Annotated in this window: 93 protein-coding genes and 1 other RNA gene (1 of these 94 running past the window's edge); 30 read left to right on the top strand and 64 right to left on the bottom strand. The window is 65.6% G+C overall.

Translation table 11 applies throughout. The features are described from left to right. Window positions 1-260 precede the first annotated feature (260 nt). Both J2X57_RS04665 and J2X57_RS04670 read right to left on the bottom strand, forming a co-directional pair. A complete protein-coding gene (locus tag J2X57_RS04665; protein WP_309864411.1) occupies window positions 261-1,877 on the bottom strand; it encodes an NAD+ synthase in 1,617 nt (538 codons plus the stop codon). A 60-nt stretch (window positions 1,878-1,937) separates the two neighbouring features. Further along, window positions 1,938-2,651 (bottom strand): M15 family metallopeptidase, encoded by a 714-nt coding sequence (locus tag J2X57_RS04670; protein WP_309864414.1) that lies wholly within the window; start codon window positions 2,649-2,651, stop codon window positions 1,938-1,940. Between the two features lie 69 nt (window positions 2,652-2,720). Here J2X57_RS04670 and J2X57_RS04675 point away from each other — a divergent pair, with 69 nt between their 5' ends. The 5 genes from J2X57_RS04675 (at window position 2,721) to J2X57_RS04695 (ending at window position 8,222) form a co-directional block, all read left to right on the top strand. After that, entirely contained in the window at window positions 2,721-3,869 is a 1,149-nt protein-coding gene (locus J2X57_RS04675) for a DUF819 family protein (RefSeq protein ID WP_309864416.1), read from the top strand. Window positions 3,870-3,882: 13 nt separating this feature from the next. Further along, window positions 3,883-5,277, top strand: coding sequence for an SH3 domain-containing protein (locus J2X57_RS04680; RefSeq protein ID WP_309864418.1), 1,395 nt, complete (start codon window positions 3,883-3,885; stop codon window positions 5,275-5,277). A gap of 9 nt (window positions 5,278-5,286) precedes the next feature. After that, window positions 5,287-6,378 carry a dipeptide epimerase gene (locus J2X57_RS04685; RefSeq protein WP_309864420.1) on the top strand — a complete coding sequence of 364 codons (1,092 nt, stop codon included), beginning with the start codon at window positions 5,287-5,289 and terminating at the stop codon, window positions 6,376-6,378. Between the two features lie 12 nt (window positions 6,379-6,390). Further along, window positions 6,391-7,146, top strand: a complete 756-nt coding sequence (locus J2X57_RS04690; protein ID WP_309864423.1) for a L,D-transpeptidase family protein — start codon at window positions 6,391-6,393, stop codon at window positions 7,144-7,146. A 377-nt stretch (window positions 7,147-7,523) separates the two neighbouring features. Then, window positions 7,524-8,222: a reprolysin-like metallopeptidase gene (locus tag J2X57_RS04695; protein WP_051943323.1), complete on the top strand. Its 699-nt coding sequence runs from the start codon at window positions 7,524-7,526 to the stop codon at window positions 8,220-8,222. A 177-nt stretch (window positions 8,223-8,399) separates the two neighbouring features. On the opposite strand, the gene sucD is transcribed toward J2X57_RS04695, so the two are convergent. Both sucD and sucC read right to left on the bottom strand, forming a co-directional pair. Beyond that, entirely contained in the window at window positions 8,400-9,272 is an 873-nt protein-coding gene (gene sucD / locus J2X57_RS04700) for a succinate--CoA ligase subunit alpha (protein WP_043695705.1), read from the bottom strand. Between the two features lie 13 nt (window positions 9,273-9,285). Continuing rightward, entirely contained in the window at window positions 9,286-10,446 is a 1,161-nt protein-coding gene (gene sucC, locus J2X57_RS04705; RefSeq protein WP_036110570.1) for an ADP-forming succinate--CoA ligase subunit beta, read from the bottom strand. Between the two features lie 273 nt (window positions 10,447-10,719). On the opposite strand from sucC, the gene J2X57_RS04710 reads away from it, so the two are divergent. Together J2X57_RS04710 and J2X57_RS04715 are read left to right on the top strand one after the other, a co-directional pair. Then, window positions 10,720-12,363, top strand: coding sequence for an ATP-binding protein (locus J2X57_RS04710; protein ID WP_308847376.1), 1,644 nt, complete (start codon window positions 10,720-10,722; stop codon window positions 12,361-12,363). A gap of 67 nt (window positions 12,364-12,430) precedes the next feature. After that, entirely contained in the window at window positions 12,431-13,837 is a 1,407-nt protein-coding gene (locus J2X57_RS04715; RefSeq protein WP_309864435.1) for a sigma-54 dependent transcriptional regulator, read from the top strand. A gap of 491 nt (window positions 13,838-14,328) precedes the next feature. On the opposite strand, the gene J2X57_RS04720 is transcribed toward J2X57_RS04715, so the two are convergent. The 4 genes from J2X57_RS04720 to J2X57_RS04735 all read right to left on the bottom strand — a co-directional run bounded on the left by J2X57_RS04720 (window position 14,329) and on the right by J2X57_RS04735 (window position 20,742). Next, entirely contained in the window at window positions 14,329-15,891 is a 1,563-nt protein-coding gene (locus J2X57_RS04720; protein ID WP_043695714.1) for a hybrid sensor histidine kinase/response regulator, read from the bottom strand. Between the two features lie 27 nt (window positions 15,892-15,918). Further along, window positions 15,919-16,365, bottom strand: coding sequence for a response regulator (locus J2X57_RS04725; protein ID WP_036110558.1), 447 nt, complete (start codon window positions 16,363-16,365; stop codon window positions 15,919-15,921). Next, on the bottom strand, window positions 16,362-18,158 hold the full coding sequence (locus tag J2X57_RS04730) for an ATP-binding protein (RefSeq protein WP_309864442.1): 1,797 nt from the start codon (window positions 18,156-18,158) through the stop codon (window positions 16,362-16,364). Before J2X57_RS04730 ends, J2X57_RS04725 begins: the two co-directional genes overlap by 4 nt. 235 nt (window positions 18,159-18,393) lie before the next feature. Further along, a complete protein-coding gene (locus J2X57_RS04735) occupies window positions 18,394-20,742 on the bottom strand; it encodes a GH92 family glycosyl hydrolase (protein WP_309864444.1) in 2,349 nt (782 codons plus the stop codon). A 145-nt stretch (window positions 20,743-20,887) separates the two neighbouring features. Here J2X57_RS04735 and J2X57_RS04740 point away from each other — a divergent pair, with 145 nt between their 5' ends. The 4 genes from J2X57_RS04740 (at window position 20,888) to J2X57_RS04755 (ending at window position 25,559) form a co-directional block, all read left to right on the top strand. After that, window positions 20,888-21,937, top strand: coding sequence for a LacI family DNA-binding transcriptional regulator (locus J2X57_RS04740; protein WP_036110551.1), 1,050 nt, complete (start codon window positions 20,888-20,890; stop codon window positions 21,935-21,937). A 116-nt stretch (window positions 21,938-22,053) separates the two neighbouring features. Next, a complete protein-coding gene (fucP, locus tag J2X57_RS04745) occupies window positions 22,054-23,289 on the top strand; it encodes an L-fucose:H+ symporter permease (protein ID WP_239709178.1) in 1,236 nt (411 codons plus the stop codon). Between the two features lie 75 nt (window positions 23,290-23,364). Further along, a complete protein-coding gene (locus tag J2X57_RS04750) occupies window positions 23,365-24,345 on the top strand; it encodes a carbohydrate kinase (protein ID WP_309864449.1) in 981 nt (326 codons plus the stop codon). Further along, window positions 24,342-25,559 (top strand): AGE family epimerase/isomerase, encoded by a 1,218-nt coding sequence (locus J2X57_RS04755; RefSeq protein ID WP_309864451.1) that lies wholly within the window; start codon window positions 24,342-24,344, stop codon window positions 25,557-25,559. Before J2X57_RS04750 ends, J2X57_RS04755 begins: the two co-directional genes overlap by 4 nt. A gap of 50 nt (window positions 25,560-25,609) precedes the next feature. On the opposite strand, the gene ligD is transcribed toward J2X57_RS04755, so the two are convergent. The 4 genes from ligD to J2X57_RS04775 form a co-directional block, all read right to left on the bottom strand. After that, window positions 25,610-26,491 carry a non-homologous end-joining DNA ligase gene (gene ligD / locus J2X57_RS04760; RefSeq protein ID WP_309864454.1) on the bottom strand — a complete coding sequence of 294 codons (882 nt, stop codon included), beginning with the start codon at window positions 26,489-26,491 and terminating at the stop codon, window positions 25,610-25,612. A 4-nt stretch (window positions 26,492-26,495) separates the two neighbouring features. Continuing rightward, the gene (locus J2X57_RS04765) at window positions 26,496-27,449 is read right to left on the bottom strand and encodes a Ku protein (RefSeq protein WP_309864457.1); all 954 of its coding nucleotides are present in this window, start codon (window positions 27,447-27,449) and stop codon (window positions 26,496-26,498) included. A gap of 84 nt (window positions 27,450-27,533) precedes the next feature. Continuing rightward, window positions 27,534-29,444: a CocE/NonD family hydrolase gene (locus J2X57_RS04770; RefSeq protein ID WP_309864461.1), complete on the bottom strand. Its 1,911-nt coding sequence runs from the start codon at window positions 29,442-29,444 to the stop codon at window positions 27,534-27,536. A gap of 177 nt (window positions 29,445-29,621) precedes the next feature. Next, entirely contained in the window at window positions 29,622-29,855 is a 234-nt protein-coding gene (locus tag J2X57_RS04775; RefSeq protein WP_043695729.1) for a hypothetical protein, read from the bottom strand. 314 nt (window positions 29,856-30,169) lie between these two features. Here J2X57_RS04775 and J2X57_RS04780 point away from each other — a divergent pair, with 314 nt between their 5' ends. Next, complete coding sequence (locus tag J2X57_RS04780; RefSeq protein WP_309864465.1) at window positions 30,170-33,157, top strand: autotransporter outer membrane beta-barrel domain-containing protein; 2,988 nt, start codon at window positions 30,170-30,172, stop codon at window positions 33,155-33,157. Between the two features lie 55 nt (window positions 33,158-33,212). Here the strand turns inward: J2X57_RS04780 and J2X57_RS04785 are convergent, their stop codons facing one another. Next, window positions 33,213-34,091 (bottom strand): EamA family transporter, encoded by an 879-nt coding sequence (locus tag J2X57_RS04785; RefSeq protein ID WP_309864468.1) that lies wholly within the window; start codon window positions 34,089-34,091, stop codon window positions 33,213-33,215. A gap of 145 nt (window positions 34,092-34,236) precedes the next feature. Between J2X57_RS04785 and J2X57_RS04790 the strand changes: the two genes are divergently transcribed. Then, on the top strand, window positions 34,237-35,370 hold the full coding sequence (locus tag J2X57_RS04790; protein WP_309864471.1) for an aminotransferase class I/II-fold pyridoxal phosphate-dependent enzyme: 1,134 nt from the start codon (window positions 34,237-34,239) through the stop codon (window positions 35,368-35,370). A 5-nt stretch (window positions 35,371-35,375) separates the two neighbouring features. On the opposite strand, the gene J2X57_RS04795 is transcribed toward J2X57_RS04790, so the two are convergent. The 7 genes from J2X57_RS04795 to J2X57_RS04825 all read right to left on the bottom strand — a co-directional run bounded on the left by J2X57_RS04795 (window position 35,376) and on the right by J2X57_RS04825 (window position 42,409). Then, on the bottom strand, window positions 35,376-35,792 hold the full coding sequence (locus J2X57_RS04795; RefSeq protein ID WP_309864473.1) for an Sbal_3080 family lipoprotein: 417 nt from the start codon (window positions 35,790-35,792) through the stop codon (window positions 35,376-35,378). A 72-nt stretch (window positions 35,793-35,864) separates the two neighbouring features. Then, complete coding sequence (gene ssb, locus J2X57_RS04800; RefSeq protein ID WP_308847385.1) at window positions 35,865-36,479, bottom strand: single-stranded DNA-binding protein; 615 nt, start codon at window positions 36,477-36,479, stop codon at window positions 35,865-35,867. Between the two features lie 184 nt (window positions 36,480-36,663). Further along, on the bottom strand, window positions 36,664-37,179 hold the full coding sequence (locus J2X57_RS04805; protein ID WP_309864478.1) for a fimbrial protein: 516 nt from the start codon (window positions 37,177-37,179) through the stop codon (window positions 36,664-36,666). Then, window positions 37,176-39,533, bottom strand: coding sequence for a fimbria/pilus outer membrane usher protein (locus J2X57_RS04810; RefSeq protein ID WP_309864480.1), 2,358 nt, complete (start codon window positions 39,531-39,533; stop codon window positions 37,176-37,178). The genes J2X57_RS04805 and J2X57_RS04810 overlap by 4 nt, the downstream gene beginning before the upstream one ends. 105 nt (window positions 39,534-39,638) lie before the next feature. After that, entirely contained in the window at window positions 39,639-40,376 is a 738-nt protein-coding gene (locus J2X57_RS04815; protein ID WP_309864482.1) for a fimbria/pilus periplasmic chaperone, read from the bottom strand. Window positions 40,377-40,450: 74 nt separating this feature from the next. Further along, entirely contained in the window at window positions 40,451-41,005 is a 555-nt protein-coding gene (locus tag J2X57_RS04820) for a fimbrial protein (RefSeq protein ID WP_309864485.1), read from the bottom strand. Window positions 41,006-41,212: 207 nt separating this feature from the next. After that, window positions 41,213-42,409, bottom strand: coding sequence for an MFS transporter (locus J2X57_RS04825; protein WP_309864488.1), 1,197 nt, complete (start codon window positions 42,407-42,409; stop codon window positions 41,213-41,215). A 130-nt stretch (window positions 42,410-42,539) separates the two neighbouring features. On the opposite strand from J2X57_RS04825, the gene J2X57_RS04830 reads away from it, so the two are divergent. Continuing rightward, window positions 42,540-43,538, top strand: coding sequence for a polyprenyl synthetase family protein (locus J2X57_RS04830; protein ID WP_036110505.1), 999 nt, complete (start codon window positions 42,540-42,542; stop codon window positions 43,536-43,538). Window positions 43,539-43,542: 4 nt separating this feature from the next. On the opposite strand, the gene J2X57_RS04835 is transcribed toward J2X57_RS04830, so the two are convergent. The 3 genes from J2X57_RS04835 to ubiH form a co-directional block, all read right to left on the bottom strand. Continuing rightward, complete coding sequence (locus tag J2X57_RS04835) at window positions 43,543-44,340, bottom strand: dienelactone hydrolase family protein (RefSeq protein ID WP_309864491.1); 798 nt, start codon at window positions 44,338-44,340, stop codon at window positions 43,543-43,545. Between the two features lie 62 nt (window positions 44,341-44,402). Continuing rightward, complete coding sequence (locus J2X57_RS04840; protein ID WP_309864494.1) at window positions 44,403-45,614, bottom strand: UbiH/UbiF/VisC/COQ6 family ubiquinone biosynthesis hydroxylase; 1,212 nt, start codon at window positions 45,612-45,614, stop codon at window positions 44,403-44,405. After that, on the bottom strand, window positions 45,611-46,798 hold the full coding sequence (ubiH, locus tag J2X57_RS04845; RefSeq protein WP_309864497.1) for a 2-octaprenyl-6-methoxyphenyl hydroxylase: 1,188 nt from the start codon (window positions 46,796-46,798) through the stop codon (window positions 45,611-45,613). Before ubiH ends, J2X57_RS04840 begins: the two co-directional genes overlap by 4 nt. Window positions 46,799-46,907: 109 nt before the next feature. Between ubiH and J2X57_RS04850 the strand changes: the two genes are divergently transcribed. The 7 genes from J2X57_RS04850 (at window position 46,908) to J2X57_RS04880 (ending at window position 54,699) form a co-directional block, all read left to right on the top strand. Beyond that, window positions 46,908-47,468, top strand: a complete 561-nt coding sequence (locus tag J2X57_RS04850; protein ID WP_043695756.1) for a cob(I)yrinic acid a,c-diamide adenosyltransferase — start codon at window positions 46,908-46,910, stop codon at window positions 47,466-47,468. 160 nt (window positions 47,469-47,628) lie between these two features. Beyond that, entirely contained in the window at window positions 47,629-50,172 is a 2,544-nt protein-coding gene (gene lptD, locus J2X57_RS04855; protein WP_081907364.1) for an LPS assembly protein LptD, read from the top strand. 30 nt (window positions 50,173-50,202) lie between these two features. Then, the gene (locus J2X57_RS04860) at window positions 50,203-51,576 is read left to right on the top strand and encodes a peptidylprolyl isomerase (RefSeq protein WP_036110498.1); all 1,374 of its coding nucleotides are present in this window, start codon (window positions 50,203-50,205) and stop codon (window positions 51,574-51,576) included. Window positions 51,577-51,583: 7 nt separating this feature from the next. Next, a complete protein-coding gene (gene pdxA / locus J2X57_RS04865) occupies window positions 51,584-52,579 on the top strand; it encodes a 4-hydroxythreonine-4-phosphate dehydrogenase PdxA (protein WP_309864506.1) in 996 nt (331 codons plus the stop codon). Next, window positions 52,576-53,355 (top strand): 16S rRNA (adenine(1518)-N(6)/adenine(1519)-N(6))-dimethyltransferase RsmA, encoded by a 780-nt coding sequence (gene rsmA, locus J2X57_RS04870; protein ID WP_309864509.1) that lies wholly within the window; start codon window positions 52,576-52,578, stop codon window positions 53,353-53,355. The genes pdxA and rsmA overlap by 4 nt, the downstream gene beginning before the upstream one ends. Before the next feature lie 52 nt (window positions 53,356-53,407). After that, window positions 53,408-53,791: a Co2+/Mg2+ efflux protein ApaG gene (apaG, locus tag J2X57_RS04875; RefSeq protein ID WP_036110491.1), complete on the top strand. Its 384-nt coding sequence runs from the start codon at window positions 53,408-53,410 to the stop codon at window positions 53,789-53,791. A 56-nt stretch (window positions 53,792-53,847) separates the two neighbouring features. Beyond that, window positions 53,848-54,699, top strand: a complete 852-nt coding sequence (locus J2X57_RS04880) for a symmetrical bis(5'-nucleosyl)-tetraphosphatase (RefSeq protein ID WP_036110488.1) — start codon at window positions 53,848-53,850, stop codon at window positions 54,697-54,699. 101 nt (window positions 54,700-54,800) lie between these two features. Here the strand turns inward: J2X57_RS04880 and secA are convergent, their stop codons facing one another. After that, window positions 54,801-57,518 (bottom strand): preprotein translocase subunit SecA, encoded by a 2,718-nt coding sequence (secA, locus tag J2X57_RS04885; protein WP_309864515.1) that lies wholly within the window; start codon window positions 57,516-57,518, stop codon window positions 54,801-54,803. Between the two features lie 131 nt (window positions 57,519-57,649). Further along, window positions 57,650-58,588, bottom strand: a complete 939-nt coding sequence (locus J2X57_RS04890) for a M23 family metallopeptidase (RefSeq protein ID WP_309864517.1) — start codon at window positions 58,586-58,588, stop codon at window positions 57,650-57,652. A gap of 30 nt (window positions 58,589-58,618) precedes the next feature. On the opposite strand from J2X57_RS04890, the gene J2X57_RS04895 reads away from it, so the two are divergent. Further along, entirely contained in the window at window positions 58,619-59,077 is a 459-nt protein-coding gene (locus J2X57_RS04895; protein WP_052191381.1) for a DciA family protein, read from the top strand. 1,196 nt (window positions 59,078-60,273) lie between these two features. On the opposite strand, the gene lpxC is transcribed toward J2X57_RS04895, so the two are convergent. The 16 genes from lpxC to rnpB all read right to left on the bottom strand — a co-directional run bounded on the left by lpxC (window position 60,274) and on the right by rnpB (window position 77,656). Further along, window positions 60,274-61,185, bottom strand: a complete 912-nt coding sequence (gene lpxC / locus J2X57_RS04900) for a UDP-3-O-acyl-N-acetylglucosamine deacetylase (RefSeq protein ID WP_036110475.1) — start codon at window positions 61,183-61,185, stop codon at window positions 60,274-60,276. A 327-nt stretch (window positions 61,186-61,512) separates the two neighbouring features. Then, entirely contained in the window at window positions 61,513-62,703 is a 1,191-nt protein-coding gene (ftsZ, locus tag J2X57_RS04905) for a cell division protein FtsZ (protein ID WP_036110474.1), read from the bottom strand. Window positions 62,704-62,839: 136 nt separating this feature from the next. After that, window positions 62,840-64,075: a cell division protein FtsA gene (ftsA, locus tag J2X57_RS04910; RefSeq protein ID WP_036110472.1), complete on the bottom strand. Its 1,236-nt coding sequence runs from the start codon at window positions 64,073-64,075 to the stop codon at window positions 62,840-62,842. A gap of 8 nt (window positions 64,076-64,083) precedes the next feature. Beyond that, the gene (locus J2X57_RS04915) at window positions 64,084-64,824 is read right to left on the bottom strand and encodes a cell division protein FtsQ/DivIB (RefSeq protein WP_036110469.1); all 741 of its coding nucleotides are present in this window, start codon (window positions 64,822-64,824) and stop codon (window positions 64,084-64,086) included. Next, window positions 64,821-65,795 (bottom strand): D-alanine--D-alanine ligase, encoded by a 975-nt coding sequence (locus J2X57_RS04920; protein WP_309864525.1) that lies wholly within the window; start codon window positions 65,793-65,795, stop codon window positions 64,821-64,823. Before J2X57_RS04920 ends, J2X57_RS04915 begins: the two co-directional genes overlap by 4 nt. Further along, complete coding sequence (murC, locus tag J2X57_RS04925; protein ID WP_309864528.1) at window positions 65,795-67,234, bottom strand: UDP-N-acetylmuramate--L-alanine ligase; 1,440 nt, start codon at window positions 67,232-67,234, stop codon at window positions 65,795-65,797. Before murC ends, J2X57_RS04920 begins: the two co-directional genes overlap by 1 nt. Beyond that, a complete protein-coding gene (gene murG / locus J2X57_RS04930; RefSeq protein ID WP_309864531.1) occupies window positions 67,231-68,325 on the bottom strand; it encodes an undecaprenyldiphospho-muramoylpentapeptide beta-N-acetylglucosaminyltransferase in 1,095 nt (364 codons plus the stop codon). Before murG ends, murC begins: the two co-directional genes overlap by 4 nt. Then, window positions 68,322-69,542, bottom strand: coding sequence for a putative lipid II flippase FtsW (gene ftsW, locus J2X57_RS04935; RefSeq protein WP_036110462.1), 1,221 nt, complete (start codon window positions 69,540-69,542; stop codon window positions 68,322-68,324). The genes murG and ftsW overlap by 4 nt, the downstream gene beginning before the upstream one ends. Window positions 69,543-69,548: 6 nt before the next feature. After that, complete coding sequence (mraY, locus tag J2X57_RS04940; RefSeq protein ID WP_036110460.1) at window positions 69,549-70,631, bottom strand: phospho-N-acetylmuramoyl-pentapeptide-transferase; 1,083 nt, start codon at window positions 70,629-70,631, stop codon at window positions 69,549-69,551. Continuing rightward, entirely contained in the window at window positions 70,621-71,985 is a 1,365-nt protein-coding gene (gene murF / locus J2X57_RS04945) for a UDP-N-acetylmuramoyl-tripeptide--D-alanyl-D-alanine ligase (protein WP_036110457.1), read from the bottom strand. The genes mraY and murF overlap by 11 nt, the downstream gene beginning before the upstream one ends. Beyond that, window positions 71,982-73,475, bottom strand: coding sequence for a UDP-N-acetylmuramoyl-L-alanyl-D-glutamate--2,6-diaminopimelate ligase (locus J2X57_RS04950; protein WP_309864539.1), 1,494 nt, complete (start codon window positions 73,473-73,475; stop codon window positions 71,982-71,984). The genes murF and J2X57_RS04950 overlap by 4 nt, the downstream gene beginning before the upstream one ends. Beyond that, complete coding sequence (locus tag J2X57_RS04955) at window positions 73,472-75,280, bottom strand: penicillin-binding protein 2 (RefSeq protein WP_036110451.1); 1,809 nt, start codon at window positions 75,278-75,280, stop codon at window positions 73,472-73,474. Before J2X57_RS04955 ends, J2X57_RS04950 begins: the two co-directional genes overlap by 4 nt. After that, window positions 75,277-75,549, bottom strand: coding sequence for a cell division protein FtsL (gene ftsL / locus J2X57_RS04960; protein ID WP_043695774.1), 273 nt, complete (start codon window positions 75,547-75,549; stop codon window positions 75,277-75,279). Before ftsL ends, J2X57_RS04955 begins: the two co-directional genes overlap by 4 nt. Further along, window positions 75,546-76,469: a 16S rRNA (cytosine(1402)-N(4))-methyltransferase RsmH gene (gene rsmH / locus J2X57_RS04965; protein ID WP_043695785.1), complete on the bottom strand. Its 924-nt coding sequence runs from the start codon at window positions 76,467-76,469 to the stop codon at window positions 75,546-75,548. The genes ftsL and rsmH overlap by 4 nt, the downstream gene beginning before the upstream one ends. 47 nt (window positions 76,470-76,516) lie before the next feature. Then, window positions 76,517-76,963 carry a division/cell wall cluster transcriptional repressor MraZ gene (gene mraZ / locus J2X57_RS04970; RefSeq protein ID WP_036110446.1) on the bottom strand — a complete coding sequence of 149 codons (447 nt, stop codon included), beginning with the start codon at window positions 76,961-76,963 and terminating at the stop codon, window positions 76,517-76,519. Between the two features lie 326 nt (window positions 76,964-77,289). After that, window positions 77,290-77,656, bottom strand: an RNA gene (rnpB, locus tag J2X57_RS04975) — RNase P RNA component class A. 62 nt (window positions 77,657-77,718) lie between these two features. Between rnpB and rsmI the strand changes: the two genes are divergently transcribed. The 3 genes from rsmI (at window position 77,719) to J2X57_RS04990 (ending at window position 80,845) form a co-directional block, all read left to right on the top strand. Further along, window positions 77,719-78,546: a 16S rRNA (cytidine(1402)-2'-O)-methyltransferase gene (gene rsmI / locus J2X57_RS04980; RefSeq protein ID WP_043695787.1), complete on the top strand. Its 828-nt coding sequence runs from the start codon at window positions 77,719-77,721 to the stop codon at window positions 78,544-78,546. Between the two features lie 98 nt (window positions 78,547-78,644). Further along, window positions 78,645-80,447: a penicillin-binding protein activator gene (locus tag J2X57_RS04985; protein WP_308846232.1), complete on the top strand. Its 1,803-nt coding sequence runs from the start codon at window positions 78,645-78,647 to the stop codon at window positions 80,445-80,447. A gap of 29 nt (window positions 80,448-80,476) precedes the next feature. Continuing rightward, complete coding sequence (locus tag J2X57_RS04990; RefSeq protein WP_309864550.1) at window positions 80,477-80,845, top strand: YraN family protein; 369 nt, start codon at window positions 80,477-80,479, stop codon at window positions 80,843-80,845. Window positions 80,846-80,867: 22 nt separating this feature from the next. On the opposite strand, the gene J2X57_RS04995 is transcribed toward J2X57_RS04990, so the two are convergent. The 3 genes from J2X57_RS04995 to J2X57_RS05005 form a co-directional block, all read right to left on the bottom strand. Continuing rightward, complete coding sequence (locus J2X57_RS04995) at window positions 80,868-81,542, bottom strand: HAD family hydrolase (RefSeq protein ID WP_309864553.1); 675 nt, start codon at window positions 81,540-81,542, stop codon at window positions 80,868-80,870. Between the two features lie 118 nt (window positions 81,543-81,660). Then, on the bottom strand, window positions 81,661-84,402 hold the full coding sequence (locus tag J2X57_RS05000; RefSeq protein ID WP_309864555.1) for an EAL domain-containing protein: 2,742 nt from the start codon (window positions 84,400-84,402) through the stop codon (window positions 81,661-81,663). 58 nt (window positions 84,403-84,460) lie between these two features. After that, entirely contained in the window at window positions 84,461-85,237 is a 777-nt protein-coding gene (locus J2X57_RS05005; RefSeq protein ID WP_309864558.1) for an iron-containing redox enzyme family protein, read from the bottom strand. A gap of 224 nt (window positions 85,238-85,461) precedes the next feature. Between J2X57_RS05005 and J2X57_RS05010 the strand changes: the two genes are divergently transcribed. Next, on the top strand, window positions 85,462-87,513 hold the full coding sequence (locus J2X57_RS05010) for a M13 family metallopeptidase (RefSeq protein ID WP_036110423.1): 2,052 nt from the start codon (window positions 85,462-85,464) through the stop codon (window positions 87,511-87,513). A gap of 23 nt (window positions 87,514-87,536) precedes the next feature. On the opposite strand, the gene J2X57_RS05015 is transcribed toward J2X57_RS05010, so the two are convergent. The 5 genes from J2X57_RS05015 to J2X57_RS05035 are packed head-to-tail and all read right to left on the bottom strand — an operon-like array spanning window position 87,537 to window position 93,851. After that, window positions 87,537-88,250 (bottom strand): ABC transporter permease, encoded by a 714-nt coding sequence (locus tag J2X57_RS05015; RefSeq protein ID WP_309864561.1) that lies wholly within the window; start codon window positions 88,248-88,250, stop codon window positions 87,537-87,539. Beyond that, on the bottom strand, window positions 88,247-89,176 hold the full coding sequence (locus tag J2X57_RS05020; RefSeq protein WP_309864563.1) for an ABC transporter ATP-binding protein: 930 nt from the start codon (window positions 89,174-89,176) through the stop codon (window positions 88,247-88,249). Before J2X57_RS05020 ends, J2X57_RS05015 begins: the two co-directional genes overlap by 4 nt. Then, window positions 89,173-90,336, bottom strand: a complete 1,164-nt coding sequence (locus tag J2X57_RS05025; RefSeq protein WP_309864566.1) for an ABC transporter permease — start codon at window positions 90,334-90,336, stop codon at window positions 89,173-89,175. The genes J2X57_RS05020 and J2X57_RS05025 overlap by 4 nt, the downstream gene beginning before the upstream one ends. Further along, on the bottom strand, window positions 90,333-91,244 hold the full coding sequence (locus J2X57_RS05030) for a glycine betaine ABC transporter substrate-binding protein (protein WP_309864569.1): 912 nt from the start codon (window positions 91,242-91,244) through the stop codon (window positions 90,333-90,335). The genes J2X57_RS05025 and J2X57_RS05030 overlap by 4 nt, the downstream gene beginning before the upstream one ends. Before the next feature lie 3 nt (window positions 91,245-91,247). Beyond that, complete coding sequence (locus tag J2X57_RS05035; RefSeq protein ID WP_309864572.1) at window positions 91,248-93,851, bottom strand: TIM-barrel domain-containing protein; 2,604 nt, start codon at window positions 93,849-93,851, stop codon at window positions 91,248-91,250. Between the two features lie 155 nt (window positions 93,852-94,006). On the opposite strand from J2X57_RS05035, the gene J2X57_RS05040 reads away from it, so the two are divergent. Then, window positions 94,007-94,261 (top strand): CsbD family protein, encoded by a 255-nt coding sequence (locus J2X57_RS05040; RefSeq protein WP_036110404.1) that lies wholly within the window; start codon window positions 94,007-94,009, stop codon window positions 94,259-94,261. Window positions 94,262-94,268: 7 nt separating this feature from the next. On the opposite strand, the gene J2X57_RS05045 is transcribed toward J2X57_RS05040, so the two are convergent. Next, window positions 94,269-95,495 carry a GGDEF domain-containing protein gene (locus J2X57_RS05045; protein ID WP_079520481.1) on the bottom strand — a complete coding sequence of 409 codons (1,227 nt, stop codon included), beginning with the start codon at window positions 95,493-95,495 and terminating at the stop codon, window positions 94,269-94,271. A gap of 118 nt (window positions 95,496-95,613) precedes the next feature. Further along, complete coding sequence (locus J2X57_RS05050) at window positions 95,614-95,814, bottom strand: hypothetical protein (protein WP_079520480.1); 201 nt, start codon at window positions 95,812-95,814, stop codon at window positions 95,614-95,616. A 151-nt stretch (window positions 95,815-95,965) separates the two neighbouring features. Between J2X57_RS05050 and dusB the strand changes: the two genes are divergently transcribed. Then, window positions 95,966-96,952, top strand: coding sequence for a tRNA dihydrouridine synthase DusB (gene dusB / locus J2X57_RS05055; protein WP_043695813.1), 987 nt, complete (start codon window positions 95,966-95,968; stop codon window positions 96,950-96,952). A gap of 92 nt (window positions 96,953-97,044) precedes the next feature. Here dusB and J2X57_RS05060 read toward each other — a convergent pair whose 3' ends face one another. The 8 genes from J2X57_RS05060 to J2X57_RS05095 all read right to left on the bottom strand — a co-directional run bounded on the left by J2X57_RS05060 (window position 97,045) and on the right by J2X57_RS05095 (window position 105,378). Continuing rightward, window positions 97,045-98,337 (bottom strand): dicarboxylate/amino acid:cation symporter, encoded by a 1,293-nt coding sequence (locus J2X57_RS05060; protein ID WP_090352693.1) that lies wholly within the window; start codon window positions 98,335-98,337, stop codon window positions 97,045-97,047. An 18-nt stretch (window positions 98,338-98,355) separates the two neighbouring features. Further along, entirely contained in the window at window positions 98,356-99,237 is an 882-nt protein-coding gene (locus J2X57_RS05065; RefSeq protein ID WP_043695816.1) for an amidohydrolase family protein, read from the bottom strand. Continuing rightward, window positions 99,230-99,922: a 4-carboxy-4-hydroxy-2-oxoadipate aldolase/oxaloacetate decarboxylase gene (locus tag J2X57_RS05070; RefSeq protein ID WP_309864588.1), complete on the bottom strand. Its 693-nt coding sequence runs from the start codon at window positions 99,920-99,922 to the stop codon at window positions 99,230-99,232. The genes J2X57_RS05065 and J2X57_RS05070 overlap by 8 nt, the downstream gene beginning before the upstream one ends. Continuing rightward, the gene (locus tag J2X57_RS05075) at window positions 99,919-100,641 is read right to left on the bottom strand and encodes a PIG-L deacetylase family protein (RefSeq protein WP_303048751.1); all 723 of its coding nucleotides are present in this window, start codon (window positions 100,639-100,641) and stop codon (window positions 99,919-99,921) included. Before J2X57_RS05075 ends, J2X57_RS05070 begins: the two co-directional genes overlap by 4 nt. Window positions 100,642-100,662: 21 nt before the next feature. Further along, on the bottom strand, window positions 100,663-101,745 hold the full coding sequence (locus tag J2X57_RS05080; protein ID WP_309864592.1) for a 4-oxalomesaconate tautomerase: 1,083 nt from the start codon (window positions 101,743-101,745) through the stop codon (window positions 100,663-100,665). Between the two features lie 137 nt (window positions 101,746-101,882). Then, entirely contained in the window at window positions 101,883-102,809 is a 927-nt protein-coding gene (locus J2X57_RS05085) for a LysR substrate-binding domain-containing protein (RefSeq protein WP_309864595.1), read from the bottom strand. Between the two features lie 46 nt (window positions 102,810-102,855). After that, complete coding sequence (locus J2X57_RS05090) at window positions 102,856-104,208, bottom strand: carbohydrate porin (RefSeq protein WP_309864598.1); 1,353 nt, start codon at window positions 104,206-104,208, stop codon at window positions 102,856-102,858. Window positions 104,209-104,373: 165 nt separating this feature from the next. Continuing rightward, the gene (locus J2X57_RS05095; RefSeq protein ID WP_309864601.1) at window positions 104,374-105,378 is read right to left on the bottom strand and encodes a hypothetical protein; all 1,005 of its coding nucleotides are present in this window, start codon (window positions 105,376-105,378) and stop codon (window positions 104,374-104,376) included. A gap of 159 nt (window positions 105,379-105,537) precedes the next feature. Between J2X57_RS05095 and J2X57_RS05100 the strand changes: the two genes are divergently transcribed. Both J2X57_RS05100 and fdhD read left to right on the top strand, forming a co-directional pair. Continuing rightward, on the top strand, window positions 105,538-107,877 hold the full coding sequence (locus tag J2X57_RS05100) for an FdhF/YdeP family oxidoreductase (protein WP_051943311.1): 2,340 nt from the start codon (window positions 105,538-105,540) through the stop codon (window positions 107,875-107,877). 34 nt (window positions 107,878-107,911) lie between these two features. After that, the gene (gene fdhD, locus J2X57_RS05105) at window positions 107,912-108,676 is read left to right on the top strand and encodes a formate dehydrogenase accessory sulfurtransferase FdhD (protein ID WP_309864605.1); all 765 of its coding nucleotides are present in this window, start codon (window positions 107,912-107,914) and stop codon (window positions 108,674-108,676) included. 28 nt (window positions 108,677-108,704) lie between these two features. On the opposite strand, the gene J2X57_RS05110 is transcribed toward fdhD, so the two are convergent. The 5 genes from J2X57_RS05110 to J2X57_RS05130 form a co-directional block, all read right to left on the bottom strand. Next, window positions 108,705-109,043 (bottom strand): hypothetical protein, encoded by a 339-nt coding sequence (locus J2X57_RS05110; RefSeq protein WP_309864608.1) that lies wholly within the window; start codon window positions 109,041-109,043, stop codon window positions 108,705-108,707. Further along, window positions 109,040-109,573 carry a molybdenum cofactor guanylyltransferase gene (locus J2X57_RS05115; RefSeq protein WP_309864611.1) on the bottom strand — a complete coding sequence of 178 codons (534 nt, stop codon included), beginning with the start codon at window positions 109,571-109,573 and terminating at the stop codon, window positions 109,040-109,042. Before J2X57_RS05115 ends, J2X57_RS05110 begins: the two co-directional genes overlap by 4 nt. Continuing rightward, window positions 109,570-110,766: a molybdopterin molybdotransferase MoeA gene (locus J2X57_RS05120; RefSeq protein ID WP_309864613.1), complete on the bottom strand. Its 1,197-nt coding sequence runs from the start codon at window positions 110,764-110,766 to the stop codon at window positions 109,570-109,572. The genes J2X57_RS05115 and J2X57_RS05120 overlap by 4 nt, the downstream gene beginning before the upstream one ends. A gap of 154 nt (window positions 110,767-110,920) precedes the next feature. After that, window positions 110,921-112,996 carry an elongation factor G gene (fusA, locus tag J2X57_RS05125; RefSeq protein WP_309864615.1) on the bottom strand — a complete coding sequence of 692 codons (2,076 nt, stop codon included), beginning with the start codon at window positions 112,994-112,996 and terminating at the stop codon, window positions 110,921-110,923. Window positions 112,997-113,522: 526 nt separating this feature from the next. After that, a protein-coding gene (locus J2X57_RS05130) for a membrane-bound PQQ-dependent dehydrogenase, glucose/quinate/shikimate family (protein ID WP_309864618.1) crosses the window boundary here: on the bottom strand, window positions 113,523-115,343 show its 3' portion. Its footprint extends 567 nt past the window's final position; 1,821 of the gene's 2,388 nt are visible here — the last part of the coding sequence; its start codon lies beyond the right edge, outside the window; it ends in the stop codon at window positions 113,523-113,525.

A 115,343-nucleotide genomic window follows, 5' to 3' on the forward strand; every position in this document is an offset into this window, starting at 1 on the left:
GGCCGGTCAGGGATGACCGGCCGTTTTCGGGGAGGCAGGGACAGCCGACTCGAAAACCCCCAGGCGAAGCCCGACCCGGCCGAAGGCCATTGATATACGGCCGCGGTAGCGGCCCTTCCTTGAGGGGTCGCCGAAGGCGTGGCCTCGAGGGTCACCCCCGCCGGCTCTCCAACGCGACACGACACACCGCGACAAAGCCGAACGCGATGGCGCCAGCCGAGCATTCAGCTCTTAGCTCTTAGCTCTTAGCTGTAAGTGACTCACCGCCACCCCGAAGTAATCGGATACCGCCGCTCGCGTCCGAAAGCCTTGGTCGTGACGCGCGGCCCCGGAGCCGCCTGACGGCGCTTGAACTCGTTGATGAAGACCATGCGGATCACGCGACGCACCGTGGCGTCGTCGTGGCCGGCGGCGATGATGTCTTCCGCCGAAGCCTCGCCCTCGATGAAGTGCTCGAGAATCGCATCGAGTTCATCGTACGGCGGCAGGGAATCCTGATCGGTCTGCTCATGGCGCAGTTCCGCCGACGGCGGACGCTCGATCACAGCCGCCGGAATGGCTCCGTCGATCGCCGAGCGCCACCGCGAAAGCGCGTAGACCACGGTCTTGTAGACGTCCTTCAGGGGCGCGTAGGCGCCGCACATGTCGCCGTACAGCGTGGCGTAGCCCACCGCCATCTCGCTCTTGTTGCCCGTGGACAGCAGGAGCTTGCCGGTCTTGTTCGACATCGCCATCAGCAGCACGCCGCGGGTTCGCGATTGCAGGTTTTCTTCCGTGATGTCGGGTTTGCGACCCTCGAACACCGGCGCCAGGGCGCCGGTAAAGGCCTCGTAGATGCCTTCGATGGGTAGCACGTGGTACTCGACGCCCATGTGCTCGGCCTGGGCCTTGGCTTCCCGCAGGGACAGGTCCGAGGTGTATTCGGTCGGCATCATGATGGCCGTGACCTTGTCCTTGCCCAGCGCATCGACCGCCATCGCGAGCGTCAGGGCGGAATCGATACCGCCCGACAGACCCAGCAACACACCGGAAAAATGGTTCTTGCCGATATAGTCGCGGATACCGCGGACGATACCGTCATACATCAGCGCCTCCGGCGAGCGGGTATCCGGCGCCGGCCAGTCCACGGCCGTGAGGCGACGCGTGGCGGTATCGAACTCCACCGTCAGCAGCATTTCCTCGAAGGAGGGAGCGCGCGCCGCGATCTCGCCATCGGCCTGCACCAGCAGCGAATGGCCGTCGAACAGCAGGTCGTCCTGACCACCGACGAGGTTTACGTAGGCGATCGGCAGCCCGGTCTCGCGGGCGCGGTCGCGCAGCAGTGCCTCCCGGGTCGCGGCCTGGCGCTTGTCCCACGGCGACGCGTTGATCACGAGGATCAGCTCCGCGCCAGCGCCGGCGAGGCGGCTGGCGGGGTCCGATTCCCAGATGTCCTCGCAGATCAGCATGCCGACCTGCACACCCTCGATCGCGAACACCCGCGTAGCGTCGCCATGCTGGAAATAGCGCTTCTCGTCGAACACGGTGTAATTGGGCAGCGCCTGCTTGTGGTACGTCCACTCCAGGGTGCCTTCGCGAATGAGCGACGCCGCGTTGTAAACCTCGCCCTGCGCATCCGGGTAGCCGACGACCGCCGAAATACCCGTGATGGCCGGCAGCAGGGCATGCAGTTCGCGATGGCAGGCTTCGAGGAAACTGGGACGCTGCAGCAGGTCCTCGGGCGGGTAGCCGGACAGCGTCAGCTCGGGGAAGGCGATCAGCGACGCGCCGAGGCGATCGCGCGCTTCATCGGCCAGCGCCTTGACCCGTCGCGCGTTGTCGGCGGTGGCACCGACGGGGAAATCGAACTGGGCCAGGGCGAAGCGAAAGGTGGACATCGGGAATCCGTGCGGTCGCGGGGACTGCCTATGATAAGCCACCGTCGCGCCGACGCGGGCTCATTGCACCGGTACGTCGTAGATCGTGTCGCCATCGGCCGCGCCGGAGAGGGTGAAATGCCACCACTCCTGCGGGTAATTGACGAACCCGCGCGCCGCCATGGCCTTCAGCAGGCGCTGGCGGTTCTCGTGCTGAAGCGGTGTGACGCGCGGATCGTCCGTATGCGCCAGCGGATCGAAGAAGTCGAAGTCCGTGCCCATGTCGAGCGGCGTGCAATGGACGCCCTCGCACCGCATCAGGGTGAGGTCGACCGTCGCGCCCTTGCTATGACCTGACACCGGAGCGATGTACTCGCCCAACAGCTGGTCCTTGCGCAGGGCGGGATAATGCGATGCCCTCGTGCGGGTATCCGACACATCGCCCGCCCAGCGGACGAAGGCCGCCACGGCGCGCGCCGGGCGATAGCAGTCCCACAGGCGCAGCCGGTAGCCCTGCGGGCGCAGATCGCTCTCCACCTGAGCAAGGGCCCGCGCTGCGCCGGTGCGCAGCAGGCAGGCCGGCGCGAGATAGCCCGGCACCGTGGCGCCGGTGAAATTGTCCGGGGCCGCGTACTTCATGTCTTCCGCGATATCCGGCGCCATCGTGCGGATATCCGTCAGCCCCGCGTCGGCGGGCGTACGCGCCGCGGACAGGTGCGGCGTGTCGGTCGCGACGGAGCGACCGCAGGTGAGCACCAGCGACAGCAGCAGGAGGGGCCAGGGCCGGATCGTCATGTGCCCATCTTGCCATGCCCATCGAGTCGCATTTGCTGACATCATGCCCCGTCGCCTGCGGAGAAACGCATGATCGAATCGGTTTGGCCCTATCTGGCCGTCATGCTGCTCGTCGCGGGCTTCTGGCCGGCGATCGAGCGACGGTTCGGCTGGAAGGTGTTCGAGGTCCTCCCGCCCATCGTGCTGACCTACCTCAGCGTCACCGCCCTGTCGGTCGCCGGACTCTGGTCGGCATCGCCCGGCATCCACGCCGCCCAGTCGGTCATCGTGGGGCACCTGGTTCCCGCCCTGCTCTTTCTTCTGATGATCGGCTGCGATCTGCGCGCGATCTTCCGCCTGGGTCCGCGGGTGCTCGGCGTGTTCGTCTGCACCTCGATCAGCCTGTTTATCGCCTTTATCGTGGCCTTCCTGCTGTTCCGTCACTGGCTGCCGGGCGATGGCTGGAAACCGCTGGCGTCTCTTTCGGGCAGCTGGGTGGGCGGAACGGCCAACCTCATCGCGGTGAAGCAGGCCATCGGCATGTCGGACACCTCACTGGCGACCGCGCTGCTCACCGATGCGCTCTGCTATTCGATGTGGGTGGTGGTGCTGTTCTCCGTTGCACGCCTGGCACCGGCGTTTAACCGCTGGACACGTGCGACCTCCAGTGCCGACCTCATCGTGACCGAAACCGCACCGCGTGCGCCGGCGACCATGGACGGCGTGCTGCTTTGGCTGGGCTTCGCGCTGCTGGTGGCGGCACTGGCCCCGGGCGTGGCCGCGCTACTCCCCGTGGGCAGCATGGTCTCCGCGACCACATGGACCATTCTCGTCGCGACGGTCGCCGGTCTGATCGTCGCGCATACGCCACTGGCACGCTTGCCCGGCGCACAAGCCGTGTCGAGCGCCCTGCTGATTTCCGTCGTCGCCGTGCTCGCCTCCCAAAGCAGCTTCGCCGGTATCGCCGCCGCGCCGATCTACCTGTTGTGCGGGGTCACGGTGATCGCGTTGCATGCCGTGCTCCTGTGCGCGGCGGCGCGCGTGTTCCACTTCGACCTGTATCTTTGCGGCATCTCCTCACTGGCACATATCGGCGGCGTGGCGGCCACACCGGTTCTGGCCGCGACGTATTCGCGCTCGCTGGTACCGGTCGGCATCCTGCTGGCGCTGCTGGGTTATATCCTTGGTACCGGCTTCGGCCTCGTCGTCGCGGCCGTGCTGTCCAGACTCGCTATCTGACCGGGATCCCCGCATGCCCCTGTTTCGCCATCGCCTGCTGTTCGCCGCCCTCCTCGCCGGATTTCCGGGGATGGCGTCGCTGGCGAGCCCACCACCGATCGTCGACACGGGCATCCCCGGCGTGACGGATGCCCAGCTCTCGCCAGACTGGTGGGTCGCACGGCTGCCGGACGCGGATCGCGTCGTCCTCGACGCGCCATCCATCGCGGCGCTGAACGATAAGCTGCGGCGCCTCGATCCCTCGATGCACGACATCCGCCACCTGCCACCGTCGCTGACGCGCGACCAGGTCATGGTCTGGATCGACAAGGTCTCTCAGCGCCCGGCCCGTGCGTTGTTCGACGCGAAAGGTCAGCCACTGCCGGCGACCGCCATCGATTCGATACTCGCCAACGATGCGACGAACGCCATTCCTTCGGAAGTGACACCGCGCTATGGCATGGCCGTGCGTCGCGCACCGCTACGCAGCCATGCCACCGATGCGCGCGTGTTCACGCAGCCCGTCGATACCGACATCGATCGATTCCAGGAAAGCGCGCTTTTCCCCGGCGACCCGGTCGTCGTCGTGCACAGCAGTGCCGATGGTCGCTGGGTGTTCGCGGTCAGCGCACGCTACGCGGCATGGACACCGGCCGAGGCGATCGCCTATGGGACGGCGGCGCAGGTATTTGCCCATGCCGACGCCACACCCTTCCGCGTCATCACCGGCGCCGCACCGCACACCGTGTTCACGCCCGAGGCACCCGCGCTCTCGGAGCTGCAGCTGGACATGGGCACGCGCATCCCGCTGGACACGTCGCTGTCGCCAGGCCAACCGGTCAACGGACAGCATCCGTATACTTCATGGGTGCTCAGCTTGCCGGTGCGCGACGCACAAGGCGCTCTGTCCTTCCGGCCCGCGCTGCTCCAGCGCAATCAGCCCTCCGAGGCCGACTATCTTCCGCTCACCCGCGCCAACGTGATTCGCCAGGCGTTTCGATTTCTCGGCGAGCGCTACGGCTGGGGGCATGATTTCAACGGCCGCGACTGCAGCGGATTCGTCTCCGACGTTTATCGCAGCATGGGCGTGCAGATGCCGCGCAACACGGGCGACCAGGCGTCGAGCCCGGGTCTTTCGCACACGGCATACACGTCGAAGGACGGTCACGATGCCCGCGTCGCCGCGGCGATGGCGCTTGAGGTCGGTGACCTCGTCTACATTCCTGGCCACGTGATGATGGTGATCGGTAAGGTCGACGGCCAGCCGTACGTGATTCACGACGTCGGCGGCATCAGCCTCCGTGATGGCACCACGAGCCTGCGTCGCATCAAACTCAACGAAGTATCGGTCACCCCACTGCTGCCGCTGATGTTCGACAAGGACACCAGCTTCGTCGATCGCATGACCAGCATCGTCCGCATCCGCTGAGGCCGTGCCATGAAGATCGTTGAGATCCGTCTGTCCATGCTTCGCGTTCCGCTACGCACACCGTTCCGTACGGCGCTTCGCGAGGTGGACAGCGTGGAGGACATCGTCGTGACGGTCCATACGGACGATGGCCACATTGGCTACGGCGAGGCGCCTCCGACGGCGGCGATCACCGGCGAGACGCATACGTCGATCATCGCAGCCGTACGTCGGCATATCGCGCCGCGTCTCATCGGCGAGGACATCGTCGATCTCAACCGCGTCGTCGGCCTCATTCAGAGCGCATTGGAAAAAAATACGAGCGCCAAGGCAGCCGCGGAGATCGCCATTTACGATCTCTGGGCGCAATACCACGGTGCACCGCTTTACCAGCTGCTCGGTGGCGGTCATCCACAGCTATCCACCGACCTGACCATCAGCGTGAACGACGTCGACACGATGGTCGCCGATGCACTGAGCGCCATCGCCCGTGGCTACACCTCGCTCAAGATCAAGATCGGCAAGAAGATCGACGACGATATCGTCCGGGTGCGGGCCATTCATACCGCCGTCGGCGAATCGGCGCTCTTGCGTCTCGACGCCAACCAGGGCTGGAGCGCCGCGGAAGCGGTGCGCGCGATTCGCCAGCTTGAAGACGCGGGCGTGCGCATGGAGCTGGTCGAACAACCTGTGAAAGCGCACGACCTCGAAGGCCTGCGACACGTCACGCGCCACGTCGATACGCCGATCATGGCGGATGAGAGTGCCTTCGGCCCGAAGGATCTGCTCGAACTCATCCGCCTGCGCGCCGCCGACATCGTCAACATCAAGCTGATGAAGACGGGCGGCATCTCCGGTGCACTGCGAATGGCGGATATCGCCACCATGCACGGTATGGAATGCATGATCGGCTGCATGCTCGAAAGCAGCATCAGCGTGGCGGCGGCCGTTCATGTGGCCGTTGCAAGATCCAACGTCATCACGAAGATCGACCTGGATGGACCCTCGCTGTGCACGTTCAATCCGGTGGACGGCGGCGTCGACTTCGATGAGTCGCACCTTTCCATACCGCCTCTTCCGGGCCTGGGCATTCGCTCGGTTCGCGGCCTCGAGCCTCTCTGAATGGTGATCCGCATGCGTCGCCTCCCTCGCTTTCTGCTTGTATCGCTTCTTCTTTCGATCATGGGGCTCGCCATCGCGTTCGAGGCGCCCGTGGCCTGGTCGGTATCGCGGCAAATGATCGTGGTCACCACGGAGAACTGGGACGCCACGCAGGGCATGCTGCGCCGTTTCGAACGCGAAGAAAGTGGCTGGCGGGCGGTCGGGTCGCCGGTACCGGTCACGATCGGCAAAGGTGGCAGCGCATGGGGCATGGGACTGCATCCGCCGCAGACCGACGGCCCAACGAAGGTCGAAGGCGACGGGCGCAGCCCGGCGGGGATATTCCGGATCGGCGAAGCTTTCGGTTACGCGGAACGAAACGGCACGGCGCTCCCCTACCGGGGGCTCACGGCGTCCGACTATTGCGTCGATGTCGACGGCTCGCCGTATTACAACCAGCTGGTCGATGAAAACAAGGTAGGCCATAGCGCGGTCGACGGGGCCACGGAGGCCATGCGGCGCGACCTGCACTTCAACGGCGACCACGCCTATCGCATCGGTTTCGTCATCGAGCACAACGCCGGGGGACGCAAGGGCGCGGGCAGCTGCATCTTCGCGCACCTGTGGAAGTCACCGACATCGCCGACCGCCGGATGCACGGCGATGACCGACGAAGCCATGGAAGGACTGCTCGCGTGGCTCGACCCGAAGAAGAAACCCGTGTTCGTGCTGCTGCCGCGAGGCGAATACGCGCGGCTTCGTGGCGCCTGGAATCTGCCGGTGCTCTAGGGCGCCAGGTGGTCACTCATTGACCAGCGAAACGCAAGTCGATGGTGGGAAAGACGAATCGTCGGTTATCCACACCCTTATGCAGATCGTATCCACATTCGCTGTGGATAAACGCGCTCTAGTCGCCGGGGCGGTGGGCAAAAAATAAGCAGCGCAACGCAACCGACTGTCACGCGACGGGTTTCCGGAGTTATGCACATGCTTATGCAGCGACTGTCCACACAGGCTGTGGATGAATCGCCATCGCCCCCGACTCTCGCTGTCAGCGAATGAAGCGATCCATGTGAGCACTTTGCCAGCGGCGTGCTTCGCCGACAGAAGAGCCCGTAACGAAAGGCTAAGCTGCCTGGCCTGTCTCTCCAGCACACGGAATCGTGATGACTGATACGCGCCGCCTCACCTGCCCGAACATGGCCTTCGCCCTCCTGCTGACCATGTCCCTGCCGGCGCTCGCTGCCGAAGGCGACGCCAGCGCGCCGATACCGCCTCGGCTCGACATCCATCTCTTCGTACACGATGACGTCCGGCACTACATGTCGCACGAACGGATACACGCCGGTTATGTCGCGTGGTGGCTTGCCGACATGAGCAAGGTCGTGCCGTTCGCGCGCATCCAGGTGCGTTACCTGCCGCCGGTCAACGGCGTTACCGACATTCCTTACATGCACGACGCCGCGCTGGGCGACTGGACCCACACCGTCATGGCCTGGGCCGACCGCGAGGGGATGACGCCCACCCATACGCGCAAGTTCCTCCTGATCACCCCCCAGGTACCGCAGCCAGGCGCGTCAGGCATTGCGTGGCAGGGTGGCAGCACGGCGATGGCATCGATCAACGGGCGTTACCGGGTGGTGGCTCACGAGCTGGGCCACCTGTTCGGCGCAGACCACGAGCATGGTGCGGTCAACTACACGGGAGGCTGGTGGTGCGAGAGCAACATGTATGCCTCATCCCTGAGCCTGCGCGGCAACTGCTACACCTATACGCCGGAGAACCAACGGCGCATGCGGAAGTACATCATCGAGAACCCCGGGGCGGACGTCGGGAGCCGACGAGGCCCGCTGGTCGCCGACTGACGCCCACTGATCAGGAAATGACCAACATGAGCTAACCGCTTGCCCACGTTGGGCATCCCCGACTTATGCACAGCGTTATGCAGGCGGTATCCACACACGCTGTGGATGAAATGCGCGCATAAAAAAACCGCGACCCGAAAGCCGCGGCTCTTTAGGCTCGCCGAAGCGAACCGGCTATTACTTCATCAGACCCGCGAGGGTCTTGCCGAGATCGGCCGGCGACTTGACCGTGGTCACGCCTGCCTTCTCGAGCGCGGCGAACTTGGCTTCCGCCGTGCCCTTGCCGCCCGAGATGATCGCACCGGCGTGGCCCATGCGCTTGCCCGGAGGTGCCGAGGCGCCCGCGATGAACGAGACGACCGGCTTCCTGACGTACTGGCTGATGAACTCAGCCGCGTCTTCTTCGGCGCTGCCACCGATTTCGCCGACCATGATGATGCCTTCGGTCTGCGGATCGTCCTGGAACAGCTTCAGGCAGTCGATGAAGTTCAGACCGTTGATCGGGTCGCCACCGATGCCGATGCAGGTGGACTGGCCGAGGCCTTCGTTCGTGGTCTGGAACACCGCTTCGTACGTGAGGGTGCCCGAGCGCGAGACGATACCGACCTTGCCCGGCTTGTGGATGTGGCCCGGCATGATGCCGATCTTGCACTCACCCGGGGTGATGACGCCCGGGCAGTTCGGACCGACGAGCACGACGTCCGGGTGCGACTTGAGCACGTTCTTCACGCGCATCATGTCGAGCACCGGAATGCCTTCCGTGATCGTGACGATGATCTTGATGCCACCGTCGATGGCTTCGAGGATCGAGTCGGCCGCGAACGGGGGCGGCACGAAGATGACCGAGGCGTCGGCACCGGTCTGGTCGACCGCGTCACGCACGGTGTTGAAGACCGGCAGACCGATGTGCTCCGAGCCACCCTTGCCCGGCGTGACACCGCCGACGACCTTGGTGCCGTAGTCGATCGCCTGTTCGGCGTGGAAGGTACCCTGCTGTCCGGTGAAACCCTGGACCAGGACCTTGGTGTTCTTGTTGATCAGGACGCTCATTAGAATTCGCTCCTCAGGCCGCTGCGGCCACGGCCTTGCGGGCCGCATCGTTGAGATCGTCGGCCGGCGTGATCGCCAGACCCGAGTTGGCCAGGAGTTCGCGACCCTTTTCGACGTTCGTGCCCTGCAGGCGCACGATCACCGGGATCTGCAGACCCACTTCCTTCACCGCGGCGATGATGCCTTCGGCGATCAGGTCGCAACGGACGATGCCGCCGAAGATGTTGACCAGGATGGCCTTCACCTTGTCGGAGGACAGGATCAGCTTGAACGCTTCGGAGACGCGCTCCTTCGTGGCGCCGCCGCCGACGTCGAGGAAGTTGGCCGGCTCGCCGCCTGCCAGCTTGATCACGTCCATCGTGGCCATGGCCAGACCGGCGCCGTTGACCATGCAGCCGATCGTGCCGTCCATCGTAACGTAGTTGAGGTTGTGCTGGACGGCGGCCGCTTCGGCGGCGTCTTCCTGCGTGAGGTCGCGCATGGCGGCCAGGTCGGCGTGACGGAACTCGGCGTTGTCGTCCGAGTTGACCTTGCCGTCGAGGGCGGCGAGGTTGCCGTCTTCGAGAATGGCGAGCGGGTTCAGCTCGACCAGGGCCAGGTCCTTCTCGTTGAACAGCTTGTACAGGCCAAGCATGATCTTGACGAGCTGACCGACCTGCTTCGGATTCAGGTCCATCTTGAACCCGAGATCGCGGCACTGGTACGGCTGCAGGCCTTCGACGAAATCGACCTGGAAGGTGTGGATGTCTTCCGGGGTTTCGGCGGCCACCTGCTCGATGTCCACGCCGCCGTGCTTGGAGGCGATGAAGGAGATCGACTTGGTGTCACGATCGGTGAGGATCGAGAGGTACAGTTCCTTCGCGATGTCGGTCGCGTCGGTGACCAGGACCAGGTTCACCGGCAGCGCACGGCCGGCGGACTGGTAGGTTTCCATGTTCGTGCCGAGCATGCCCTTGGCAGCGGCGCGCACGTCGTCGAGACTGCGGCAGAACTTGACGCCACCGGCCTTGCCGCGACCGCCGGCATGGATCTGGGCCTTGACCATCCACTGCGAACCACCAAGGTGCTTGGCGGCGTCGACAGCGGCATCGGGAGAGTTGGCAACCTTGCCCGGCGGCACGGCGATGCCGTACTTGGCGAACAGTTCTTTAGCCTGGTACTCGTGGAAATTCATTCGATACCTCGAGCGAACGGGAGAAACGTGTGAATGCATGCGGGCCGGGAGCGGCCTGCACGGAAGTGGGGGATGAATCGATCGATTGCGCCAAAATGACGCAATACGGCCGCGTATTTTCCCGGAAGGCGCCCCGGATGGAAAGAGGCGCCGCGACATTTCGTCGCTTTAAGGCCTTTTTCGCTGCTGGAACTGCGTGTTGCCCCGGGGTCGCCGCCGCCTATACTGGCGGTCATCGAGGCCCTGGGGGGCCACCGGCGGAGAACCACCCACGTGTCCACGCCCGCGCCGACCTTGGCCGCCCGCTCCCGTGCGGTGCAGACCACCGCACGCCACGAACTGTTCTTTTTCAACTACTTCCGGCTGGGCCAGGCGGCGGTCTACACCGCCCTGGCGTTCCGTCCGGAGCACATGAACTGGCCGGCGCTGCCGGAACCCGTCTTCGCCCGGGTGCTCGCGCTGGCCTACCTCTTCGCCGCCCTGATCATGGTCTCCCGGACCCGGGGCACGTTGCATCGCCCCGTCCTCATCGTCTCGATCGGTCTGACCCTGGATATCGCAGCCGCCTTGCTCGCCCTGGTGCTGATGCACGATGTCCGCATGGGCGTGGCGATGATGCTGGCCGTCAACATCGCGACGGGCGCGCTGCTGCTGCCCTTCCGGCTGTCGATGTTCTTCGCCGCGCTGGCCACCCTGGGCATGCTCGGCCATTCCCTGTTCGACCTGGAAGCCGCCGCCAGCTCGGACCGCGAGCTGGTGGAGTACGCGCTGTTCGGCGCCGCCTATTTCGCCTGCGCATCGCTGTGCTATGTGTTGGGGCGCAACATCCGCGCGTCGGAAGCCCTGGCCGAACAACGTGGCATCGATCTGGCCAACCTGTCCCAGGTCAACGAACTGATCATCCGTCGCATGAAGACCGGCGTGCTGCTGGTCGACGAAGGCAACCGGATCCATCAGCTCAACGAGTCGGCATGGATGCTGATGGGCAATCCTTCGGCGGAGCAGCGCGACCTGGGGAGTCTGGCGCCCGAGCTGTCGCGACGCCTGTACCACTGGCGCACGTCCGGCAAGCTGGACGAGAGCGCGACCATGCTGGCCGATGGCACCCCCGAGGTGATTCCGCGCTTTTCCCGCCTGGCGCCCAATGACGACTCGCACGTCCTGATTTTCCTCGACGATACGTCGCTGGTGTCGCGCCGCGCCGAGGAACTCACCCTCAGCTCGCTCGGCCGGCTGTCGGCTTCGATCGCCCATGAGATCCGTAACCCGTTGGCGGCGATCCACTATTCGGCGCAGCTGCTGGCCGAATCCACGGACATGAACGACACCGACCTGCGTATGGTGGAGATCATCAACAACCACTGCTCGCGCCTCAACGAGATCATCGAGAACATCCTCCAGCTGTCACGGCGCGAGCGCTCCCGGCCGGAAACCCTGGACCTGAGCCAGTGGGTGCATCACTTCGTGACCGAGTACCGGCAAGGCAACGATCTGGGCGCGGACATCCTGCGCGCGGTGTCCGGCAGTGAGCCGGTCGCCGCCGTCGCTGACCCCCAGCACCTGCAGCAGGTCATCTGGAACCTGGTCCAGAACGCGCTGCGCTACGGCCGCCTGCCCGGCGAGCCGGCGCGCGTGATGCTGGTGGCGCGCCATTCCGAAGCCGGAATTCCCATCCTCGAGGTGATCGATCGCGGCCCGGGCATCCCGCCGAAGGTGGCGGCCCAGATCTTCGAGCCGTTCTTCACCACCCACGAATACGGCACCGGGCTTGGTTTGTACCTGGCGCGCCAGATGACCGAAGCCAACCAGGCCGCGCTGGAATATGTGCGGGTCGCAGGGGGTGGCAGCTGCTTCCGGATCAGCCTGACGCCGCCGGCGCGTACCGCCGCCTCGGTCCCCCTGGCGGCCCGCGCGTGAACGCCGCGCTTTGCGCAGGCCGCCCGGGCGGTTACATTTGTCCCCATTACCGAACCTTTCGGATCCAATGAGCAAGCAGTCCGTACTGGTCATCGACGACGAGCGGGATATCCGCGAGTTGCTGACCATCACCCTTGGTCGAATGGAACTCGACGTGGACGCTGTGGGCAGCGTCACCGAAGCGCGGAATGCGCTGGCCTCCCGTCGCTACGACCTCTGCTTCACGGACATGCGCCTGCCCGACGGCAGCGGCCAGGAGATCATCGAACTGATCGCCGCCAGCCACCCGGACATGCCGGTGGCGATGATCACCGCCTACGGCAACGTCGACGCGGCGGTGAACGCGCTGAAGGCGGGCGCGTTCGATTTCGTCTCCAAGCCGGTCGACATCCATCTGCTGCGTCGTCTGGTGCGAACCGCGCTGCGTCTTTCCGAGGAGCGCAAGTCGGAAGCCGGTGCCAGGGGCGTGCCCGGTGCCGATCGCCTGATCGGCGATTCGCCGGTGATGGTCGAAGTCCGCGGCAAGATCGCCAAGCTGGCCCGCAATCAGGCACCGGTCTACATTGGTGGCGAATCGGGCGTCGGCAAGGAACTGGTCGCGCGCCTGATCCACGAACTGGGTCCGCGTGCGGCCGGCGCCTTCGTGCCGGTTAACTGCGGCGCCATTCCTTCCGAACTGATGGAAAGCGAGTTTTTCGGTCACCGCAAGGGCAGTTTCACGGGCGCTCACGCCGACAAGGAAGGCCTGTTCCAGGCCGCCCAGGGCGGCACGCTGTTCCTCGACGAAGTCGCCGAGCTGCCCCTGCACATGCAGGTGAAGCTGCTGCGCGCCATCCAGGAAAAAGCGGTACGCCCCATCGGCGGACGCGACGAGATCCCGGTCGACGTGCGCATTCTGTCCGCCACGCACAAGAACCTGGCGGGGCTGGTCGAGCAGGGCCTGTTCCGACAGGATCTGTTCTATCGCATCAACGTCATCGAACTGCGCGTGCCGCCTCTGCGCGAGCGTCGCGGCGACGTGCCGAAGCTGGCCGAGTTCGTGTTGAAGCAGCTCGCCTTAGAATCCGGCGGCGGCGCCCCGGGCCGCCTGCAGCCCGATGCGCTTGCCGCGCTGGAGGCGTACCAGTTTCCCGGTAACGTCCGCGAACTCGAGAACATCCTCGAGCGCGCGATGGCGATGTGCGAAGGCGATATCATCGAGGCGGATGATCTGATGTTGCCGCAGCGTGTGGCGGTGCCAGCGCCTGCTACCGCCGATCCGGCCGTTCCAGCCAACGGCGCGGCCGCTGTCGTGGCGCCAAGAGCGGCAAGCGGTGCAGACGGATCGCTCGAAGACTTCATCTCGAACATCGAGCGCGACACCATCATCAAGGCACTCGAAGAGTCGCGCTACAACAAGACCGCGACGGCAAAGAAGCTCGGCATTACCTTCCGCGCGCTGCGCTACAAGCTCAAGAAGCTCGGGATCGACTGACCGGCGATCAGCCGGGACGCGAAGCGCGTCCCGGCCTCTTGCGCGTTCGGAGCCACGCCTGCCAGGCGACGTAGCCGCGGCGGCAGGCAAGCGTCAGCCCCCAATAGAACACCACCGCCATCAAGGCATTGAGTACGAGCCATCCGAAAAGTGGCCAGGCTCTATGGAACTCGAGCTCCGGCGACGGAAGTCCAAGCCATGGAGTGATAAAGAGCGGGACGCCCATCGCTCCCCGCACGATGTCGAAGTGGATTCCTTCGACACACCGGGGAGAGTCACACGACGTTTGCCAGAGAAGCACCGACACAGCGAGCACCAGGTGCAGCAGGGATCCTGCGGTGAACCATGCGATACGCGTGCGACAAGCCATCCTCCGCTGAATGGCTCTCGCTTTCTTGTGTGTGTCCCAGTACATCAGGCACCCCGGAGAATTAATGGGTGCCCACGTTACTTAGCGACAGAAGCCCGCGATATGGAAGGATTCTGAAAAATCAGCCTGATTTCGCTTCGCTCGCCTCAAGCGCCTCGCGCACCTTGCGCAGCAACGCCCTGGACTGGATCGGCTTATCCAGCACGTACAGATGATCCAGCTGGGGCAGTTCGTCGAGGTTCGGCGGTGAATCCGGGCGCGCGAGCAGCAGTACCGCGCGACTGTAACCGTGCTCGAGCAAGGCGGCCAGCGTGCGCACGCCGGTGAACAGGTTCATGTCCGCGTCCATGACGACCAGGTCGGGAACACCGTGCGCTTCGATCCACTGCAATGCCGCCGTACCACTCTGGCTCGCGCCAGCCTGGTAGCCATAAGCGTCCAGCGTGTCGACCAGCAGCGACAACTGCACCGCCTCTTCGACGACGACCAGCACGCGCTCGGCTTCGCCCTGAAGCGACGCGTCCATGATCGACGCCGGCGCCGAATCTTCCTCGTCGCTGCTCAGCGGCAGGTAAAGATGAAACTGTGTGCCCTCACCCAGAACACTGCGAACGCGCATGAGGCCGCCGTGGCTGGCGACGATGCGCTTGCATGACAGCAGGCCCAGACCCGTTCCGCTTTCCTTAGTGGTGAAGAACGGCTCGAACAGGCGCGCGAGCACTTCCGGCGGCATGCCCAGACCGGTGTCGATCACGGACAGGCGCAGGTAACGACCTGGAAGCGGCTGTTCACCCTCGAGGAAGAAATCATCCGCGAGGTTGGCTTGCGCCGTCTCTATGCGCAGCGTGCCGCCGGCGGGCATCGCCTGGAAGGCGTTGAGGCTGAGATTGAGCAGGCACTGCTGCAACTCGGTATGGTTGCCCTCGAAGGTCACATCCGGATCGAAGACCTCCACGCTCATCTGCACCGTGCGCGGCACGCTACCCTGAAGCAGCAGCTTCAGCGCATCGAGCAAGGCGCCCAGGCGAACCTGCTCCGCACGACGCGCGCCGCGCGCGAACGACAACATCGACGACACCATCTCGAGCCCGCGTCGGCCGCAATCGCGAACCAGCGTACCCAGACGCGCGAGGCGCGGATCGTCGGCGTAATCCTCAAGCGTGTCACCCGCAAGCAACAGCGGCTGCAGAAGATTGCGAAGATCGTGACTCAGGCCACCCGCCAGCAACGCGAGGCTCTCGAAGCGCTGGGCGCGAATCAGTTCCTGTTCGGCACGTGCACGGGCACGCTTCTCTTCACCCTCGCGCAGCGCGCGGCGCACCGCCGACGCGAGGCGCGCCGTATTGTGTTTGAGGATGTAGTCGGTCGCGCCGTTGCGCAGTGCCTCGATAGCCGCCTCTTCACCCAGCGTCGCCGAGATGAAGATGAAGGGAGTCGCGACGTCGCGCTCGCGCAACAGCTGTAGCGCACGCTCGCCGCTGAAAACGGGCAGGCTCAGGTCGGAAAGGACGATGTCCGGATGGAAGTCATCCAGCCCGGCGATGAACGCGGCCTCCTCGTCGACAAGGAGCACCTCGTAATCGAGTCCGTCCTGCTCCAGTTCGGACAGGATGAGCTCGGCATCGAACTCATTGTCCTCGACCTGAAGGATGCGCACCTTGTTGTTCTTGCCCTGCCCGCCCATGTCAGTCGCTCGGCTCGTTGGTGGGAATCACTCGCCTTCCGGGCGCTGGTTCAGCACCGCCCAGAAGTGGCCGAGGGTCTGCACGGCCGTGAAGAACTGCTGTACGTCCACGGGCTTGAGCACGTAGGCGTTGACTCCGAGATCCCAGCTGCGGGCAAGATCGCTCTCTTCGCGCGACGACGAGAGGATCACCACCGGCAGACGCTTCCACTTTTCCTCGGCACGGAGCTCCTTCAACACTTCGAGGCCATCTTTGCGCGGCATCTTGATGTCGAGCAGGATCACCGACGGATCGCCCTCCGGGCGATTCGCGTACGGACCGCGGCGGTGCAGCCAGTCGAGGCAGTCGACGCCATCCTCGACGTGCACCACGGGATTGGCGAGCTTGGCCTCACGCAGCGCATCGATGGCCATCTCGGCATCGGCCATCGAGTCTTCGACGATGAGGATCGTGCGCAGGTCGCGCTGATTCATGAGTCACCTGTCTGGGCACCCGGAACGTCGGATACCGGCAATGAAAAATGGAAAGTGGCGCCGCGATCGGTTTCCCCCTCGGCCCACGTCCGCCCACCATGGCGCGCGATGATGCGTCGCACATTGGCCAGGCCGATACCGTTGCCCGGGAACTCCGAGGCACGATGCAGGCGCTGGAAAACGCCGAACAACTTGGTCGCATACTGCATGTCGAAACCGGCGCCGTTGTCGCGAACGGTGAATTCGTAATCGCCCGCGGACGTCCGCTCCAGCGTGACCTCGATGATCGCGCGCTCGCGGTTACCCGTGTATTTGACGGCGTTGCCCAGCAGGTTCTGCCAGACCGTGCGCAGCATATTCTCGTCACCGACGACGATCGGCATCGGCGCGATGCGCCATTCGATCTGACGGTCGCGCGCTTCGGTTTCGACCAGTGCGCGCGCCTCCTCCACCAGCGACTGCATGTCGACCGGTTGCAGGCGCAACGCGCCACGGCCGAGGCGGGAGAACACCAGCAGGTCGTCGATCAGCTGCGCCATGCGCCGTGACGAACTGCTGATCACGTCGATGTAATGCTTGACGCGATCGTCCGACCGGTCGGCCAGGTGAGCCTCGAGCTTTCCGGCGAAGCCGGCGATGTGACGCAAAGGCGCGCGCAGATCGTGCGATACCGAGTAGCTGAAGGCCTCCAGTTCGCGGTTGACGTCGGAGACCTGCTCGACCTTGCCTTCGAGCTGGCGATTGAGCTCGCTCACCTTCTGCTCGACCAGCGCGCGTGCCGTGATGTCGCTGACGGTCAGCAGTACCGCCGGGGCATCGCTATCCGATTCTTCGATGCGACGGGCGTTGATGACGACGAAGCGATCGATGCCATCGACCGTGCGCTGGGTCAGCTCGTAATCCCACAGCTCGCGATCGCGCGCCACCACGTCGTTCAGGCGCTGCAGCAGCGAGGTATCGCTCCATGCGCCTTCACCGATCTCGTTGAGGGGCGGATTCTTGTCGCTCTCGGTATCGAAGCCGTACAGCTCGGCAAACGCGTTGTTTACCAGCAGCGTACGAAGCGACGCGTCCAGCATGGCGATCGGCTCGCGTACCGCCTGGACGATCAGCTGCGAGCGATGCACGGCGCCCGAGGCCTTGGATTCCGCTTTCAGACGGATCGCGATCTGGCGCTCGGAGACGACCACGACGATCGCCAGCAGGGCGATCTGCGCCAGCGACGCGATCAGCAGCACCGTGCGGTTGTCCGTGGCCGAATCGACCGCCTGGCCTCGACGCTGCTCCAGCAGGGCCGACTCCTCCGAAAGCAGATCGATCACCGTCTGCCGGATGGGGAAGAGGATCCTGAGGTCTTCCATCGTCTTGAAGGCGCCATCGCGGTCGCCCGCCTTCAGCTGCTGCAAGGCCTTTTCACTGAGCGAGGCGCGACTATTCGCGGTCGCCTCGAGGCCACCCAGGCGCATGAGCTGCTCGGGATTGTCGGCCATCATCGTACGCAGTTCGGCGATGAGGCCGGGCACCAGCTTGCGGGTGGCCAAAACGCGTTCTTCCAGCGCCTGATCGGGCGGCGCCCCGGCGACGAGGCTGTAAGCCGCCGCTTCGCTACCGCGCAGGATCGCATCGGCGCGGTAGACGTTGGCCTTGATCTCAGCGGTATGGGTGACCCAGTCACGCGTGGTCAGCGCGGCATCCGAACTCGACCGGTTGACGACGTAGGGCAGCGCGACGATGACCAGCACGGCCGCGAGCAAGCCCGCGATCCGCCAGCGCGCTCCGATCCTTACCATCATGTTGCCGTCATCCCCACAACGATACCTGCCCTGTTAAGGGCACGATTATAGACGCGGGATGTCTTGATTCGCTGACGGAACACGGCACGACCCCTGAAACACGAGGACGGGCGCGCCATTCCTCACTGCCTGCCGGAACCGGCAGGAGAGATGAGGAATGGCGCACCCGTCCTTATGGAGGTCTGCTTTTTGCCCAAAAAGCCGTGAAGACATCGTGAGCGCAGTCGTTACAGTCTCAGGGTGCCGCATCGCTCATGGAATAAGGCGCCGAGGCCGGACCCTGCCCCCAATCCTTCGCCGGCTCGGCCTGCATGCTGAAGTGCAGCTCGCCACCGGCGACGATCTCTTCGTGGCGGATGAACGTCCGGTCCAGCGGCTTGCCGTCCAGCGTGACCTTGCCCACGTACGGATGCTTCGCATCCAGGTGGTCGGCCGAGACCGTGAAGTGCTTGCCACCCGGCAGATTCAGCGTGGCCTTCTCGACGAACGGCCGACCGATGACGTACTGGTTGCTGCCTGGCGCCACCGGATAGAACCCCAGCGAGCTGAAGATGTACCAGGCCGACATCTGCCCCAGGTCGTCGTTGCCGACCAGGCCGGTCGGCGTCGGTGAGTACTGGGTCTTCATGATCTGGACGAGGCGCTCCTGGGTTTTCCAGGGCTGACCCGCGTAGTCGTAGAGGTAAGCGACCTGATGGCTCGGCTCGTTGCCGTGAGCGTACCAGCCGATCAGGCCGGTGATGTCTTCCACGTGCGCGAACGACTTGGGATCGACCTTGGCGTCGAATACCGAGTCCAGCTTCCTGACGAAGGCGTCGTTGCCGCCCAGCGCGTCGATCAGGCCCTTGACGTCCTGCGGCACGTACCACGAGTACTGCCACGCGTTGCCTTCGGTGTAATCGCTGCCATAGGCGGCCGACGACGGGTCAAACGGCTCGCGGAAACCGCCGTCGCTCTTGCGGGCGCGAAGGAAGCCGGTCTTCGTATCGAAGCTGTTCTTCCAGTTGCCGGCACGCTTCATGAAGGTCGCGGCGACATCGTCCTTACCCATGGCCTTGGCCATCCGTGCCAGCGACCAGTCGTCAAACGCGTATTCGACCGTCTTGGACGCCGCCTCCGGTTGCCGATCGATGGGCACGTAACCGAGCTTCATGTAGTCGTCGATGCCGCCATACGGCCCGTACGTGGCGCTGGCCACCATGGCCTCGAGCGCCTTATCCGGGTCGTAGCCACGGATGCCCTTCATATACGCATCGGCAATGACCGGTACGGCGTGATAGCCGACCATGCACCAGGTTTCCATGCCCTGGTAGGCCCAGATGGGCAGGATGCCGAAGGGGCTCGACTCGCGCGAGGCGATCAGTGAACTGACGAACTGGCTGCTCATGTCGGGGCGCAGAAGCGTGATCAGCGGCTGCTGGGCGCGATAGACGTCCCATAGCGACCAGGTCGAATAGAAATCGAAGCCCCTGGCCGTGTGAACCTGGTTGTCCGGGCCGCGGTACTCGCCGTTGACGTCCATCGACAGGCTTGGCGAGATCATCGAGTGGTACAGCGCGGTATAGAACATCCTGCGACTCTCGGCCGGCGCCTTGACGTCCACCGTGGACAGCACCTTCTCCCACGACTGGCGGGCCTCCACGCGGCGGGCATCGAAGTCGAAACCTTCACCGTCCTTATCGAGGTTGGCCACGGCGTTGTCTTCGCTGACGGAGGAAACGGCCACCTTGACGATCAGCGGCTTGCCGAGGTCGCCGAAGTCGAACACGCCCTCGAGCGCACGTCCGGTCATGGCGTCTGCGTCTTCCGCCCGGTTACCCGGACCACCGAAGCCCCGGTACGGCACGTTCTCTTCGCGGTTCTTCAGGCTGCGCGACGTCATCGGCTGGTTGAAACGCATCGCGAAATACAGCTGACGACCGGGAGCCCAACCCCGCGTGGTCCGGCCGCCGGTGACGGTGCCGTCCTTACGCACGCGAACCGACGACCACAGCACCTTGCCGTCGTAGTCGTAGATGCTGGGACGCAGGTCGAGCAGCAGATGGGCCGGCTTGCCCTTAGGGAACGTGTACCGATGCCAGCCCACCCGTGAGCCGGCGGTCAGCTCGGCACGAACGCCATAGTCGGCCAGCGTGACGGCGTAGTAACCTGCCTCGGCTTTCTCGCTCTTGTGGTCGAAACGCGAGCGATAGCCGCTGCCGGGCTGGTCGGGGGAACCGGGATCCAGCTTGACGTCGCCGGCGATGGGCATGACGAGCACGTCGCCCAGATCGGAATGGCCGCTGCCGGAGAAGTGCGTATGGGAAAAACCCAGAATGCTCGAGTCGCCGTACTGATAGCCGGCCGCCCATTTGTAGGCGTGCTTGAAATCGGGCATCGCCGTGTCCGGCGAGAGCTGGATCATGCCGAAAGGCACGGTCGCACCGGGGAACGTATGACCGTCGCCACCCGTGCCGATCGTGGGGTCGACGGCCTCGAAGGCACCGGACGGTTTGTCCGCGGTGGCCGCGAAGGCGAGGGCCGGCAGGGCCAGGGCGAGGGCGGCGGACAGCAGGCCGCGGCGCAGACAGGTGGAGCTCGGCATCGATGGTTCCCCTCAGATCGTTTGGATCGTGACAAACAGCTCGAACGTAGCAAAGATAGCGCGGCTGCGCATGTTGCAGTGCGTGATGCATCCCGAACCCTACCGCGCGATGATCGCCCGGTTTAGATCGTTTGAAGGAGCCACAATGCCCAGGATCACCCCGCAACGCCGCAAGGTCACGCTCGCCGATATCGCGCTGGGCTGCGACGTGTCGCGAGCGACGGTGTCCCTGGTGCTGCGCGGCAGCCCCCTGGTGAACTCCGCCACCCGTGCGCGCGTCGAGGCGGAGCTCAAGCGCCAGGGCTACGTTTATAACCGCGCCGCCGCCAATCTGCGTCGCCGGACGTCCTCCAGTATCGGCCTGGTGATCAACGACCTGGGCAACCCGTTCTTCGCCGAATTCGCCGCGGGGGCCGATGAGGCCCTCGCCAGCGCGGGTTACGTCACCCTGCTCGGCAATACGGGGGAATCCCCCGATCGCCAGCAGGCGGTACTCAACTCGCTGGTGGAACACGGTCCGGCAGGCATCATCCTCTCGCCCGCCGAAGGCAGCGAGGGCGAACAGGTGCTGGCCGCGGTCGGCATGCACACGCCCCTGCTGGTGTTCAACCGCGAACTTCCGGACGACGAGGGCGCCCATCGCTGGGACACGCTCGAGATGGACAACGAGCACGGCGCCCGACTGGCGACCGAACACCTCATCGCGCTCGGCCACGAGCGCATCGCTTTCTTCGGCGGCCACCGCGATTCGAGCTCGGTCGCCCAGCGCCGCCGCGGCTACGCGGGTGCCATGCAGGATGCGGGACTCAAGGTCGATCCCAGCTGGCTGGTGGAGAGCGCGCCCACTCGCCTCGAAGCCGCGCGGCAGACCGGCGCCCTGTTCGCACGCGATCCCGCGCCTACGGCGGCGGTTTGCTACAACGACGCCGTCGCGCTCGGGCTTATCCTTGGCCTGACCAAACGCGGCCGGCGCCCGGGCGAGGACTTCGCTCTGACCGGTTTCGATGACGTCGCCGAGGCCTCGGTATGCGTGCCGCCCCTGACCACCATCGCGGTCGATCCGCGTGGCCTGGGCCGGCGCAGCGCCGAGCTCATTCTTGAAAGACTTACCAACCCCGAGACGGACACCGCTTATACGATCGCGCCAGTACGGCTGGTCGTACGCGAAAGCAGCTGCCCGCCGTCTTCTCCCTGACCCACCAACTGGAGCGCCCCATGGCCACCGGATCCACGCCATTGCCCACCTCTTCGCCCTCGTCGGCGAATTCGGGCGACACCCGCTACACCTATTTCCCGCTCGCTCTCGGCGTGATGACCACGATCTTCTTCATGTGGGGCTTCCTGACCTGCCTGAACGACATCCTGATCCCGCACCTCAAGGGTGTGTTCGAGCTGAACTACTTCCAGGCGATGCTCATCCAGTTCACGTTCTTCGGTGCGTACTTCATCATGGGCCTGCCCGCGGGCAAGCTGGTGGCGGCCCTCGGTTACAAGAAGGGTATCGTCGCCGGCCTGATCATCGCCGGCATCGGCGCGGCGCTGTTCTGGCCGGCCGCCGGCATGCGCGTGTATCCGATCTTCCTCGGCGCGCTGTTCATCCTGGCCACCGGCATCACCGTGCTGCAGGTTGCCGCCAACCCCTACGTCGCACTGCTCGGTCCCGAGAAGACGGCCTCCAGCCGCCTTACGCTCGCCCAGGCGCTGAACTCATTCGGCACCTTCCTCGCGCCGTTCTTCGGCGGTGTGCTGATCCTGTCCAACGCCGTGAAGAGCAGCGACGACATCGCCAAGCTCAGCGCCGCCGAGCAGGTGAGCTACCGCGCGACCGAAGCCAGTGCCGTGCAGGTGCCGTACATCGGCCTGGCCGTGGTTTTGGTGGTGATCGCCATCGGCGTCTACCTGTTCAACCTGCCCAAGCTGGAAGAAACCACCGAGAAGGCCGACGAAAGCCACCACTCGCTGATGGACGCCCTGAAGACCCCGCACGTGTTCTTCGGCGTGCTCGGTATCTTCTTCTACGTCGGCGGCGAAGTGTCGATCGGCAGCTTCATGATCAACTACCTGCAGCTGCCGGAAATCGGCAACATGACGGGTGAAGTCGCCGCCTCGCACGTGGCGTTCTACTGGGGCGGCGCGATGGTCGGCCGCTTCATCGGTTCCGCCCTGCTCGCGAAGTTCTCGCCGCGCGTCCTGCTGGCCGTGTTCGCCGCGATCAACGTCCTGCTCGTCATCACCACGATGGTGACCACGGGCACCGTGGCCGTGTACAGCATCGTCGCCATCGGTCTGTTCAACTCGATCATGTTCCCGACGATCTTCTCGCTGGGTATCGAGCGCATGGGTCCGCTCACCAGCAAGGCGTCGAGCCTGCTGATCATGGCCATCGTCGGTGGCGCGCTGATCCCGGTCATCCAGGGCGCGATCGCCGATCACATCGGTCTGCAGCACGCCTTCTTCGTCCCGCTGATCTGCTACGCGTACATCGTGTTCTACGGTCTGAGTGGCTCGAAGATCCGCAACGTCCCGGTCGCCGCCAAGGCCGGTTGACGCTCCTGACGACGGCCGGCGCGATGCCGGCCGTCGTCTTTCCAATCCCTCGCCCGAAAAGGACAGGCCGTACGCATGTCTTCCATCCTCTGCTTCGGCGAGGCGCTGATCGATTTCCACGCACAGCCCCAGGGCGGCGCCGGTCAGCCTCCCGCCTTCGTTCCTTTTGCTGGCGGTGCGCCCGCCAACGTCGCTGTCGCCGCCGCCCTCCTTGGTGCCACGGCACGCTTTGCCGGCATGCTCGCGCGCGACATGTTCGGCGACTTCCTGCTCAAGAGTCTCAAGGATCTCGGTGTCGGCACGGACGATGTGGCCCGCACCGACGAGGCGCGCACCGCACTCGCTTTCGTCGCGCATGACGACAAGGGCGATCGTAGCTTCAGTTTCTACCGTCCGCCCGCCGCGGACCTGCTGTTCCGTCCCGAGCACTTCCGTGTCGGGGCCTTCGACGATGTGTCGATCTTTCACGTCTGTTCGAATTCCCTGACCGAAGCCGCGATCGCCGCGACCACGGTCGAAGGCATGCGTCGCGCCCGGACCGCCGGCGCGCTGGTCAGCTTCGACATGAATCTGCGACCCGCCTTGTGGCCGAAGGATGAAGCGCCGCTGCCGCGCCTCTGGGAAACGCTGAACGAAGCCGACGTGATCAAGCTCAGCGCCGAGGAGTTCGCGTTTATCCACGCGGGCGCCGGCTCCGACGATGCCGTGCTCGAGCGCCTCTGGCGCGGCAAGGCGCGCCTGCTGCTCGTCACCGACGGCGGCGAACCGATGCGCTGGTTCACCCGTGAGGCAAAGGGCGAACTGAAGGGCTATGCGGTCGAAGCCGTGGACACGACCGCCGCCGGCGATGCGTTTGTCGGCGGCCTCCTCGCGCGTCTCGACCATGAAAAGGTCACACCGGCCAGCTTCGACGCACTGATCGCGGACGAAGCACGCCTGGTCGACCTCGTCCGTTTCGCCGCCGCCTGCGGCGCGATTACCGCCACCCGCAAGGGCTCGTTCACCGCCATTCCCGACCAGGCCGAAGTGAAGGCCTTCATGGAGAAGCACGCATGACGACTGTCCCCCTCCCCGATTTTCACAACGTCGATGTCCTCCGCGACCATGTCGCAAAGACCATGGCGTTCTATAAGCCGAACGAAGTCGACCCCGCGGGCGGCTTCTTCCAGTACTTCAAGGACGATGGCTCGGTCTACGACAAGACTCATCGCCACCTCGTCTCCAGCACGCGCTTCGTGTTCAACCACGCCATGGCCTACCTCGAGTTCAGAAAGCCCGAGGACAAGGAACTCACCATGCACGGGTTGAAGTACCTGCGCGAGGTGCATCTGAACCCGGAAACCGGCGGTTACGCCTGGACCATCGCCGACGGTAAGCGCGACGACCAGATGAATCACTGCTACGGCCTGGCCTTCATGCTGCTGGCCTATTCCTGCGGCGTCAAAGTCGGTTTCGACGAAGCGAAGGCATGGCAGGGCGAGATCTGGGATCTGCTCGAAAAGCGTTACTTCGAGCCGACGTACGGTCTGTACCGCGACGAAGCCGACAAGGACTGGAACTTCACCGGTTACCGCGGCCAGAACGCGAACATGCACATGACCGAGGCCATGATCGCCGCGTGGGAAGCCACGAAGGACGACCGCTACCTCGACCGTGCGCTGCTGCTGGCCGAGAACATGACCCAGCGTCAGGCAGGCCTCACGCCCCAGAAGCTGGTGTGGGAGCACTACCACAGCGACTGGACGATCGACTGGGAATACAACCTCGACAATCCCAAGCATCTGTTCCGTCCCTGGGGTTTCCAGCCAGGCCACCAGACCGAATGGGCCAAGCTGCTGCTCATGCTCGAGCGTTACACCAGGGGCACGCCGAAGCATAAGCCGTGGCTGGTGCCGACCGCGAAGCATCTGTTCGACGAGGCGCTGGCCAAGGCCTGGGACGGTGAGTACGGCGGCATCGCTTACGGGTTCTCGCCCGAGGGCGACGTCTGCGACGACGACAAGTATTTCTGGGTGCAGGCCGAGTCGCTCGGTGCCGCGCAGCTCCTGTTCGAGACCACGGGTGAGAAGAAGTACGACGAGGCTTACGAGAAGATCTGGGCTTACAGCTGGGAGCACTTCGTCGATCACACGTATGGCGCGTGGTATCGCATTCTCAAGCGCAACAACGAGAAGTACGACGACGAAAAGAGCCCCGCCGGCAAGACCGACTACCACACGATGGGCGCGTGCTACGAAATCATGGCCTCCCTGCGCCGTATGCAGAGGTGACAGGGCCTGCATTGAAGGGATGCGGGCGATTCATTCCCGCCCGCATCCCTTCAACGCTTCGATGGCAGCGACTGCTTCAGCGTCTCTATCCCATCCCACGGGTCCGCCGTCAGTGACCTCGCCCGTTTCAACGCTTTCGACAGGTCGAATGCAGCGCCTGTCTTGAGCCGCGCGATCTCCTCCCAGCGTACCGGCATGGCGACCGGCGCCCCCGCGCGTGCACGCAGGGACCATCCCGTGACGCTGGTCGCACCCCTCGTGTTGCGTAGCCAGTCGATAAAGATCAGCCCTTCTCGCTTCGCCTTGCTCGCTTCCGCGATATACCGTGTCGGGGCAGCATCCACCATGTCGCGCGCAACGCCTTCGCAGAAGGACTTCAACACCTCCCACGACGGCCCGCGGTCGAACGGCGCGACCACGTGAAGACCCTTGCCTCCCGATGTGCGCACAAACGATTCCAGGCCGGAGGCGGCCAGTCGCTCGCGGATGGCCCGGGCGCATGCGACCACAGCCTTCCACTCGACGCCCGCAGCGGGATCGATATCGAAGATGAGACGATCGGGTCGATCCGGATCGTCGACCCGTGCACCCCACGGATGAAACTCCAGCGTGTTCATCTGTATGAGTTCGAGAACGCCTTCGACATCCTCGACGTACAGGTATTCCGCGGTACCTCCGTCCTTCTCTTTCAGCTTTACCGCTTTGACATGCTTGCCCAGCGCATCCGCGTGGTGCTTCTGAAAGAAGCACGCGCCCGTCGTTCCGCGGGGACACCGCACGACCGACAACGGGCGTCCATGCAACTCCGGCAGCATGTGTGACGCCACCGCTTCGTAGTAAGCGGCCACATCACCCTTGGTCGGCCCGCCTTCACCGAACACCTCGCGGTCGGGGTGCGTGATGGCGACGCCGTCGACGATAAGCGGATCCATGGCGTCAGCCCGCCCGGCGGCGCTTGGCAGGTGTCTTGCGCGCCGCCGTCTTCTTCACGGGCGCCTTTTTTGCCGCCGGTTTTTTCGCGGCGGTTTTCTTCGTGGCTGTTTTTTTCACGGGAGCCGCGCCGACCGCATCCTTCGTCGCAGGCGTTCGCGTCTTTGCGCCCAGGCTTTTCTTCAGCAGGGCCATGAAGTCGACGACGTTGGTGGTGGCGTTCTCCGGTGTCCGGTCGTCTTCATCGTCCACCGTGGTCGTGACGCCCTTGGTCTTAAGACGCTTCTCGATCGTCTTGCGCAACTTGTCGCGGAACTCGTCCCGGTAGTCACCGGGCGACCATTCGGCGGACATCGACTCGATCAGGTCCGAGGCCATCTCGATTTCGCGTGGCGATATGCGGTATGACGACGCGCCCTTGTCGGGCAGCTCGTAATCGTTCATATCGACGATTTCGGACTGATAACGGAGGATGTTGAGAACCAGACCATCGCCCTGCGGCATCACCGCCGCGAGGTACTCCTTCGTGCGGATGACGACACGCGCGATACCGATCTTGCCGGTCTTCTTCAGGGTTTCGCGGAGCAGGACATAACCCTTCTCAGCCTTCTTGGCCGGAAGCAGGATGTACGGCTTTTCGAAGTACGAAGGCGCGATGGAGGCGGCGTCGACAAACGCGTCGATTTCCACCGTCTCATGCGCGTCGCTGGCCGCATTCTTGATGTCGTCCTCTTCGAGGACGACATAACTGCCCTTCTGGTATTCGAACGCCTTGACGATGTCCTTCCAGGGCACCTCTTCGCCGGTATCGGCGTTGACGCGCTCGTAGCGAACCGGTGTATTGCTGCGCTGGTCGAGCATGCGGAAATGGATGTCGTTGCGGCGCTCGCCCGACATCAGGCGGATCGGCACGTTGAGCAGACCGAACGACAATGTACCGGTCCAGATGGGGCGGGCCATACGGGCGATCCTCGGGCAGCGGGAGGCCCGAGCATCGCGCCGACGACGTGCAGGGAACGCCAAAGGCGTCCCTGCACCCCGCTTTTACTGGCCGGCGTCGATCACCGGCAGTTCGACCGCACTGGCCGTACCCGGCGCGTGCCAGATCTGCTGCGTCGCCTTCCGGTAGTCGGACGGCCTGGCGAAGAAGATGTTCGGCACGAAGGTCTGCGGGTTGCGGTCGTACAGCGGGAACCAGGAGGACTGCACCTGAACCATGACGCGGTGCCCCGGCAGGAATGTATGGTTCACCGTCGGCAGTCCGAAGCGGTATTCGAGCGGCGTGTCAGGCGTCAGCGGCTTCGCCTCGCTGAACCCCTCGCGATACCGCCCGCGCAGGATGTCCATCGACACCGAGAGCTCGTAGCCCCCCATGGCGGGCGTCGACGCGTTCGTTTCGGGATAGACGTCGATCAGCTTGACCACCCAGTCGCTGTCCGTGCCGCTCGTCGAGGCGTAGAGATTCACCTGCGGAGCGCCGGCAACGCGCAGGGGAGCCGTCAGCGGCTCGGTCATGTAGGTCACGACATCCGGGCGTCCATCGGCAAACCGCTGATCCTGGACCAGCCAGGTCGTCCATGACTGGCGATCGGCAAAATGCACCGGGCGCGGTACGTAGGGCACCGGCTTGGCGGGATCGGAAACGTACTCGTCATACTTCGGCGCGCCGTCCACGGGGGCCGTAAACGACAACTTTCCATTGGCGCTGAGATACAGGGGACGGGACGTTTTACCCTGCGGCCACGACGGGAAGCGGTCCCAGTGGTTTTCGCCGGTGTTGTAGATCAGCACCGGAGGCGTCTTCGCCCTGGGCGCGCCGTCGACCAGGTACTGGTTGAAGAATGGCAGGAGCACGTCGCGGCGGAACTGCAGCGCGGTGTCGCCGTCCCAGTTGAGCGCACCCAGCGACGAGGCGTTGTAGTTCACCTGACTGTGCCGCCACGGACCCATGACCAGGAAGTTCTTGTCGTTGCCCTTGTCCTTCGGCTCAACGGCTTCGTAACTATGGATGGCGCCCCACATGTCTTCCTGGTCCCACAGGCCCTGCAGCCACATGACGGGTACCTTGAGCGGCTGACGGGCCATTTCCTTATCCAGCGCCTGGTCCTGCCAATAGGCGTCGTAGGCGGGGTGCTCGCTCAGCTTGCGCCAATAGGGCAGCTGATCGAGGCCGGCGGCCCGGGCGTAATCACCTGCCGAGCCCGCCGTGAGGAAATTCGTGTAGTCGTCGTAGCCCGCGTGCGTCACGGCGTCGCCCTTGCCGCGTTTCGAATTCTGGCCGGCGATGTAGTCGAAATTGGTCTGGCGGAAGGCACCGTAGTGGAACCAGTCGTCGCCCATCCAGCCATCCACCATGGGGCTTTCAGGCGCGGCCACCTTGAGTGCCGGATGCGGATTGACCAGCGCCATGACCACCGTAAAGCCCTCGTACGACGAACCGATCATGCCGACCTTGCCGTTGGACTCGGGCAAATTTTTCGTCAGCCAGTCGATCGTGTCGTAGGCGTCGGTCGAGTGATCGACCTCGGACGAATTGAGCGGCCCACGAAGGGGACGCGTCATGACGTAGTCGCCCTCGGAGCCATACTTGCCACGGATGTCCTGGAAAACACGGATATAGCCGGCGTCGACGAAGACCTCGTCGCCCTCGGGCAGCAGGTCGCGCATCGTATGGGCGTCCGTGCGCTGGGCGCGCCCGTCGGCGTTGTAGGGGGTACGGGTCAGCAGGATCGGCGCGTGCTTCGCGTTCCTAGGAATCACGATGACGGTGTGAAGCTTCACGCCGTCGCGCATCGGGATCTCGACGACACGCTTGATGTAGTCGTTGGCCGCCAGGGGGCTCTCGAACTTCGCCGGGATATCCGGCGTCATGGGCGCGGTCTGCGCCGCGGCGAGGGACGAGGCGACGGCGAAGGAAAGCGCCAGCATGGGAAGCAGAACGGAACGGGACGTCATCGGGATTCCTGTGGCTGTGGGACGGAGGAGCCGCCCTAGCGTGCCGCATCCTGAATGGAAGGGCTACGACCTTTCTCAAGTCCAGCCTGCGTGGCACGGCCTTTGCGCAAAAAAAACGCCGCTCCTGAGAGCGGCGTTCTTCCCGCCCGCCCGTCAGGGCAGGAGCGGCGTAGCGACTTACTGAGCCGGAGCGGTCGAAGCCGGAGCCGGAGCAGCAGTGCCGGCGGCAGCCGGAGCAGCCGTGGTGGCAGCGGCCGGAGCCTCAGCCGGGGTAGCAGCCGGAGCGGCAGCCGGGGCGGTAGCGGCAGCAGCCGGGGCGTCAGCCGGGGCGGCAGCGTCTTCGGACTTGTTGCAGCCCGACAGGGCGGCGACGGCGACAAACGCCAGGGCGGTAAGGGAAATGACCTTCATGATTCTTTGCTCCTCATTTTGTAATACATAGGCAGATACGACGATGGAATTCCGCCCTGAATAGGCAGTACCCCACGGATTTTGCCGCACCAGCAGGCGGATAACACTCGCGTCCTCGACGAACCGGTCCGAAGATAGGCTCGCCTAGGATGCAACGACCATAGTGAAGCGTGGATGTCCGGCGGCGCAGCGCTAGACGTGCTCGCAGACATTTTCAGAATAATCGCGTTCCCCCCTCGGAAGCCAGTCCCTACTCTGTCATTCGGAAGTTGCCGTCGGCGCCCTGCCGACGGCCAGACAAGGAGAGACGCTTCATGAGTACCCCCCACATCCCCCACCCGCGCCGTCGCTCCCCCATGCGACGCCGCTACCTCACCGCCCTCGTAGCCGCCTTCCTGCCTCCCGTGGCGGGCGCCGAAACGCCGCTTTTTCTTGCCGGGGCCGACAAGAACCTGGACGTCCCCGACGGCACGTATGAAACGCGCGCCGCCTCTTCCTACGTCCTTCAGGTGGAAAAAAAGGGCGCCGCCCATGTCGGCCATGCCACGTTCGACACGTTTGGCTTTCAGTCGCACGCCGTCTTCATCACCGATAACCGGAGCGAGGTGACGATCGAAGGCGGCACCCTGCATACGCGGGGAAACCTGGCATACGGCATCCGTGCCAGGGATACCGGCATAGCCGCGAACGTCACGCTCACGGGCACGACGATCGTCACCGAGGGAGCCGGCGCCCTGGGCGCGGCCTTCGAGGGAAACGCCGGCGGCGTCCTGACCGGAGGCAGCATCACGACCGGCGGTGACACGGCGATCGGCATCCGCGGCATCGAAGGAGGCAACGTGTCGGTCAAAGGGACGACCATCACGACACGGGGCAAGACCGCTCATGCCCTGTATGTAGACGGCTCCACGCCCGACAGAGCGACGGCATCCGCGCTCCAGGCGACTGAAACGACGGTACGCACCGACGGAGACGACAGCACGGGCGTGCACGTGATGCTGGGCGCGACGGCCTCGTTGACCGACGTAAACATCAGCACGGGCGGCGAGTCGGCGCATGCGCTCGATGCAAACACACTGCATGGCCAGATTACGATCCAGGGCGGCGAGTGGCATACCCGGGGTGACGAGGCAGATGGCCTCTACGTTCTCGACGGCCAGCGTATCGTAGCGGCGCGGACGAACGTGACGACCACCGGGAAAAACGCGATCGGCATCGATAACCGCGCATCGTCCGTGGGCCTCGACAGCGTTTCCATCACGACGGCAGGCGAGTCCGCATTCGGCCTCAACGTCCAGGGTGGTGACTTCAACGCTTCGCCAGGCCTCGATGCCGCAGATACGAAGATCCTTACGAGGGGAACGAAGGCGCATGGTGCGGTCGCCCGAGGGGATGGCCGTATCGACTTCACCGGCTCATCCATCGAAACGGAAGGAGACGACGCCCACGGCCTCGTCGTTAACGATGCGGACGTACGGGCCCGCAATACGAACATCGTCACTCACGGCGCAGGTGCCTTCGGTGCCCGGGTCGTGCGTGGGGGCGCACTCGACATGAAGGGAGGCTCGCTCATCAGTGACAAGGCCTCGGCGCTCAGTCTGAGCGACTCCGGGCGTCTTCGTTTCGACGGCACGGTCATCAGGGGTGGCAACGGCGTGTTCGTCGACCTGACTCCCGAATCGGAGCAGCCCATCACCGTCACGCTTCAGAACGCGGTAACCGCGGACGGCATTATCCGCCGCATCCCTGCGGACGGTGACGCCGTTCCCGACAATACGAAGCTGTCGCTGGACATCACCTCCGGCGCTCGCTGGACGGGTGCGACCTCCATCGTTCGCGATATCTCCCTCCAATCCGGCGGCACCTGGAACGTGACCGCCGACAGCCGGGTCGACCACCTGAGCAACCATGCGGGCGTCGTGACCTTCGCGCCTGAGCGTCCCGATGCATTCGCCACACTGACCATTTCGGGAGACTATGACGGAAAGGACGGCGTCTTTCGTATGCGCGCGCGCCTCGGCGATGACTCGTCGCCCGCCGATCGCATCCATGTGCTGGGCAACACATCCGGCACCAGCGGCATTGCCGTCGACACCCTGGGCAGCCAGGGCGATGTGACGCAAGAAGGTATCCAGCTCGTCCGCGTCGACGGTCGCTCGGACGGCGTCTTCGCGTTACTTGGCCGTGCGGTGGCCGGTCCTTACGAATATTTTCTCCACAAGGGCTCGTTGAAGAATCCATCCGACGGCGGTTGGTATCTGCGATCGTCGATCACCGACCCCGTCGTCGACCCGGTTGTCGTGCCGGGCGACCCGGACACCGATCCCGTGACCGAGAATCCGGACGTCCCGGCCGTTGTCGATCCGCCGCTCCCGCCACCCCCGGTGTTGCGCCCCGAGGTCGGCACCTACCGCGCCAACCAGACGGCGGCGCTGGAAATGTTCCAGGGCGGACCCGGCGGCGGCGAGGACGACGAGCGCGAAGGCGTGAGGCAAAGCGTGTGGGCACGATTCGACCGGCGCCATACCGCTTTCAACATCGGCGACGAACTCACGACGACCGCGTCGACCAGCGAGCTGACCCTCGGTGCCGATCTGCTTCGCAGCGATTCCTCTTCCGAAGGCTATCTGGGCGTCATGGCGGCGGCCGGGAGCGCGGACACGCGTGCCACGTCCGCGCTGACACACTACTCGGCGAAGGGGCGCGTACGCGGGACGGCCGCCGGTCTTTACGGCGGCGTACGTCTGGACGATGGCACCTACGTGCGCGGGTGGGCCCAGTACGCTCATTTCAACCAGCGCCTGGAAGGCGATGCCCTGGCGAATGAGCGCTACGGGAGTGGCGCCCTGAGCGCCAGCCTCGAGGCCGGCCGTCGCTGGCGCCTGGCACTCAATCGCGACACGGACGTCTATCTCGAACCGCAGGCGCAGGTCCTCGCGACAAGGCTTCGTGGCGGCTCGCTCACCGAAGCCAATGGGACACGCGTCACGCCGCTGCATGCGAGTGGTGCCACGGGGCGCCTCGGCCTGCGCGGCGCGGCACGCTGGCATACGCCCGGCGGCCACACGGCATCGCCCTACTTCTCGGCCAGCTGGCTGCGTCGCCTCGGCCGCCTGGATGCGACGCAAATCGGGACGGATACCTTCAACGCAGGCGTGCCGCGCAATGCCTACGCGCTGAAGCTGGGTCTGACCTTGCTACGCGCCAACGGGTGGCGCGCGTGGTCCGACGTCGAAACGCGCTTCGGCACGCATGGGTATCGCCGTGTCACCGGCAGCCTGGGCATTCGTCGCGCCTGGTAAACGCGGGTCCCGGGTCGCCGTCGGCGACCCGGGATGACCGATGCGGCGTCCGCTGTCAGCCGACGATCTCAGGCGACGAAGCAACGCCGCGCTTTGCCGTTACCGTGCTTCCTATGGAGGCCACGACAATAAAGCCGATCGCGCTCCACTGCGAAACGGTAAGCAGTTCGCCGAGCAGCAACATGGCCCATAGCGAAGCTACCGCTGGCTCAAGGCTGACCATGATGCCGAACGTTTCACTCGGCAGGCGCTTCAGAGCCATCATCTCCAGCGACATCGGGATCGCGCTCGATACGATGGCCACACCCAGTCCCGCCAGCAGAATCGCGGGGTGCAGCAGGGTGGACCCCGCGTGGGCGATACCGTAAGGGACCACGACCAGACTGGCCGCCACCAGACCCAGCGAGACCGAATGACCCGCATGCAAGTGGCCGGCCTGCTTACCGAAAACGATATAGAGCGCCCAGCAAACGGCCGCGCCGAGCGCGAGCACTACGCCCGTGGGATCGACCGTATGCTGGCCGGCCAGCGGCAACAGCATGCCCAGCCCAATGACGGCGAAGGCAAGCCAGACGAAGTCGATCGCCCTTCGCGAGGCGAGCATCGCCACGGCCAGGGGCCCGCTGAACTCGATGGCAACGGCGATACCGAACGGAATGGTTCGTAGCGCCAGATAGAAAAGCAGATTCATGACGCCCAGCGTCAACCCGTAGCGGATCACGAAGCCGGCGTCACGCCGACTGAGCGGCCAGCGCCAGGGCCGCCAGAACAGCACGAGAACGATCGCGGAAAAACCCACGCGGAGCGCCGACGTGCCCTCCGCGCCGATGAGAGGGAACAATCGTTTCGCGAACGACGTGCCGATGCACAACGAGGTCACCGAGCCGAGCACGGCCAGGGCCGGCAGCCAGAGAGAGGTTTGGCGGGGAGTCATGGCGCCACTGTAGCGAGGCATTGGCGAGCATTCCATGGGCGCCGTCCGGACGGCGATGAACAGGCGGACACTAGACTGAGAATCTCGTATGGACATATAGTCCACTCAGACCCGCTCGTATCCGCCACGCTTCCAGGACCGACTGATGACCACCCTTCCCGATTTCCAGCTGGAGACCTACTTTTCCCGCTGGGAGTTCTCGGTGCGCTACAACCTCGCGGCTTCCGATGCGCAAAGCCTCACCGTATCGGCACTGCTCGACCTGGCGGACGACCGTGATCGTGCCGCGTTCGGGTCTCTGCCGCTGAGCTACACGCAGACTTACGGCGCCCCTGAACTTCGTGAAGCGATCGCGTCGACCTACGAGGGCAGGCAGGCAGCCGACATTCTCTGCTTCGCCGGAGGTGAGGAAGCGCTCTACATCGCCATGCGCGTACTGCTCGAGCCCACCGATCACGCCATCGTGGTCACGCCCAATTACCAGTCGGCGGAAACCATCCCTGCGGCGATCTGCGACGTGACCGGCGTCGCGCTCCGTCCCGACGATCACTGGTCGCTCGACATCGACGAGATAAGAGCGGCCGTACGACCGAACACCCGGCTGATCGCCATCAATTTTCCGCACAACCCCACCGGAAAAATTCTCGAGCAGGATCGTTTTGACGCGCTGATCGCGCTCTGCCGCAAGCACGGCATCTGGCTGCTCAGCGACGAGGTCAACCGGCCTCTCGGAGCGACAGGCACCGTGCACTTGCCGCAGGCCACCGATGTCTACGAGCGCGGGATATCGATCGGCGTCATGTCCAAGGCATACGGACTGCCAGGGCTGCGGATTGGCTGGATCGCCTGTGCCGACCACGAACTCCTGCAACGCATGGAGCGATACAAACACTACACATCGATCTGCAACTCGGGGCCTTCGGAACAGCTTGCGCTGATCGCCCTGAAAGCCCGCGACGCCATCCTCGATCGGCAGCGACTGCTTCTCGACCGTAATCTCGAATGCGTCGACGCCTTCTTCCGCGAGTGGAGCGAGCGATTCGAATGGCGCCGCCCGGACGGGGGCTGCATCGCCTTTCCGCGCTACCTCGGTCCGGAAGGCGTCGAAGTCTTCGCGAAGCGCCTGGTCGAAGAAGCGGGAATCCTGTTGCTTCCCGCCTCCAACTACCAGTCCACGCTGACCGCGACGCCTGCCGATCGTTTCCGCATCGGATTTGGTCGCAACGAAACAGGTGATGCCCTGACCGAGCTATCCGAATACCTCCGGCGTACGAGCTGACAGGTCTATTTCAGGAGCTGGTCGATGACCGGATCCATCTTGGACTTGACGCTCTGCCACTTGGCGACGGAAAGCCCGCCCTTACCCTTGAGGTGATATTCCGCAAAAGCCACCTGGCGGCCGTCGCGTTCCAGGCGCAACTCGGCGTGAGACAAATAAAGAGCAAAGTCCCAGGACTGAAGCGCCGTGTATGTGAGCACGTACGGGCAGTTGTCTGCCCCGATCGTCGAGTAGACGTCCGTGGCGATCCCGTGACGTTTGAAGCCTTCGCGTAAAACTGGCAGGAAGTCCTTGACGATGACGTCCGGATTCTCACGAATGCACACGTGATCGACGTGCAATGCCGGATCGAGCGGCCTCACCTGAACGGATGTGCAGCCAGCCGCAAGGAGCGGCACTAAAGTCAGTGGCACATAACGCATGAATGGTCCCCTGTTAATTGAGAACGGGCGCCCAAGGGCGCCCGTCTATCGATCATTCCCTGCCGATCAGGATCAGAACGGGATGTCGTCGTCGTCGAAGCCTTCGTTGACCGGCGGTGCGGAACGCTGCGGAGGCGCGTTGCCACCACGGGGCTGGCCGTAGTCGTCGCCGCCACCACGCTGCGATTGACCGCCACCGTAGTTGCCGCCGCCACGCTGCTGACCGCCACCACCGCTACCGCTACCCCAGTTGCCACCGCCGCTCTGGCCGCCACCGCCGCTGCGAGGCGCCTGCTGACGTGCGCCGCCCCCCTGGCCGCCGCCGAAACCGCCACCGCCTTCACCGCCACCCTGGCCGCCGAGCATCTGCATCTCGTTGGCAATGATGTCCGTGGAGTAGCGCTCGATGCCGTCCTTATCGGTGTACTTGTCGGTGCGAAGCGAACCCTCGATATATACCTGACGCCCCTTCTTCAGGTACTCACCGGCGATTTCGGCCAGCTTGCCGAACAACTTCACACGGTGCCATTCGGTGCGCTCCTGCTTTTCGCCCGACTGCTTGTCGGTCCAGGCTTCCGACGTGGCCAGACGCAGGCTGGTGATCGCCGTACCGCTACCGGTGTAACGGGTCTCGGGATCCGCGCCGAGGTTGCCGACAATGATGACCTTGTTGATACCGCGTGCCATGGATTTCCCTCGTATTCGTGTCATTGGACGCCCGATCCGGCGGATCGTCGTCACTCCCGCCCATCATAGCGAGCCTGCGGCAAGCGCGGGCTGGCGGGGTCGGACCGTGTAGTTTGGGCGATGGCCGCCATCACCGCAAACCCCGATGCGCAGGCCGCCGCCGGAGCGCGCTGTCGTCCCAGTCTCATTCCCAGGTGATCTCGACCACCGCGGTGGCCGTCGCATCTCCGGCGCCAAGATCGCCTGTCCTCACGTACCTTGCCTCGAAAGCGAGCTGCGGGGCGCCACCCGGCCAGGAGAAGCCGACAGGCGTCTTTCCATCGGGAACGATCAACTCCCCCGATCCGGTCCGCATCTCGATCGCGACACCACGCGCCGTACCCTCAGGCTGGAGCAGCCGGGGATCGGGCGGATACGGACGAGCGCGCAGTGTCACGGCAGCGCGCGTCGCACCGACGCAGTCGACGCCGGAAAATGCTGCGCGACGCCATGGGCTAGCCGCACCAACCCGTCCCAGGTCTCCGTAGGCGACGCTTCCGAGGTCGATCCGGATCCGTTGATCCGCGAGCCCGCAAGAAGCGACCACGGCTCCAGTGACCTCGAAATCGAGCCGGTCGTCCGCCCGCGTCCCTTCCGGGGTCACGGCCATGAGTAACGCGGCCATACCGCCCTTTGTGAGGGAGGCGATCCTGATCGTCATCTGCACACTCCTTCGTAATGTTTCAGTCCGGCCCGTTCGCCTGCCAGCGTCGGCCGCAGATCGCAGCCGCCTCCCGCCTGATCCGACCAGCGCACCCTCAGGGCGGGCGTGCCGCCGTCCGAGCGAAGGAACGACCGACCGCCCTGCCCGATCACCCCGATCGAGCGGCCCTGGTCGTCGACCACCTCCGCACCGAACGGCAACGGTGCCCCATCGCTGCGACGCCCGGTGAGGAGAATCGTCGCATGTTCGTCCGTCTCGAATGGGATAAGGACCACCGCGCCTGCCGTGGGGACCACACGCGCATGAGTCGACGCCAGTGAGACCCCGAGCGGCAGACCCGTGGGATCGATGTCCACACTGTTCCACCGGTAAGGGGCGAGGCTCGGCACGATGGCGTATCCGCGCCTGTCGACGTGAACGGATGAGGCCGACGCCAGGCGCGCGCCCCGCGCATGACGCGCCTGCACCAGTCCGGAGGCGTTACCCAGAAAGGGTGCGAGGGTGATCCCACCCGCATGAGCCACGATACCGCCCGAAGCGGACAGCGAAGCCGCTCTGCTCACACGGGACCGCTCGACGGCGACGCTTAGATCGCCGCCACCGGACGCACGGGAAACCGATGCGTCCAGCCGTGGACCACCGGCATGTGTCGCAGCCGATGCGGCATACCCCCACGCACCTTCGCTACCAGCGCTCCCGAGCAGACCGGCTCGCAGTTGCTTGCCGTCCGGCCCCATGCGCAACGCGGCCTGCGACGCCACGCGCAAACGCTCACCGTCCAGGGGAAGGGAGACCGATACCTGTGCGGTGTTTTCCGAGGCGCTGCCAGACGAACGCGACGCCGTTCTTAGCGAACGACGTAAAGAAACGTCCACAACGGCCGCGCCCTTGACGTGGCTCCATGACAAGGCCTGATCCCACTCCCCGCCTCCGCTGTCCGGCAGGTGCGTGTAGCCGAACGCGAGGCCGAATGAGCCGCCGGCTTCGTCGAACATGTGTTGATATGAGATATCCGCTCTTCGCTGTCGCGCGCGTGAGCGATCGGCGTTCATCGCTCCCGCTGCCATTCGCTGCGCCCCGCCTGACACGGTGGCTGAGATCACGCCCCCACGATCCGACCGATGTCCGTAACGCAGCCGCCAGAGCGTTCCGACCGGTCCCGCACCCCGGGCCAACGCGTGCGTCACATCGGCCGAGAACGCGCCGACCAGCGTGTCGACCGCCGCGCCACCCACCAGCCACGTGTCGCTTCCGATCACACGCTGTGCTGCCTGTACGGTCCAGCCGTGACGCACACCGCGACGCCAGGCGGCTTCGAGCAGCCACGGCTGGCGAGACGAACCTCCACGCCATCGGCCCATGCTCATCGAGTAGCGGGTAGCACCTTCACGCATCAAAAGCGGCAACGAAAAGTAAGGCACCCTGTAACGAATACGGCGACCGTCGGCTTCGACGATCTCAACGGAGAGATCCCCTCCCCGGCCCGCCACGCCCAGATCGTCGATGACGAAGGCACCCGGCGGAACGGACAGCTCCCTCAGCAAGCGACCGCCCTGACTGACCGTCACCCTCGCATGGGTCGCCGCGACGCCGCGTACTTGAGGCGCATAGCCATCACCCGCGTCGGGACGCATACGCACGTCACTGGCAAGCCTCACGCCGCGAACGAGGACCGGCTCCAGCAGATCGTCCCCCAGGATGACATCTCCCGCTCTCCAGCGTGCCTGGAGCCGGTCGACAGCTCGTTCGACGAACATGTGTCCCTGCCGGTATTGGCCCTGCGACCATGATCCGGCGTGACGAAACCGGTAGCGGCCCAGATTCAACCCCGCATCGCCGGTGAGGAACAGGGAGCGCGAGGACCGGTGCCGTAACGCGCTTTGGTGAAAATTGGCGCGCCACGCCAGCAGCGCGGCTGTCACGCCGTCCTTCCATTGCTCGCGAGGCGCGACGCCGCGGGGACGACGTACCAGCCACGCTTGCGGAACTTCAATGTCGAGGCGCTGCTCGGCGACGTCGAGCCGCGCCGTGCTTTGCGGGATGCGCTCGCTAATAGGCGCGCAATCGTCCTCTGCGGACGACGGCTCTTTCCTGACGAGGCCAAAACTTTCGAGCTCTGCCCGACTCAGGCATGGCGAAGCATCGTTGCCCGTGTAACGCTCGACAAAGCGTACGGTGCGGCGTACCTGCCACTCGTCGTTCATCCAGATGTCGACGTCGTAGACGCCGGGCAGGACGGGATTTCCATGGGCATAACGGGAGAGGTCAAGTCCCATGGCGAGACCATCCGGAAGAAAGCCCGCGTCGAACTGAACGGATCGTGCGTCCTGCGCACAGACCATGCAACTCATGAATATCCCGGCCACGCCCACCATGCACGCGCTCACCCACCGAGCGGGGAGAGCGCCATACCGGAGCCTTATAGCGCTGGATCCGTCCATGAATCCTCCCCCGGATCATGGGGCCAGCTTCGCCGTCCCGGGGACGACGGCGCCATAGTCGTTGATGACGGCGTAGGAGACGTGCGTGAGTTCAGAACCCGTGGGCGATGGAACAGGGATGATCAACGATCCACCCGGCATGACCATGCCACCCCCGAGAGGCACGGTCGGCGCGGTCGGTGCATCCGACGGACTCAGTCCGATAGCGTTGAACGACACGACATAAGGCGAAGGATTGGCAACGCGCAGCGACGCGGCGCCGTCGCTACGAACCAGCGACCAGACGAGCTTCGCGGGCGCCTGATCTACCGTCGACGACAGCCGTTCCGGTCGATGGAACAGCTTGAGTCGATGTCGAAAAGCGAATTGGAGAACGTTGGAACCCTCGGCCTTGTCCGCTTTCGGAGGAATCTCGAGGACGTTCAACCAATACAGTTTTTCTTTGTCGACAGGCTTCACATCGCCCACATGAACGATACGCACGGCATGCCCGTGACCCGGTTCGATCCGAAAGACCGGCGGCGTGATGACAAAGGGGCCGCGCGCGGTCTGCGGCGACGAAGCTTCATCGCCGTCGTCGATCCACACCTGCACCAGCGCTGGCTCGTCCCCCTTATTCTGCAGGCGGACAGCGACGTCCCGCTGCGCGGCGGGAAAGACGACACGCGTAGCGCCGATGACGATTGCCGGTTTGGCCGGGCTCGTCATCAAAGCCATGACGACGCCCGCGGTCCATGCCATTTTCTTCAGCATGCTCGTTCCTTTTGCATGAGAGATACGACCGGACAGAGGGGCCGGTCGTCGTGATTCGCCACGCGGGATGCAGGTCAGTCGTAGACGACCTGAAACCCGACACGAGAATTCGCCGTGCCCTGCGTCGCACCGCCAAGGCTGTAGTAGCGCGCAAGCAATTCGATCGTTGCGCGGTGTCCCTCGATCACCACCGGCCTGGACTCGCCCGTAAACAAGTGAATCGGCGTTCCGTCACCGTTGGCGATTTCGATCTGAACGTTCTTCGCGGCATCGGCCGCCGTATCGATGTTCAATCGACCCGCCGTGCGATCCATCGCGGGACTGGATGGATCGAAACGGATTTTCGCTTTCAGTCCGTCGGCGCAATCGTCGTTGCCGCCCACGACGATCAGGAAGCCCTTGTCGCCCGCCACGTCACCCGGTGCCGCCAGCTTTGCCACGGAGATGCCGTCGAGCCCAACGGATTTCTTGACGGCCCCGCCACCCGGCGCCTGCCCTTCGACATTGCATGTGGTGGCGACGATACGACCGGTGATCTCAATGGAACCGTCGTTTGCCGCAAGTGCGGCGGACGACGACACGGCGAAAGCCGACGCGAGGAATACCGGAGGGAGAACTTTCATATACATGGCGACGGCCTCTTCAGTGGGAAAGACGCGCACCGGAAAACGTGCGGGACGGCGCGCACACGAAGTCTGGTCGACGACCCCTGAGGCGATCGATACGCAAATTCTGAAATGACGACTACAGATGCCGCGATACATGCAGGCAGCCATGACGCGAGCGACTCGCTACGCCGACATCCGTGTCGGCGAGTCCTTCAACCCCCGCCGCATTCAAGCCGCCGAGGCGACGCCGCCGGCAGCCATACGCCGCGTCCCGCGAACGACCAGCGGCAGCCACAGCAGGGTCATGGCGGCCGCGCAGCCAAATACACCGCGAAGGCCAAGGTGACCCAGCGCGAGCCCGCCCACGGCACCGCCGATAAAGGCGCCGAAGAACTGCGAGCTGGAATAGGCCCCCATCGCCGCGCCGCGGAGGGTGGCTGGCGCCAGACGGGAGACGAGACTCGGTAAGGCGGCCTCAAGCAGGTTGAAGGCGCCAAAAAAGAGGGCGGCGGCCGCACCGAGGACGATGACGTGCGTTTCGGCGAGCGCCATGCCCGCCAGCGCCAGCCCGAGCACGCAGACACATCCGACCCCGACGTGCGACGCGCGCCGCATATCCTTCATCCGGGGTAGCATCGCGCCCATGCCGAGTGCGGCGATCGTCATCACCGGCAGATACAGCATCCAGTGGTGTGCCACAGGAATACGCATGACGTCGGTGAGAAGAATGGGCAGGCCGACGAATGAGGCGGTCAGCAACGCGTGCAGAAAAAACACCGACCCATTCAGCACGAGCATGCGACGGTCGAGAAACATCGAGGCCAGCTCGCGCCACGACGCGGCGGCCGGGGCGCCATGATGGGTCGGCGTGGGCACGCGCCACCAGAGCATGGCGATAGCCGCGACCGCAAGCAGGGAGGTGAAACCGAACAGGCCGGGAAGACCCGCCACGGCTTCGAGCGGCGGCCCCAGAATGAGCGCCAGAAGAAACGAAACCCCGATCGATACGCCGATGATGCCCATGACCTTGCTTCGATGGGCCTCGCTCGTCAGATCCGCGGCCAGCGCGGTGCCAGCGCCAGCAACGGCACCCATACCCTGCAACGCACGTCCGGCGACGATGCCGGTCAGGGTGTGGGAAAACGCGGCGACCACTCCGCCCAGGGCGAAGACGAGCAACCCCAGCGTGATGACCGGCTTGCGACCGATCCGGTCGGACAGCAGTCCCAGGGGAATCTGCAAGCACATCTGGCCGATCCCGTAGACACCCAGGGCCAGGCCGATCAGCCAGGGCGTGGCATCCGGCATGGCTCGCGCGTAGACGGAAAATACGGGAAGGATGAGGAACAGCCCGAACAGACGCAGGCTGATCACCGCTGCCAGGGTCAGCGCGGTGCGCCGTTCCAGGGAACTGAGTTTGCTCACCAAGGGTTTCCGGGCGCGAGGCCGATCGATGTCATCGGAAGCGGATTATACGGACACCGGCCAAATCCACGGCGTAACCACGGGTGAGCCCCTATACTGTGGGCTGTTTTGCCGCACACGACCTGTAGAGATGGACTCCATAGCCGCCCGCCCGACCTCCCTCGACTTCGCTGGCGTCCGTACGCTCGCCGCCGCCGACATGAAAGAAGTCGATTCGCTGATCCGGCACCGGCTCTCGTCGGATGTCGTGCTGATCAATGCGATCGCCGATCACATCATCGCGGGTGGCGGCAAGCGGCTTCGTCCGATGCTGCACGTGCTCGCGGCTCGCGCGGCCGGTTATGACGGACAGGATCACGCCAAGCTGGCGGCCATCGTGGAGTTCATCCATACGTCGACACTGCTGCACGACGATGTGGTGGACGAGTCCGACATGCGTCGCGGCCGCAAGACGGCCAACGCACTGTGGGGCAACGCGGCCAGCGTACTGGTGGGCGATTTTCTCTACTCCCGCTCCTTTCAGCTGATGGTCGAGCTCGACGATATGCGGATCATGCGCATCCTCGCCGACACGACCAACACGATTGCCGAAGGCGAAGTGCTGCAACTGCTCAACATCGGCAATGCGGACGTGGATGAAGCCGCCTATCTCGCCGTGATCGAGCGCAAGACGGCCGTTCTTTTCGCCGCGGCGACCGAACTGGGTGGCGTGCTGGGCGGGTTGCCAGATACGCAGGTCGCGGCGCTCCGTCGCTACGGTATGGAGCTGGGTTATGCCTTCCAGATCGCCGATGACCTGCTCGACTACGTGTCCGATGCGGAGACGCTGGGTAAAAACATCGGCGACGATCTTGCCGAAGGCAAGCCCACCCTCCCGCTGATCTACGCGATGCAGGTAGCCGACGAAGACCAGCTGAAATCCCTGCGGCATGTCATCGAGCATGGCGGACTGGATTCGCTCGACCTGATCATCGCGGCGATTCGCGACTCCGGAGCGATCGAGCGCACGCATGAGAAAGCCGTGGGGCACGCGACGGCAGCACGCGACGCGCTGTCGGCACTTCCCGCTTCGCCGTACCGTGACGCCCTCGCGGCGCTCGCCGATTACTCGGTCGAACGCCGCTTCTGAGGCGTTACTTCTTCGCGGCGAACGACTCGCTGAGCCACGCCCGCATTGCGGCGTAGGCGCGCTTGGCCACCTTGTCGTCATACCGGCAATTGCCGGTCGGCGTGGTGGCTTCCTTCTCGGTGAAGCAGTGCACGGCGCCACCGAAATCCGTGGAGGCCCAGTCGACCTTGCCATCGCGCATTTCGGCCTCGAACGCCGCGCGCTGCTCCGGAGGCACGTTGGCGTCATCCGCGCCATTGAGAGCCAGCACGTGAGCATGGATCTGCGCGCCGAGCTTCGGATCGTCTGTGGACAGCAGGCCGTGGAAGCTCACGACAGCGGCGACATCGGCGCCCGTGCGAGCCAGGTCGAGCACGGCCGATCCACCGAAACAGAAGCCGATGGCGGCCAGCCGTGACGGATCGATGGGCGCGTTCTTCTCCTGCGCCTTCAGTTCGTCCAGTGCGCGCACCACGCGCTGCCGCATGATCTTGCGATCGGCGTAAAGCGGCTTCACCGCCGCGCCGGCTTCCGCTTCGGACTTTGGACGCGTGTCGCCACCGTACATGTCGGTGAGCAGGATGACGTAGTCCTTACCGGCGATGTCCTTGGCCTTGGCCACCGCCATATCGTTGACGCCATACCAGTTCGGCACCATGACCAGGCCCGGCCGTCTGGCGGTCACCGCATCGTCGTAGACCAGAAAGCTTTTATAGGTCACACCCTGGTCGGTCCACTGGACCGGTTTTGCCACCATCGCCGCGGAGGCGGCTCCCACGTGACCGAGGACCAGCAAGGACAAGGCAAGCAGTGAACGGCGCATCGGCGTGACTCCCTGGAAAGTGCCCAAGGATAGGCCTCGCGACGGGCGCGCCGCCAGACCGGTCAAAGTCCCGCGGCGTGCCTGGCGAGTTTACGTTTGAGCGGCATCAGTCCGTTCACGAGCCGGACGCCCAGGCCGCGCGCCGCGACCAGCGGCCCCGCCTGCCACGCATAGATACGCCCGAGCGCGTCGAACGACCACGCGTCCAGCCCGTCGGCGCTGTTGCGTCGTCTTGCGTAGCGGCGAAGCACATGCGGAGCCGCGATATCGCGGCCCGCGTTCCGTGCGGCGACCAGCGTGTCGCGCAACTCGGCCACATCGCGCAAGCCCAGGTTCACGCCCTGCCCGGCCAGGGGATGAACCGCATGGGCCGCATCGCCCAGCAACACCAGCCGCCCGGACGCGTAACGATCGGCCAGCTTCAGCCGCAAGGGAAAGGCGGCGCGACGGCTGACGGAAAGCACGGGTCCGAGACGGAAGTCGCTGGCCACGCCCAGCGCGTCGCGGAAAGCGTCGTCGTCCAGCGCCATGATGCGAGCGGCTTCCGGTTCGGGCAGGGTCCATACGATCGAACAGCGGCCATCGGCCAGCGGCAGGAACGCCAACGGCCCGGACGGGAGGAAACGCTGCCAGGCCGTGCTTTCGTGCGGGCGCGCGGTCTGGACATGCGCCACGACGCCGCGCTGCGCGTAGTCGCGACCATGCGTACCGATGCCAACCATGGCACGCAACGGGGAATCCGCACCGTCGGCGGCCACGATGACGCGCGCCGAGATGAACTGACCGTCGGCGAGTTCCAGCTGAGCGCGATCGTCGCGTTCGCCATAACCCACGACCTGCGCGGGAACGATGCGACGAACACCCGCGTCGTCCAGCGCATCCCAGAGCATGGCTTGCACGAGATTGTTTTCGACGATGTAACCGAGTACATCGCGACCTTCGTCGGCGGCGTCGAAATCCACCGTGGCACCGTTCTCTGCGTCCCAGACCAGCATGCGCTCGTAGCCGCAGGCGCGTGCGTCGCGGATGGCGCCCCACACCCCGAGGCGGTCCAGCAGGACGACCGAAGACGGCGCAAGACCGACAACGCGCAGGTCGACTTCGTCCGATGCGTTCCAGGCGGCGGGCTCCCGTGCGTCGACGAGGGCCACCGAGAAGCCCGCCTTCGCCAGACTCAATGCGGCGGCGGCACCCACCATGCCGCCGCCGACCACGGCGACGTCCAGCGGACCGCCGCGACGACGGGAGGAGGTTGCGCTCCAGCTATCGCTCACGGGGTTTTCTCCCGGACCGCGAACGGTGCGTTGGCGCGAAAACCCATGCCTCGGCGGCTGAGGGCGTGGCGGAGGGGCGGCACGCGGTCGAGCGCCAGCATCGCCAGTGAGCGCAACGGGCCGAGAAACGGCTGGTCGAGGCACGCGAGGCGGACGAGGCCGTGGCTCATCGCCATCGTTCCCTCACGGTCGGGGGCGCGCCGCGCGGCGTATTCGGCGAGCAGTGACGGAGCGCCAGGATCGGTAGCGCCCATTGCGAGCTCGGCAAGCGTCAGCGCATCGCGTAAACCAAGGTTGAAGCCCTGCGCGCCGATCGGATGCACCGTCTGGGCCGCATTGCCCACCAGCACGGCGCGGTTCGAGGTGAGCGCTTCGGCCGCGACGCGGCGAATCGGATACGGCGAACGTTTACCCGGTCGGGTCAACCGGCCAAGCCGCCAGCCGAAGCGCTCCTGCGCCAGGGCTGCAAACGCCTGATCGTCCATGGCGGCCACTTCGTCGACCCGGTCCGCGGCAACGGTCAGCACGACGCCGACCCGGCGGTCCGTCAGCGGCAGCACCGCGACGGGACCATCGTCGGTAAAGCGCTCGAAGGCGCGGCCACGCGGATCGCGCTCCGGCGTCATGGTGGTCACGAAGAGCGCCTGCGCGTAGTCGTGCTCGCGGGTTCCGATGCCGAGCTGGCGCCGGACTCCCGAGTGCGTGCCGTCGGCGCCGACCAGCAGCGACGTGTGCAGCGATCGCATGCCAGCGTCAGTGACCACGTCGACCGTCCAGCCCCGGTCATCCGCGTGGATGCCCTCGACCCGCGCGGGCGCCAGGCGGGTAAGGTGCTGGCATCGATCGAGGCGACGCAGGAGCGCCGCGCCCAGTTCACGGGCCGGAAGCGTCCAGCCCAGCACGTCCACGCCTTCCTCGGACGCGTTCATGCGGACACTGCCGAAGTCGCCGGCGCGGCTCGTATGAATATGCGTGATGGGTGTGGCCCGGTCCTCGGCAAAATCCCACACGCCGATCGCCCGGAGACCGTTGACGGTGGCTCTGGCCAGGGCAAGATTGCGCTCGTCGTAACTCGGCTGCTGCCCGACCGTCGGTGCGGCCGCCTCAATGAGGACGGCGGGCAGCCCGGCGGCATCAAGGGCAATGGCAAGACTGGCGCCGACCAGGCCGCCGCCGACGATCACGATAGGTTCGGGAGAGGGACTCATGGGCGGAATCATAACGCCGCCACGTGAATGCGCCGCCGTTGCGGCCGCCTGCCACAGTGACGACGGCCCTCGCTAGAATGCCCGGATGGGCAATCGACTTTCCAAGATCTACACCCGCACCGGCGACGACGGCAGCACCGGCCTCGGCGATGGCAGCCGTACCGGCAAGGACTCACTGCGGGTAGCCGCCTACGGCACCGTGGACGAACTCAACAGCGCACTGGGCGTCACGCTGGCATCCGAGGGCGTCGATGATGACGTTCGCGAGGCGCTGATCCAGATCCAGCACGAGCTCTTCGATCTGGGCGGTGAGCTGTGCATTCCCGGTATGGCCATGATCCAGGCCACGGACATCGACCGGCTCGAGGCCGTGCTGGACGGCTTCAACGCCGATCTGCCGGCGCTGAAGGACTTCATCCTGCCCGGCGGAGGGATGGCGGCGGCGACCTGCCACGTGGCCCGGACCGTCTGCCGACGTGCCGAGCGCGAGGTGGTCGCCCTCGCCCGCGAAGAAGCCATCCGTCCCGAGGCACAGCGCTACCTGAACCGCCTGTCCGACCTGCTCTTCGTGCTGGCACGTGTCCTGGCGAGGCGCAGCGGGCACGGCGAGGTACTCTGGCAGCACGAACGCCGCCCGCGCGGCTGAGTCTGCGGTGTAAGCTCGCGGTGCCGGTGCGGCGATCCACGTCGCGCCTCCCGAGGGGTTCATGCTCATGGGTGACGTGCCATCGTGCCGCGGGGTTGGGGATTCTGCTAAGTTGGCGGCCTTTCGCAAACCGGATAAGACCGAGCCCGTGACGTCACGCATGAGCATCCTGCCTAAACGCCGCCTGCTGGCGACCGCTGTCGCCCTGATCGTCTCGGCCCCCGCCTGGCAAGCGCAGGCGCAGAGTGCGCCGGTCCAGGGTGAAACCCGGGCCGTCGTCGCGCCGGTCACCACGGCCGCTACCGCGGCGCCCGTCCCGGCGGAAACCTGTCCGCTCGGTTCCTTTATCTGCCCGCCGCGTCCCATCAGCTACGCGCTGTGCCGGCCGAACGCGATGCTCGATTTCTACGAGCCCGGCATAACGAAGGACAGCTCGCTGCGCGACACCGCCGTGACCGACGTCCATTCGGGCATCGACGACGGCAACACCAGCGGCGTCAAGGTCGAGAGCCCGGAACCGGACCAGTACCACATGACCGGCGGCGTGCGCCTCGAGCGCGCCGATCAGGTGCTGCGCGCCAACGACGTCACGTACAACGCCGACTCGACGGCCTACGATGCCAAGGGCAACGTGAAGTACCAGGAGGCCGGCATGCTGGTCTCCGCCGACCGCATGACGGGCACCACCACGCCGAACGACGGCGACGCGTACAACGTCCGTTACCAGCTGCTGCAGTCGCGCGGCAACGGCGTGGCCGATCACGCAAAGATTCTCGACCCGCAGCACGGCCGCTTCCACATGGCGTCCTATTCCACCTGCGACGTGGGCGCCCGCATGTGGGAGTTCCGCGCCAAGACGATCAATCTCAACAAGGAAACCGGCGTCGGCGAGGCACGCAGCGCGACCATGCGCTTCAAGAACGTGCCGTTCATGTACCTGCCGTACTTCACCTTCCCGCTGGACGACCGCCGCAAGAGCGGCTTCCTTTACCCGACGTTCGGCTCGTCGAGCCGCTCGGGCCTGTTCCTGAACACGCCCTACTACTGGAACATCGCACCGAACTACGATGCGACGATCACGCCGGGCTACTACAGCGACCGCGGCTTCATGCTGGGCACCGAGTTCCGCTATCTGCTCCCGCGCTCGAATGGCACGTTCGACATCCAGTACATGGCCCACGACAAGGGTCCGGATCAGGACGAGAGCGGCACCAGCGACCGCGACGGTTCGAAGCAGCGCTACCTCGTCAAGATCGTGAACTCGACCAATCTGGGCGACGGGTTCAATCTCGGCGTCAACATCAACCGTGCGTCGGACAACCAGTATTTCCGCGATTTCAGCAACGACCTGTACCAGTCCGCGGTCGGCATCCTGAGTTCGAGCGCCTATGTATCCAAGGGCGGCAAATACTGGAGCGCGTCCATTGGCGCGGACGACTACCAGAACGTGGACGCCGGGCTGCCCAACTACGTGGTGCCCTATCGCCGCTGGCCGCGCGCGACGTTCAACATGCAGGCGCCGATCAACAACTGGCTCGACGCGGGCGTCGACACGGAAGCGGTGGCGTTCCGGAAGCCCGACCGCTCGCCCTTCGACCCGAACAATGCCGCTCAGCTCGGTCAGGTCGACGGCAATCGCCTGGATCTCGCACCTTACCTGGCGGCCGATTTCTCGGGCGCATCCTGGTTCGTCCGCCCCCGCGTGGAATACCGCTATACCGATTACCGGCTGGATTCGGACTACTCGTACTACCACTACGCCAAACAGGACCCGTCCCGCTCGGTACCGATCTCCAGCGTCGACGCCGGCCTGATCTTCGACCGCCAGACGAATCTGTTCGGCAGCAGCTACACCCAGACGCTCGAGCCGCGCCTTTACTATCTGTACGTGCCGTACCGGAACCAGAACAACCTGCCGACCTTCGATACGAACGCCATGTCGTTCGACTTCTGGCAGCTGTTCACCACGAACCGGTTTTCCGGCGCCGACCGCCAGATGGATGCGAACAATCTGACCGCGGCGCTCACGACGCGCCTTCTCGACGAGACAGGCGTCGAGCGCCTGTCGGCCAGTCTCGGCCAGATCAAGTACTTCAATGGTCAGAAAGTGCAGATGCCGAACGTCGCTCCGACCGACTTCAGTCGTTCGGATTACGTCGCCCAGCTCGCGATCCAGTTCAACGACAAGTGGCGCCTGAACAGCTCGTACCAGTGGAACCCGAACAAGCAGCCGAGCACCTACCTTAACGACCAGGGCGCCATCTACGATTCGGGGCGTAACACCGACCTCGCCACCATCGGTATCCAGCGCCGCATCGCCGGCGACGGCATCGTCAACTTCTCGTACCGCTACCGCCGTGGCGTGATGGAACAATTCGACACATCCGCGGTCTTTCCTGTGTCCGAACGTTGGCGGGCCCTGGCCCGCTGGGTCTTCGCCCGCCGCGACGTCCTGCCGGTCACGCTGGATAACGGTGCAAGCTTCACCACGTTCACGTATTCCCACCGCACCCTCGAAGCCGCGGTGGGCGTCGAGTACGACAGCTGCTGCGTCGCCTTCCGCGTGCTCGGCCGCCACTACGTACACGACTACCTCCGTGAGACGGACAACGCGGTCATGTTTGAGGTGGAATTCAAGGGCTTGGGCTCGCTCAACCCGCAATCGGGCGCCTACCTGCGCCGTGCTATCCTTGGCTATCAATAAGTGGGGCAAGCGCCCCGGGCTCCCTATTCGATGAAGCAGATCCTTTCGTACTCCCTGCTCGCTGCCTCCCTTCTGGCGGCGATGCCCTCGGCCCATGCCCAGTTGATGCCGTCGGCCCAGCCGACCGTCGCGGGCGCGACCGCCGGCAACGGTTCCCTCGACCGCATCGTCGCGGTCGTGGAGGAAGACGTCATCCTGCAGAGCGAGCTGGACGAGGCGATCAACGCCATCGTCCGCCAGTACGCGTCGAATCCGGGCCAGTTGCCGCCGAAGGACGTCCTCGCCCGCCAGGTGCTCGACCGCCTGGTGCTGATGAAGCTCCAGGTCCAGCGCGCCAACGACCAGAACATCCATGTGTCCGACCAGGACATCGATCAGGCCGCCGGCAACGTCGCCCAGCAGAACAAGATGAGCCTCGACCAGCTGCGTGGCGCGGTGGAGCAGGACGGCTACAGCTATGCGGCGTTCCGCCAGCAGCTGTCCGACCAGATCATCGCCCAGAAGCTCCACGAAAGCGTCGTTCGCGACCAGGTCACGGTGACCGACGCCGAGGTCAACAACCTCCTGGCGAGCCCGAGCTACAAGGCGGGTGAAGTCCACCTCGCCCACATCGCGATCAGCACGCCGGCCAACGGCGGCGCCAGCGATATCGCCGCGGCGCAGGCGAAGGCCGACGAGGCCATGAAGGCGATCAAGGGCGGCATGGACTTCAACGCCGCCGCCATCCGCTTCTCCGACGCCCCCGATGCACTCGACGGCGGCGACCTCGGCTGGCGCCGGCTCGACGAAGTGCCGCCGGCTTTCGCCGATGCGGTCGGCGGCCTCAAGCCGGGTGAGACCACCGGCGCACTTCGCGGCCCCACCGGCTTCCACATCCTGAAGCTGGTCGACACGCGCGCCCCGGGCCGACAGATCGTCACCGAGTACCACGCCCGCCAGATCCTCATCAAGCCCTCCGAAATCGTGACCCCGGAGCAGGCGGAGAAAAAGGCGCAGGACCTCTACACCCGCATCGTCGACAAGAAAGAAGACTTCTCCAAGCTCGCCAAGGATGAGTCCAAGGACAACACCACGGCGAACAACGGTGGCGACATGGGCTGGTTCGCCAAGGACGCCTGGGGTCAGGCCATCGCCACCCAGATCGAACAGCTGAAGGACAACGAGGTCTCGCACCCCATCCAGACCGATGCAGGCTGGATCGTCCTGCAGCGCCTGGGCACCCGCCAGAGCGATCTCACCGATCAGCTGCAGCGTGATCAGGCCCGCCAGGCCATCGGCAACCGCAAGGCCGACGAGGCCTACGAGAACTACCTGCGCGAGCTGCGCTCCACGTCGTTCGTCGACATCCGCGTCCCCGAACTGAAGGACCCGGACGACAAGCAGGCGTCGGCCTCCACGCCGTAAGCCCGTCATGACCGCGACCACCCTGCCAAGGCTCGCCGTGACCGCCGGTGAGCCTGCCGGGGTGGGACCGGAACTGGTCGCCCGCCTGGCGGCCAGCGACTTTCCGGCGGACCTGGTCGCGATCACCGATCGCGCCCTCCTCGCTCGCGCCGCCGCGGCGACGGGCGTCGCCCTCCAGATCATCGACGATGATCGCCACCGCATCGCCACCCGGACACCGGGCAGCATCCGGGTGCGTCACGTCCCGCTGGGCGCGCCGGAAGCCTGGGGCCACCCCGATCCACGCAACGCGCGGCATGTTCTCGACATGCTCGCCCTCGCGGCCGATGGCTGCGTCAGCGGCGAATTCGACGCCGTGGTGACCGGTCCGGTGCAGAAATCCAGCATCAACGAAGGCGGCGTGCCTTTCAGCGGCCACACCGAGTTCTTCGCCGAACGTGCGGCTGCCGATGTGGTCATGATGCTTGCAAGCCCCGAGCTTCGCGTCACTCTGGCCACGACCCATCTCCCCCTCTCCGCCGTGCCTTCCGCTGTCACGCCCGAGCTCCTGGAGCGCACGCTGCGCATCGTCGCACGTTCGCTACTGCGGGATTTCGGGATCGCCCGACCCCGCATCGCCGTGCTGGGCCTCAATCCGCACGCGGGCGAAGGCGGTCACATGGGGCGCGAGGAGCTGGACACGATCATTCCCCTGCTCGATCGCCTGCGCGACGAAGGCATGGAGCTCCTGGGCCCCCTGCCGGCGGACACCGCGTTCGTGCCAGCCATGCGCCACCGCTACGATGCCGTACTGGCGATGTATCACGATCAGGCATTGCCGGTGCTCAAGAGCGAAGCGTTCGATCGCACGGTGAACGTCACGCTCGGCCTGCCCTACATCCGCACCTCGGTCGACCACGGCACCGCGCTGGATCTCGCCGGCACCGGCCGCGCGGATCCCGCAAGCCTGTTCGCCGCGACCCGTCTCGCCATCGATCTCGCCCGCCACCGGGTCACACCATGAACGCACGCCCCAAAAAGAGCTTCGGACAGCACTTCCTGCACGACAAGCGCTACATCGACCGGATCGTCTCTTCCATCGCGCCGAAGGACGGCGATACCGTCGTCGAGATCGGCCCGGGCGAAGGTGCGATGACCTTGCCGCTGCTCGCCGTGGCCAGGCGAATGACGGCCATCGAGCTCGACACCGATCTCATTCCCGGCTTGCAGGCGCGGGCCGACGCCATCGGCGAGTTGCGCATCGTGCATTCCGACGTGCTGAAGGTGGATTTCACCACGCTTGCCGCCGAACTGGGCGCCGAGCGGCTGCGCATCGCCGGTAATCTGCCTTACTACATTTCCAGCCCGATCCTCTTTCACTGCGTCGAGCATGCGTCCGCGATCCAGGACATGCACTTCATGCTGCAGAAGGAAGTTGTCGACCGCATGGCCGCCGAGCCCGGCAGCAAGGTGTACGGGCGGCTCAGCGTCATGCTGCAGCTGGCTTGCAAGGTGACGCCGCTGTTCACCGTTCCACCGGGCGCGTTCCGCCCGCCACCGAAGGTCGATTCGGCTGTCGTTCGCCTCGTGCCGCTACCTCCCGAGCAGTTGCCCGAGGGCGATCCGGCCAGAATTCACGCCGTGGTGAAGGCGGCCTTCGCCATGCGCCGCAAGACGTTGTCGAACACGCTCAAGGGGCTGGTGGATGCGTCAACGATGCGTGAACTCGGGATCGACCCGCAGGCGCGCGCCGAGACGCTGGCGCCCGGAGACTTCGTGAAGCTCGCAAACGCGGACTAACCGCGTTCAGGGCATACTTGCCCACCCCCTCCGCGTGCTCGACAATCCCTCCATGAACTCTAAACACCCCTACACGATCGACGTGGAGGTCGAAACCCGCTTCGTTCCCGACCAGTCGCAGCCGAAGGACAATCGCTACGTCTTCGCGTACACGATCACGCTCCGCAATGCGGGCGATTCCGGTGCGCAGTTGCTCACTCGTCACTGGGTGATCACCGATGCGAATGGCAAGGTCGAGGAAGTGCGCGGCGACGGCGTCGTCGGTGAGCAACCGTGGATGCGTCCGGGCGAGTCGTTCGAGTACACCTCGGGCGCCGTACTGGAGACATCGGTCGGCACGATGGAAGGCAGCTATCGCATGGTCGCGGATGACGGCACGCAATTCGATGCGCCTATCGCACCCTTCGTGCTTTCGATCCCGCGCACGCTCCACTAGGATCGAACCATGGAAAGCGTGCATGCCGGCAACGGCGCGATGGAGCGACTGGACTGATGGCCGTCTACGCGATCGGCGACGTCCAGGGTTGCTACCCCGAACTTCAGCGAATGCTGGAGAAGATCCGTTTCGACCCGTCGAACGACAAACTGTGGTTCTGTGGCGACCTCGTCAATCGCGGCGGTGAGTCGCTGGCCACGCTGCGACTGATTCACTCGCTGCGCGACAGCACCATCATCACGCTGGGCAACCACGACCTCTCGCTGCTGGCCATCGGCCAGCGACGCGAGGACGCGCAGCAACGGGTCAATCCCGAGTTGCGCGAGGTGCTCTTCGCCGAGGATGCGCCAGTGCTGCTCGAGTGGCTGCGCATGCAGAAGCTGCTGCACCACGACGAAACACTAGGCTGGACGATGATCCACGCCGGTATGGCGCCGATGTGGACGCTGCGACAGGCACAGCGCGCCGCGCTCGACGTCGAGCGCGAACTGGGTGGCCCACGCCACCAACGCCTGCTGAAAAACCTGTTCGGCAACCGCCCTCCGGGCTGGAACAACCGCCTGCAAGGTGTGGAGCGCCACCGCGCCACGATCAATACGCTGACCCGCATGCGCTATTGCGATGTCAACGGACGCATCGACTTCGAGGGCAAGGGCACGCCGGGCACGCAGAAGCCCGGCATGTATCCGTGGTTCGAAGTACCGGGCATGCGTCGCCGCGAGACGAAGATCGTCTGCGGTCACTGGTCGGCTCTGGGTCGCTTCGCCGGTCTGGGCGTTTACGCCATCGATACCGGATGCGTCTGGGGCGGCCAGCTGACCGCGCTGCGGCTGGACACGGAAGAGCCGGAATACATCACGGTGAATGCCGAGCCGCACCGGCATAAGCCTAAGGGTGGCGGAGATTGAGCGGGTGCGGATTTAGTGCTTCGTAGGCTTTTCGCGCGCAGGGCGCGCTCCTACATTTTGCCCGACAAAAAACCCCGCCGATTGGCGGGGTTTTTCATGGGTCAGGTCAGCTGGCCGTGACAGTGCTTGTACTTCTTGCCCGAACCACAGGGGCAAGGATCGTTACGACCGACCTTCGGACCATCGTTGACGACGGACTGAACGACCGGCTCGGCGCCGACGTCGCTGCCGGCGGGAAGGCCCGCCGCCTGTGCATCGGCGTGCTGGTACTGCAGACGCTGGGCTTCAGCGGCACGCTGCTGCTCGGCTTCCATCGCCAGGACTTCGTCCTCGCTGCGGATGCGGATACGCGCAAGCATCTGCACCACTTCGCCCTTGATCCGGTCGAGCATCTCTGAGAACAGCTCGAACGACTCGCGCTTAAATTCCTGCTTCGGCTGCTTCTGCGCGTAACCACGCAGATAGATGCCCTGACGCAGGTAATCCATGCTGGCGAGATGTTCCTTCCAGGCATTGTCCACGACCGAGAGCATCACGTGCTTCTCGAGCGAGCGCATCGTTTCGGCACCGATCTGCGCTTCCTTCTCGACGAACAGCGCGTCGACCGCTTCGCGCACATGGTCGAGGATGCCTTCAGCGTCGACTTCCTTCTGAGCTTCGACCCACTGTGGGAGGTCGAGCCGGAGGTTGAGTTCACTGGCGAGCTCGCGATCCAGGCCGGCGAGGTCCCACTGGTCGTCGATGCTGTCGGCAGGCACGAACCGACGCACGAGCGCGACGACGACGTCCTGGCGGATGTCACCGATCATGTCGGAAATGTCGTCGATCTCGAGGAGCTCGTCACGCTGCGCGTAGATCACCTTGCGCTGGTCGTTGGCGACATCGTCGAAATCGAGGAGGTTCTTGCGGATATCGAAGTTGTGCTGCTCGACCTTGCGCTGGACCTTTTCGATCTGCCGCGTGATCAGACGGTCCTCGAGGGCCTCGTCTTCCTTCATGCCGAACATCTGCATCCAGCGACCGATACGCTCGCCGCCGAAGATGCGCATCAGGTTGTCCTGAAGCGACAGGTAGAAGCGCGAGGAACCGGGATCGCCCTGACGGCCCGAACGGCCGCGCAACTGGTTGTCGATACGACGCGACTCGTGACGCTCGGTGCCGATGATGTGCAGACCGCCCGAGGCGAGCACTTCCTCGTGGCGCTTCTTCCAGTCCGCCCGGACCTTCTGCTTCTCGACGTCGGACGCATCCTCCGGCAACGTGGCCAGCGCGGCTTCGAGGCTGCCACCGAGCACGATATCGGTACCGCGACCCGCCATGTTGGTGGCGATGGTGACCGAACCCGGCGCACCGGCCTGCGCGACGATGTGCGCTTCGCGCTCATGCTGCTTGGCGTTGAGGACCTCGTGCGGGATGCGCTCCTGCTTGAGCAGGCCCGAGACCAGCTCGGACACGTCGATGGACGCCGTGCCGACGAGGACGGGCTGACCGCGCTCGTGGCAGGCCTTGATGTCCGCGATGACCGCCTTGTACTTCGCATCCGGACCGAGGAACACGGAATCCGGATTGTCCACACGGACCATCGGCTTGTGCGTCGGAATCACGACGACTTCCAGGCCGTAGACGGTCTGGAATTCGTAGGCTTCCGTGTCCGCCGTACCGGTCATGCCGGCCAGCTTCTTGTACATGCGGAACAGGTTCTGGAACGTCACCGTCGCCAGCGTCTGGTTCTCGCGCTGAATGGGCACGCCTTCCTTCGCTTCGACCGCCTGGTGCAGGCCGTCGGACCAGCGACGACCCGCCAGCGTACGGCCGGTGAATTCGTCGACGATGATGACTTCGCCGTCGCGCACGATGTAATCGACGTCACGCTGATAGATGCCGTTGGCACGCAGCGCGGCATTGAGGTGATGCACCACCGCCAGGTTCTTGGAGTCGTAGAGGCCACTGTCGGCCTCGATGACACCCGCCTCGCGCAACAGCTGCTCCGCGTGCTCCATGCCCTCTTCGGACATGTGCACCTGCTTCTGTTTTTCGTCGACCATGTAATCGCCGGCGCCGTCTTCTTTTTCCTGACGGTTGAGGCGCGGCACGATCTTGTTCACCGCGATGTAGAGCTGCGGGGAGTCTTCGGCCGGGCCGGAGATGATCAGCGGGGTACGGGCTTCGTCGATCAGGATCGAGTCGACTTCGTCGACGATGGCGTAGTGCAGGCCGCGCTGGTTGCGCTGTTCCTTGCTGAGCGCCATGTTGTCGCGCAGGTAGTCGAAGCCGAATTCGTTGTTGGTGCCGTAGGTGATATCGGACTGATAGGCCGCACGCTTGTCCGCGTGGTCCATACCCGGATACACCACGCCGACCGAGAGGCCGAGGAAGTTGTAGAGCTTGCCCATCTGCGCCGAGTCACGACGCGCCAGGTAGTCGTTGACCGTGACGACATGGACGCCCTTACCCTCCAGGGCGTTCAGGTATACCGGCAGCGTACCGACGAGGGTCTTGCCCTCACCCGTGCGCATCTCGGCGATCCGGCCGGAATGCAGCACCATGCCGCCGATCATCTGGACGTCGTAGTGGCGCATGCCGAGCACGCGCCTGGCCGCCTCACGGGTGACCGCGAACGCCTCTGGCAACAGCTTGTCGAGGGTCTCGCCGGCAGTGATCCTGCCGCGGAACTCCTCGGTCTTCCCGCGCAGCTCATCGTCGGAAAGTTTTTCGAATTCGGGCTCCAGGGCGTTGATGCGCTTGACCGTCTTGGACAGGTCGCGCAGCACACGCTCGTTACGGCTGCCGAAAATACTCGTCAGGGCACGATTGAACATCGATCATCCGGATCTGAAACGAAAAAAGGCTGCCGGACGGCGCAAAGCCGACCGGCACGAAGGGACGATCATACTACGCCCGCCCCCGGCTTTCCTCGGGGTGGCGGCGAGCCGTGCCGGATTCAAGGCTGTCAGCGGTGGCTGCGGACGAAAGCCAGCGGATTCACGACCTTATCGTGGTACCAGACCTCGAAATGGACGTGGGATCCCGTCGAACGGCCCGTGGAGCCGGCCTTCGCGATCACATCGCCGACGCGGACCCGCTGTCCCGGCCTGGCGACCAGGGCGCTGTTGTGCGCATAACGGGTCATGTACCCATTGCCATGGTCGATTTCGATGACGTCGCCATAGCCGCTCCGCTGACCCGCGAAGGTGACCATCCCCTCCGCGACCGCCGTCACGGGCGTACCCGTAGGCGTGGCGATATCGATCCCGGTATGCCGGGCGCTGTGACCACTGAACGGGTCCGGGCGGCCGCCAAAATACGACGAGATGTACCCGTTCACCGGCATACCCGTGGGCCGCAGGCTGGACTCGATACTGCGATCCATCAGCATGTCGCGCAGGGCTTCGAGCTGCGCCTGCTGGGTGTCGAACTGCCCGGAGAGCTGGTCGATGCTCTTGTTCAGGGACTCCGGCAAGGTGTAGGCATCCGGTTCGGCGCCGGTGGTCGCTTCAGGACCGCCCTGGCCGGGCTCCTCGTCGAAATTGAACTCGCCGTCGTCCAGCTTGCCGACCTGGGTCAGCCGCTCGCCCAAGGCGTTCAACCGGACCGATTGTGCCTGGAGCTGCCCGAGCTTGACGGCGAGTGCGTCGAGGTCCCGCTGGGCGTCACGCTTGATCTGAGCGACCTGTGCGTTCTGGTCGCCCACCTCGCGCTGCAAGCCATGGATGTCGCCCATGGCGCGATCCCGAGGGCTGGCGACGGTAAGCGCGATGCCGGCGCCGACACCGGCGATGCCGACGATGCCAGCGAGCACCATCGCGGCCATTTTGCAGCGCAGGCGCCTGCAGGAGAGGTCGAGCGTTTTCGGCCCTTTCTGGCCACGTGACACGAGTATGATCTGCATACGTTCCACATCGAATAGTTAAGCCGGTCCATGCCACCGCCGCCCAAACCGTCCCGTCATGCCACGCGCGGACTCAAGTCCATCGTGGAAGTGGGACCTGTCGTCTCGCTCGCCTCCCGGGCGCGCGAACTCGACCAGCTGGACCGTCAGTTGCGCGCGACACTGCCTGCACCGATGCGTGACCAGATCCGTTTTGCGGACCTGCGCGATGGCCGGCTCGTCTTCCTTGCGCCCTCGTCGGCCTGGGCTTCGCGAGTGCGCCTGTACCAGACGCAGATCCTCGAAGCCGCCCGCGCCATCGGCGCGAAGGCCCACTCGGTTGCCGTGAAAGTGGCCCCGCTGCCGCCCGTGGAAGTCATCCCCGACCGGCATAAACCGCTTTCCACCGAAGCAGCCCGCCATCTACGGTCCGCCGCGGCATCACTCTCGGATCCCACGCTGCGGGATCTTTTTCTGTATCTGGCACTCCAGGCCGAAAACGAAGATTAATCCGTCACTTACGACCCGGGATGCGGGTCCGTAAGCACCACCGCATCCAGCGAGGTGGCGAACTTTATAGCACGCCTCTACCCGGCGAACACCTAAATTGCACATAAAGTTCACGGGGTGAGGGGGCGGTCACGCGGGGGTTTTTCGTGGTTTCGCCGCCTTTGGGCTTGGCTTTGAAGGGCTCGGCTTCGCCGTCGCGTTGGCTTTGTCGCGGCGTGCGGTGTGGTCGGGAAGAGCCGGCGGGTGCCACCCTCGCGTCCACGCCTGCGGCGCCCCCTCAGGGAAAGGCCGCTAACGCGGCCGTATTTCAATGGCCTTCGGCCGGGTCGGGCTCCGACTGGGGGTTTTCGAGTCGGCTGTCCCTGCCTCCCCGAAAACGACCGGCCATCCATGGCCGGCCCCCTGCGGGCCTCTTCCAGTCGGAGCCCTCGCCTGCGGCTACCGGACGCGAGGGTGGCACCCGCCGGCTCTTTGGGGGACTGAGGCAGCGTGGGGTCGAGCGGCGGTGCGCTTCGTTGGATGGGAACGCTGGCTTGCCTGAGGTGTATGGCCTCGTTCGCCTTAACAAGGCTGAGGGTTCGCGAACGGGGTTCGCTCCTACCCGGCGCGGCGAGTGCGGGCGTGCGGGCAGGCAGGCAGGCAGGCAGGCAGGCAGGCAGGCAGGCAGGCAGAGCATGCGGCGTGCGGTATGAGGCGTGCAGCGTGCAGGGGCCATGCTGGCGGCGGTGGCTTTGATGCGGGCCAGCCTGCTGGCAATTGCCGACGGAGCGGTGAAGCCGAAACCCGCTCGGCCACCAACCACCTCAGTGCACGCAAGAGACGGCGGGGGTGACCCTCGAGGCCGGTAGCCGCAGGCGAGGGCTTCGACTGGACAAGGCCCGCAGGGGGCCGGTCAGGGATGACCGGCCGTTTTCGGGGAGGCAGGGACAGCCGACTCGAAAACCCCCAGGCGGAGCCCGACCCGGCCGAAGGCCATTGATACACGGCCGCGGTAGCGGCCTTTCCCTGAGGGGTCGCCGCAGGCGTGGCCTCGAGGGTCACCCCCGCCGGCTCTCCAACGCGACACAACACGCCGCGACAAAGCCAAACGCGACGGCGCAAGCCGAGCCGTAAAACGTCAATCTCACGCGCCCATAAAAAAAGCCGCGATCGCTCGCGGCTTCTCTCGTTTCGCTACGCCCCGGTGAGGCGTCGCCTTACACCGCCTGGGCGGGATGGGCGTAGGAGATCGGCGCCTTGGCCGGATCCTTGAAGCTGACTTCTTCCCACGCCGCGGCGTCGGCCATCAGACTGCGGAGAAGCTTGTTGTTGAGCTCGTGACCCGACTTGTGCGCGGAGTAAGCGCCGATCAGGCTGTGGCCCAGCATGTAGATGTCGCCGATGGCGTCGAGGATCTTGTGCTTGACGAACTCGTTGTCGTAACGGAGGCCGTCTTCGTTCAGCACGCGGTAGTCGTCGAGCACGACGGCGTTGTCCATCGAGCCGCCGAGCGTGAGGTTACGCTCGCGGAGCATTTCGATGTCACGCATGAAGCCGAAGGTGCGGGCGCGGCTGACTTCCTTGACGAACGACGTCGTCGAAAAATCCATCTCGGCCTGCGAATTGCGCTTGTTGAACAGCGGGTGATCGAACTCGACGGAGAAGCCAACCTTGAAGCCGTCGAACGGCTCCAGCCTGGCCCACTTGTCGCCGTCTTTCACGATCACCGGCTTCTTGATGCGGATGAAACGCTTGGCCGCGTCCTGCTCCTCGATGCCAGCGGACTGGATGAGGAAAACGAACGGACCCGCGCTGCCGTCCATGATCGGCACTTCCGGCGCCGAAAGGTCGACGTACGCGTTATCGATGCCGAGGCCGGCCATGGCCGAGAGCAGATGCTCCACCGTGGACACGCGGACGTCGCCCTGGATCAGGGTCGTCGAGAGACGCGTATCACCGACATTCTCCGGGCGGGACTTGAGCTCGACCGGGGGATTGAGGTCAGTGCGGCGGAACACGATACCCGTGTTCGGCGCGGCCGGACGAAGCGTCATGTACACCTTGTCGCCGGTATGGAGGCCGACGCCGGTGGCGCGAATGATGTTCTTGAGCGTGCGCTGCTTGATCATGTTGGGTCGAACCTTGTTGGCAGCAGCCTAAAGTAGCGATCATGCTAACACAGTCTTAACCTCGGAATAAACAAACCGGACGGTACAGTCCAGTGTTGCTTCACCGTTCCTTCAGCATCAGCTGCGATCCATTCTCATCTGGCCTGCGACTGAAACGTTCGTCCGTTCAATCACTTGCAAGTAACTGATATCACTTGCAGGTTTTCCTGAGGCGAAGCGGCGACGCTCCGCCACCCGGACGGGATGGCGGCGGAGCGTCGGGCGGTCCGACGTCGTGTCGGGCCGTCCTCACGTTTTCCTTAACGTGCCTGGATCTGCAAGTACCGCTCAGTCAGCCTGACGACGCAGGAACGCCGGGATATCGAGGTAATCGATCGCCGGCTCGGCGTTCTTCGACGGGGCCGGTTCCGACCGGACCGACGGAACGGAGTCGGCCTGCGCGTAATCGACCACCTCGTTGCCGGTGCCCGTGCGCAGGACGACCGGGCGGGGACGCTGACGCATCTCGACCTGCTGCTGCACCGGCTGGCGAGCCGGCTGCTTGGACGAGGCCGCGGCACCGCCACGGTTGAGGCCGGTGGCAACAACCGTCACGCGGACGTCGTCCTGCATTTCCGGGTCCAGCGAGGTGCCGATCACGACGGTCGCATCTTCCGAGGCGAAGTCGTGAATGACGCGGCCGATCTCGTCGAACTCGCGCATGGTCAGGTTGGGACCCGCCGTGACGTTGACCAGGATGCCGCAGGCGCCGGCCAGATTCACATCTTCCAGCAGCGGATTGTTGATCGCGGCTTCCGCCGCGGCCTGTGCGCGATCGTCGCCGCGGGCGGTGCCCGAGCCCATCATCGCCATACCCATTTCGCTCATGACGGTGCGGACGTCGGCAAAGTCGACGTTGATAAGGCCGGGGGCCGTGATCAGGTCGGCGATGCCCTGGACCGCGCCCTGCAGCACGTCGTTGGCCGCCTTGAACGCGTTGAGGAGCGTGACCTCACGACCGAGCACCGAGAGAAGCTTCTCGTTGGGAACGGTGATCAGCGAGTCGACATGCTGCGACAGGTCTTCGATACCCTTCAGGGCGACCTGCATGCGGCGACGACCCTCGAACGGGAACGGCTTGGTCACGACCGCGACGGTCAGGATGCCCTTCTCTTTCGCCAGCTGCGCCACGACCGGAGCCGCACCCGTACCGGTACCACCGCCCATGCCGGCGGTGATGAAGACCATGTCCGCGCCTTCGAGCATTTCCTCGATGCGCTCGCGGTCTTCCAGCGCGGCCTGGCGGCCGACTTCCGGGTTGGCGCCGGCGCCGAGACCCTTGGTGACATTGCCGCCCAGCTGAAGATGCGTGCGCGAGGCGCAGCTCTTCATCGCCTGGGCGTCGGTATTGGCGACGACGAACTCGACGCCTTCGATATTGGAATTGACCATGTGCGCCACGGCGTTGCCGCCGCCGCCACCCACGCCAATGACCTTGATGACCGCATTCGGTGCCAGCTTTTCGATGAGTTCAAACATTTCCCGTCCTCCGCAGAACTTTTAGTTTTTTTGGTTTATGTCCCTTGTCCGACTCCTGTCGGCCATGGGTTGCGGGCCATCCCTTGTGCCCCGGCGCCCCCCTTCCATCGGGCACCGACAATCCGGTGACTACTGCTTAGAAATTCTTGGTGAACCAGCTACGGAACTTCTCGACCATGCTGCCGACATTGCCGGCGGCGGAACTCGTGTGGCGCGCGCCGCCGGTCGACCGCGAGCCGTGCAGAAGCAGGCCCACGCCGGTCGAATGCAACTCGCTGGAGACGACATCGCCCAGGCCCGACACGTGCTGGGGCACGCCGATGCGAACCATCTTGTGGAAGATTTCCTCCGCCAGTTCGAGCGCGCCTTCCATACGCGAGGCGCCTCCGGTCAGTACGATGCCGGCGGCGACGAGGCTCTCGTAACCCGAGCGCCGCAGTTCGTCCTGCACCATCTCGAAGATTTCCTCGTAGCGGGCCTGCACCGACTGCGCGAGCGCCTGACGCGCGAGACGACGCGGCGGCCGATCGCCCACGCTCGGCACCTGGATCGTTTCTTCCGCATGGGCAAGCTGGGCGAGCGCACACGCGTATTTGATTTTGATCTCTTCCGCGTGAGCGGTCGGTGTGTGCACGCCATACGCGATGTCGTTCGTCACCTGATCGCCACCGACGGGCAGCGACTTGGTGTAGCGAATCGCGCCCTGCGTATAGATGGCGATATCCGTCGTACCGGCACCGATATCGACGAGGCACACGCCGAGCTCGAGCTCGTCTTCGGTCAACACGGCCTTAGCGCTGGCGACAGCGGCGGGCACGAGTTCATCGACCGACAGACCGCAGCGCTGAATGCACTTGGAGATGTTCTGCACCGCGCTCGCCGCGCCCGTGACCAGATGCACGCTGGCTTCCAGACGCACGCCGCTCATGCCGACCGGATGACGGATGCCGTCCTGACCGTCGATACGGTATTCCTGCGACTCCTTGTAGAGCACCTTGCGATCGGCCGGGATCGCCACGGCGCTGGCCGCTTCGAGTACCTGCTCCAGATCGGCCGACATCACCTCGCGGTCGCGGATGGCCGCGGTGCCGTGCGAGTTACGCGTTTCCAGATGGCTGCCGGAGATCGAGGCGTACACCGAACGGATATCGCAGCCGGCCATCAGCTCGGCCTCTTCGACCGCGCGCTGGATCGAGTGGACCGTCGATTCGATGTCGACCACCGAGCCACGCTTCATGCCGCGCGAGACATGCGTGCCGATACCGATGATTTCGATGGCTTCACCCGGCTCGTATTCGCCGACGATGGCGACGACCTTCGACGTTCCGATGTCGAGGCCGACGACGAGCTGTTTGTCGTTCTTGTTTCTCATGATCCTGCTCAGCTTCCGACCTTGGGTGTGGCCGTGGTTTCCGGTTGCGGCCACCGGATGGCGAATCCGTTGGTGTAACGAAGGTCGGCGTAGGCGAAACCGCTGTGCCGACCGGCGACGAGTTGTGGGTAGACATCGAGGAAGCGGGCCAGACGGCGATCGGCCTGCTCGCGATCGCCGATGACGATTTCGGCGCCGCTCTCGGTCGTGACGCTCCAGCTGCCGCGCTCGCTGAGGCTGACGCCGACGATCGACAGGCCTGTCCTGCCTTCGAACGATTTCTGTGCCTGTGCGTAGAAGCTCACCACCTCGGCCAGACGCGAGTCCGGCCCACGCAGCCGCGGCAGGTCGCCCATCTGATCGGCGCCCGGCGCGTCGAAGACGAGCCCCTGGCGGCTGATCAGACGGTCCTCGTTCCAGCGCGCGAACGGCTGGCGCTCGTAGATGCGTACCAGCAGCGTGTCGGGCCAGCGCTTGCGCACTTCCACCGACTCGACCCACGGCAGCGCACCGATCGAATGACGCACGGTTTCCAGATCCGTCGCGAAGAAGCCCTTGCCGAGGCTCGGCAGCACGGCGCTGCGGATCTGTTCGGCGCTGACGTGCGCGAACTCCGCTTCGACCTTGAGCTGCGTCACCGGCCAGCGGCCGACGGCGAACCAGCCCTGCATCACGCCGACCACGGGCAACACCACCAGTGTGATGGCGATTCCCCAGGCGACCAGACGCGTGGCGGCGGAACCCTTCATGCGCGGGCGGCCTCCCGTTCCATCGAGGTTTCCAGCACGCGCCAGCACAGGCTCGCATAGTCGAGGCCCGCGACGGCCGCAGCCTTGGGGACCAGCGAATGCGAGGTCATGCCGGGCGCGGTGTTCACTTCGAGCAGCCAGTTCTTGCCATGGCGATCGCGCATGACGTCGACGCGGCCCCAGCCGAAGCAGTCGAGCGCGTCGAAGGCCTGCAGCGCGAGCGCGCGCATGGTGTCCTCCGCTTCGCCCGACAGGCCAGGCACGATGTACTGGGTGTCTTCCGCCACGTACTTGGCGTTGTAATCGTAGTACTCGCCCTTGGGCACGATCTTGATGGTGGGCAGCACTTCGCGACCCAGGATGCCGACGGTGTATTCGCCGCCCTCGCTCGCATCGCCCTCGATCAGGGTTTCCATCAGCATGTCGCCGGGATAGCGGCGCGCCAGTTCGACGGCGGCATCGAGACCGGCTTCATCGAACACACGCGTCACGCCGACGCTGGACCCTTCCCATGCCGGCTTCACGATCAGCGGAAAGCCGACGTCACGAGCGGCGGCGTGCACGTCCGCACCGCGCGGCAGCGCCTTGAACTTCGGGGTCGGCAGGCCGAGTGCGATCCACACCTGCTTGGCGCGGACCTTGTCCAGCGACAGCGCCGAACCGAGCACGCCGGAGCCGGTATACGGCACGCCGAGCGACTGCAGCGCGCCCTGCAACTCCCCGTTCTCACCGCCCGCGCCGTGCAGGATGTTGAACACGCGTGCGAAGTGACCCGCACGCACCGCGTCGAGCAAGGCCGGGATGCCGTCGATCGGATGCGCGTCGACGCCCAGCGACCGCAGCGCCTCGAGCACGCCGCGACCGGAGTCGAGCGACACCTCGCGCTCGGCGGAGTTACCACCCAGCACGACGGCCACGCGGCCGAAATCGGCGGCGTCGGTGACGATGCGGGGGAAACGGGTCGTGCTCATCACTTGCTTGTCCTCAGGTCGCCGGCGCTGGCCAGCTCGATGGCCGCCGCGCCGATATCGCCGGCGCCCAGCAGCATGATCAGGTCGCCGTCGCGCGCCAGCGCGGACAGCGTGGCGCGAAGGTCGCGCGGATGGTCGACCAGCACCGGGTCGGTCTTGCCGCGGGCACGAATAGCGCGCGCGAGCGCCTTGCCGTCAGCGCCCGCGATCGGCGATTCGCCTGCGGGATAGACCTCGGTCAGCACCAGCACATCGACCTCGGCCAGGACCTTGGCGAAGTCGTCGAGCAGGTCGCGCGTACGGCTGTAGCGGTGCGGCTGGAAGGCCACGACCAGACGGCGGTCCGACCAGCCGCCGCGCGCGGCGGCGAAGACGGCGGCCAGTTCGCGCGGGTGATGACCGTAGTCGTCGACGAGCAGCGCGCTGCCGCTGTCGAGTGCGATCTCACCGCGACGATGAAAACGACGACCCACGCCTTCGAAACGTGCCAGCGCACGCGCGATGGCCTCCGCTTCGACGCCCAGCTGCCAGCCCACGGCCGCCGCGGCGAGCGCGTTCTGCACGTTGTGTCGGCCTGGCAGATTCAGCGTCACCGGCAGCGCGTCGACCCTGCCCGGCAGATGCAGGTCGAAATGCATTTCGAAGCCGAGCTGGCGGACGTTGGTGGCCGTCACGTCCGCGGCGGCATTGTCGATGCCGTAAGTGAGCAGGCGGCGCGAGGTGTCTTCCGCGAGCTTCGCCGTCTCTTCGTCGTCGATGCAGAGCACCGCCATGCCGTAGAACGGCAGCCTATGCAGGAAGTCGCTGAAGGCCTTCTTCACCAGCGCGAAGTCGCCCTGGTAGTTCTCGAGGTGATCGGCGTCGATATTGGTGACGACGGCGATGACCGGCGACAGCATCAGGAAGGAACCGTCCGACTCGTCGGCCTCGGCGACCAGGTACTGGCCCGTGCCCAGACGGGCATTCGCACCGGCGGCGTTGAGCTGGCCGCCGATCACGAAGGTCGGGTCGTAGTCGGCTTCCGCCAGCACGCTCGCGACGAGGCTGGTGGTGGTCGTCTTACCGTGCGTTCCCGCGATCGCGATGCCGCGACGGAAACGCATCAGCTCGCCGAGCATCTCGGCACGCGGCACCACGGGAATGCGTGCGGCCCGTGCGGCGACCAGCTCGGGATTGTCCTGACGGATCGCGCTGGACGTGACGATCACGTCCGCGCCGTCGATGTTCGACGCCTCGTGACCGACGTGCACTTCGACGCCGAGCTTGGCCAGACGCTCCGTGGTCGTCGAGTGCGCGCGGTCGGAGCCGGACACGCTGTAGCCGAGGTTGGCCAGTACTTCGGCGATACCGCTCATGCCGACGCCGCCCACGCCGATGAAGTGGACACGGCGGAACGAGGTCATGAAATCGTCGTGGGCGCGCAAACGACCGGGCGTCATGCGGAAACCTCCATGCAATGACGGGCAATCGTGGATGCGGCGTCGGGCTTGGCCAGCGTACGGGACGCATTGGCCGCGGAAAGGATCTGCTGGCGGTCCAGCAGCATGTCGTAGAGCAGACGGGCCAGCGCTTCGGGAGAGCCGGCCTGGTTCAGCGCCTTGTCGGCGATGAGGTGAGCGCCACCGGCGTCGACCATCGCGCGCGCGTTCACCGTCTGGTGGTCGTCCACCGCATGCGGGAACGGCACGAGCAGCGCTTCGAGGCCCGCGGCGCAGAGTTCGGCCACGGTCAGCGCGCCGGCGCGGCACACCACCACGTCCGCCCACTCGTACGCACCGGCCATGTCTTCGATAAAGGGGACGACGTTGGCCGCGATGCCGGCGTCGACATAGGCCGTGCGCGCTTCTTCGAGGCCGCGCTCGCCGGTCTGGTGGACGACTTCAGGCTCGCAGGCCGAGAGATGCGCGTCAGCACGCATGAACGCCAGCGCCTTCGGCACGGCCAGATTCAGGGTGCGTGCCCCGAGGCTGCCGCCGAGAACGAGCAGGCGGGGGCGACCGGCACGACCGTCCATGCGCTGCGCCGGCAGCGGCAGCGCGGCGATGCGCGCACGTACCGGATTGCCGACCCACTCGCCGTTCGGCAGCACGTTCGGAAAGCCGGTGAGCACCTTTTTCGCGAAGCCGGCGAGCTTGCGGTTGGTGAAGCCGGCGACCGCGTTCTGTTCGTGCACGACCAGCGGAATGCCCGCGATACGCGCCGCCACGCCGGCGGGGCCCGCCACGTAGCCACCCATCGAAAGCACACAGGCCGGACGCAGGCGGCGCAGCAGTCTGAGCGAGGCAAGCAGCGCACGCGCCAGCATCACCGGCGCCATCACGCGCGTCTTCATGCCTTTGCCGCGCAGGCCACCAACGGCCACCGTGTGCAGGTCGAGGCCATGCGCGGGAACCACGCGGGTCTCCATGCCGCCTTCGGCACCGAGCCACGCGACGGGGACGCCGCGCGAGCGCAGTTCGTCGGCCACGGCAAGGCCGGGGAAGATGTGGCCGCCGGTACCGCCGGCCATGATCAGCACGGGGCGGCTCATGCGGCACCGCCATAGGCCGCCGAATCCGGCACGGCATTGGCCGGCAGGCGCACGGCGGTCTGTCGCGCGTCTTCGGCGCGGTTGATTTCGAACGTGGCGCGCAGCAGCACACCGACCATCGCGCAGGTCATCAGCACGGACGAACCGCCCGAGCTGATCAGCGGCAGGGTCAGGCCCTTGGTCGGCAGCACGCCGAGATTCACGCCGATGGAGACCATCGCCTGGAAGCCGAGCATCAGCGAGATGCCGTAGGCGACGTAACCGGAGAAGCGCTGACCGAGCTCGACGCCCTTCAGTCCCATGTAGAGACCCCGGCCGACCAGCACGATGTAAAGGAAGATGACCGTGACGATGCCCGCCAGGCCGAGCTCCTCGGCGAGCACGGCAAGGATGAAGTCCGTATGCGCTTCGGGCAGGTAGAACAGTTTCTGCACGCTGGAACCCAGACCCACACCCGTCCACTCACCGCGACCCACGGCGATCAGCGCCTGGGTCAGCTGGAAGCCGTCGTTGAACGGATCCTTCCACGGATCGAGGAACGAGGTGAGGCGCTTGATGCGGTAATCCTCGGCGGTCGCCGCGTAAATCAGGGCGGGAACCAGGGGCGTCGCCAGCACGAGAAGGTTGCGCATGCGCGCACCCGCCAGCCAGACCATGCCGACCGTGGTCGCGACCACCAGAGCCGCCGAACCGAAGTCGGGCTGTGCCAGCAGCAACAGCACGATGAGACCGGCCACGGCGACCGGCTTGACCACGCCGAACAGGTCGTACTCGACGCCTTCGCGGTGACGGACCAGGTAGCTCGACAGGTAGCCGACGAGGATCAGCTTCACCGCCTCGACCGGCTGGAAGCTGGTGACCAGCAGGTTGACCCAGCGACGTGCGCCGTTGATGCGCATGCCGAAGACCGGCAGGAACACCATCAGCAGCATGATGATGCCGACCAGCAGCAGCAGGAAGCTGTGCTTCTCCAGCGTCTTCAGTTCCGTGCGCATCGCGGCGGCGGCCAGGCAGCCACCGAGCACGAGAAACACGAGATGGCGCTTGAGATAGTAGAAGGCGCCCTGATGCGAGCCATCGGCCACGGCGATCGAACTGGACGTGACCATGATCACGCCCAGCGTCGCGAGCGCGAGCGCAGCCAGGAGCAACGGGAGATCGAAGCTCCCGCGGGGACCCTGGCGGCGTTTGGCCTGCTTGTTTCCGAAGCCGAACATGATGGCTTAGCGCACCTTCAACGTAGCGAGACCGATGAGCACCAGCACGACGCTGATGATCCAGAAACGGACGATGACCCGCGGCTCGGGCCAGCCCTTCAGTTCAAAATGGTGATGGATGGGCGCCATACGGAAGATGCGCTTGCCGCGCAGCTTGAAGCTGCCCACCTGCAACATCACCGAGGCGGTCTCCATCACGAAGACGCCGCCCATCACCAGCAACACGATTTCCTGACGGACGATCAGCGCGACGCAACCGAGGGCGGCACCGATGGCCAGCGCGCCCACGTCACCCATGAAGACCTGGGCCGGGTAGGTGTTGAACCAGAGGAAGCCGAGCCCCGCGCCCGCCAGCGCGCTGCAGAAGACCGCAAGCTCACCGGCGCCCGGAATCGCCGGGATTCCGAGGTATTCGGAAAACAGCTTGTTACCGGCGAGGTAGGCAAAGATGCCCAGCGCGCCGGAGACCAGGACGCTCGGCATGATCGCCAGGCCGTCCAGACCGTCGGTGAGGTTCACCGCGTTGGAGAAGCCGACGATGATGAAGTAGCCGACCACCACGAAGAAAATGCCGAGCGGGATCGCCACCTGTTTGAACAGCGGCACGTAGAGCGCGATCTCCGCGGGCAGCTGGTGCGTGCGGTAAAGGAACACGGCGGCGCCGAGACCGAACACCGACTGCCAGAAATACTTCCAGCGGCTGGCGAGGCCACGGCTGTCCTTCAGGACCAGCTTGCGGTAGTCGTCGTAGAACCCGATGACGCCGAACAGGACCATCACCGCCAGCACGACCCATACGTAGCGGTTGGACAGGTCCGCCCACAGCACCGTGGCGATCCCCACGGCGAACAGGATCAGCAGACCGCCCATCGTCGGCGTACCGGCCTTCGCAAGATGCGTTTGCGGGCCGTCGCTGCGCACCACCTGCCCCGCCTTCAGCGCGGCAAGCTTGCGGATCAGCAACGGGCCGAGCAGCAGCGACACGGCCAGCGCGGTGAGCGCCGCCATGATCGCGCGGAACGTGATGTACTGGAAAAGATGCACGGAAGCGAAGTGCCGAGCCATCCATTCCGCCAGTTCAAGCAGCATCGGAGGCTCCTTCAGCGTATTTCTTCAAAGCCGCCACGACCCGGTCCATGCCGGAGGAACGTGACCCCTTCACGAGGCACGTGACGCCCTCATGGATTTGCGTGCAGGCTGCCTCGATAAGCGCTTCCTGCGTGGCGAAATGTTGTGCACCCGGACCGAACGCCTCGACCGCGGCGGCGCTTTTCGCCCCCGTGGCCAGCAGCCGCTCGATACCGCGGCGGTGGGCGAGCTCGCCGATACCGGCATGCAGCTTCACGGCCTCGGGCCCGAGTTCGGCCATATCGCCCAGCACCAGCCAGCGCTCGCCCAGGGCGAGGGCCAGCGTGTCGATCGCCGCGGCGGCCGAGCCCGGGTTCGCGTTGTAGCTGTCGTCGATCAGTGTCCAGCCACCCGGCATCGGTTCGAGATTCAGACGGCCGGCGACAGGCGGCACCTGCTCCAGACCTTCGACGATCTTTTCGACGGGAACGTTGAGCGCCGTCGCGATCGCGGCGGCGGCCAGCGCGTTGGCCACGTTGTGACGGCCCGGCAACGGCAGGTGCACGTCGCCGTCGCCATGCGGCGTGGACAGGACGAAATGAGTGCCGTCAATGCGCTCTTCGACGATGTCGGCACCGATGTCCGCACGATGGTCGAGCGCGTAGCGCAGCACGCTGCGGCTGCCGGCCAGGTTCGTGAAGAAGCCGGCGAAGCGCTCGTCATCCGCGTTGATGATGGCGACGCCATCGGCCGGAAGCGACCGGTACAGCGCGCCCTTGGTTTCGGCGACGCCTTCGATCGTGCCCATGCGCTCAAGATGCGCGGGCGCGATGGAATTCACGAGACCGATATCGGGCCGTGCGATGGCAGCGAGGTAATCGATGTCGCCCGGCTTGCCCGCACCCATCTCGAGCACGGCGTACTCAGTGTCTTCCGGCATCGCCAGCAGCGTGAGCGGCATGCCGATCTCGTTATTGAAGTTACCGGCATTGACGTGGGTACGACCGTGACGCGACAGGATGGACGCGGTCAGCGTCTTCACCGTCGTCTTGCCATTGGATCCGGTGATACCGACGACACGCACATTGCCGCGTGCGCGAGCGGCGCTGGCGAGGTCGCCGAGGGCGGCCTGCGTATCGTCGACGATGACCTGCGGAATCGGCGCGTCGACCGGACGCGTCACCAGCGCGGCGACCGCACCTTTCGCCGCGGCCGCAGCGACGAAATCATGCGCATCGACGCGCTCGCCCGGCAGCGCCACGAACAGGTCGCCGGCCTTGAGGGTGCGCGTATCGATGGAAAAACCCGTCACCTCGACATCGGCGCCATGCAGGCGGCCGCGGGTCCAGAGGGCGACGGCGGACAGGCGCATCATGCGCGGGCTCCTTTCTTGCCGGAATCCATCGCCTCGCGGGCGACGGCGAGATCGTCGAACGGGCGTTTGCCGTCCGGACCTTCCTGATAGGTTTCGTGACCCTTGCCGGCGATCAGCACGACGTCGTCGGCCTTCGCGTCGGCGAGCGCCAGCGCGATAGCCTGCGCGCGGTCGCGCTCGACCATCACGGTCTCGGGGTGAATGAGGCCGGCGACGATCTGCGCGACGATGACGTCGCCGTCCTCGCTGCGGGGATTGTCGTCGGTCACGATGACCACGTCGGCCAGACGCTCGGCGATACCGGCCATGATCGGGCGCTTGCCCTGATCGCGGTCGCCACCGGCGCCGAAGACGCAGATCAGCTTGCCCTTGGTATGCGAGCGCAGCGCCAGCAACGCCTGCTTCAGCGCATCCGGCGTGTGCGAGTAGTCGACCACCACCAGCGGCTTGCGGCCGTCGCCACCGAGGCGGCTCATGCGGCCGTTGACCGGTTGCAGGGATTCCAGTGCGGCGTGGATGCGCTCGAACGGTTCGCCCAGCGCGCCCAGCACCGCCGCGACGGCGAGCAGGTTGGCCACATTGAAGCGACCCAGCAGCGCGCTGCGCACGGTACGCATGCCCCACGGCGTATTGAGGTTGAACGACAGTCCCCGGGCCGAGGTCACCACGATATCCGCGCGGACTTCGGCGTCTTTCGGGGTGCTGTCGGTCGCCATCGAGGAGCGCAGCTTCGTCACGGACTCGGGCAGGCCCTTCGCCAGCCTCGCGCCGAACGGGTCGTCCACGTTGATCACCGCGGCGCCAAGACCGTCGAAGGCGAACAGACGGGCTTTCGCCGCGCCGTACGCTTCCATCGTGCCGTGGTAATCGAGGTGATCGCGGGTGAGATTGGTGAACACGGCGATGTCGAACGCGATGGCGTTGACCCGGCCCTGCTCCAGGGCGTGCGAGGAGACTTCCATCGCCACGTGCGTCGCGCCGGCGTCACGGAATTCGCCGAGCAGCGCCTGCATGCTGATGGCATCGGGCGTGGTGCGTTCGCCTTCCGCGATCGCACCGTGCAAGCCCGCGCCGAGGGTGCCGACGGTCGCGGCCTTACGGCCAAGGAACGTCAGCGCCTGTGCGATCAGCTGTACGGTCGAGGTCTTGCCGTTGGTGCCGGTCACACCGATGACCTCGAGCGCGGCGGATGCATTGCCGTGAAAACGCGCGGCGATCGGGCCGGCCTTGTCGCGCAGCTTGTCGACCGCGACCACCGGTATGCCTGCGTCGACCGCGTCGAACGGCGTCTCGGCCAGAATGACGACGGCGCCCTGCTCGACGGCCTTTGCCGCGAAGTCGATGCCGTGACCCTTCGTGCCACGCAGCGCGACGAAGGCCTGGCCTTCGACGATCTCGCGCGAGTCGAGTGAAAGGCCGGAAACGACGATTTCGCCGGCATCGGAGGCGTCGGCGAAACCGTCGAGCAGTTCGGCGAGGGTCAGGGTCACGGGACCACCTCTTCCGCCGCGCTGTCGTCCGCTTGCGGCGGTGGCGCGTTGGCCGTGCCGATCAGGCCACCCTGGCTCGGGCCGCCGACATACCAGCGACCGACGTTGTCGGGCGGAATGTCGAGCAGGCGCACCGCGCCTTCCATCACCTGGGCGAAGGCGGGGCCGGCGACGGAGCCACCGTAGTAATGACCACCCTGCGGATCGTTGATGACCACCACGGTGACCAGGCGCGGGTTGCTCGCCGGAATCATGCCGACGAAGAGCGAGATGTAGTTCTTGGCGAAGTAGCCGCCGACGGAGAACTTGTGCGAGGTACCGGTCTTGCCGGCCACGCTGTAATTGGCGACCGAGGCGAAGCCGTAGCCCGTACCGCCCGGCTGCAACACCGTCTCGAGCATGCGCACGAGTTCGTGGGCGATCTCCGGCGTGATCACCTGGGTCGGGGGATTGTCCGCACCCTTGATGAAGCTCGGCGCGCGCAGCGCACCGCCGTTGGCGATACCGGCGTAACCCGTGGCCAGCTGCAGCGGGGTCACGCTGAGGTTGTAACCATAGGCCATGCGCGACTTTTCGATCGGCTTCCAGGTGCGGCTCACCGGCAGATAGCCCGCGGCTTCGCCCGGGAACCCGCTACCGGTGCTGTTGCCGATACCGAACGACTTCCACATCGAATAGAGGAAGTCGGTATCGAGCGTCATCGCGATCTTCGCGGCACCGACGTTCGACGACTTGGTGATCACACCGGTCGGGGTCAGCGTGCCCCAGTTATGGGTATCGCGTACCGGGTGGCCGCCCATCATCCAGGTGCCCGGCGAGGTCTCGATCAGCGGCGAGGTCGGCGTGTACTTGCCACTGGTCAGCGCCGCGGCCATGGTGAACGCCTTCATGGTCGAGCCCGGCTCGACCACGTCGGTGACGGCGCGGTTGCGGCGATCGTTGGGCGTGCTGCCGCGCACGGCGTTCGGATTGAACGACGGCAGGTTGGCCATGCCGAGCACTTCGCCGGTGTGGACATCCATCACCACGATCGAGCCCGAGTCGGCCTTGTTCTTTTCCAGAGCGTCTTTCAGCGCGCTATAGGCGAGGTACTGGATGCGGCGGTCGATCGACAGCGTGATGTCGCGACCCGGCTGCGGCTCGCGCACCAGCTCGACGTCTTCCACCACATGGCCCATGCGGTCGCGGATCACGCGCTTGGCGCCCGGTTTGCCGGACAGCCATTCATCGAACGCCAGCTCCAGACCTTCCTGGCCGTGGTCATCGATGTTGGTGAAGCCGAGGATGTGGCTGTTGACCGCACCCGACGGGTAATAGCGGCGGTATTCGCGCTGCGACGAGATACCCGGGATCTTCAGATCGACGATCGCCTGCGCGTCTTCCGGACGCAGCTGACGAGCGATGTACATGAATTCCTTGTCCGCGCGCTGCTCGATCTTCTGCTTCAGATCGTCGGCGTCGACGTGCAGGGCCTTGGCCAGCTCAGGGATGCGGTCGGCGTTCTCGAGTACTTCGGGCGGGTTGGCCCAGATCGAGGCGACCGGGGTCGACACGGCCAGCGGCTCGCCGTTGCGATCGAAAATCGTGCCGCGGGACACGGCGATGGGCATTTCGCGCAGGAAGCGCGCGTCGCCCTGGTCCTGATAGAACTGCTTACGCACGACCTGCAGATCGAACGCGCGCACGACCAGACCCGACGCGGCGACACAGAGCAGCGCCACGACGACGGTCATACGCTTGCGCGGGCTCGGGCCCTGACCGCGACGGCGGCTGGGCACGACGGGCTTGCCGTAGCGCGCCTTCATCGGCGCACCAGCTGGATGTCCTGCGGCTTCGGCGTGAACATGCCGAGCTTGCCGCGGGCGTCCGCATCGATGCGGCTGGGTTCGGCGTAGGTGGCCTGCTCAAGTTCGAGGCGACCGTATTCCACGCCAAGGTCGTCCTTCTGGCTCTGCAGACGGGACAGTTCGACAAAGAGCACGCGGCTCTCGTGGCGCGTCCACACCACCCCGATCGCGCTGGCGATGACCGCCAGCAGCAGGATCGAGAGGCAGATCGCGCCGAAGACCTTCATGCGAGCTTCTCCGCGACGCGCAGCACGGCGGAGCGCGAACGCGGGTTCGCGGCGACCTCGGCGTCGGACGGAAAAATCGCCTTGCCCACCGGCTTGAGGCGGGCCAGCTTCGCCGCCGCGGGCGGTCCGCGGCGACTGCCCTGCACGCGACCTTCGTGGGCACGAATGAACTGCTTCACCGTGCGATCTTCCAGCGAATGGAAGCTGATCACGGCGAGGCGGCCGCCCACGTTGAGCAGGTCGAGCGCGGCGTCCAGGCCACGCTCGACGGATTCGAGTTCCGCGTTCACGCGGATGCGCAGCGCCTGAAACGTGCGCGTGGCGGGGTTCTTGCCTGGCTCGCGGCGACCGACGCAACCGGCGACGAGGTCGGCCAGCTCCGCGGTGCGGGTGATCGGCGCGGTCACGCGGCGCTCGACGATGGTCCTGGCGATGCGGCGGCTGAAGCGCTCTTCGCCGAAGCGCCAGAGCACGTCGGCGATCTCGGCTTCGTCGGCGTCGGCCAGGAACTCGGCGGCACTGATACCGCGCGTGGTGTCCATGCGCATGTCGAGCGGCGCGTCGGCCATGAAACTGAAGCCGCGGCTGCGATCGTCCAGCTGCGGCGAGGACACGCCGAGATCGAGCAGGATACCGTCGAGGCCGCCTTCGAGCGCGGGCCACTCACCCATCGTGGCGAAGTTGTCGTGGCGCAGGGTGACACGCGGGTCGGTGGCGAGACCGGCTTCGGCGACGGCGATGGCCGAGGGATCGCGATCCATGAGGAACAGGCGGCCTTCATCCGAGAGACGGGCAAGGATCGCCGAGGCATGACCCCCACGACCGAACGTCCCATCCAGATAGCGCCCGTTCTCGCGCAAGGCGAGGCCCTCCACCGCTTCGTCGAGCATCACCGGGATGTGTACATCGACCCCCGCCATCGCCACATCCCGCTCCCGTTTCACCAGCACCTCGAATTAGTTCGTCGTCACAACTGCAGTTCCGCCATGTCGTCGCTGATGTCGTCCTCGCCGATGGTCTGGCGGATCTTCGCGAGGTGGGCCTGTTCGCTCCAAAGCTCGAACTTGTTGCCCATCCCCAGCAGGATGGCTTTTTTCTCCAGTCCGGCCGCCGCGCGTTGGCTCGATGGAAGGAGGATGCGGGCCGCTCCGTCGGGTTCGACGATGGCCGCGGCACCCACCAGTTTCATCTGCAATGCGCGATGGACGGCCTTGACGCTGGGGAGCGCATTGACCTGGTCGCGCACCTTCTCCCACTCCGCGTACGGAAAGATCCAGAGGCAACCGGTATCGAAAGGGTTGTAAGCGATCACCAGACGGTTCGCGCAGGCGTCGGCCACCAGATCCCGATACGAGGTCGGGATCGTCAGACGACCCTTGTCGTCGATCGTGATGGCTGTCTCACCTTGGAACATTGTCTGCAGTCCGCCCCACCGAATCCCACGATTTCACACTGGGGCCCACGATAGTCTCGGGTCCTGAGACTGTCAAGGAAATTTTTCTTGTGAATCAAGGAGAAAGCTCACGTTCATCACCAATTCCAGCCGTTTCTGAGGAAGGGGCGGGAGGTGGTTGAATCGTTGAGGTTTTTTGCGAATGAGTCCGGGATTTCAGACGTCTGCGAAATGTGAAATCAGGGGTGGGGCTGAACTCACGTTCACCGAACTCGCCGTCGACGTCCGTGGCGAGGCCGCAAAGACAGATGGGAGCGACATTCGTCGCTCCCACACCGCTCAAGAAGAGAAGGAGTCGGCCTGTAAGCCGGGTTCTGTGCGTCTTGCGACGTGACAGTCATTCTTCTCGGCCTGGCGTCACCGCCAGGCTCCAGCAACCTACCCGGGGACGACGCGGGCAACGTCATAGTCCCCTTATTTGGTCTTGCTCCGGGTGGGGTTTACCGTGCCATGCGACGTTGTCCCCGCACGCGGTGCGCTCTTACCGCACCCTTTCACCCTTACCTGATCCCCTTGCGGGGCCATCGGCGGTCTGCTCTCTGTTGCACTGGCCGTCAGCTCACGCTGCCCAGGGGTTACCTGGCACCCTGCCCTATGGAGCCCGGACTTTCCTCGATACGCCCGAAGGCGCGACGCGACTGTCCGGCCGACTCCACTTCCGATTATAGCCGGAACGGGACGGTTACAATGTCCGGCCCTGCTCACCGGATGCACCGATGTCCCAGCCCCGTCCCGGTACGCTTCATGTCGTCGCCACCCCGATCGGTCATCGCGACGACATCAGCGCGCGCGCCATCGAAACGCTGCGCCGGGCTAGGGTCATCGCCGCCGAGGACACCCGCCACACCCGGCCGCTGCTGCAGCACCTCAATATCGATACGCCACTGGTCGCGCTGCACGACCACAATGAGCGCACGGCAGTGGATGGCCTGGTGGAGCGCATGCGCGGCGGCGACGATGTCGCCCTGGTCTCGGATGCCGGGACGCCGCTGATCAGCGATCCGGGGTTCCGTCTTGTGCGTGCCGCCCGCATCGCCGGCCTCCGGGTCAGTCCGGTCCCGGGCCCCAGCGCGGTCATCGCCGCCTTGTCGGTCGCCGGCCTGCCCAGCGACCGCTTCGTCTTCGAGGGATTTCTCTCCGCGAAAGCGGGCGCCCGCCGCTCGCGCCTGGCGGAACTGGCCGGCGAATCGCGCACGCTGATCTTCTATGAGTCGTCGCACCGCATCGTCGAGTCGCTCGAAGACATGCGAGATGCGTTCGGCGCGGATCGCGAGGCCGTGGTGGCCCGGGAGCTGACAAAGATGTTCGAGACCGTGCTGGGTGACCCGCTCTCGGCGCTGGTGGAGCGCGTGTCAGCCGATCCCAACCAGCAGAAGGGCGAGTTCGTGGTGATGGTCGCCGGGCGGGAAGCCGGCGAGGACGAACGCCTCAGCGAGGGACTTCGCGTGTTTGCGATCCTCAAGGACGAACTGCCTCCGGCCAGGGCGGCGAAGCTGGCGGCCGCGATCACCGGCGCCCCGCGCAAGGCCCTCTACGGCGCCTGACCGGACGCGCCTCACGCCGGCCTCGCGAAACGATGGGCTATGATCCGAGCGTTTCAGCGCCGGAGGGCGCCGACGTGCCTATCAAGGAATTATTTGCGATGCGACCGATCCGTGCCTCGACCCTTGGCCTCCTGCTCTGCGCCGGCCTCGCCGGCTGCGTGACCCAGGGCGGTGTCCAGCAACATACGACCGCGCCCACCGGCGAGGCGACGCAGGCGGCGCAGGCCCTGTACATCAAGGGACAGTTCGATCAGGCGGCTCAGGCTTACCTGGCGCTGGCTGCGCAGGACAGCGATCACCGCGACTATTACAAGCTGCTGGCCGCCGAGTCGTACCGCCAGGAAGGCGCCCTCGATCGCGCCGCACCGGTCGTCACGGACATCCGCCGCTCGCGCCTCGAGGGCGAAGACTCCCTGCGCTTCGATGCGTTACGCGCGGAGATCGCACTGAAGAACAACGACCCGACGACCGCCCTGTCGCTGACCGGCAAGCCGTCGTCGCACGTCTCGCCCCAGGTCTCGCAACGCCTGGCCGAATTGCGCGCACGGGCTCAGGCCGCGTCGAACGATCCGTGGAGCGCCGCGCAGACCCGTGTCGAGCTCGACGGCCAGCTGCACGGCATCGACCGGGAACAGAACCGCCAGCAAATCCTCACCCTGCTCACCGGCCTCGGTACCCAGCCGCTCGCCGAGCGTGCCGCGGCATTGCCGGCGAACGATCCGATGAAACCCTGGGTGTCGGAAGCGCAGTCCCAGCTCGGCAGCGTCGACCGCTCACCGGCGGTGCTCGATCAGGCCGTCGGTACGGTCAGTGGCGACAAGGGCGTACGCGAAGGCTATAAGGTGCCGACCAAGGTCGCGCTGCTGCTGCCCCTCAGTGGTCCGCTCGCCGGTGCGGGCGCCGCCATCCGCGACGGCTTCTTTACCAATTACGTCGATGCGAGCCGCACGGGTGCGACGCGTCCGGACGTCGCGGTCTACGATTCGGGCAACGATGCGGCGCATGCCGTCGCCGCCTACGACAAGGCGGTCGCCGAGGGCGCTCGCTTCGTCGTCGGCCCGCTCAATCGCGAAGGCGTGTCGGCCATCTTCGCCAAGGGCGCCCTGCCCGCACCGATGCTCACGCTGAACTACCCGAGCGACAACAAGAACCTGCCGCCGTCGGGTGCCAACGAGTTCGGCCTGCTGCCTGAAACCGAGGGCGCGCAGGTAGCCGACCACATGGCCGACCGCGGCATGAAGACCGCTACGTCGATCGTCTCCACCGACGATTTCGCACGCCGCGCCGGCAACGCCTTCCGCGCCGAGTGGCAGGCGCGTGGCGGCACCCTGGCCGGCCAGATCACGCTGGACTCCGGCAGCATCGATTTCGCGTCGCAGTTGTCCGAACCGGTTGGCCAGGATCCGGCCACCAGCGGCGTCTTCATCAGCATGAAACCGCAGCAGGCGCGTCTGCTGATCCCGCAGCTGCGTCTGGCGAAGAACAACCTGCCCGTCTTCGCGACCTCGCACGTGTACGGCGGCAGCGACGACCCCGCCGCCGATCGTGACCTGGAAGGCGTGGAGTTCTGCGACGCGCCGTGGCTGTTCGACGCCCAGCCGGGCCTCGCCCGTCGCAGCGAACTGAATGCGGCCGTGCCCGCGACGCGCGGCGTCACCGCCCGCCTGTTCGCCTTCGGCATGGATGCCTGGGGACTGGTGCCCTATATCGACTGGATGCGTGGTCATCCGGGCAGCTACCTGCCCGGCGCGACCGGCCAGCTGGTCGCGGATGAGTTCGGTCGCGTCCGTCGCGTACTCATCTGGGCGCGCTTCGCCGACGGCGTCGCCCGCCCGGTCGCGGGTAGCCTCGAACTCGAAGCGCCGGCCACGGCCCCGAACGTCGAAAGCGGCGGGGGCTGATTCCCACCGGCGCGAACAGGGAGGTTCGCGTGACCACGACGAAGAAGACCACCGAGCGCCGCGCTACCGGAGACCGTTTCGAAGGCGCGGCGTTGTCGTTTCTGCGGGAGCGCGGACTACGGCTGGTCCGCTCCAACTTTCTCTGCCGTCACGGCGAGATCGACCTCGTCATGCGCGACGGCGAGACCCTCGTTTTCGTCGAGGTACGCTATCGGCGCAGCGCCGCGTTCGGCGGCGCCGTCGGCTCGATCACGGCCGCCAAGCGACGCAAGCTGATCAGCGCCGCGCATCTCTGGCTGGCCTGGCATCCGCACGATGCGCTCAGGCCATGCCGGTTCGACGTGCTGGCGTTCGAGGGCGACGGGATCGAGTGGATTCCGAACGCCTTCGAGCTCTGATGCATCGTGGACCGGACCGGCCTCAGGCCGTCGCGAGAAACGCCTCACGCCCCATCGTCGCCAGCTCCGCCACCGAGTCGATCGTCATATCCGGCGGCGTCTCCTCGAGATCCGCGCCGGCCGCGGCCGCGTAATGCCCCTGCCTGACGAATACCGTGGTGACCTTGTCGCCCAGCAGCTTCTTGAGCGCTACAAGGATGCGTGGCTTGTCGTCCACCATCACGTAGTGATCGGCCGGATAGCGCCGCTGCATGTCGTCGAGCATCTCTTCTTTATGGATGTAGATCAGCACGTCCTCGCGGAACGCCTCCCACAATCCCGCGCGGCGGATCTTGCGCGGCTGAAACACGGTGTCGCCGTCGGACATGATCACCGGGCGACCGATCGTGCGCAGGTGATCGATCGCTTCGAGCACGCCGGGAAAACGACGTGCCTCGAAGGGGTAGTCGAGCAGGAAGAACGACAGATCCATATAGGCCATGTCGCTGTCCTGTCCGCGCAGGCGCTGCAGCGCACCGAGGTAGTCCGCATAACCGACCTGCTTGCGGATCTCCTTGTCGATCGCGTCGTACCGATCGCGGCCTTCGGCCCCGAGACGTTCTTCGAGGCGCGCGGCGAGATCCGCGCCGAAACGGTCGTTGTCGATCAGGGTGTTGTCGACGTCGAAGAGAAATACGAGGGAATCGTGGGTGGACACGGTAGATCCTTGCACGGGTACGTTGTCCGCTATATGGGGACGGTCATTGTGATTCGAAGGCCGGCCGGTGCGATTGGCCTGGTGTGCTTTTGTGAGCGCGATGGCGCAAGCCGGGCCCTCAGGCCCGACGCGGCGGCACCAGCGAAAGCCTCTTCGCTCCCGAGGCTTTGTGCGGTGCCAGCAAACGCTCGATCTCGTCAGGCGGCAGCGGGCGTGAGTAGAGGAAGCCCTGCCCTTCCTGGCAACCCGCTCGCAACAGGAACTCGTGCTGGGCTTCGGTCTCGATGCCCTCGGCGATCGTGTGCAGGTCGAGGCTGCGCGCGATCGCCACCATGGCTTCCGTAATCGCCACATCGTTGCCGTTGGCCGGCAGGCCGGTCACGAAGGAGCGGTCGATCTTCAGATAGGCGACCGCCGGCAGCTTGAGGTAGGCCAGCGACGAATACCCCGTGCCGAAATCGTCGATCGCCACGCCGACGCCAAGGCTGTGCAACGACTGCATGGAGCGCTCGGTGTCTTCGCCCAGCCGCAGAATCGCGCTCTCGGTCAGTTCGATGAGCAGGCGCTGGGGCGCGATTCCCGTATCGAGGAGCGCCTGGCTCACACCGGGCAGGAAGTCCGGATGGCCGAAGGAACTTGCCGACACATTCACCGCCATGCGCAGCGGCGGCAGTTTCGCGTCATCCCAGTGTTTCAGCTGCGCGCACGCGGTTTCCAGCACCCATTGATCGATCTGACGGATCAGGCCGAGGTTCTCGGCGATCGGGATGAACTCATCCGGCGGCACGTTGCCGCGTTCCGGATGGCGCCAGCGGATCAGCGCTTCGACGGCCACGATGCGGCCGGTCTTCATCTCGACACTGGGCTGGAAGGCCAGCGTAAACTCCTTGCGGACCAATGCCTGGCGCAGCTCGGAAGCCAGTTTGAGCCGGCGCCGCGCGTCCGCGTGCATCTTGGGCGTGTAGAGCCGCAAGGCATTGCGCTCTTCGGTCTTGGCCACGTACATCGCGGCGTCAGCGTTGGCGATCAGGGTGACCGCGTCGTTGCCGTCCAGCGGGTAACCGGCGATGCCGATACTCGCGCTGACGAACAGCTCGTAATCGCCCAGGTCGAAGGGCTTGGCCAACGCCGCCAGGACGGCCTCGGCGACGGCGAGCGCCTCCTCGCGCGAACGCAGGTCGGCGATCAGCACCGTGAATTCGTCGCCGCCGATGCGGCCTGCCACGTCGTGCGGCGCCAGCTGGGCGCGAATGCGCTCGGCCACGCGCATCAGCAGCGCGTCGCCGGTCGCATGGCTGTAGCTGTCGTTGATGACCTTGAAGGCATCGAGGTCGACGAACAGTACCGCGACCGCACCGCGTTCGTGAGCCGCGCGGGTGATGGCCTCCGCGCAGCGGCGCTCGAACTCGGAGCGGGTGACCAGGCCGGTCAGCGGGTCGTGGGTCGCCATGTGCTGCAGGCGCTGCCGGTCGGCTTTGCGTGCCGTGATGTCGGAGACCACGGCCACGTAGTGCTGCGGCCGGCCTTCGCTGTCGCGGATGGTGCTGATGCTCATCAGCTCGGGATACGTCGTGCCATCCGCACGGCGGCTCTCCACCTCGCCCAGCCAGTTGTCGCCGGCGGCGATATCGTCCCACAGGGTCTGCGGCAACGGACGGCCGTCGGGCAACGTGCGGGTGGCGTCGAAGCGCGTGCGTCGCAGCGTCTGCACGGGCATGCCGGTGAGCTTGGTGTGCGCGGCGTTCGCCGAGGTCACGCGGCGGTCCGCGTCGGCGATGATGACGCCCTCGGCGATGCTGGCCAGCGCTTCGGAAGCGATTCTGCGCTCCTGCTCCATCGCTACGCGATCGGAGATATCACGCACGATGGCCTGAGAAACCTGGCGTGAGCCCCAGACCACGAGGCTGCTCTGGGTCTCCACGGGACGCACGCTGCCGTCGCCGTTGCGCAGCATACCGGCGCCGGCATGGGGTGAGCCATCGACGAACAGGCTGGCCAGCTGGATGCCGATCAGTTCGCCCGACGGACATCCCACCCACGCGGCGGCGCGGTGGTTGGCGTCGAGGATCCTGCCGGTTTCCTCGTCCACCATGAAAATGGCGTCGGCGGCGCTGTCGAACAGGAGGCTGTAACGCTCCTCGGTGCCGCGGATGCCGACGAGGATGCGCTGAGCCATGCGCAACCAGAGAAGCGAAGCCAGCGCGGCCACGCCCAGCACGGTGAAGAACAACACCTTGCCAAGCCAGGAGGCGCCGTTGGCGATATAGAGGGAGAACGCCTTGGTGCGCGGCTCGACGTAAGTGTTGAGCGCAGCGATACGGCCGCGCTCCTCGTCGAGCAGGGACGGGGACGGTGTGCCCGACGCGTAGGCATGCTCGAGGCGACCGGCGATCTCGTCGATTTCGGCAAGACTGGCGTCCACCGAACGCCACTCGGCGATCGCTTCGCGGACGTAGGGCATGCCGTCGAAGTAACGAAAGATGAAGACCATGCCGGAAATGGCCTCGGGGATGACCCCGCCGCGGGCAAATCCGTCTTCGACGGCCGCCTGTTCGTAGCGACCGCTGGCGATGGCGTCGCGGGAACTGCGGTCGGCCATCAGGACGGCGAAATTGCGCCGGTAAGCGGCAAGATCGCCGGGGCGGCCGTGCGCTGCGTACTCGTCGAGGTCGATCACGGCCTGTTTCTGAGCCTTTGCCCAAAGACTCTCGCCGTTGAGAAAACCGGCGAGAGTCACCTGGGTCTGCAGGGCAACCCACGTCAATGCGAGAACGAGGCCCACGACAGCGACGAGCGCATAGGCCAGCGGCCTGAGGCGTCTCGACAACGGTTGTGGGTGAATGGTCTCAACGCGACGCATCGCTTCCTCGGATCTCGTACTTACGTGATATTGCGCCAGAAGATGCCCAACATGCGAGTTACGCGGCAACCTCGTTCAACGTGCGGACGAGAGCCGGGGCATCCATGCACCGGTCGAGCGTGATGCTCATGCCGATATAGCTGCGACGGACACATTCCTTGATGTGCCCGATCTGATCCACCGGTGGATGGGTGCCCAGGATGGTGCAGACGATTTCGAGCGCCTCCCACGGATGGGTATCGTCATACGCTGCGTGAAGCTGAAGCCAACGCAGGCCGGCTTTGCGGCCCGAAATCGGCAGGCTTTCCGCATAGGCCTGGCTGTCGTAGATAATCTGCGACCAATCGCCGGTCGCCCCCTCCACCGCATAGTTGGTCGCGGCGATGCTGGCGGCCAGCGAGTCGTCGCGGCTGACCTCTTCGCACCAGTTGGCCAGCGCCTGACTGCCTTTCGGGGGTTCCGCCGTCAGGACGTCCTCGCGGGACACGCCCGCCGACTCCGCCCAGTTGAGCCAGTACTCGGCGTGGTTCTGTTCCACGCGGATATTCCGCACCAGCCAGCGACGGGCGAGATCGTCGCCCGGGCTGCGGCCGTAGCGGGTCTTCAGCAGGCTGTGCGACATGTACCCCGGGAACCGCTCGATGACCGGCCAGACACCGATCATGAAGTTGCGCGTGGTCACCGGGTCGAGTGTGGCCGTCTTCATCGCATCCCACATGGGATGGCTGACGATCTGCCGCCGCGCATCCTCACAGGACGACACCATGTCCTGTGCCCAGAGCGGATAGCTGGCGATGTCGGTCTGCGAGCCGGTGAGTTCGAAACGTGCGTTCATATAGATCTCCCTAAAGATCTGCTGCCAATTGAAGGTCCGGGCGAGCCCGGGCGACCCGCGGCCCACCCATGCCGACCCCGTTGCGGGGCCGGACAGTCATTAGGGCATATCCCCCGGCAGCCTTCGTGGGGCGTGACGCCACGGCCACGCCTAGTCCATCGGTCATGGACACAAGTGATGGCGCGGGGGCTATCGTGGCCTCCCCTCTTCAATGGACGCGCCCCATGGCTACGATTCACCGGATTCTTGCGACCGCGATTTCCTGCGGACTCGCCTCCTCGGCGGCCCTGGCGGCCGATCCGTCGGGCATCGACCTGAAAGGCATCGACCACGCGGTACAGCCCGGTGACGACTTCGACGGATATGCCAGCGGCGCATGGAAGAAAACCGCGGTCATTCCCGCCGACCGCGCCAGCACGGGTGTGTTCCTCGAAGTTTTCCAGAAGGCCGAGAAGCGCAACGCGGAACTGATCAAGGCCGCGGGCGAAGGCAGCCCTGCCGCCGGCAGCAACCAGCGGCTGATCGCCGACTACTACAAGGCCTACATGGACGAGGCGGCGATCGAGAAAGCCGGCCTGGCGCCGTTGCAGCCCGCGCTCGGTGCGATCGACGCCATCGGGGATAAAGCCGCCCTGTCGACGGCGCTGGGAGCGCAGTTGCGTGCGGACGTCGACCCGATCAACGCGACAAACCTCGACACCGGCCACCTGCTCGGCCTGTTCGTCGCGCAGGGCCTCGAGGATCCTTCGAAGAACATGCCGTACCTCCTGCAGGGCGGATTGGGCATGCCCAACCGCGATTACTACCTGAAGAATGACAAGGACATGGTGGACGCCCGTGCGAAGTACGCCGCGTACGTCGAAGCACTGCTGCGGCAGGCCGGCACGCCCGATGCCGCCGGCAAGGCGAAAGCCATCGTCGCACTGGAAACGAAGATCGCACAGGCCCAGGAATCCATCGTCGACAGCGAGGACATCCACAAGGCGAACAATCCCTGGCCGCGTAGCGCGTTCGCGTCCCGGGCGCCAGGTATCGACTGGGACGCCTATTTCAAGGCGGCCGGCCTCGACGACCAGCCGACCTTCATCGTCTGGCAGCCGGCCACCGTGACGAAGTTCGCGGCGTTGGTCGCCAGTGAACCGCTGGACACGTGGAAGGCCTGGCTGCGATTTCACACCATCAACGAAAATGCCTCCGGCCTGTTGCCGAAAGCCTATGACGACCTCGCCTTCGGCTTCTACGGCAAGGTGCTGACCGGCACACCGAAACAGCGGGACCGCTGGAAGCGGGGCGTGGGCCGGGTCAATGTCGATCTCGGCGATGCCGTGGGTCAGATCTACGTCAAACGCTATTTCCCCGCTTCCTCGCGTGCCGAGGTCGAGGACATGGTGAAGAACATCCTGAAGGCGTTCGATGCCCGCGTGGATACGCTGGAATGGATGTCGCCGGCCACACGACAGAAGGCCAAGGCCAAGATCGCGACGATCAAGGTCGGCGTCGGCTACCCCGATACCTGGCGCGATTATTCGAAGCTGGAGATTCGTCCCGACGACGCGCTGGGCAACCATCAGCGCGCGACGCTGGCGGAGTACCGCCATCAGGTCGCCAAGCTGCACCAGCCGGTGGATCGTGCCGAGTGGTGGATGACCCCGCAGACGGTCAACGCGGTCAACCTGCCGTTGCAGAACTCGCTGAACTTTCCCGCCGCCATTCTCGAAGCCCCGTTCTTCGATCCGAAGGCCGACCCCGCGTCCAATTACGGTTCGATCGGCGCCGTGATCGGTCACGAGATCAGCCACAGTTTCGACAACACCGGCGCCGAGTTCGACGCACAGGGGCGCCTGGCCAACTGGTGGACCGATGCCGACCAGAAGCACTTCAAGGACGCGGGGCAGCGTCTGGTCGAGCAGTTCAATCAGTACGAGCCCCTGCCCGGCCTTCACATCAACGGCCAGCAGACGCTGGGGGAGAACATCGCCGACCTTTCAGGCCTGACCATTGCCTATGCGGCATACAAGGAAAGCCTGGGTGGCAAACCCGCACCGGTCATCGACGGCCTCAGCGGCGACCAGCGATTCTTTCTGGCCTTCGCGCAGTCGTGGCGGACCAAGACCCGTGACGCGGCGCTTCGCGCCCAGGTGATCGGCGACGGTCATGCGCCGGGTGAGTTCCGTGCGCAGACGGTGCGTAACCTCGACCCTTGGTACGACGCGTTCCAGCCGAAACCGGGGCAGAAGCTGTATCTGGACCCGAAGCAGCGGGTGAAGATCTGGTAAGGCGATAAGGCTCGCCGGATCCGTCAAGGCAAACGACGAATCCGGCGCTCCAGGGCACCCAGCGCTCCGTCGATCGTCAACGCGAGTGCCCCCACCAGCAGCGCGCCCTGGATCACATATGCGGTGTTGTTGCCCACCAGCCCCTCCACCACCGGCGAACCCAGCGTCGTCGCACCGACCGCCGACCCGATCGTCGCCGTGCCCACACCGACAATGGCCGAGAGACGCACGCCACCCATGATCGGGCCCGCGGCGAGCGGCAACTCCACTTCCCACAAGCGGCGCCAGCGTCCGTAGCCCATGCCGTCCGCCGCATGCAGCGCCGCGGACGGCACGTTGTCGAGCCCCGCGATCGTCTGGCCCAGCACCGGAAGGACCCCGTACAGCGCCAGCGCAAGCAGGGTCGGCGCGGCGCCGAAGCCGAGCAAGGGGACGGCGATGGCCAGCACGGCCACGGGTGGAAACGTCTGCCCGATCACGGCTACCGCGCGCACCGTCGGCAACAGTGAGCGCCCGCCGGGACGTGTCGCCAGCACTCCGAGTGACAGGCCCACGGCGACCGCCACCAGGGTAGCGACGAACACCAGCGAGAGGTGCGCCGCCGTCAGGGCAACGAACGAGGTGCGCGTGTACAGGGGATGGCTCAGCGCAGGCCACCCCGCATGGAACAGCGGCGCGGAATACGGGAGTACCAGCAGCAGGGCCAGCAGCGCGACGGCGGGAAGGATCACTCTCACGGGCGCGGCGGGACCAGATCGGCGAGACGGATGATGCCAAAGTGTCGACCCTCTTCCTCCACAGGCAACCGGTCGCGCCCCTGCGCGAGCATCGACGCCAGCGCGTCCTGCCATGAGGCGGCGATATCGAGTGCATCGCCGTCGGCCTGCTCGCCGACACGCGCGCTTTCGCGCACCGAACGCACGGCCAGTTCGCGCAGGCGTGCACGCGTTCCACCGACGAATTCGCGCACGCGCTCGCTGACGGGCTCGCGGATGAGCTGCAGTGGCGTGCCGACCTGCGCGAGTTTTCCGTCGAGCATCAGCGCCACGCGATCGCCGAGGCTGAAGGCCTCCTCCATATCGTGCGTGACGAACAGGATCGTCGTGCCGCTGTCGCGCTGGATCGCCTTGAGGCTGTGCTGCAACGATTCGCGTGTCAGCGGATCGAGCGCACCGAACGGCTCGTCCATCAGCACGATGCGCGGCCGGGCCGCCAACGCTCGCGCCACGCCGACACGTTGCTGCTGCCCCCCGGACAACGTGGCCGGGTAGCGATCGGCGATGCCGGGCTCGTCGAGTCGCAGCAGTTCGATCAGCTCGGCCACGCGCGCCCGGATCGCCGTGTCGGTCCATCCGAGCAGGCGCGGCACCGTCGCGATGTTCTCGCCCACCGTACGATGCGGAAACAGACCGACGGACTGAATCGCGTAGCCGATGCCTCGACGCAGTGTCTCGATGTCGCGTGTCGACACGTCTTCGCCGTCAACGCGCACGCTGCCGCTGTCGATGGGCTCGAGCCGGTTGACCGTGCGCAGCAGCGTGGATTTGCCCGATCCCGATGGACCGACCAGCACGAAGAATTCGCCGTCATCGATGCGCAGCGAGAGCTCATCGATGACGACATGCTCGCCGTACCGTTTGTGGACGTGATCGAACTCGATCATGCGGGAGTCTCCGTCAACGCGAGCAGGCCCTGGAAGAGAAAATCGACCGCCAGCGCGAGGCCGATGATCGCGAGCGTACCGAGCAACACCATGTCCGTGGCACCCTGGCCGATGCCGAGGAAGACGAAACGGCCCAGGCCGCCCGCGCCGATGAGCGCGGCCACCGCCGCGAGCCCGATGGTCTGCACCGCGACGATGCGCAGGCCGGCGAGCAGTACGGGCCAGCCCAGCGGCAACTGCACGCGCGCCAGCACCTGCCAGCGGCTCATGCCAAGGCCATGCGCGGCCTCCAGCGCCTCTGGTGCCACCGCGTCGAGTCCGGCGACCGTATAGCGGACCACGGGAAGCAGCGCATACAGAACGAGAGCGAAGACGGCGGGCGCCGCGCCCGTACCGCCGAAGCCGATCGCACCCAGCGCCGGCCATGCGTTCGCCAGCCACGCGAAGGGACCGATCAACAACGCGAACAGCGCCAGCGAAGGCACGGTCTGCAGGAAGGTCAGCAGCCCGACGAGTGCGCCGCCTCCGCGCTTCGCGCGCCAGGCCCACCCTCCGAGCGGCGCACCGATCAGCAAGGCGACGGCCAGCGTGACGACGGCGATCGCGACATGGGTAAGCAAGGCATCGGCGAACGGGGCGCGTTGCGCAGCGTACTCACGGACAAGCGCGAGACCGTCGAGTGCGCCGGCGGCCGCCATGATCGCGATGGCGACCAGCGCAGCGAACCACGCGACGACCTGTACCACGCGACGCGCCGGCCGCAACCGATCCAGCAGTAGCAGCGCGGCCGCCAGCCACGCCAACCAGAATCCGGCACCGAGCTGGACGCGTGTGCTCGCCGAGGCGCGCATCAGCCACGCGTGGGCATCGATGCCCGCTAACAGCGGAAGCCCCGTCATCGCCAGCCAGGCAAGTAGGCCGACTACGATCCGCCGGCCCGGCCACCGTACGATCGCGCCGGCCAGCGCGATGCCCCAGATCGCCGCCAGCACCCATACATGCGGACTGTACGCGTGGCCGCTGAGAAGCCGATTCGGCGCGATGCGCAGGAAAGCGCCGAAGAGCGTCGCGAGAAGACCGAAAGCGGTCAGGACGATCACCGGAAGCGGGGAGTCGTCGGCGACACGCCGTGCGTCCTTCGGAAGTCCACCCTGGGTCAAGGCAGCATCCCCTGCTTGCGAAGGTAATCCGCGGCGACGACGGAAGCGTCCTCCCCATCGATCTGCGTGCGTGCGTTGAGCTGGCGAAGTACGTCCACGGTGAGCGGCCTGAACGCCGCTTCGAGCGACCCGCGCATGCCGGGGTAACGGCGCAACACGGCCTCGCGAACCACGGGAGCCGGCTGGTAAACCATCTCGACGTGCTTCGGGTCGTCGAGCACCACCAGGCCGGTCACGGCCAGCGCGCCGTCGGTGGAATACACCATGCTGGCGTTGACGCCGGAGGTGCCCTCGGCCGCGGCCTTGATCGTCGCCGACGTATCGCCGCCCGCAAGCACCAGCAGCTGATCGCCGCGCAGCGCGAATCCGTAAGCGGACTGAAACGCGGGCAGCGCCGCGTCGCTCTCGACGAACTCGGCCGAGCCTGCCAGGTAGACGTCGCCACCCGCACGCGCCCAGCGCGAAAAATCGTCCAGCGTGCGCAAGCGCTGTTGCCGGGCGACGTCGGGGCGCACGCCGATAGCCCAGTGGTTGTCCGCCGGTGCGGGACGTAACCAGACCAGCTGATTGGCCGACGCATCGAGCGAGGCCGCCAGCGCCCAAGCCTTGCCCGCATCGCGAAACGCCGGGTCGCTCTCCCGATGGAAGAAGAACGCCGCGTTACCCGTGTATTCCGGATAGACGTCCAGATCGCCGTTGATGAGCGCCCTGCGCACGATGGACGTCGGACCCAGCTGCGTGCGATCGACGACGGGGATGCCCGCATGCTTCAGCACCTGCAGCACGATCTGGCCCAGCAGGGCGCCCTCATTGTCCGCCTTGGAGCCCACGCGCACCGCGTCCTGCGCCTGCACCGCAAAGGCAAAAGCGGCGAGGACGACGAGCAGGAGGCCGAGACGGCGACGCAAGCGTCAGCGCCCGAGCACGTCAATGAAGCCGCGCTTCAGCGCTTCGTCGATGGGCGTGGCGTTGACGCTTTCAGGGAGCGCGATGAATCGTGCCTCGAAGGCGCGCACGCCGTCCATGAAACGGTCGCCCCGGCCTGCGTCGCCCCCCTGATCGACGGCGTAGGCGAGTACGCGCGCCGCCTGCCCCGCGAGGTCGACCTCGTCGGGAAGCGCGGAGATATCGCCCCAGACCTGCTTGAGATAAAGCACGGCCTCTTCCGCGCGCCGCATGCGATGCAGCAGTCCTGGTGGCGGCGTGTGCTCGGGCAGGAAACGCGCGACGACATCGTGAGCCTCGTCCATGCTCACCGGGCCGAGATCGACGCGGATGCACAGCCATGCGGTATCGAACAACCATGTACCGGGCTTCGGCTCCGCGCTATAAGGCAGTGCCTCGCCGTTGACCTCGACGCTCTCAGGAATTCCGGCGTCGAGGAACTGGACGATGTAGGAGCGCATCGCGTGCTTGCCATCGAAGGTTCCCTCACTGCGGTCGATGTGCACTCGATGGGCACGGTCGCCCCGTCGGCTGCGCACGCGGATGCGGGAGCATTCACCTCGCTGATAGCCCTGGCTCTCGCCGTCGTCGTCGTAGAGTTCCGTCGAGCCTTCGTCGCCCGGAAAGACCTGAAGAATGAGTTCGTCGGGGACGTTGGCCAGATCCCGCATGCCTTCCGGATAAAGCGGGACCACGCTGCCCGGGCGCACGAAGATGGGTATTTCCTCGAGCGTGTAAGAGCGTTCCAGCACCCGTCCTCCTTCGAACGACTCCGCGCCATCGCGGCTGTACCACACACCGGGCGGCAGCCAGACCGGGAACGACGCCGTGCCGTCATCACCGACCGGCACGGTCACCGGGGCGACCAGAAGGTCGTTACCGAACATGTACTGCGACGGATACGCGTAGGCTTCGTCGCATTCGGGCCAGTGGTAGTACATCGGCCGCACGATGGACAGGCCCGTATCGTAAGCGTGTCGCGCGGCAGCGTAGATATACGGCGCGAGCTGATAACGCAGGCGGATAGCCGCGAAGATCGCGTCCCCGTAAGGTGGCCCGAAATGCCAGGGCTCCTTGTGCAGACTGGCTTCCTTCGCGGAGTGCGTCCGCAGCACGGGGCTGAAGACGCCCAGCTGCATCCAGCGCGCGTACAACTCCGGCTCCAGATGCCGCTCCGGTCGCGGAATGTGTTTGTGGAAGGTATGCCCGCCGATGTCGTGGCTCCAGTAGCCATACAACACGTTGGACGCCATCGCGGTGAAGTGCGGCTGGTAGGCCAGCGACGTCCATGAGATCACGCTGTCGCCGGAAAAACCGATCGGATAGCGATGGTTACCGAGCCCGCCCCAGCGGTGATAGATCAGGCCGCGACGATCGCCCTGACGCTGCATCTCGGTAAAGAACGCATGGTTGAGCCACCACGTGTTCGACAGCCCCGGATGCGCCTTCGACTCCGGCCACTGCTGCCAGTCGAGCCACCAGAAGTCGACGCCCTCGCGCTCCAGCGGGCCCAGCACGGTATCGAACAGGGCGCGCATGTAGGTGCGGGAGGTGCCCTCGAACGGGATGGGCGCCCGGGTCGAGGTATCCCAGGACAGAGCCTTGGCCATCGCCTCGTATTTTTCTTCGTGCGGCAGCACGCCCGAAGCCGGATGCAGGTTGAGCGTTATGCGGAGCTTCTGTCCACGCGCCCAGCGCATGAAGGCCGCCGGATCGGGAAACAGACTGCGATTGAAGGTATAGCCGGTCCAGCCCGACGGCTCACCGAAAACGTCCTTGTGTTCGTGACCGGGACGCAGTGACAGCCCCGGGGTCGTATGCCAGTCCATGTCCAGCACGAGCACGTCGAGCGGGATGCGCTCCTTCACGAAGCGGGCGCCGAGAATGCGCAGTTCCTGATCGGAATAATTCCAGTAGCGCGACCACCAGTAGCCGAAGACGAACCGCGGTGGAATCGGTTGCGGACCGGCGATGGCCGCGAAATCGGCCAGGGCCGCCGGGTAGTCGTGCCCGTAGCCGAAGAAGTAGAGGTCCTGGCGGTCGCCGCACGGACGCCCGGTCACCCAGCCCTCGTCATCGATGCCGAAACCGTCGGTATCGTCGACCACATGCCAGCCGTCGCGCGCGATCAGCCCTTCTTCCAGCGGCAGCTTGCTGCCGTCCTGCCAGGTGTCGCCGTCGTAGCGGTCGAGTGTGCGGAAGGTTCCGCCGAGGTTGGCCTGCTGGGCATCGCCGGGACGCCATTCGATCTCGTCGCCCGGTTTACGCCGGACGCGGATCCGGAGGTTGCCGGGGACGAAGCGGCCGCTGTCTTTCTCGTAATGCAGGTGCAGCCGGTCCGTTTCGATCTGGATGGCCACGTCGTCTTCGACGATGTGGAACGGCGGCGCGTCGAGCGCGCGGTGGACGACCACCTGGGTCCGCCCGTCGCGAAACTGGCGGTCGGCACTCCATTCCATGCGGATAAGGCGCGGCGTGAGGACCGTAAAGCGGACCTCGCCACGCTCGATGATGGCCTCGGGACGCGCCGCGGCGCCGCCCTCGGGTCGGCTGTCTGACTTCGCTTCCATGGGTGGGTGCACCCCTTGTCGAACCGGAGGTGGACCATTATGACGCGTCGCGGCATGGAACCGGTGAAAGCATGCGATTGACGGCGCCTTGCCGCTTCGTGCACTTACGCCAAGGCACCTTCTGGTCTCATCGAACTCAACGGGAGGAAACAACCATGAATGAAGACCAGATCCGCGGCGCCGCCAATACCGTCGGTGGACGCGTGCAGCGCGCCGCCGGTGCCCTCGTCGGCGATCACTCGCTCGAAGGCGAAGGCGCGATCCGCGAGACCGCCGGACGCGTGCAGGCAGCCGCCGGCGATGCCGTCGACAGCGTCCGCGACGTGGTCGCCCATCGTCCGCTCGGTGCGATCCTGAGTGGCTTCGGCGTCGGTATCCTCGTCGGCATGCTGCTGGCTCGTCGCGACTGAGTCGGCTTCACGCCACTTCGCAGCGATTGCGTCCCAGACGTTTCGCTGCATAAAGCGCGCGATCGGCCCGGTCGAATGCCCTTGCAGGGGTATCTTCCGGGCCGAATTGCGTGATGCCGCCCGACATGGTGACCGTCACGGGCTTGCCGCTCGCATGGAAGGCCAGCCGCGCCACCATGGCGCACAGGCCCTCGGCTTTCAGTCTCGCCTGCTCCGGCGACGCGCCGCCGAACACGACGACGAACTCTTCCCCGCCGTAGCGCGCGACGAAAGCGTCTTCCGGTAACTCACGCGTAAATGTCTGACCGACGATACGCAGGACGGCATCGCCTGCCGCGTGGCCGAAGCTGTCGTTGATCGTCTTGAAGTGGTCGATGTCGAAGGCGGCCACGCATACGGCGCGAGCCGTGTTCCGCACATCCTGCTCGATGCCTTCCATGTGCCGCTCGTAAGCCAGCCGGTTGGGCAGGCCCGTGAGTGGGTCGGTGACGGCCAGCACGTGCTCGCGTCGAAGAGAATCCTGCAGCGAGGTGGTCTGTGTCTCCAGTTCGGCCACGCGGTCGCGCATGCGCTCGGCACGGTCACGATAGGCGGCCATGCGGGCGTCCTCCCGCTCCCGGTATTCCCTGAAGTGGCTGTCGATCAGGGACAGGCGGGAGTTGACCTCCGCCTGCAAGGTGCCCAGATCGGTGGCGGCGAGCGTGCTTTCGCCGAGCGCCTTCATCTCCTCGCGCACGGTGGCATCCAGCTGCCGGCTGCCGTCGGTGGCGTCGCCGTGGTCCAGCTCCGCCGCAAGATATCGCGTCATGTCACCCAGGCGCGCGCTCACCGCGGCAAGCAGGTCCTGCAGGCGGGCGATGTCCGCGCGCAGCGACCCGACCATGTCGTCGTCAACGGGCGCATCGGGCAATGCCTCCGTAGCGACGAGCGTCGCCACCGGGGCGTCATCGTTGACGGCGGGCGGCAGTCGATCCAGCCCGGCCACCGCTTCGGTCAGCGAATCCAGCAAGGCGTCCAGGACGGCCGGATTCGGTGAGTCACGCAGAGCCTCGTTGAGCCGGTCGAGCAGACGGTCGACATCCGTGCCCTGCCCGCGCGCCAGCGCGGTCAGACGGACGGCGAGCCGGCGCAGGCCTTCTTCGAGATCGCGGAAATCGCGCTCGTCGCGCTCCATCCGCTCCAGCGCGAGATGGTATTTGCGCTCCCAGATGTCCTGCTCCACCCCGGTCCCCATGGTCTGGCTTACGCCCCTGTCGGCATCGTACCGGCGAAACGGCGCCGGTCATGGGAAGCATAACGGCCGGTGACCGCCTTTCTTGACGGTCCGGCTCCGACGGCCCTGCTCCGACCGCTCAGCCCCGGACGGGGCGCAGCATCCGGCAGATACCCACGATCGGTCGGCGTGGACCGCAGGGGTCGGTGCTGGCGGGGTCGCCGGCACGATGCGCCGCGAGGCTGTCGAACGAGGGGCGTCCCGCACCGCCGGCGGAGCCACAGGCCACCGCGAGCAGAAACCCCGCGCCGATGGCGATCGCACTCGTCTTGATTCGCATGACTGCTCCCCCGTCGTCACCTCCGACGTTAGGCCGTCTGGCGCGACGGAACAATAGTCCGAACGGTCGCCGGGCGATCCTTGCCGAAGATGCCCAGATGGCCCGCGGGCGTGAAAACCGCAGGACGCGACGGTTTGCTAAAATCGCCGGCATGCGCATCGGCCCCTACTCCATCGCGCCCGGCGTGGTGCTCGCGCCCATGGCCGGCGTGACCGACAAACCGTTCCGTCTCCTGTGCAAGCGCATGGGGGCCGGCCTCGCCGTGTCCGAAATGACCGCCTCCGACCCGCGTCTCTGGAACACCACCAAGTCGCTCCGCCGCATGGACCACGACGGCGAACCCGAGCCGGTCAGTGTTCAGATCGCGGGCTACGACCCGGGCATGCTCGCCGAGGCCGCGAAGTACAACGCCGACAACGGCGCCCAGATCGTCGATATCAATATGGGCTGTCCGGCGAAGAAGGTCTGCAACGTCTGGTCCGGCTCCGCCCTGCTCCAGGACGAACCGCTCGTCGCGCGGATTCTCCAGGCCGTCGTGAAGGCCGTGGACGTCCCGGTCACGCTGAAGATCCGCACCGGCTGGGACCGTGAGCACCGCAACGCGCTGACCATCGCGAAGATCGCCGAAGACGCGGGCATCGCGGCGCTGGCGGTGCACGGGCGCACCCGCGCGGACAAGTACGAAGGCGACGCCGAATACGCCACTATCGCCGCCGTGAAGGCGAGCGTGCGCATTCCGGTGATGGCCAACGGCGATGTGGTGACACCGGAAAAGGCACGCGACGTACTCGCGGCCACGGGCGCCGACGCGATCATGGTGGGACGCGGCGCGCAGGGCCGCCCGTGGATCTTCCGCGAGATCGCTCACCACCTCGAAACCGGCGGCTTCCTCGCGGAGCCGACGCCCACCGAGGTGCGCGACATCCTCTCCGGGCATCTCGAACAGCTGTACGCCTTCTACGGCGAGAAGATGGGCGTGCGTATCGCGCGCAAGCACCTGGGCTGGTATGCGAAGGACCGGCCGGAGAATGCTGCGTTTCGACATGTGGTCAATCAAGCCGAGGATGCCGCTACGCAGCTTCGCCTTACGCGCGAGTATTTCGATGCGCTGGCGGCTGGGGTTTCGCTCGCCGCCTGAGGTCCAAGGGTCCAACCCACCCACGGCCTCAGCCTCGCGACACGACGGAGGCGTCGGATGCCGCTAAACCACGCTTCGCGAAGCGGCGCCCATTACGCCGCCTTCAACACCGCCTGCAACTTAGAACGGTCGAGCTCCTTCTCCCACGCACACACGACGATCGCAGCCACGCCATTGCCGACGAGGTTGGTCATCGCCAGCCCCGTGCCGAGGAACCGGTGAATGCCAAGGATCAACACCATGCCAGCAACCGGCACGACCGGCACGACGCTCAGCGTGGATGCCAGCATCACCAGCGCGGCACCCGCCACGCCGCTCGCGCCCTTCGACGTCAGCATGCCCACGATGGCCACCGTGATCTGCTGCTGGATGGTGAGCTCGATGTTCAGTGCCTGCGCGATGAACAGGATCGCCATCGTCAGGTAGATGTTGGTGCCGTCGAGGTTGAACGAATAGCCCGTCGGCACCACCAGACCCACGGTTTCCTTCGGGCAGCCGAGGTCTTCCATCTTGCGCATCAGCGGCGCCAGCACCACTTCCGACGAGCTCGTGCCCAGAACGATGAGCAGCTCGTCGCGGATGTACGCGCAGAAACGAATGATGCTGAAGCCCGCGATCCGCGCGACGAGCCCCAGCACCAGCACGACGAAGATCACGCAGACCAGATAGAAGCTGCCGATCAGCTCCATCAGCGGGACCAGTGAAACGACGCCGTACTTGCCGATGGTGAAAGCCATCGCGCCGAACGCACCGATCGACGACACCGCGGTGATGTAGTGCACGATCTTGAAGAATACCTGCGCACCCGCCTCGATCACGTCGTACACCGGCTTGCCGCGCTCACCGATCGCCGCCAGCGCGCAGCCGAACAGCACCGAGATCAACAGGATCGAGAGCACATCGCCCTTGGCGAACGCGTTGACGAAGGTGGTCGGAATGATCGACAGCAGAAAGTCGACCGACTCGATGTTGTGGCCCTGCGCGACGTAGTTGCCGACCTCTGAAGCTTTCAGCGTTGCCGGATCGACGTTGAAGCTGCTGCCGGGATGGAACACGTGGCCCGCGACGAGTCCGAAAAACAGGGCGACCGTCGAGATCATCTCGAAATAGAGCAACGCCTTGCCGCCGACACGACCCACCTTGCGCATGTCGCGCATACCGGCAATGCCCGTGACCACCGTGCAGAAGATGATCGGACCGATCACCATCTTGATCAGGGCGATGAAGCCGTCACCCAGCGGCTTCATCTTCTGCGCGTACTCCGGGGAAAGGTAACCGAGCGCCACGCCGATCACGACCGCGATGAGGACCTGTATGTACAGCTGCCGGTAGAAAGGCTTGCGCGGCTTCGGTGACGGGAGGGTCGTTGCGGTGCTCTCGGACATGGAATTCTCGGCGTTCGATCAGGCGAAGTCGTACAGGCGCGCAGGATTGTCGATGAGCAACCGCTTGCGCAGGTCTTCATCCGGGCAGAAACGGAACATCAGGTCGACCAGACCGCCATCATTGGGCATGTCTTTGGAGATGTTCGGATGCGGGAAGTCCGTACCCCACAGCACACGGTCCGGTGCCGTTTCGATCAGCGTGCTGGCGAACGGGATGGCGTCGTCGAACGGCTTTTTGCCGACGGAGACGCGCTCGGCACCGCAGACCTTCACCCACGCCAGCGGATTGTCGCGCATCAGCTCGACCAGCAGGCGGAACGGTTCCTGCTCAACGCCTCTGGCGGCCTGCACGCGGCCCATGTGGTCGATAACGAACGGAATACGGATCTTCGACAGGGTGTCCTGAAGTTCGACGATGTCGTTCGCGTCCAGGTGCAGCACCACGTGCCAGCCCATCTCCGCGACGCGGTCGAGGACCCGCCAGAACACCTTCATGTCCGGGCGGCCGCCGAGATGCTGGACGAAGTTGAAGCGCACGCCACGCACGCCGCCGTCGTTAAGCGCCGCCAGACCCTTCTCGTCGATGCCGTCATCGACGATGGCGACGCCACGATAACGCCCCTCGCCGCGCGCGATGGCGTCGAGCATCGCGGTGTTGTCGGTGCCGTGGCAGCTGGCCTGGACGATGACGCCACGGTCGAAACCGAGAAAGTCATGCAGTGCGACCAGGTGTTCGTACGGTGCGTCGGGAGGGGTGTAGCTGCGGTCCGCAGCGTACGGAAAACGATTCGCCGGACCGAAGACGTGGCAGTGCGCGTCGCAGGACCCCGCGGGGAGCGCCTGCGCAGGTCGGGTCGGGTTTGGATCGGGGGGAAGGCAGGATTTCGAGGGATCATTCATTCGGGAGATCGTCCACATAGCGCAGACCGGCTTCGGCCAGTTTCGGTCGCATGTCATAGAGGTCCAGCCCGAGTTCGCCGGCGGCGAGACGCTCGCGCTTCGATGCTTCGTTCATCACGCGCTTGCGCGAGGCCGCGATGGCTTTCTCGACCGTCGCATGGGTGACGACGACGACACCATCGTCGTCGGCCACGATCGCGTCACCGGGCCTGACCAGCTGGCCGCCGATGACCACCGGCACGTTGACCGAGCCGAGCGTGGCCTTGACCGTGCCGCGCGCATGCACGGCGCGCGCCCAGACCGGGAAACCCATGCGACGCAGCTCGGCACTGTCGCGCACACCGGCGTCGATGACCAGGCCGACGACCCCGCGCGCCTGCAACGACGTGGCGAGCAGGTCGCCGAACATGCCATCGGTGTTCCCGGTCGTGCAGGCGACGACGAGGATGTCGCCAGGGCGACACTGCTCCACCGCCACGTGCAGCATCCAGTTGTCGCCAGGCTGTGCGAGCACGGTGACCGCCGAGCCGGCGATGGACGCGTCGTGCTGGATCGGCGCGATGGGTGGCTGAAACAGACCGGTACGACCCTGCGCTTCGTGCACGGTGGCCACGCCCATCGAAGCGAGCGATTCGGCCTGCTCCTTCGTGATCGACGGGCGATTGCGGACGACGATACCGATCATGCCAGGGTCCCTTGCGTAACGTGCGGGAATACGCGCTGGAACGCTTCGGCGTAGGTGATCTTGAACTCCGAGTTACGCGACGCCTGGGCACCGCGCTGCAGACCGACGCGGGTGTAGTACTCCCACAGATGCTCCTGCGCGCGCATCGTTTCGAACGCGGCCTTTTTCTTCTCCCACACCGGAGTGATGTCCAGGAACAGTTCGGGCTTCCACTCGCACTGTTCCGGCTGGTGCGGCTCGAACAAAAACACGGGCGGCGCGCCGATCACCGGCACCTGCGGCTCATGGCCGTGGGCCTGCGCGACGACGCGCGCCTCCTGCGCCACGTGGGTCGCCAGCGGGTGGTCGAAGTTATACGGATCTTTCAGCGAGTGGCTGAGCACGAAGGACGGACGCAGTTCGCGGTAGACCTTGGCCAGATGGAACACGACGTCGAGATCGGCGCGCATCGGGTAGTCGCCGATGTCCATGAACTCGACGCTGGCACCGAGTATATCGGCCGCTTCCTGTGCTTCCGCGCGACGATCGGTCTTTACCTTCTCCATCGTCATACCGGCCTGCCGCCACAGCTTGGCGGACTCGCCGCGCTCGCCGAAGGACAGGCAGACGATATGCACTTTCCACCCCTGTGCGGCGTGCAGCGCGATGGCGCCGCCGGCGCGCCAGACGAAGTCGGCGGAGTGGGCACTGACGATGAGAGCGGTCTTCTGGTCGGACATCATGGACTCCAGGGGGAAGGATCAGGCGGCAGGTCCGCGCCAGATCGAAGGCGAGACGGGAACGGTGCCGCGCATCAGCAGGCGGGCCGTACGAAGTAGCGCGGCGCGTACGACGCGGTGACCTTCGAGGCCGACCTCGACGCTGAATTCGCCGGTGGGGTGTTCGATGGAGAGCGTGCGTGTGTCGCCTTCGCTCTGCGTCGCCAGGTCGAAGGCGACCGAGCCCGGCAGCACCGTGGCCGTGGCGACGGTGACCGCGCCCAGCACGCCGATCGACGTGTGACAGTCGTGCGGGATGAAGGTGCGCGTGCCGAGCGTTCCACCGGCGCGGGGCGCCGAAACGAGGGTGATCTTGGGCACCGGCTTCGTGCTGACGTCACCGAGGTTCATCAGCGGCGCGGCCTTCAGGCGCAGCGCCTCGATGCGAGCCTTCAGCGTGTCGTTCGCATCGAGCTCGGCGGGAGTCTCGTCACCGCGCACGCCCAGATCAGCCGCCGCGATGATCATGACGGGCATGCCGTTGTCGATCAGGGTCATCTCGATGCCGTCCACCGTGTCGCGTACGTTGCCGGTGGGCAGCAGGCTGCCGGTGAGCGAGCCTTCCGTATCGAGGAAGCGACAGGTCACCGGCGCGGCCGGGCGCGGCACGCCATCGATACGGGCGTCACCGTCGTACATCGGAACGCCGTCGGGCGTGACGATGGTGATTTCGGCGATGACGCCGGTGTTCACCGTGCGCACGCGGCGCGTCGTCGTCCCCCCGTCGGCGGCGATCAGCCCGGCTTCGATAGCGGCCGGCAACGCGGCTGCCAGCATGTTGCCGCAGTTGGGCGTGGTGTCGACGCGCGCGTCGGCGATGCCGATCTGGCCGAACAGGAAGTCGAGGTCGGCGGCGCCGTCGGCAGGAATCGAAAGAATGCCGGCTTTGCTGGTCAGCGTCCTGGCGCCGCCCAGACCGTCGATCTGGCGCTCATCGGGCGAGCCCATGACCGCAAGAATGACCGTATCGCGTGTGGCCTTATTGTCGGGGAGGTCGCGGGCCAGGAAGAACGGACCCTTGGACGTGCCGCCGCGCAGGTACCAGCAGGGAATCTCGTGAGCCATCGATGCAGGACGCCGTTCGGGAATAACAGCGACGATGGTCGTCCCGCGAGACCCCGTGAACAACGCGATGCCCTGCGTATCTGATATGCGTTATTCGCATATCACCGCTCAAGTCTTGCGTATTGTGCATTGCAGCATCAAATCGGCGGATCCAGCTTGCCTTCGGCTATCAGCTCGTCGACCAGCAGCAGCGCGCGTTCCGTGATCGGACTCATCGGTCGCTGCGTGGGTGTCGCGACCACCAGCCGGGTCACGATATTGGGCATCACGATCGGCACGGCATGCAGGTCATGCGGCCCACGCCGCGACAGCACCGCATTACGCGAAAGCACGCCGTAGCCCACCCCGCGTTCGACCAGATCGAGCAGCGAGCGCACCGAGTCGATTTCCAGCCTTACGTCCAGCGAAACGCCGTAACGCGCCGCGTCCGCCTCGATCAGCTGACGGACGGAATGCAGCGGCGAAGGGATGACCAGCGGGTACTGACCCAGCGTGGCAAGGGGGACATTCTCGGGCATCGAATGCCCGTCTTTCCGGCTGCCGATCAGGTAGAGCTCTTCGGAATGCACATGTCGGAAACGCATGTTCGCATTGACCGACGGGTTGTACAGCAAGGCGCAATCGAGGCGGCCGAGCTGCAGCCATTCCAGCAGGCTGGCGCTCAGCGCCTCCACCACGCTGATCTGCGCGGCGGGATAGCGTTCACGAAAACGCATCACCAGATCCACGGTGAGCAGGCTGCCCACACTGGGCGGCAGACCGATGGCGATCTTGCCGCCGAACACGCCGCGAGCCTGTCCGAGCTGCATGCGCGCGACCTCCACCTGACGGAGGATGCCGCGACCGTGTTCTACCAGTTCGCGCCCCGCATCGGTAGCCACGACCCCGCGTCCGTTGCGCTCGAGCAGGTGCGTGCCCAGCTCGATCTCGAGCTGACGGACCTGTCGACTGAGCAGGGACTGCGAAACGTCGAGCGTGGCTGCCGCACGCGTGAGGCTGCCGAATTCGACGATGCGGATGAAGCTCTGCAGGTGTTTCAGGTCCACGGTCGGTTCGCGCGCCATGTCGTGATCAGGACCCGATTATGTGCGCAGATGCGTGCAGGCTGCCTCACGGGCTGCCGATGCCGCCCAGGTTGACCATCACGCGAAGTCCGACAACGATGGCATTCGCCGGAACGCGCCTGACGCCTACGGTGTTGCCGAGAATGTCCGGATGCACGATGTACTGCAGATTGGGAACCAGACTCACCACCGGGAGGAGCTTGTAGCTGTAGTTGAGTTCGGTCATCCATTCGTTACGATCGAACCGCGCGTCGGTACCGCTGTTTCTGTGGATGAGGTCGTCTTCGTAGGCCACCGCTTTGCGACTGAACCGGAAGAGCGTCGCCTGGAATCCCAGCGAGTCGTTGGGACGGCCGGCCGCAAGGCCAGTCCACAGCGCGCCGAATGTCGACTGCAGCGTGTAGTTTTCCGCATTGTCCAGCGGACCGGTCAGTGAACCGAAGATCGCGAGATGGCGAGTATCGGTCGTCGGGTCGGGCTTCCAGATCACTTTGTCCGCGAGCACGTAAAGTCCGTAGCGGCCACCGTCGTAGGTTCGCGCCGTGCCACCCGACAGTGCGCGATGCTGCCCCCGGGTATTCAGTTCCGGATCGGTGAAGTCCGCTGAGTTGTACCAGCCGCCGATTTTCAGATGCCTCGGGTAGGGATCGTTGGCGAAGCTGGTCTCGTAGCCTGTTTCGACCGGGATCATCACACCGGTGGAGTCATTCAGGCCGAGGTTGAGGCCGTTGTTGTTCCTGCGCTCCGGGTTGATCTCGAACGCGCCGATCGACACATATCGCGCATCCGGCTGGTACTTAACGCGGGCGCCCCAGTTCACGTACGGGAAACCGCTGAAACCACCCGACGTATTGGTCAGCTGGAACGGGCAGTCCGGTGCCGAGACGAAGCGACAGCCATACGTCGACCGCGCGAACTGCCAGGTCGCGTTCATCCGTCCGGCGAGCACGTTGAGGTGGCTGCCTGCGAACTGCTGCTCCCATGTCAGGGTTGCCAGCTGCCATTGGCGCTTCGGATACCAGTAGCCCTGAACCTTCTGAATCACGCCGATATCCTCGGCGGCAAGGCTGTGCCCGTAGTAACGGGTGAAGGTGACATGCACTTTGGCGCCTGCGATCCCCGCCAGCCTGGCCATGTCGAGATCGGCACCGCCCACCACGCCGCCGCCGTTGGTTGCGCCGAGCCGCTCGCCACCGCGCACGCTGGCCAACCAGTCGTTGTCCCAGACAAAACGCAGCGAGACGCCCTGGTCGCGAAGTTTGTCGACGGGACCTCGGGTGTCCTTCGCCATTGCCGGCGCCGTCTGCCCCGGCTCCGGTGTACCGGTTGTCGCCTGCGCGTCCACGGCGCCCGTGGCAACGATAGCGAGCAGGACGATGGCGATGCGGTGGAACGTCATGAGCGCAGACCCCCTTCAGACAGCCGGGACACCGGCTGGGCGGGAGCGATGCTGGCGGTGCGGCGGCAGGCGAACAACGCCCGGGCGCGCCTATCAGCTATGCGTAAAACTCATGCCTTGCGTGACGCCATGACTTTGATGCAACGCATCAACCCAATTCTGCGGTCACACCGCGCGCAAAGGGTCGGTCTGCGGCAGTGCCGCATGACGAAGCGCCGGCGGCAATCCGGCATCACCGTATCGCTCGGTGTAGCGCGCGAGCGTCGAAACGAAGGCCTCGTCGGCTCCCCATGAAGCGGCATCCACCTCCACCGACTGCACGTGGACGTGGCTCAGGAGGTCGACACATTCCTGCCGGTAGCCCAGCGCGAGGAAACGCGCGGCGGCGCGGGAGCACTCGCCCAGCGGGGCCGGCGCGTAGCCGTGCGTACCGGGCCGCTCGCAGATCATTCCGGCGCCCGTCGCGCACGCGAGCTTCAGCTCGAGGACGTCCCGGAGACGTTCGTCGAAATCCTCACCCTTGTAGCGGCAACGGTCGCTCCACCAGGTCCAGTAATGAATGGTGTCACCGAGACCGTGCAGCGTGTCCGCGATCAGCGCCGGACCGCCGTCCAGCGGCGCGGCGGCGATGACCAGCGCCGCACTCTGCCCCGCGCGGAGGTGCACGGACGCCGAAGCGCACTCGTCGCTGAAATCCAGCAGGTGCGAGCACGCCACGTAGGCGCCGTCGACGGTGCGTCCTTCGAGACCCGGAGCGGCATCCACGGCGAGCCCACACGTGAGGCGGAACGTGACCTCGCCCTCGGTGCAGGTCACGATACGAACGAAACGGCCCGCGGCGACGGCGTCTCCCTGCCCCGGCCGCCCTTCGGCCAGCGCCATGAAGTCGACGACGCGAAGCTCGGCGGCGCCAATGCGCCCCGTGGACTCGATGACGTTGGTACCCGGCACGTACGCCTGATCCCAGACGACGTCGCCGTCCACGTCGAGCAGCAGCAGGGACCGATCGACCCGTGACGACGCCAGCGCGGGCTTCGAGCGATCGAGCGACAGGCACGCCAGGGCGGCGTCGGCGCGCACCCGCCCGAACCCACGCAAGTCGCCGATGGGGAGGCCGCCCGAAGGTGTCAGGCCCTCATGCAGCATGGTGGCCGGCTGTTGTGCTTGCACGTCGGTTCTTCCTGGCGCCTGGGGAGGGACGCCGAGCGGCGCGGAGGTTGGGCCAGCGACCGGCAAGGCGACGTGAACACGCCGTACCTTCGTTCAATTTCGCCGGACGCAGCGGGGCGTAGAATGAGAAAAGGCGTGGGTACCCAACAGGTGACAGGCATGAGTGACAAAGACGTTCCGGGTTTCGAGCCCTACGACGGCCCGGCAGGCGGATGGGGCGCCCTGGGTGCCGTAGCCCGCGCCCTCAGCGGCCAGATGGCGATCGCGCGCGAATCCATCGCCTTGCACAAGGTCAACCAGCCCCAGGGTTTCGATTGTCCGGGCTGCGCATGGCCCGATCCGAAGGAAACCTCGTCGTTCGAGTTCTGCGAGAACGGCGCCAAGGCCGTGTCGTGGGAAGCGACGGCCAAGCGCGTGAAGCCGGAATTCTTTGCGACGAACAAGGTCGCCGATCTGTGGAATCTCACCGACTACACCCTCGAGGGGCTGGGTCGGCTGACCCATCCCCTCGTTTACGACCACGCCAGCGATACCTACCAGCCGATCGGGTGGGACGCCGCGTTCGAGCGCATCGGCGCGGCGCTGCGTGCGCTGCCCGACCCGGATATGGCCGAGTTCTACACCTCCGGGCGCGCGTCCAACGAAGCGGCATTTCTGTACCAGCTGTTCGTCCGTGAGTTCGGCACCAACAATTTCCCCGACTGCTCGAACATGTGCCACGAAGCCACCAGCGTGGGCCTGCCGCAGTCGCTGGGGTCGGGCAAGGGCACGGTGACGCTCGACGACTTCGAACACTGTGACGCCATCTTCTGCATCGGCCACAACCCGGGCACCAACCATCCGCGCATGCTGTCCACGCTGCGCGAGGCGTCGCTACGCGGTGTGCCCATCGTCGTGCTCAATCCCCTACCCGAGCGCGGCCTGGAGCGATTCACCTCACCGCAGCATCCGGTCGAGATGATCACCAACCGTTCGGTGCGCATCGCCTCGACCTATTACAAGCTGAAGATCGGCGGCGATGTGGCCGTGCTCAAGGGCATGATGAAGTACCTCCTGGTCGAGGACGCGAAGGCGCTGGCGGAAGGCATGCCTGGCGTCATCGATCGCGACTTCATCGAGGCGAACACCGGCGGTTTCGACGCGCTGGTCGCCGATGTGGAAGCCACCGAATGGCATGCGATCGAACGCAAGTCGGGCCTGACCCGCGCGGAGATCGAACACGCCGCCGGGATCTACGCCAGGGCCAGCAAGGTCATCGTCTGCTACGGCATGGGCATCACGCAGCATGCCCACGGCACCGAGAATGTCCAGCAGATCGCCAACCTGCTGCTCATGCGCGGCAACATCGGCCGGGAAGGTGCGGGCATCTGCCCGCTGCGTGGGCATAGCAACGTGCAGGGCGATCGCACGGTGGGCATCACCGAGAAGCCTAACGCGGCCCTCAATGAGGGCATCCGTAAGACCTACGGTTTCGAACCGCCGGTCGAACACGGCCACGATGCGGTCGCGGCCGTCATCGCTATCCGCGAAGGGCGTTCGAAGGCGCTGGTCGCACTCGGCGGCAACCTGGCCGTCGCCATGCCTGACACGGAAGAAACCTTCGCCGCGATGCGCGGCCTCGACCTCGCCGTGCATATCGCGACCAAGCTCAATCGATCGCACCTGATCATTGCGAAGGAGTCGCTGATCCTGCCCTGCCTCGGCCGTACGGAACTCGACGAGCAGGCCACGGGGCCGCAGGCGGTCACCGTGGAAGATTCGATGTCCATGGTGCATGCGTCGGCGGGAACGCTCACGCCCGCATCGGAGCATCTGCGCTCCGAGCCCTGGATCGTGCGCGGTATCGCCAAAGCGACCCTGCCCGATACAAAGGTCGACTGGGACCGCCTCGTCGGCGATTACAACCTCATCCGCGACGACATCGAGAAGGTCTTTCCGATCTTCTACGACTTCAACAAGCGCGTGAACGTGCCGGGCGGCTTTCGTCTTCGCGTCGCCGCCAGCGAGCGTGCCTGGGATACACCGGACAAGCGTGCGCAGTTCCTGATCGCGCGCGGTCTGGACGAAGACGAGCCGCTGGGCGACGACGACCTGATGCTCACGACGATCCGCTCGCACGACCAGTACAACACGACGATTTACGGCCTCAACGACCGCTACCGCGGCGTGACCGGCCGACGCGACGTCATCTTCATGCACGAGAAAGATCTCGCCGCGCGCGGGCTCAGGCAGGGCGATCGCATCGATGTCTTCGCCACAGGGGTCAACGTGGCCGATGGTAAGGAGCGCGCCGTACGCGGCTTCACGGCCGTGGCCTTCGACATCGCCGAGGGTTCGGTGGCGATGTATTACCCCGAAGGAAATGCACTGATCGCGCTCGAGAGTCACGATCGCCGCTCGGGCACACCGGCGTACAAGTCGGTACCGGTGCGTATCGTGGCTTCCACCCTGCCGGCGGATCCGCGCGACAAACGCAAGGCATCGCATGCGGTCGCCTGATCGCCCGCCGCCTGCGGGATGCGCGACGCGGCCCGTGCTCCGTTACGAGCGCGGCCAGGCGACGGAAGATGACGACCGGCTTGCCGAAGAGGTGCCTGTCGCGATGCATTTCGACGGGCGGCCGTTCGCGGTGATGATGGCGACGCCGTGCGATCTCGAGGATTTCGCGCGCGGGTTCGCGTTGACGGAAGGCCGGGTCGCTTCGATCGACGACATCGTCTCCGTCGAGGTGAGTGAGGTGCTCGAGGGCATCACGGTGGATGTGCGGACGGTGGGAGCCACCCGTTCCGGCAATACGCGCCGCGGTGAACTCCCCGGGCGCAGCGGCTGCGGCATCTGCGGCAGCCGCGAACTCGAGGACGTGGTCCGCCACCCGGGCCCCGTCGGTTCAGGCCCCACGATCACCCCCGCCGCCATCGAACACGCTCTCGAACTACTCCGCGCCTCGCAACCCATCAACGCCTTCACCGGCTCCGTTCACGCCGCTGCCTGGGCCCTCCTCGACGGCACGCTGATCCACGTTCGCGAGGACGTCGGCCGGCATAATGCGCTCGACAAACTCATCGGCGTCCTGCTGACGTCCCGCGTGGATACCAACCAGGGTTTTGTCGCGATCACCAGCCGGGCCAGCTACGAAATGGTGACCAAGGCGGCGGTCGCGGGCATCACCGTGGTGGTCGCCATCTCCGCGCCCACCGCGCTGGCGGTCCACCTCGCCGCGGATTGCGGCGTCACCCTGGTGGGCTTTGCACGACCGGGACGTTTCAACGTCTACACACGCCCCCAGCGCATCGTGTAATCAGCACCGACGCGTGACGCGCGATGGATCAGCCCCGGCGTCGACGCAGGCTGTCTTTCACGTCCACATCGAAACGCACCGTCGTCGCGACCGTATCGTATCCAGGGATATCGAAGACCAGACCGTCCTTGCTGGGCAGACGCGACTGCAAGTCTTCAAGCGCCAGCCGCGGTACTTCCATCCGCCACTCGTGTGCATTGCCCGACAGCCCACACACCACGGCGTCGGTCGCATCGACGGCGTAGCGCATGGTGAATACCGTGCCGAAGGCTGTCGAACCGAGCAACGCGACGTCCTGCAACAGTTCGCTCAGTTCGTCCTCGTCGATGCGCACGCGGATCATGTCGTTCTCCATTTGCACTCTCATGCGTTCGCCTCACGCCATTCGTCGGGGGTGTTGCAGTTGACCAGCAGGCGCGTGTCCAGTGTGTCGATCGCGAGTCGCGCCGCACCCAGACAGGATTGCAGGGCCGATACGGAGCAGGTCCTTCCGGGCTGCGTCATGAGTTCGGCCAGCGCCGTGCGCGAGGCGCCGTCGAGCGTCATGCGCATAGGCAACGGGTAGCCGTGCCACACCGTCGTGCGCTCTGAGCGGGCGGCAATCAGCGGCTCCAGCAAGGCATGACTCAGCCGGGGCATATCTACCGGAACGACCAGCAGCTCGCCATCCGGCAGATATTCCACCGCGCTGGCGATGCCGCCGACGGGCCCGCTGCGCGGCCACCGGTCAGGTATCCCGCCGGGCCGGTCGCCGCTCACCGCCACGATCGTCGCACCGACGGCGCGTAGCGCCGTGGCCGTCCGTTGCAATAACGTGCGCCCTTCGATGATCAGCGACGCCTTGTCGGCCCCCATGCGCGAGGACAAGCCACCCGCCAGGATGAGGCCGACGATCACGGCGCATCCGCCGGATCGAGCGGCCAGGCGTCAGCCGTATCGCCGAATGCGTCGGCGGCGCTCAACCACACATCCGCCTGTGTAAATGGCACGATGCGATAGGCCGCTTGTGCCTGCATCAGGCGAATGGCTTCGAGGCCATCGACATCGCTGACGCGTTGGCCAAGGGCAAAATGATGCATGCCCTGGCGCATACCGACGCTCTCGCTCACGCGAACCCGCTGCGACCGCTCGGCCCCGAGACCCGCCATGGCACGAAGTACCGGAGCGACGAAGAAACGATAGCCGACGGCCACCGCGATCGGATTGCCGGGCAAGCTGACCACCATCGGCCCGTGATCGAAGCGCGCGGCAAGCAACGGCTTACCCGGGCGCATGGCCACCTTGTGAAAAAGCGTCGTTGCGCCCAGCGAAGCCAGCGCCGAGGGAACGAAGTCGAAGCGTCCCGCGGACACGGCTCCCGTCGTGACGATGAGATCCGCCCCCGCCTGGAGAGCGTCGCGCACCGCCTCGTGGAATGCGTCGCCGATATCCGGGACGCGACGACGGAACAGGAGCTCGGCGCCCCAGCGAACGAGGCTTGCCGCGAGAAACGGACCGTTGGAATCGTGGATGCCACCGGGCGGCAGCGGCCCGACGGGATGCAGTTCGCTGCCGGTGGTGATGATCGCCACACGTGGCCGACGGGCGACGTCGACCGTTTCGACACCCAGTGCCGCCAGCAACATGATGGCCGCCGCATCGATGCGCCGCCCGATACCCAACGCGAGGCTACCTGCCTCGATGTCGCTACCGGCCGCACGCACGTTCTGCCCGCGGCGTTCGTCGATGGTGAAGCGAACGATACCTCCGCTGCGCTCACACCGCTCGACAGGGACGACGGTGTCGAACCCGGCGGGCATCCGTGCGCCGGTGGCGATTTCGCAGCACTGGGCATCCGGATAGCCTTCGGCGCCGTCGCCTGCCGCGTGCATCGCCGCGATCGCATAAGTCGCACCCGCGGCGATCGTCTCACCGGGTGCGCGTAGTGCGTATCCGTCCATGGCGGCGTTATCGAAGCCTGGGAGGGACATCGGGCTGACGATGTCGGCGGCGAGAATGCGTCCTGCCGCCGTGTCGACCGTGACGCGCTCGCTCTCCAGCTGGCGGGATTCGGCGAGAAGGAGGTCGAGTGCGTCAGGGTAGGAAATCATGGGAGAAGGGTAACCCTTCGCGGGGCGCAGAGCATCGGTGACAGGATTGGCTCCCATCAGAAGGCGGGCGATCTGAGGAAGGTGCCTCGGTCGATCCCAAATCCGTTGGGAGCCAGCCTGCTGGCGATGCTCCGCCAGCAGGCCCGCCCGCCATTTACGCCGAACGGCGCGACGCCTCCTGCACCGTCGCCGGGCGATACGCCTCGAAAGCCACCGTTGCCGACGCACGCCCCTGGCTCAGCGAACGCAACGCGGTGCTGTAGCCATCGAGCTGCGCCAGCGGCACGTCGGCTTCGATCTCGGTTCGCTCCTGCGTATCGGCGAGGTGGACGATTTGCCCACCGCGACGCTGCAGGTCGCCCAGTACGTCACCGACCGCCGCGCCCGGCGTCGACACCGACACGCGCATCACCGGCTCCAGCAGCACCGTACCGGTCGCTTCCAGCGCCGACTTCACCGCGATCTGGGCCGCTCGATGGAACGCGGCCTCGTTCGAGTCCACCGCATGGGCCTGACCGTCGAGCACGATCACTTCCGCACCGACCACCGGGTAACCACGCGGACCTTCGAGCAGTGCCGAATGCGCACCCTTCTCCACCGCCGACTGGAACTGCTTCGGAATGACGCCGCCGGTCGTCTTGTCGACAAACCGGTTGACATCCTCGCCGGTCGGCGCCAGAGACAGCACCACGCGTGCGTACTGACCGCTGCCGCCCGTCTGCTTGGCCAGTTTGCCCTCGACCGGGCCCGAGGCCTTCGCGGGGGTTTCCTGGTACGCCACGCGTGGAGAACCGGTGCGCACCTGCACACCCCACTCGCGACGCAGCCGCTCGACCATCACTTCGAGGTGCAGCTCGCCCATACCCCAGACCAGCGTCTCGCCGGTTTCAGGATCGGTGCTCACGCGGAAGGAAGGATCCTCCTGCGCGAGGCGCGCCAGGCCATTCCCGAGCTTGAGCAGATCGGCCGAGCGTTCGGGCGACAGTCGCCAGGACAATACCGCCGGCTGCGCCTGGATCGTTTCCAGCCGCACGTGGCGATGCGAGTCCGACAAGGTTTCGCCTGTCGCGACGTCTTTCCAGCCGGCAATCGCGACGATGTCGCCCGCCTCGGCGGCGTCCACCGCTTCGGTATCTTCCGCACGCACGACCGCCAGGCGGCCGACCCGCTGCACGCGATCGGTGCCGCTGCGCCACACGGCATCGCCGACGTGCAGGCGACCCGAATACACGCGCACGAAGGCCAGCGGACCATGCGCCTGGTTGACCACCTTGAAGACGAGCGCAGCCAGCGGTGCGTTCGCGTCGGGGGCCAGCGAGACGTCGCCGTTATCGGTGTGCGCGACGACGGACGGTCGATCCAGGGGCGACGGCAGATACGCGACGAAGGCATCGAGCAACGGCTCGATACCGACATTGCGGAACGCCGACCCCGGCAATACCGGGGAGCCGAGGCCCGCCAGCGTGCCACGACGCAGCGCCGCCGTGAGGACGTCGGCATCGATCGGCTGTTCCGCCAGCCAGAGTTCGGCAAGCGTTTCGTCACGGTCCGCCACGGCGGCCACGAGTTCGGCGCGTGCGTCGGCATGGGCGGCACGTTCCGTCCCGTCCCAGCCGTGCACGCTCGGCGTGCCGTCGTCATCGAAACGCCATGTGCGTTCGCCGACGAGATCGACGAGACCGGTCATGTGCTCGCCCTCGATCACCGGACGCGCGACGACCCACGGATTGGCACCGAGTTTGTCGCGCATCTGTGCGACCACCGCATCGAAATCCGCGCCCGGGCGGTCCATCTTGTTGACGAAGGCCATCAACGGTACGCCATGCCGGCGCGCCTGGCGCCATACGGTTTCCGATTGCGGCTGCACGCCGGCGACGCCCGAGAACACGGTCACCGCACCGTCGAGCACGCGCAGCGAACGTTCGACCTCGATCGCGAAGTCGATGTGCCCGGGCGTATCGATGAGGGTCAGCCGATGCGGCAGGTCACCTTGCGGGGTCCAGTTCGCGCGCACGGCCGCGGCGCCGATCGTGATGCCACGCTCGCGCTCGAGCTCCATATGGTCGGTGGTGGTCGCGCCGTCGTGCACCTCACCGGTGCGATGGATCGTACCGGTCTTGTAGAGAAGCCGCTCGGTGAGCGTGGTCTTGCCCGCGTCGACGTGCGCGATGATGCCGAGATTGCGCCAGCGGCCGACGGGAATGGTGGTTTCGCGAGTGGTGGTACTCATGGCTAACGATGTCCTGATGGGATCGCCAGGGGCTCGAAGAAGAGGTTCCGAGCGAGGCACTCCCCGATCCGACGACCGCCGCCCCTGGCAGAGCAGGACGGGTCAGGATCGGGGGTCGCGGCTGTTCTTCATGACACGGAGACTCCGGTAAAGGCCTGGAAACGGCGGATTTGGTCGAATGCGAGACAAAAAAAAGCACCCTTGCGGGTGCTTTCGAATCTTCGAGGCCGGGCGCCGTCTTACGACAGCGTTCCACCTTGCACGGAGCGCGCGCACCCGCGACGCGCCCCAGAGGCGATCGGTAGGTCGAGCATCAAATCGTGCTTGCAGCGGAACATGGCGTGGCTCTCGTGGTGAGGTGCGGATCTTACGCCTCGTCGGCGTTGTGCGCACTAGGTAGGGATGGTTGGTGAGGTTTCAAGGCCTTGCTGCGCGGGAATCGCCGGCAGGGCCGGCTCCTACCTGTCTGCGGTGACCCGGGCGGGTTCCGCGGAGAGGTAGGAGCCGGCCCTGCCGGCGACGCTCTTCAAGGCAACGCGTAAGCCACCACGTAATCACCCGACTTGGTTCCCAGCCCGCTGTGCCCGCCCGCGGCGATCACCACGTACTGCTTTCCGCCGACCGAGTACGACATCGGATTCGCCTGCCCACCCGCCGGCAGACGTGCCTGCCAGAGGACCTTGCCCGTCCGCTCGTCCATCGCACGAATGTAGTTATCCGCCGTGGCACCGATGAACACCAGGCCGCCCTTCGTGGTCATGTTGCCACCGATGTTGAAGATGCCGGTGGGCAGCGGCGCGTTCGTATGCGTGCCGAACGGACCGGTGTCGCGCGTCGTGCCGAGCGGGTGCTCCCAGACCAGCTTGTGCGTGACCAGATCGATCGCCGCCAGTGTGCCCCACGGCGGCGGATTGCACGGCACGCCCAGCGGGTTCAGCCACGGATGTACCTTGCCGACATAAGGCGTGCCGTACTGCGGTGCCAGACCGCCGCCGACCTTCGGCTCGTCACCGGTGCCGTCCCACGGCTTCACGTAGCCCTTCTGTTCCGCCGGCTGGCGCGGCGCGAGGCTGATGATGAAGGGGATGTAGTTCGCGTTGGCGATGATCAGCTTGTTATACGGATCGATCGAGGCGCCGTGCCAGTCGATCACGCCGTCGAAGGCCGGATAGACGATCGTGTCCTTCAGATGCGGCGGCGTGAACTGACCTTCGTACGCCGCCTTACGGAACTCGATGCGGCACATCAGCTGATCGAACGGCGTCGCGCCCCAGAGCGATTGCTCCGTGAGATCCTTCGGTGTCAGCGACGGCATGCCCACCGAGTACGGCTGAGTGGGCGACGCGAAGTCACCCGGCACCGTGTCGGTCGGCACCTTCTTCTCGGCGACTTCGGTCACCGGCTTGCCGGTGCGGCGATCGAGTACGAAGAACTCGCCGCGCTTGGTCGTCTGTACCAGGGCGGGAATCGTGCCGCCATCGGGACCGGGCAAGTCGACCAGCGACGGACCCGTCGGTACGTCCATGTCCCACAGGTCGTGATGCGTGTTCTGGTAGGTCCACTTCGGCTCGCCGGTTTCGATATCCAGCGCGACCGTCGAACTCGACACCTTCTCGTCGAACGGACGACGATGGCCGCCGAAGTAATCCGGCGTGGCGTTACCCATCGGCAGGTAGACCATGCCCAGATCCGGATCGGCGGTGTACACGCCCCACGCGTTAGGCGTGCCGCGTGTCAGCTGATCGTTCGGACCCGGCGTCCAGTTCTGCGGATCGTGCCCGACGTCCCACGCCCAGACCAGCTTGCCGGAGAGCGGATCGAACGCGCGCACGGCACCCGACGGCTCGCCTTCCGCCTGATTGTCGTAGACCCAGCCACCGAGGATCACGCGATCCTTCAGCACCATCGGCGGCGACGTCACGAAGTGGAAGCCGGCCGGCACATGGCCGAGATACTGCGTCAGCGAAACGAAGCCGTGCTCGCCGAAATCCTCGCAGGGCTTACCGGTATCGGCGTTGAGCGCGAGCACGCGGGCATCGAGTACCGGCGCGATGATGCGACGCGGACAATCGGTCTGCGTGCCCTGCGGCGCTTCGTAATACGCCACGCCGCGACAGGCCAGATAGACGTCCGCATCGGTATTGGCTTTGGGATCGAAGCTCCACTTCTTCGCACCCGTGGCGGCGTCGAAGGCGACCACCCAGCTATGGCCCGTACACACGTAAAGCGTGTCGCCGATCTTGATCGGGGTGTTTTCGAAGTTGAACTCGTGACCCGCGTCGGTACCGCCCTGATCCTCACCCGGACGCATGGTGTCGCCCGTCCGTGCCGTCCAGGCGACCTTGAG

The sequence above is a fragment of the Luteibacter sp. 1214 genome (genome assembly GCF_031455395.1).
GTDB lineage: Bacteria > Pseudomonadota > Gammaproteobacteria > Xanthomonadales > Rhodanobacteraceae > Luteibacter > Luteibacter mycovicinus.

Coding starts and splice junctions, on each gene's coding strand:
- J2X57_RS04665 (WP_309864411.1), bottom strand. CDS start 1,877: ATGTCCACCTTTCGCTTCGCCCTGGCCCAGTTCGATTTCCCCGTCGGT.
- J2X57_RS04670 (WP_309864414.1), bottom strand. CDS start 2,651: ATGACGATCCGGCCCTGGCCCCTCCTGCTGCTGTCGCTGGTGCTCACC.
- J2X57_RS04675 (WP_309864416.1), top strand. CDS start 2,721: ATGATCGAATCGGTTTGGCCCTATCTGGCCGTCATGCTGCTCGTCGCG.
- J2X57_RS04680 (WP_309864418.1), top strand. CDS start 3,883: ATGCCCCTGTTTCGCCATCGCCTGCTGTTCGCCGCCCTCCTCGCCGGA.
- J2X57_RS04685 (WP_309864420.1), top strand. CDS start 5,287: ATGAAGATCGTTGAGATCCGTCTGTCCATGCTTCGCGTTCCGCTACGC.
- J2X57_RS04690 (WP_309864423.1), top strand. CDS start 6,391: ATGCGTCGCCTCCCTCGCTTTCTGCTTGTATCGCTTCTTCTTTCGATC.
- J2X57_RS04695 (WP_051943323.1), top strand. CDS start 7,524: ATGACTGATACGCGCCGCCTCACCTGCCCGAACATGGCCTTCGCCCTC.
- sucD (WP_043695705.1), bottom strand. CDS start 9,272: ATGAGCGTCCTGATCAACAAGAACACCAAGGTCCTGGTCCAGGGTTTC.
- sucC (WP_036110570.1), bottom strand. CDS start 10,446: ATGAATTTCCACGAGTACCAGGCTAAAGAACTGTTCGCCAAGTACGGC.
- J2X57_RS04715 (WP_309864435.1), top strand. CDS start 12,431: ATGAGCAAGCAGTCCGTACTGGTCATCGACGACGAGCGGGATATCCGC.
- J2X57_RS04720 (WP_043695714.1), bottom strand. CDS start 15,891: ATGGGCGGGCAGGGCAAGAACAACAAGGTGCGCATCCTTCAGGTCGAG.
- J2X57_RS04725 (WP_036110558.1), bottom strand. CDS start 16,365: ATGAATCAGCGCGACCTGCGCACGATCCTCATCGTCGAAGACTCGATG.
- J2X57_RS04730 (WP_309864442.1), bottom strand. CDS start 18,158: ATGATGGTAAGGATCGGAGCGCGCTGGCGGATCGCGGGCTTGCTCGCG.
- J2X57_RS04735 (WP_309864444.1), bottom strand. CDS start 20,742: ATGCCGAGCTCCACCTGTCTGCGCCGCGGCCTGCTGTCCGCCGCCCTC.
- J2X57_RS04740 (WP_036110551.1), top strand. CDS start 20,888: ATGCCCAGGATCACCCCGCAACGCCGCAAGGTCACGCTCGCCGATATC.
- fucP (WP_239709178.1), top strand. CDS start 22,054: ATGACCACGATCTTCTTCATGTGGGGCTTCCTGACCTGCCTGAACGAC.
- J2X57_RS04750 (WP_309864449.1), top strand. CDS start 23,365: ATGTCTTCCATCCTCTGCTTCGGCGAGGCGCTGATCGATTTCCACGCA.
- J2X57_RS04755 (WP_309864451.1), top strand. CDS start 24,342: ATGACGACTGTCCCCCTCCCCGATTTTCACAACGTCGATGTCCTCCGC.
- ligD (WP_309864454.1), bottom strand. CDS start 26,491: ATGGATCCGCTTATCGTCGACGGCGTCGCCATCACGCACCCCGACCGC.
- J2X57_RS04765 (WP_309864457.1), bottom strand. CDS start 27,449: ATGGCCCGCCCCATCTGGACCGGTACATTGTCGTTCGGTCTGCTCAAC.
- J2X57_RS04770 (WP_309864461.1), bottom strand. CDS start 29,444: ATGACGTCCCGTTCCGTTCTGCTTCCCATGCTGGCGCTTTCCTTCGCC.
- J2X57_RS04775 (WP_043695729.1), bottom strand. CDS start 29,855: ATGAAGGTCATTTCCCTTACCGCCCTGGCGTTTGTCGCCGTCGCCGCC.
- J2X57_RS04780 (WP_309864465.1), top strand. CDS start 30,170: ATGAGTACCCCCCACATCCCCCACCCGCGCCGTCGCTCCCCCATGCGA.
- J2X57_RS04785 (WP_309864468.1), bottom strand. CDS start 34,091: ATGACTCCCCGCCAAACCTCTCTCTGGCTGCCGGCCCTGGCCGTGCTC.
- J2X57_RS04790 (WP_309864471.1), top strand. CDS start 34,237: ATGACCACCCTTCCCGATTTCCAGCTGGAGACCTACTTTTCCCGCTGG.
- J2X57_RS04795 (WP_309864473.1), bottom strand. CDS start 35,792: ATGCGTTATGTGCCACTGACTTTAGTGCCGCTCCTTGCGGCTGGCTGC.
- ssb (WP_308847385.1), bottom strand. CDS start 36,479: ATGGCACGCGGTATCAACAAGGTCATCATTGTCGGCAACCTCGGCGCG.
- J2X57_RS04805 (WP_309864478.1), bottom strand. CDS start 37,179: ATGACGATCAGGATCGCCTCCCTCACAAAGGGCGGTATGGCCGCGTTA.
- J2X57_RS04810 (WP_309864480.1), bottom strand. CDS start 39,533: ATGAGTTGCATGGTCTGTGCGCAGGACGCACGATCCGTTCAGTTCGAC.
- J2X57_RS04815 (WP_309864482.1), bottom strand. CDS start 40,376: ATGCTGAAGAAAATGGCATGGACCGCGGGCGTCGTCATGGCTTTGATG.
- J2X57_RS04820 (WP_309864485.1), bottom strand. CDS start 41,005: ATGTATATGAAAGTTCTCCCTCCGGTATTCCTCGCGTCGGCTTTCGCC.
- J2X57_RS04830 (WP_036110505.1), top strand. CDS start 42,540: ATGGACTCCATAGCCGCCCGCCCGACCTCCCTCGACTTCGCTGGCGTC.
- J2X57_RS04835 (WP_309864491.1), bottom strand. CDS start 44,340: ATGCGCCGTTCACTGCTTGCCTTGTCCTTGCTGGTCCTCGGTCACGTG.
- J2X57_RS04850 (WP_043695756.1), top strand. CDS start 46,908: ATGGGCAATCGACTTTCCAAGATCTACACCCGCACCGGCGACGACGGC.
- lptD (WP_081907364.1), top strand. CDS start 47,629: ATGAGCATCCTGCCTAAACGCCGCCTGCTGGCGACCGCTGTCGCCCTG.
- J2X57_RS04860 (WP_036110498.1), top strand. CDS start 50,203: ATGAAGCAGATCCTTTCGTACTCCCTGCTCGCTGCCTCCCTTCTGGCG.
- pdxA (WP_309864506.1), top strand. CDS start 51,584: ATGACCGCGACCACCCTGCCAAGGCTCGCCGTGACCGCCGGTGAGCCT.
- rsmA (WP_309864509.1), top strand. CDS start 52,576: ATGAACGCACGCCCCAAAAAGAGCTTCGGACAGCACTTCCTGCACGAC.
- apaG (WP_036110491.1), top strand. CDS start 53,408: ATGAACTCTAAACACCCCTACACGATCGACGTGGAGGTCGAAACCCGC.
- J2X57_RS04880 (WP_036110488.1), top strand. CDS start 53,848: ATGGCCGTCTACGCGATCGGCGACGTCCAGGGTTGCTACCCCGAACTT.
- secA (WP_309864515.1), bottom strand. CDS start 57,518: ATGTTCAATCGTGCCCTGACGAGTATTTTCGGCAGCCGTAACGAGCGT.
- J2X57_RS04890 (WP_309864517.1), bottom strand. CDS start 58,588: ATGCAGATCATACTCGTGTCACGTGGCCAGAAAGGGCCGAAAACGCTC.
- J2X57_RS04895 (WP_052191381.1), top strand. CDS start 58,619: ATGCCACCGCCGCCCAAACCGTCCCGTCATGCCACGCGCGGACTCAAG.
- lpxC (WP_036110475.1), bottom strand. CDS start 61,185: ATGATCAAGCAGCGCACGCTCAAGAACATCATTCGCGCCACCGGCGTC.
- ftsZ (WP_036110474.1), bottom strand. CDS start 62,703: ATGTTTGAACTCATCGAAAAGCTGGCACCGAATGCGGTCATCAAGGTC.
- ftsA (WP_036110472.1), bottom strand. CDS start 64,075: ATGAGAAACAAGAACGACAAACAGCTCGTCGTCGGCCTCGACATCGGA.
- J2X57_RS04915 (WP_036110469.1), bottom strand. CDS start 64,824: ATGAAGGGTTCCGCCGCCACGCGTCTGGTCGCCTGGGGAATCGCCATC.
- J2X57_RS04920 (WP_309864525.1), bottom strand. CDS start 65,795: ATGAGCACGACCCGTTTCCCCCGCATCGTCACCGACGCCGCCGATTTC.
- murC (WP_309864528.1), bottom strand. CDS start 67,234: ATGACGCCCGGTCGTTTGCGCGCCCACGACGATTTCATGACCTCGTTC.
- murG (WP_309864531.1), bottom strand. CDS start 68,325: ATGAGCCGCCCCGTGCTGATCATGGCCGGCGGTACCGGCGGCCACATC.
- ftsW (WP_036110462.1), bottom strand. CDS start 69,542: ATGTTCGGCTTCGGAAACAAGCAGGCCAAACGCCGCCAGGGTCCCCGC.
- mraY (WP_036110460.1), bottom strand. CDS start 70,631: ATGCTGCTTGAACTGGCGGAATGGATGGCTCGGCACTTCGCTTCCGTG.
- murF (WP_036110457.1), bottom strand. CDS start 71,985: ATGATGCGCCTGTCCGCCGTCGCCCTCTGGACCCGCGGCCGCCTGCAT.
- J2X57_RS04955 (WP_036110451.1), bottom strand. CDS start 75,280: ATGAAGGCGCGCTACGGCAAGCCCGTCGTGCCCAGCCGCCGTCGCGGT.
- ftsL (WP_043695774.1), bottom strand. CDS start 75,549: ATGAAGGTCTTCGGCGCGATCTGCCTCTCGATCCTGCTGCTGGCGGTC.
- rsmH (WP_043695785.1), bottom strand. CDS start 76,469: ATGGCGGGGGTCGATGTACACATCCCGGTGATGCTCGACGAAGCGGTG.
- mraZ (WP_036110446.1), bottom strand. CDS start 76,963: ATGTTCCAAGGTGAGACAGCCATCACGATCGACGACAAGGGTCGTCTG.
- rsmI (WP_043695787.1), top strand. CDS start 77,719: ATGTCCCAGCCCCGTCCCGGTACGCTTCATGTCGTCGCCACCCCGATC.
- J2X57_RS04985 (WP_308846232.1), top strand. CDS start 78,645: ATGCGACCGATCCGTGCCTCGACCCTTGGCCTCCTGCTCTGCGCCGGC.
- J2X57_RS05000 (WP_309864555.1), bottom strand. CDS start 84,402: ATGCGTCGCGTTGAGACCATTCACCCACAACCGTTGTCGAGACGCCTC.
- J2X57_RS05005 (WP_309864558.1), bottom strand. CDS start 85,237: ATGAACGCACGTTTCGAACTCACCGGCTCGCAGACCGACATCGCCAGC.
- J2X57_RS05010 (WP_036110423.1), top strand. CDS start 85,462: ATGGCTACGATTCACCGGATTCTTGCGACCGCGATTTCCTGCGGACTC.
- J2X57_RS05020 (WP_309864563.1), bottom strand. CDS start 89,176: ATGATCGAGTTCGATCACGTCCACAAACGGTACGGCGAGCATGTCGTC.
- J2X57_RS05035 (WP_309864572.1), bottom strand. CDS start 93,851: ATGGAAGCGAAGTCAGACAGCCGACCCGAGGGCGGCGCCGCGGCGCGT.
- J2X57_RS05040 (WP_036110404.1), top strand. CDS start 94,007: ATGAATGAAGACCAGATCCGCGGCGCCGCCAATACCGTCGGTGGACGC.
- J2X57_RS05045 (WP_079520481.1), bottom strand. CDS start 95,495: ATGGGGACCGGGGTGGAGCAGGACATCTGGGAGCGCAAATACCATCTC.
- J2X57_RS05050 (WP_079520480.1), bottom strand. CDS start 95,814: ATGCGAATCAAGACGAGTGCGATCGCCATCGGCGCGGGGTTTCTGCTC.
- dusB (WP_043695813.1), top strand. CDS start 95,966: ATGCGCATCGGCCCCTACTCCATCGCGCCCGGCGTGGTGCTCGCGCCC.
- J2X57_RS05060 (WP_090352693.1), bottom strand. CDS start 98,337: ATGTCCGAGAGCACCGCAACGACCCTCCCGTCACCGAAGCCGCGCAAG.
- J2X57_RS05065 (WP_043695816.1), bottom strand. CDS start 99,237: ATGAATGATCCCTCGAAATCCTGCCTTCCCCCCGATCCAAACCCGACC.
- J2X57_RS05070 (WP_309864588.1), bottom strand. CDS start 99,922: ATGATCGGTATCGTCGTCCGCAATCGCCCGTCGATCACGAAGGAGCAG.
- J2X57_RS05075 (WP_303048751.1), bottom strand. CDS start 100,641: ATGTCCGACCAGAAGACCGCTCTCATCGTCAGTGCCCACTCCGCCGAC.
- J2X57_RS05080 (WP_309864592.1), bottom strand. CDS start 101,745: ATGGCTCACGAGATTCCCTGCTGGTACCTGCGCGGCGGCACGTCCAAG.
- J2X57_RS05085 (WP_309864595.1), bottom strand. CDS start 102,809: ATGGCGCGCGAACCGACCGTGGACCTGAAACACCTGCAGAGCTTCATC.
- J2X57_RS05090 (WP_309864598.1), bottom strand. CDS start 104,208: ATGACGTTCCACCGCATCGCCATCGTCCTGCTCGCTATCGTTGCCACG.
- J2X57_RS05100 (WP_051943311.1), top strand. CDS start 105,538: ATGAGTGACAAAGACGTTCCGGGTTTCGAGCCCTACGACGGCCCGGCA.
- J2X57_RS05110 (WP_309864608.1), bottom strand. CDS start 109,043: ATGAGAGTGCAAATGGAGAACGACATGATCCGCGTGCGCATCGACGAG.
- J2X57_RS05120 (WP_309864613.1), bottom strand. CDS start 110,766: ATGATTTCCTACCCTGACGCACTCGACCTCCTTCTCGCCGAATCCCGC.
- fusA (WP_309864615.1), bottom strand. CDS start 112,996: ATGAGTACCACCACTCGCGAAACCACCATTCCCGTCGGCCGCTGGCGC.